The sequence below is a fragment of the Streptomyces sp. NPDC048442 genome (assembly GCF_040651475.1).
Classification (GTDB): Bacteria; Actinomycetota; Actinomycetes; order Streptomycetales; family Streptomycetaceae; genus Streptomyces.
Genome location: NZ_JBEZKB010000036.1, coordinates 1 through 91675, shown reverse-complemented (window position 1 = coordinate 91675; position 91675 = coordinate 1). Strand labels below are relative to the sequence as shown.

General features: G+C 71.0%; 88 protein-coding genes and 2 pseudogenes. 31 read left to right on the top strand and 59 right to left on the bottom strand.

What is annotated here, in order from left to right:
- Nucleotides 1-96: 96 nt before the first annotated feature.
- The 3 genes from AB0D18_RS36370 to AB0D18_RS36360 all read right to left on the bottom strand — a co-directional run bounded on the left by AB0D18_RS36370 (nucleotide 97) and on the right by AB0D18_RS36360 (nucleotide 1887).
- Entirely contained in the window at nucleotides 97-750 is a 654-nt protein-coding gene (locus tag AB0D18_RS36370; protein WP_362428864.1) for a response regulator transcription factor, read from the bottom strand.
- Nucleotides 751-918: 168 nt separating this feature from the next.
- Complete coding sequence (locus AB0D18_RS36365) at nucleotides 919-1122, bottom strand: hypothetical protein (RefSeq protein WP_362428861.1); 204 nt, start codon at nucleotides 1120-1122, stop codon at nucleotides 919-921.
- Between the two features lie 492 nt (nucleotides 1123-1614).
- A complete protein-coding gene (locus tag AB0D18_RS36360) occupies nucleotides 1615-1887 on the bottom strand; it encodes a hypothetical protein (RefSeq protein ID WP_362428858.1) in 273 nt (90 codons plus the stop codon).
- Between the two features lie 325 nt (nucleotides 1888-2212).
- Here AB0D18_RS36360 and AB0D18_RS36355 point away from each other — a divergent pair, with 325 nt between their 5' ends.
- Entirely contained in the window at nucleotides 2213-3406 is a 1194-nt protein-coding gene (locus AB0D18_RS36355; protein ID WP_362428855.1) for a PP2C family protein-serine/threonine phosphatase, read from the top strand.
- A 95-nt stretch (nucleotides 3407-3501) separates the two neighbouring features.
- On the opposite strand, the gene AB0D18_RS36350 is transcribed toward AB0D18_RS36355, so the two are convergent.
- From AB0D18_RS36350 to AB0D18_RS36340, 3 genes are all read right to left on the bottom strand, one after another.
- Nucleotides 3502-4128, bottom strand: coding sequence for a hypothetical protein (locus AB0D18_RS36350; protein ID WP_362428852.1), 627 nt, complete (start codon nucleotides 4126-4128; stop codon nucleotides 3502-3504).
- Nucleotides 4129-4307: 179 nt separating this feature from the next.
- The gene (locus AB0D18_RS36345) at nucleotides 4308-4820 is read right to left on the bottom strand and encodes a hypothetical protein (RefSeq protein ID WP_362428849.1); all 513 of its coding nucleotides are present in this window, start codon (nucleotides 4818-4820) and stop codon (nucleotides 4308-4310) included.
- Nucleotides 4821-5040: 220 nt separating this feature from the next.
- The gene (locus AB0D18_RS36340; RefSeq protein WP_362428846.1) at nucleotides 5041-6720 is read right to left on the bottom strand and encodes a glycoside hydrolase family 20 protein; all 1680 of its coding nucleotides are present in this window, start codon (nucleotides 6718-6720) and stop codon (nucleotides 5041-5043) included.
- Between the two features lie 316 nt (nucleotides 6721-7036).
- On the opposite strand from AB0D18_RS36340, the gene AB0D18_RS36335 reads away from it, so the two are divergent.
- From AB0D18_RS36335 to AB0D18_RS36315, 5 genes are all read left to right on the top strand, one after another.
- Nucleotides 7037-7564 carry a 2-oxo-4-hydroxy-4-carboxy-5-ureidoimidazoline decarboxylase gene (locus AB0D18_RS36335; RefSeq protein ID WP_362428843.1) on the top strand — a complete coding sequence of 176 codons (528 nt, stop codon included), beginning with the start codon at nucleotides 7037-7039 and terminating at the stop codon, nucleotides 7562-7564.
- A 182-nt stretch (nucleotides 7565-7746) separates the two neighbouring features.
- Nucleotides 7747-8127 carry a succinate dehydrogenase, cytochrome b556 subunit gene (gene sdhC / locus AB0D18_RS36330; RefSeq protein WP_362428840.1) on the top strand — a complete coding sequence of 127 codons (381 nt, stop codon included), beginning with the start codon at nucleotides 7747-7749 and terminating at the stop codon, nucleotides 8125-8127.
- A gap of 9 nt (nucleotides 8128-8136) precedes the next feature.
- Nucleotides 8137-8613 (top strand): succinate dehydrogenase hydrophobic membrane anchor subunit, encoded by a 477-nt coding sequence (locus tag AB0D18_RS36325; protein WP_362428837.1) that lies wholly within the window; start codon nucleotides 8137-8139, stop codon nucleotides 8611-8613.
- A gap of 22 nt (nucleotides 8614-8635) precedes the next feature.
- Nucleotides 8636-10390, top strand: coding sequence for a succinate dehydrogenase flavoprotein subunit (gene sdhA, locus AB0D18_RS36320; RefSeq protein WP_362428834.1), 1755 nt, complete (start codon nucleotides 8636-8638; stop codon nucleotides 10388-10390).
- Nucleotides 10390-11172: a succinate dehydrogenase iron-sulfur subunit gene (locus AB0D18_RS36315; RefSeq protein WP_362428831.1), complete on the top strand. Its 783-nt coding sequence runs from the start codon at nucleotides 10390-10392 to the stop codon at nucleotides 11170-11172. Before sdhA ends, AB0D18_RS36315 begins: the two co-directional genes overlap by 1 nt.
- A 124-nt stretch (nucleotides 11173-11296) precedes the next feature.
- Here AB0D18_RS36315 and AB0D18_RS36310 read toward each other — a convergent pair whose 3' ends face one another.
- Both AB0D18_RS36310 and AB0D18_RS36305 read right to left on the bottom strand, forming a co-directional pair.
- Nucleotides 11297-12862, bottom strand: a complete 1566-nt coding sequence (locus AB0D18_RS36310) for an ABC transporter substrate-binding protein (RefSeq protein WP_362428828.1) — start codon at nucleotides 12860-12862, stop codon at nucleotides 11297-11299.
- A 175-nt stretch (nucleotides 12863-13037) separates the two neighbouring features.
- The gene (locus tag AB0D18_RS36305; protein ID WP_362428825.1) at nucleotides 13038-14543 is read right to left on the bottom strand and encodes a PLP-dependent aminotransferase family protein; all 1506 of its coding nucleotides are present in this window, start codon (nucleotides 14541-14543) and stop codon (nucleotides 13038-13040) included.
- 28 nt (nucleotides 14544-14571) lie between these two features.
- Between AB0D18_RS36305 and AB0D18_RS36300 the strand changes: the two genes are divergently transcribed.
- The 3 genes from AB0D18_RS36300 (at nucleotide 14572) to AB0D18_RS36290 (ending at nucleotide 16506) form a co-directional block, all read left to right on the top strand.
- On the top strand, nucleotides 14572-15513 hold the full coding sequence (locus AB0D18_RS36300) for a methyltransferase domain-containing protein (protein WP_362428822.1): 942 nt from the start codon (nucleotides 14572-14574) through the stop codon (nucleotides 15511-15513).
- A gap of 160 nt (nucleotides 15514-15673) precedes the next feature.
- On the top strand, nucleotides 15674-16039 hold the full coding sequence (locus AB0D18_RS36295) for a hypothetical protein (protein ID WP_362428819.1): 366 nt from the start codon (nucleotides 15674-15676) through the stop codon (nucleotides 16037-16039).
- Nucleotides 16036-16506 carry a DUF6294 family protein gene (locus AB0D18_RS36290; protein ID WP_362428816.1) on the top strand — a complete coding sequence of 157 codons (471 nt, stop codon included), beginning with the start codon at nucleotides 16036-16038 and terminating at the stop codon, nucleotides 16504-16506. The genes AB0D18_RS36295 and AB0D18_RS36290 overlap by 4 nt, the downstream gene beginning before the upstream one ends.
- A 69-nt stretch (nucleotides 16507-16575) precedes the next feature.
- Here the strand turns inward: AB0D18_RS36290 and AB0D18_RS36285 are convergent, their stop codons facing one another.
- The 3 genes from AB0D18_RS36285 to AB0D18_RS36275 all read right to left on the bottom strand — a co-directional run bounded on the left by AB0D18_RS36285 (nucleotide 16576) and on the right by AB0D18_RS36275 (nucleotide 18787).
- Nucleotides 16576-17913 (bottom strand): metallophosphoesterase, encoded by a 1338-nt coding sequence (locus AB0D18_RS36285; protein WP_362428814.1) that lies wholly within the window; start codon nucleotides 17911-17913, stop codon nucleotides 16576-16578.
- Between the two features lie 95 nt (nucleotides 17914-18008).
- Nucleotides 18009-18545, bottom strand: coding sequence for a hypothetical protein (locus AB0D18_RS36280; RefSeq protein ID WP_362428811.1), 537 nt, complete (start codon nucleotides 18543-18545; stop codon nucleotides 18009-18011).
- Nucleotides 18542-18787: a hypothetical protein gene (locus AB0D18_RS36275; protein WP_362428808.1), complete on the bottom strand. Its 246-nt coding sequence runs from the start codon at nucleotides 18785-18787 to the stop codon at nucleotides 18542-18544. Before AB0D18_RS36275 ends, AB0D18_RS36280 begins: the two co-directional genes overlap by 4 nt.
- A 154-nt stretch (nucleotides 18788-18941) precedes the next feature.
- On the opposite strand from AB0D18_RS36275, the gene AB0D18_RS36270 reads away from it, so the two are divergent.
- Nucleotides 18942-20195, top strand: a complete 1254-nt coding sequence (locus tag AB0D18_RS36270; protein ID WP_362428806.1) for a D-alanyl-D-alanine carboxypeptidase — start codon at nucleotides 18942-18944, stop codon at nucleotides 20193-20195.
- Here the strand turns inward: AB0D18_RS36270 and AB0D18_RS36265 are convergent.
- The 4 genes from AB0D18_RS36265 to AB0D18_RS36250 all read right to left on the bottom strand — a co-directional run bounded on the left by AB0D18_RS36265 (nucleotide 20149) and on the right by AB0D18_RS36250 (nucleotide 23084).
- Nucleotides 20149-21087, bottom strand: a complete 939-nt coding sequence (locus tag AB0D18_RS36265) for a YihY/virulence factor BrkB family protein (RefSeq protein WP_362428803.1) — start codon at nucleotides 21085-21087, stop codon at nucleotides 20149-20151. The genes AB0D18_RS36270 and AB0D18_RS36265 overlap by 47 nt on opposite strands.
- Nucleotides 21075-21524, bottom strand: coding sequence for a GtrA family protein (locus AB0D18_RS36260; RefSeq protein ID WP_362428802.1), 450 nt, complete (start codon nucleotides 21522-21524; stop codon nucleotides 21075-21077). Before AB0D18_RS36260 ends, AB0D18_RS36265 begins: the two co-directional genes overlap by 13 nt.
- Nucleotides 21521-22423 (bottom strand): decaprenyl-phosphate phosphoribosyltransferase, encoded by a 903-nt coding sequence (locus AB0D18_RS36255; RefSeq protein WP_362428884.1) that lies wholly within the window; start codon nucleotides 22421-22423, stop codon nucleotides 21521-21523. Before AB0D18_RS36255 ends, AB0D18_RS36260 begins: the two co-directional genes overlap by 4 nt.
- 91 nt (nucleotides 22424-22514) lie before the next feature.
- On the bottom strand, nucleotides 22515-23084 hold the full coding sequence (locus AB0D18_RS36250; protein WP_362428799.1) for a phosphatase PAP2 family protein: 570 nt from the start codon (nucleotides 23082-23084) through the stop codon (nucleotides 22515-22517).
- Between the two features lie 302 nt (nucleotides 23085-23386).
- On the opposite strand from AB0D18_RS36250, the gene AB0D18_RS36245 reads away from it, so the two are divergent.
- Nucleotides 23387-24676: an FAD-binding oxidoreductase gene (locus AB0D18_RS36245; RefSeq protein WP_362428881.1), complete on the top strand. Its 1290-nt coding sequence runs from the start codon at nucleotides 23387-23389 to the stop codon at nucleotides 24674-24676.
- Nucleotides 24677-24702: 26 nt separating this feature from the next.
- Nucleotides 24703-25458 carry a decaprenylphospho-beta-D-erythro-pentofuranosid-2-ulose 2-reductase gene (locus AB0D18_RS36240; RefSeq protein ID WP_362428796.1) on the top strand — a complete coding sequence of 252 codons (756 nt, stop codon included), beginning with the start codon at nucleotides 24703-24705 and terminating at the stop codon, nucleotides 25456-25458.
- 56 nt (nucleotides 25459-25514) lie between these two features.
- On the opposite strand, the gene AB0D18_RS36235 is transcribed toward AB0D18_RS36240, so the two are convergent.
- Nucleotides 25515-26096 carry a 2'-5' RNA ligase family protein gene (locus AB0D18_RS36235; RefSeq protein WP_362428878.1) on the bottom strand — a complete coding sequence of 194 codons (582 nt, stop codon included), beginning with the start codon at nucleotides 26094-26096 and terminating at the stop codon, nucleotides 25515-25517.
- A 134-nt stretch (nucleotides 26097-26230) separates the two neighbouring features.
- Entirely contained in the window at nucleotides 26231-27241 is a 1011-nt protein-coding gene (gene trpS / locus AB0D18_RS36230) for a tryptophan--tRNA ligase (protein ID WP_362428793.1), read from the bottom strand.
- 69 nt (nucleotides 27242-27310) lie between these two features.
- On the opposite strand from trpS, the gene AB0D18_RS36225 reads away from it, so the two are divergent.
- On the top strand, nucleotides 27311-27952 hold the full coding sequence (locus AB0D18_RS36225) for a hypothetical protein (protein ID WP_362428790.1): 642 nt from the start codon (nucleotides 27311-27313) through the stop codon (nucleotides 27950-27952).
- A 211-nt stretch (nucleotides 27953-28163) separates the two neighbouring features.
- Nucleotides 28164-29381 (top strand): ornithine--oxo-acid transaminase, encoded by a 1218-nt coding sequence (gene rocD, locus AB0D18_RS36220; RefSeq protein ID WP_362428787.1) that lies wholly within the window; start codon nucleotides 28164-28166, stop codon nucleotides 29379-29381.
- Nucleotides 29382-29419: 38 nt separating this feature from the next.
- On the opposite strand, the gene AB0D18_RS36215 is transcribed toward rocD, so the two are convergent.
- Both AB0D18_RS36215 and AB0D18_RS36210 read right to left on the bottom strand, forming a co-directional pair.
- A complete protein-coding gene (locus AB0D18_RS36215) occupies nucleotides 29420-30610 on the bottom strand; it encodes a glutathionylspermidine synthase family protein (RefSeq protein ID WP_362428784.1) in 1191 nt (396 codons plus the stop codon).
- 152 nt (nucleotides 30611-30762) lie between these two features.
- Nucleotides 30763-31089: a hypothetical protein gene (locus AB0D18_RS36210; RefSeq protein ID WP_362428781.1), complete on the bottom strand. Its 327-nt coding sequence runs from the start codon at nucleotides 31087-31089 to the stop codon at nucleotides 30763-30765.
- A 395-nt stretch (nucleotides 31090-31484) separates the two neighbouring features.
- Between AB0D18_RS36210 and AB0D18_RS36205 the strand changes: the two genes are divergently transcribed.
- A complete protein-coding gene (locus tag AB0D18_RS36205; protein WP_362428778.1) occupies nucleotides 31485-31877 on the top strand; it encodes an STAS domain-containing protein in 393 nt (130 codons plus the stop codon).
- Between the two features lie 110 nt (nucleotides 31878-31987).
- Here the strand turns inward: AB0D18_RS36205 and AB0D18_RS36200 are convergent, their stop codons facing one another.
- Complete coding sequence (locus tag AB0D18_RS36200; protein ID WP_362428775.1) at nucleotides 31988-33421, bottom strand: PLP-dependent aminotransferase family protein; 1434 nt, start codon at nucleotides 33419-33421, stop codon at nucleotides 31988-31990.
- 47 nt (nucleotides 33422-33468) lie between these two features.
- Here AB0D18_RS36200 and AB0D18_RS36195 point away from each other — a divergent pair, with 47 nt between their 5' ends.
- Nucleotides 33469-33981 carry a carboxymuconolactone decarboxylase family protein gene (locus AB0D18_RS36195; RefSeq protein WP_362428773.1) on the top strand — a complete coding sequence of 171 codons (513 nt, stop codon included), beginning with the start codon at nucleotides 33469-33471 and terminating at the stop codon, nucleotides 33979-33981.
- A 241-nt stretch (nucleotides 33982-34222) separates the two neighbouring features.
- On the opposite strand, the gene AB0D18_RS36190 is transcribed toward AB0D18_RS36195, so the two are convergent.
- Both AB0D18_RS36190 and AB0D18_RS36185 read right to left on the bottom strand, forming a co-directional pair.
- Entirely contained in the window at nucleotides 34223-34900 is a 678-nt protein-coding gene (locus tag AB0D18_RS36190) for a response regulator transcription factor (protein WP_362428770.1), read from the bottom strand.
- The gene (locus AB0D18_RS36185) at nucleotides 34897-36066 is read right to left on the bottom strand and encodes a sensor histidine kinase (RefSeq protein WP_362428767.1); all 1170 of its coding nucleotides are present in this window, start codon (nucleotides 36064-36066) and stop codon (nucleotides 34897-34899) included. The genes AB0D18_RS36190 and AB0D18_RS36185 overlap by 4 nt, the downstream gene beginning before the upstream one ends.
- A gap of 258 nt (nucleotides 36067-36324) precedes the next feature.
- Between AB0D18_RS36185 and AB0D18_RS36180 the strand changes: the two genes are divergently transcribed.
- A complete protein-coding gene (locus AB0D18_RS36180) occupies nucleotides 36325-36798 on the top strand; it encodes a hypothetical protein (RefSeq protein ID WP_362428764.1) in 474 nt (157 codons plus the stop codon).
- A 274-nt stretch (nucleotides 36799-37072) separates the two neighbouring features.
- Here the strand turns inward: AB0D18_RS36180 and AB0D18_RS36175 are convergent, their stop codons facing one another.
- The 3 genes and pseudogenes from AB0D18_RS36175 to AB0D18_RS36165 form a co-directional block, all read right to left on the bottom strand.
- Nucleotides 37073-38029, bottom strand: a complete 957-nt coding sequence (locus AB0D18_RS36175; RefSeq protein ID WP_362428761.1) for an RIO1 family regulatory kinase/ATPase — start codon at nucleotides 38027-38029, stop codon at nucleotides 37073-37075.
- A gap of 248 nt (nucleotides 38030-38277) precedes the next feature.
- Entirely contained in the window at nucleotides 38278-39180 is a 903-nt protein-coding gene (locus AB0D18_RS36170) for a MerR family transcriptional regulator (RefSeq protein ID WP_362428758.1), read from the bottom strand.
- A gap of 68 nt (nucleotides 39181-39248) precedes the next feature.
- Nucleotides 39249-39413 (bottom strand): annotated as a pseudogene (locus AB0D18_RS36165) (nitroreductase/quinone reductase family protein); the annotation flags it as partial.
- Nucleotides 39414-39634: 221 nt separating this feature from the next.
- Here AB0D18_RS36165 and AB0D18_RS36160 point away from each other — a divergent pair.
- Nucleotides 39635-40321, top strand: coding sequence for an alpha/beta hydrolase (locus tag AB0D18_RS36160; RefSeq protein WP_362428755.1), 687 nt, complete (start codon nucleotides 39635-39637; stop codon nucleotides 40319-40321).
- Nucleotides 40322-40523: 202 nt separating this feature from the next.
- Here AB0D18_RS36160 and AB0D18_RS36155 read toward each other — a convergent pair whose 3' ends face one another.
- From AB0D18_RS36155 to AB0D18_RS36125, 7 genes and pseudogenes are all read right to left on the bottom strand, one after another.
- Nucleotides 40524-40745 (bottom strand): hypothetical protein, encoded by a 222-nt coding sequence (locus AB0D18_RS36155; RefSeq protein WP_362428752.1) that lies wholly within the window; start codon nucleotides 40743-40745, stop codon nucleotides 40524-40526.
- Entirely contained in the window at nucleotides 40742-40975 is a 234-nt protein-coding gene (locus AB0D18_RS36150; RefSeq protein WP_362428749.1) for a hypothetical protein, read from the bottom strand. The genes AB0D18_RS36155 and AB0D18_RS36150 overlap by 4 nt, the downstream gene beginning before the upstream one ends.
- Before the next feature lie 92 nt (nucleotides 40976-41067).
- Nucleotides 41068-41658 carry a DUF5753 domain-containing protein gene (locus AB0D18_RS36145; RefSeq protein WP_362428875.1) on the bottom strand — a complete coding sequence of 197 codons (591 nt, stop codon included), beginning with the start codon at nucleotides 41656-41658 and terminating at the stop codon, nucleotides 41068-41070.
- A gap of 60 nt (nucleotides 41659-41718) precedes the next feature.
- Nucleotides 41719-41919 (bottom strand): annotated as a pseudogene (locus tag AB0D18_RS36140) (helix-turn-helix transcriptional regulator); the annotation flags it as partial.
- A gap of 15 nt (nucleotides 41920-41934) precedes the next feature.
- Complete coding sequence (locus AB0D18_RS36135) at nucleotides 41935-42456, bottom strand: DUF6879 family protein (RefSeq protein WP_362428746.1); 522 nt, start codon at nucleotides 42454-42456, stop codon at nucleotides 41935-41937.
- A 289-nt stretch (nucleotides 42457-42745) separates the two neighbouring features.
- Nucleotides 42746-42940 (bottom strand): DUF397 domain-containing protein, encoded by a 195-nt coding sequence (locus tag AB0D18_RS36130; protein WP_362428743.1) that lies wholly within the window; start codon nucleotides 42938-42940, stop codon nucleotides 42746-42748.
- A 3-nt stretch (nucleotides 42941-42943) separates the two neighbouring features.
- Nucleotides 42944-43795 (bottom strand): helix-turn-helix transcriptional regulator, encoded by an 852-nt coding sequence (locus tag AB0D18_RS36125; RefSeq protein ID WP_362428741.1) that lies wholly within the window; start codon nucleotides 43793-43795, stop codon nucleotides 42944-42946.
- A gap of 244 nt (nucleotides 43796-44039) precedes the next feature.
- Here AB0D18_RS36125 and AB0D18_RS36120 point away from each other — a divergent pair, with 244 nt between their 5' ends.
- Both AB0D18_RS36120 and AB0D18_RS36115 read left to right on the top strand, forming a co-directional pair.
- Nucleotides 44040-44468 (top strand): ATP-binding protein, encoded by a 429-nt coding sequence (locus tag AB0D18_RS36120; RefSeq protein ID WP_362428738.1) that lies wholly within the window; start codon nucleotides 44040-44042, stop codon nucleotides 44466-44468.
- On the top strand, nucleotides 44465-44887 hold the full coding sequence (locus AB0D18_RS36115) for a hypothetical protein (RefSeq protein ID WP_362428735.1): 423 nt from the start codon (nucleotides 44465-44467) through the stop codon (nucleotides 44885-44887). The genes AB0D18_RS36120 and AB0D18_RS36115 overlap by 4 nt, the downstream gene beginning before the upstream one ends.
- A 78-nt stretch (nucleotides 44888-44965) precedes the next feature.
- Here AB0D18_RS36115 and AB0D18_RS36110 read toward each other — a convergent pair whose 3' ends face one another.
- The 16 genes from AB0D18_RS36110 to AB0D18_RS36035 all read right to left on the bottom strand — a co-directional run bounded on the left by AB0D18_RS36110 (nucleotide 44966) and on the right by AB0D18_RS36035 (nucleotide 63225).
- Nucleotides 44966-45931 (bottom strand): ABC transporter substrate-binding protein, encoded by a 966-nt coding sequence (locus tag AB0D18_RS36110; RefSeq protein ID WP_362428732.1) that lies wholly within the window; start codon nucleotides 45929-45931, stop codon nucleotides 44966-44968.
- Nucleotides 45931-47895 (bottom strand): ABC transporter permease subunit, encoded by a 1965-nt coding sequence (locus AB0D18_RS36105; RefSeq protein WP_362428729.1) that lies wholly within the window; start codon nucleotides 47893-47895, stop codon nucleotides 45931-45933. The genes AB0D18_RS36110 and AB0D18_RS36105 overlap by 1 nt, the downstream gene beginning before the upstream one ends.
- A gap of 214 nt (nucleotides 47896-48109) precedes the next feature.
- Nucleotides 48110-49189 (bottom strand): glycine betaine/L-proline ABC transporter ATP-binding protein, encoded by a 1080-nt coding sequence (locus AB0D18_RS36100; protein ID WP_362428726.1) that lies wholly within the window; start codon nucleotides 49187-49189, stop codon nucleotides 48110-48112.
- A complete protein-coding gene (locus tag AB0D18_RS36095) occupies nucleotides 49189-50733 on the bottom strand; it encodes a GMC oxidoreductase (protein WP_362428724.1) in 1545 nt (514 codons plus the stop codon). Before AB0D18_RS36095 ends, AB0D18_RS36100 begins: the two co-directional genes overlap by 1 nt.
- 330 nt (nucleotides 50734-51063) lie before the next feature.
- Entirely contained in the window at nucleotides 51064-52515 is a 1452-nt protein-coding gene (locus AB0D18_RS36090; RefSeq protein WP_362428872.1) for an aldehyde dehydrogenase family protein, read from the bottom strand.
- Between the two features lie 374 nt (nucleotides 52516-52889).
- Nucleotides 52890-53222, bottom strand: a complete 333-nt coding sequence (locus AB0D18_RS36085) for a hypothetical protein (RefSeq protein WP_362428721.1) — start codon at nucleotides 53220-53222, stop codon at nucleotides 52890-52892.
- Between the two features lie 179 nt (nucleotides 53223-53401).
- Nucleotides 53402-54136, bottom strand: a complete 735-nt coding sequence (locus AB0D18_RS36080; protein WP_362428718.1) for a hypothetical protein — start codon at nucleotides 54134-54136, stop codon at nucleotides 53402-53404.
- Nucleotides 54137-54229: 93 nt separating this feature from the next.
- Nucleotides 54230-54934 (bottom strand): hypothetical protein, encoded by a 705-nt coding sequence (locus AB0D18_RS36075; RefSeq protein WP_362428716.1) that lies wholly within the window; start codon nucleotides 54932-54934, stop codon nucleotides 54230-54232.
- 360 nt (nucleotides 54935-55294) lie between these two features.
- The gene (locus tag AB0D18_RS36070; protein WP_362428713.1) at nucleotides 55295-55699 is read right to left on the bottom strand and encodes a hypothetical protein; all 405 of its coding nucleotides are present in this window, start codon (nucleotides 55697-55699) and stop codon (nucleotides 55295-55297) included.
- Nucleotides 55674-57401, bottom strand: coding sequence for a hypothetical protein (locus AB0D18_RS36065; RefSeq protein ID WP_362428710.1), 1728 nt, complete (start codon nucleotides 57399-57401; stop codon nucleotides 55674-55676). The genes AB0D18_RS36070 and AB0D18_RS36065 overlap by 26 nt, the downstream gene beginning before the upstream one ends.
- Before the next feature lie 128 nt (nucleotides 57402-57529).
- Nucleotides 57530-58051 (bottom strand): hypothetical protein, encoded by a 522-nt coding sequence (locus tag AB0D18_RS36060; protein WP_362428707.1) that lies wholly within the window; start codon nucleotides 58049-58051, stop codon nucleotides 57530-57532.
- On the bottom strand, nucleotides 58048-58299 hold the full coding sequence (locus AB0D18_RS36055; protein WP_362428704.1) for a helix-turn-helix transcriptional regulator: 252 nt from the start codon (nucleotides 58297-58299) through the stop codon (nucleotides 58048-58050). Before AB0D18_RS36055 ends, AB0D18_RS36060 begins: the two co-directional genes overlap by 4 nt.
- A 98-nt stretch (nucleotides 58300-58397) precedes the next feature.
- Entirely contained in the window at nucleotides 58398-59387 is a 990-nt protein-coding gene (locus AB0D18_RS36050) for a malate dehydrogenase (RefSeq protein ID WP_362428701.1), read from the bottom strand.
- A 363-nt stretch (nucleotides 59388-59750) separates the two neighbouring features.
- Nucleotides 59751-61064: a DUF2690 domain-containing protein gene (locus AB0D18_RS36045; RefSeq protein WP_362428698.1), complete on the bottom strand. Its 1314-nt coding sequence runs from the start codon at nucleotides 61062-61064 to the stop codon at nucleotides 59751-59753.
- 413 nt (nucleotides 61065-61477) lie between these two features.
- Nucleotides 61478-62443, bottom strand: a complete 966-nt coding sequence (locus AB0D18_RS36040; protein WP_362428695.1) for a helix-turn-helix domain-containing protein — start codon at nucleotides 62441-62443, stop codon at nucleotides 61478-61480.
- Nucleotides 62440-63225, bottom strand: coding sequence for a helix-turn-helix domain-containing protein (locus AB0D18_RS36035; protein ID WP_362428692.1), 786 nt, complete (start codon nucleotides 63223-63225; stop codon nucleotides 62440-62442). Before AB0D18_RS36035 ends, AB0D18_RS36040 begins: the two co-directional genes overlap by 4 nt.
- Nucleotides 63226-63609: 384 nt before the next feature.
- On the opposite strand from AB0D18_RS36035, the gene AB0D18_RS36030 reads away from it, so the two are divergent.
- Nucleotides 63610-64056, top strand: coding sequence for a hypothetical protein (locus tag AB0D18_RS36030; RefSeq protein WP_362428689.1), 447 nt, complete (start codon nucleotides 63610-63612; stop codon nucleotides 64054-64056).
- 82 nt (nucleotides 64057-64138) lie between these two features.
- On the opposite strand, the gene AB0D18_RS36025 is transcribed toward AB0D18_RS36030, so the two are convergent.
- A complete protein-coding gene (locus AB0D18_RS36025) occupies nucleotides 64139-64801 on the bottom strand; it encodes a DUF3017 domain-containing protein (RefSeq protein ID WP_362428687.1) in 663 nt (220 codons plus the stop codon).
- A gap of 56 nt (nucleotides 64802-64857) precedes the next feature.
- On the bottom strand, nucleotides 64858-65724 hold the full coding sequence (locus AB0D18_RS36020) for a bifunctional methylenetetrahydrofolate dehydrogenase/methenyltetrahydrofolate cyclohydrolase (RefSeq protein ID WP_362428684.1): 867 nt from the start codon (nucleotides 65722-65724) through the stop codon (nucleotides 64858-64860).
- Nucleotides 65725-65990: 266 nt separating this feature from the next.
- Between AB0D18_RS36020 and AB0D18_RS36015 the strand changes: the two genes are divergently transcribed.
- From AB0D18_RS36015 to AB0D18_RS36000, 4 genes are all read left to right on the top strand, one after another.
- Nucleotides 65991-66767 (top strand): RDD family protein, encoded by a 777-nt coding sequence (locus tag AB0D18_RS36015; RefSeq protein WP_362428681.1) that lies wholly within the window; start codon nucleotides 65991-65993, stop codon nucleotides 66765-66767.
- 144 nt (nucleotides 66768-66911) lie between these two features.
- Nucleotides 66912-67673 carry an FHA domain-containing protein gene (locus AB0D18_RS36010; RefSeq protein ID WP_362428678.1) on the top strand — a complete coding sequence of 254 codons (762 nt, stop codon included), beginning with the start codon at nucleotides 66912-66914 and terminating at the stop codon, nucleotides 67671-67673.
- Nucleotides 67670-69220 (top strand): protein kinase, encoded by a 1551-nt coding sequence (locus tag AB0D18_RS36005; protein ID WP_362428676.1) that lies wholly within the window; start codon nucleotides 67670-67672, stop codon nucleotides 69218-69220. The genes AB0D18_RS36010 and AB0D18_RS36005 overlap by 4 nt, the downstream gene beginning before the upstream one ends.
- Before the next feature lie 101 nt (nucleotides 69221-69321).
- Nucleotides 69322-69747 (top strand): hypothetical protein, encoded by a 426-nt coding sequence (locus tag AB0D18_RS36000; RefSeq protein ID WP_362428673.1) that lies wholly within the window; start codon nucleotides 69322-69324, stop codon nucleotides 69745-69747.
- Between the two features lie 88 nt (nucleotides 69748-69835).
- Here the strand turns inward: AB0D18_RS36000 and purH are convergent, their stop codons facing one another.
- A complete protein-coding gene (purH, locus tag AB0D18_RS35995; RefSeq protein ID WP_362428670.1) occupies nucleotides 69836-71416 on the bottom strand; it encodes a bifunctional phosphoribosylaminoimidazolecarboxamide formyltransferase/IMP cyclohydrolase in 1581 nt (526 codons plus the stop codon).
- Complete coding sequence (gene purN, locus AB0D18_RS35990; protein WP_362428869.1) at nucleotides 71413-72006, bottom strand: phosphoribosylglycinamide formyltransferase; 594 nt, start codon at nucleotides 72004-72006, stop codon at nucleotides 71413-71415. The genes purH and purN overlap by 4 nt, the downstream gene beginning before the upstream one ends.
- A gap of 367 nt (nucleotides 72007-72373) precedes the next feature.
- On the opposite strand from purN, the gene AB0D18_RS35985 reads away from it, so the two are divergent.
- Entirely contained in the window at nucleotides 72374-73318 is a 945-nt protein-coding gene (locus AB0D18_RS35985; RefSeq protein ID WP_362428667.1) for a hypothetical protein, read from the top strand.
- A 196-nt stretch (nucleotides 73319-73514) separates the two neighbouring features.
- Here AB0D18_RS35985 and AB0D18_RS35980 read toward each other — a convergent pair whose 3' ends face one another.
- Nucleotides 73515-75086 (bottom strand): DUF6350 family protein, encoded by a 1572-nt coding sequence (locus AB0D18_RS35980; protein ID WP_362428866.1) that lies wholly within the window; start codon nucleotides 75084-75086, stop codon nucleotides 73515-73517.
- A gap of 299 nt (nucleotides 75087-75385) precedes the next feature.
- Between AB0D18_RS35980 and AB0D18_RS35975 the strand changes: the two genes are divergently transcribed.
- Nucleotides 75386-77029, top strand: a complete 1644-nt coding sequence (locus AB0D18_RS35975) for a sigma factor-like helix-turn-helix DNA-binding protein (protein ID WP_362428664.1) — start codon at nucleotides 75386-75388, stop codon at nucleotides 77027-77029.
- Between the two features lie 123 nt (nucleotides 77030-77152).
- On the opposite strand, the gene sucD is transcribed toward AB0D18_RS35975, so the two are convergent.
- From sucD to AB0D18_RS35950, 5 genes are all read right to left on the bottom strand, one after another.
- Nucleotides 77153-78037 carry a succinate--CoA ligase subunit alpha gene (sucD, locus tag AB0D18_RS35970; RefSeq protein WP_362428661.1) on the bottom strand — a complete coding sequence of 295 codons (885 nt, stop codon included), beginning with the start codon at nucleotides 78035-78037 and terminating at the stop codon, nucleotides 77153-77155.
- A 21-nt stretch (nucleotides 78038-78058) separates the two neighbouring features.
- Nucleotides 78059-79240 (bottom strand): ADP-forming succinate--CoA ligase subunit beta, encoded by a 1182-nt coding sequence (sucC, locus tag AB0D18_RS35965; RefSeq protein WP_362428658.1) that lies wholly within the window; start codon nucleotides 79238-79240, stop codon nucleotides 78059-78061.
- Between the two features lie 235 nt (nucleotides 79241-79475).
- Nucleotides 79476-80657, bottom strand: a complete 1182-nt coding sequence (locus AB0D18_RS35960; protein WP_362428655.1) for a VWA domain-containing protein — start codon at nucleotides 80655-80657, stop codon at nucleotides 79476-79478.
- Nucleotides 80654-83170 (bottom strand): DUF5682 family protein, encoded by a 2517-nt coding sequence (locus AB0D18_RS35955; RefSeq protein ID WP_362428652.1) that lies wholly within the window; start codon nucleotides 83168-83170, stop codon nucleotides 80654-80656. Before AB0D18_RS35955 ends, AB0D18_RS35960 begins: the two co-directional genes overlap by 4 nt.
- The gene (locus tag AB0D18_RS35950; protein WP_362428651.1) at nucleotides 83167-84303 is read right to left on the bottom strand and encodes an AAA family ATPase; all 1137 of its coding nucleotides are present in this window, start codon (nucleotides 84301-84303) and stop codon (nucleotides 83167-83169) included. Before AB0D18_RS35950 ends, AB0D18_RS35955 begins: the two co-directional genes overlap by 4 nt.
- Nucleotides 84304-84531: 228 nt before the next feature.
- Here AB0D18_RS35950 and AB0D18_RS35945 point away from each other — a divergent pair, with 228 nt between their 5' ends.
- Nucleotides 84532-85917, top strand: coding sequence for an SWIM zinc finger family protein (locus AB0D18_RS35945; protein ID WP_362428648.1), 1386 nt, complete (start codon nucleotides 84532-84534; stop codon nucleotides 85915-85917).
- A 130-nt stretch (nucleotides 85918-86047) separates the two neighbouring features.
- The gene (locus AB0D18_RS35940; RefSeq protein ID WP_362428645.1) at nucleotides 86048-87670 is read left to right on the top strand and encodes a DUF5691 domain-containing protein; all 1623 of its coding nucleotides are present in this window, start codon (nucleotides 86048-86050) and stop codon (nucleotides 87668-87670) included.
- 384 nt (nucleotides 87671-88054) lie between these two features.
- Here AB0D18_RS35940 and AB0D18_RS35935 read toward each other — a convergent pair whose 3' ends face one another.
- The gene (locus AB0D18_RS35935; RefSeq protein WP_362428642.1) at nucleotides 88055-88468 is read right to left on the bottom strand and encodes a cobalamin B12-binding domain-containing protein; all 414 of its coding nucleotides are present in this window, start codon (nucleotides 88466-88468) and stop codon (nucleotides 88055-88057) included.
- Nucleotides 88469-88850: 382 nt separating this feature from the next.
- Here AB0D18_RS35935 and AB0D18_RS35930 point away from each other — a divergent pair, with 382 nt between their 5' ends.
- Entirely contained in the window at nucleotides 88851-89687 is an 837-nt protein-coding gene (locus AB0D18_RS35930; RefSeq protein WP_362428639.1) for an alpha/beta fold hydrolase, read from the top strand.
- A gap of 271 nt (nucleotides 89688-89958) precedes the next feature.
- Entirely contained in the window at nucleotides 89959-91503 is a 1545-nt protein-coding gene (locus AB0D18_RS35925) for a peptidoglycan DD-metalloendopeptidase family protein (RefSeq protein WP_362428636.1), read from the top strand.
- The last annotated feature ends 172 nt before the right edge of the window (nucleotides 91504-91675 follow it).

Sequence of the window (91675 nt, the reverse complement as noted above, 5' to 3'; positions counted from 1 at the left end):
CCCAGTCCCCCACCGAACAAGCGACGCCTGCGCCCCAGTTCAGCGACGTGGGAGGCTCACCGGTTTGAAACCGGTGAGGCCCTCCTCGTTCCGCGTTCAGGCAGTGTGAGCCGCGAGCTGGCCGCGATCCCGAAATCCCGTCTTCCGCAGCACATTGGACATGTGGAACTTCACGGTGCTTTCCGCGATGAAAAGCGATGCGGCGATCTCGCCGTTGTTCAGTCCCTGCGTGGCGAGCGCCGCAACCTCGATCTCACGCGTGGTCAGATTGACATGCGTGCGCGTTCCCGCCCACGCTTTTCCCTCCAGGCCCTCCGCATTATTCTCCATGGGCTCCGTGTTCAGTGAGCCCATCGATGAATTGATCAGCGAACGGGCCAGGGTCGGCGAGACCCACCCGTTTCCGGTCGACACTTCTCGCACTGCCGCGACGAATGAAGCATCGAGATCCTCCTGATCCATGAGGGCTCGAACATTTGCCTTGTGATCCCCACCCAGAGACGTCATGCTCTCCGACGCGACGACGACGGCAGGCGTGGACGACTTCACTTGCGGAAGCCTCTCGGCGTCCATGACGAGGACGTCGCACGGAGCCGGGCAGTGCACGCTTTCAATGACTTCCGAACCCCACCCCTCGTGAACGAAGACGCGCTCCAGCCTTCGTCGCAGGACGTCACCGGAAAGCGCCAGCCCGATATTGAAGCCGCCACCACGAGTCAAATCCGTCGCATTGAATCGCCGAGTGTTCAAGGTCCCCCTCCCGCGCCTGTGCTCCCCGCACAGGTCGTCACACGGTCATACCACCAAGGATCACTTTGCCCTAACAAAAGCGTTTATTTACTTGATCGATCGTATCTATCGCGGACGAAAAAGCAACTTCCGAAATATGGCGCCATGCGACTAATGGGCGTTTCACTCCTAGGCAACTTGCGGTGCTCCGGGCCACCGGCAAGACGCCAACGGGGTGGACTGTTCGTGGAGGTGCTGGTTGATCAGATGCGAGAACGCGCCGGTGAAAATGCGGCGGCCGGTGACGAGTTCGTCAAGCACGCAGCCGAGGGAGTACGGGTCGGAGGTGCCGGAGAGAGCTTCGGGTGCCATGTGGGCAGGGGTGCCGGTCATGCCACCGGTGGTGGCGATGTCGTGGTGGGAACGCTGCCCTTGGAGACCCCGAAGTCCACGACCGACGTGCGGCCGTCGTCACGGATGACGGTGTTCGACGGCTTGACGCCCGGTGGGTGAGCCCGCTTCGTGCGCGGCCTCCAGGGCACCCGCGACGCAGGCCGCGGTGTACAGCTCCACAGTCCTCAGGAACAGGCAGAAACACACAGTTCGAGACCGAACTACACCGCAGTCGGGAACCTCTGCCTGGACGGCAAAACACTAGGTCAGAGACTCTTCATGGGTGAGTCCGGCTGAGGGTGGCGGCCCCGGCAGTCCTTCTGGTTTTCAGGCACCTGACCACGGGGCGGGGGCCCCAGGATGGCCAACCGCGTGACCAACGCGACCAAGCGGGTGCCCGGTCCTCCCCAGACCCGTGCTCCGCATTGCGCCGTTGTGGCCCCAGCCCGGCGAAATTCACGCGAGTTGGGGCCCACTCGCCGACCGCTCCCGTCAGGCGCCGTCGATGACGCGCAGGGTCCCGGTGACGCCGAGCGCGGTGCCTGTGCCGTCCTCGGGTGCCCCCGTGAGCTCCCAGATGCGGGCGCCCGCGGCAGCGCTCGTACCGTCCACGAATCTTCCGTCCCAGCGGGGCGTCAGGGCGGCGCCCAGCCCGGTGGCATCGAGGGTGCGCACGACCTTGGACGTGCGCCTGATCACGACCTTGGCGCCGGTGACCGGCTTGGACAGTTGCCACGCCGGGGCCCGCGTCGTGCCGGATGTCAAGGCGTGACCGGGCGGCTTGGTCGGCGACCTCGGTGGTACCGACCGGGCCGGTCAGTCCTCCCGGCAACAGGGCGTGGGCGTAGCGACGGGTGAAGTCGCGGCGACGCCGGACGTTGGCGGAGATCTTCGGCGGGCCTGCCGAAGCCGTGCGGCCCTGCCCGGGTCCCGTGCCACCCTCCCCTCCTCCGCCTGGGTTTCAGGCACTGGCACCAACAAATCGTGAACGGTTCGCGCGCGGCCCGTGTGGTCTTCGGCATGTGAAGCAGCGGTGATGTTCCGAGCGGCAGGGGGTAAAGGGACCAGTCTCGAACTCAGGGAGGTCGCTGTGGGGCGTGATCGGATCGGACTGGCCGAGGTGCTGGCTGCCGCAGAGGCTGCGGCCCCAGTACGTTCACTTGATGTCGTCGCGCACAATCTGCGTGCGCGTTTTGACGCGCGTTATGTGTCGTTCCTGTTTGTTGACGTGGTCGGGCGACGCCTGCTGCGGGTCAATGAGGAGGGGACCGCACCGCAGGAGCGCGGCGCCGAGCAGATCCCTTTGGACGGCAGTGTCTACAACGAGGTCCTGCGCACCCAGAAGGCGCTGACGGTGGCCAACGGCAGCCGTGAGCAGAGGGTGTTCGCGCCGGTTTCCAACCGCGGCGATGCGATCGGGGTGCTGGAGCTGCGCCTGGAACACGTGTCCCAGAACGTGCTGGAGCAGGTCGAGGAGGTCGCACACGCGCTTGCGTACATCATCGTCACCGACCGCCGCTTCACCGACCTCTACCACTGGGGAAACCGGACCGCCTCAGTCACCCTGGCCGCGGAGATCCAGCGCCAGCTGCTGCCCTCGGCGCCCTCCTGCGAGTCCGCCGAATTCGCTCTCGCCGGTGCGCTGGTGCCCGCCTCCGACATCGCCGGGGACACCTACGACTACAGCCTGGACGAGAGCACCCTGCACCTGTCCATCACCGACGCCATGGGTCATGACGTCGACGCCTCGCTCATGGCCACCCTCCTGGTCAACGCCTCCCGCGGCGCCCGCCGCGCGGGAACCGATCTGGCCGAACAGGCCCGCCGTACCCACCAGGCACTCCTCGACCACGGCCGCAGGACCTTCGCCACCGGCCAGCTGCTGCGCATCGCCCTGGACGGCAGCAGCGCCCAGCTCGTCAACGCCGGGCATCCCTGGCCCCTGCGGCTCCGCGACGGGGCGGTCGAAGAGATCAAGTTGAAGGTCAACCTCCCCTTCGGTGTCCCGGTGCAGGGTGCCTATCCGGTGCAGGACCTCGACCTGCGTCCCGGTGACCGCCTCATGCTCTTCACCGACGGCATGCAGGAACGGAAGGCGTCCAGCGTCGACCTGCACGGACTGCTGCACGACACCGCCGTCGACCATCCGCGCGAGGTGGTGAGGACCATGGTCACCGCCGTCCGCGACGCCTGCCAGGACAACGTGGAGGACGACGCCACCGTCCTGTGCCTGGACTGGCACGGCCCCGACACCGGAAACGTCGGTGCCGCGGTGGGCACCTAGGGCGGCCGCGGGCGGGCCTCAAGGGGGTACGGAGGCCCACCGCGCCTCAAGGGGGCCCGGAGGCCCACCGCGAGGTGGCGGTGCCCGCGTCTCGGCTACCTCCGTCGGGCCCGCCGTGCCGCGGCCGCCCGCAGCACCCGCTTGCCCTCCGTCGACTGCACGAACGCCGCCCGCAGTCCGTCGCCGTCCTCGGCGAGGAGGTCGAGCAGGCGCTCCTGACGGCGTCGTTCCCCGGTGGTGAGGGGACCGCCGTCGCGGCCCCCGTCCAGATGCCGGTGTACGGAGAGGGCCACGGCCGAACACTCCACGGCCCACTCCCGCAGCTCCCCGGCCTCGTACCGGCGCGGCACGGCCGCCGCCCGCCGCAGCAGCTCCACAGGACCGGCCTCCACGGGACCGGCGTCCACAGGACCGACGTCCATGGCACCGGCGTCCGCAGGACCCGCCGGCTCGACGCCCGGGTCCGCGTGGTCCGCCGCCCGTACGACAGCCGCGGCGGCCAGCCGCAGCCGGCCCAGCCACTCCTCGCCGCCCTCGGCCGCCTCCCAGAGCGGGCGCAGCGCGGCGTCCGCGGCGTCCGCGGTGACCGTGACCCCGTCGACGTACTCAAGGAGCGGCAGACAGCGGTCCAGGCAGGCGAGCGCGCTCACGGCGAGGGCCCGCTCGTCGGCGCGGTCGATCCGATCGGCCAGCCCGGTCGGTTCCACCAGTGGCAGACTCACGCGTCCTCCTCGACACCATGACGGAACGTCAGGGGCTCGGGACCGCCCGGAGTGGCGGACCCTCTGCTTCCGTCTGCGTACCGGCACCGGAATACGTCACAGTGACAACGCCACCACACTCCGGTGGGTTCCCTGCCGGAACGTCACTGCTGCCGTTTCCACTGCTGTTGCGGCTGCTGCTACTGCTGTCGTTCGAGTCCCAGCACGTCCAGGAAGTAAGCGAACAGTTCCTCGGCCACCGGATCCGCTTCCGCCTTCAGCACGGCGACGAGCGGCTCCAGTTCCACGGTCCTTCCGGCCTCCGCCGCCCAGGACACGGCCTTCTCCGCCGCGTCCTCGGCCGACAGGAACAGGTCTTCCAGGAGCAGCCCGTCGGCCTGCAGGTACCCGGCCATCGCCTCGCGCCCCAGGCAGGCGAACCACGAACCGCCCTCGGGCGCCGCGGCCTCCACGACCACGCAGTCGCTGCCCATCACGAACGCGAACAGCGCCGGTGCCCCGGTCTCCCGGCACACGCCGCGCGCCAGCGCGCCCATGTCGCCGACCTCCGGCTCACTCGGGCGCTCCCAGACCTGCCAGCCGCCTGCGCGCTCGTCGTACAGCGCCAGATCGTCCCTGACCTCGGCCAATGCTTCCAGCTCCGAGAGCGGCCCGGTGTTCTTCCCTACGACGAAGTAACCCCAGAAACCCATGTTTCCCACTCCCCCCACGCGTTGACCTCAAGAGGCTCAAGCCTCACCCGGACTTCGGCGATACGGCCAGTTGCGCACGTATCCACCACAGTCCTGGCACATTGTGCCCACATGACGGGGGGTCATGACCATGGGGAGGGGGCTGCGGCCTGAATCACCCACCCACTCCGACCGGAATCCCCCTTCCGCCCCTGACCTCCCCCATGCGGGTCGGTTTGCGCTACCCCACCTCCCCCGCCAGCCTCTTGAATCCCTCCCAGTCCAGCCCCGGCTTCCGCGCGTCCCACAGTTTCTGGGCCGTCGCGCGCAGCGGCAGGCGCAGGCCGTGGGCGACCTGGGGCTGGGTCTGGGCGTTGTGGTAGTCGGACCAGACGGCGAGCTGGCCGCCGGTGATCCGGTCGTCGTAGCGGGCCGGGACGCTCTCGCTGCCGCGCAGGACGCGGGGGGTCCACTCGTCGTAGATGCGGCGGCCGGTCGGGTACTGGAAGGTGTTGGGCTCGCCCAGGACGTAGTAGAGGTACTCGTCGTTGACGTTGAGGACCTCGCGGCCCTCCTTGAGGTATTCAAGGGGCTCGCGGGCGCCGATCTCCTTGCCCGTCCAGTAGGCGACCTCGCGGGACTTCGGCGTGTCGACGACGCCGCCCGCGAAGTAGCCGTCGTTCCAGGCGCGGATGTCGGTCTTTCCGTACTCGGCGAGCGTCTCCGCGCGGTCGTTCAGCCAGCCCGTCGCCAGGTCCTGCACGCGGGCCCGCGCACCGTACCTGCGGTGGGCCTCGCGGGTGAGTTGCGGGTAGGTGGCCTCCGGGTTCGAGACGGTGAGCGCGCGGTACTCGTCGCCGCCCAGGTGCCAGTACGAGCCGGGGAAGAGCTCCGCGTACTCGGTGAGCAGCTCGTCGACGATCCGGGCCGCCTTCGGGTTCGCGATGTCGACCGCGCCGCGCGACGGCTTGCCGGAGACGCTGCGGAGCTGGAGGTCGGGGTGGGCGGCGATGACCGCGCCCAGGTGTCCTGGCGAGTCGATCTCGGGGATCACCCGGATGTGCCGGGAGGCGGCGAGGGCCACGATGCGGCGGACCTCGGCCTGGGTGAGCCGGTCCTTGGAGACGATCTCGGGGTGGGAGTCGGAGGCGATCCGGAAGCCCTGGTCGTCGGAGAAGTGCAGGCCGAACTCGTTCAGCTTGAGGTCGCCCATCTCGCGGATGCGGTCCTCGATCCAGGACGCGTCGAAGTGCTTGCGGGCGGTGTCGAGCGCGAACCCGCGCTTGGGCTTCGCGGGGGCGTCCCGCAGCACGCCGTCCGCGAGACCGCCGCCGGAGCGGACCGCCTGCTTGAGGGTGCGGGTGCCGTAGAAGACGCCCGCCTGGTCGCCGCCGGTGATCCGCACCCGGCCGCCGTGGGTCGTCACGGTGTACGACTCGGGTCCGCCGGTCGAGCCCGGCGCGCCCATCGCGAGCTCGACGTCGCCGGTACGGGCCGGGACGCTCTGTGCGTACCCCTTCCCGAGCTCTCCCGCGAGCAGCCGCCCCTCGTCGGCGAGGGCCGCCTCACTGCCCGCCGCCACGACGACCCGGGTGGTCGCCGCGGGCCGCCAGCCCGTTCCACGGCCGGCCCGTACGTCCCGTACGAAGGGAATGGTGCGCGGCGGCCCGGAGACGGGGCGCGTCGAGGACACGGCGGGGGACGGCGACGCGGGACGCCCGGCGTCCGCGCTCTTGGCGTCCTGGTCGGACGCGGCCGACTCCGATGCCGACTCCGAGGACTGCGGCCGGCCCTCCCCGTCCGGCCAGGCGGCGAACGTGACCGTGCCGGCCGCCGCGAGGGCCACGACGGCCCCGGCCACCAGCGCTCCGCGCGGCACCCGGCCCCGCACGGCCCGGTGTGACCTTCGGGAATTGCTCATCCGGCGTCCCCAACTCTCGCTTTTGGTACGAAAAGCACTGAACCCGCCCGAAACTACGAGCTTCCGGCGGCAGAACCGTCTACCCCGCGCGCGCAAACCCTCCCGTTCGGATGAAATTCGTGCATTCGTCGGACAGTTCTTCCCGGTCATCGCTAGCGTTGACGACCCCGCCACTGTCCCTTCCCGCACACCGCCACTCGACGGACTCGACGTAGGAGCCACGCTGCACCCCTCCGCCTCCCTTACAACGAGCGGCCGTGGCGGCCTGCCTCACCAGTCCGCGCCCCACCGGTCCGCGCCTCACCTGTCCGCGCCCATGCCCCATCAGTTTTCGCTCGACCGGTTCAACGAGTCCCCCGCGCGCACCGCCGAAGCCCTGCTCCTCGGGTGCTGCCGCAGCCGCCGCTGGGCCCAGCGGCTCGCCGCACACCGCCCCTACCCCGATCCGGACGCCCTGCTCGCCGCCGCCGACGAGGCGTCGTACGACCTGTCCGTCGGCGAGATCGCGGAGGCGCTGGCCCGTGAGGACCCGCCAGGACCCCGTGCGGACACCCCGCCGGCCGCGCAGACCGCGCTGCTGGCCGCCCACGACACGTACGAGAGCCGCTTCGGACACCCGTTCGTGATCTGTCTCGACACGCACGCGCCGGAGGAGCACCTCGACCAGATCCTCACCGGGATCCGCTTCCGGCTGGGCAACGAGCGGGACGAGGAGCGCGCCGTGGCCGCCGACGAGCTGCGCAGGCTCGCCCGGGGACGGCTCGCCCGGCTCGTACGGGAACCGTGGACGCGGGCGACACCCCGCACCGCCGGCCCGTCCGTCGCCGTACAGCCCGCCGGATAGCGGAGTTCGTGGCCGTTTGACTGGGCTGTTTGATTGCCTGTTTGATCACACCGGAGGCCCCCGGGCGAGGGAACCGACAACTCGTCGCTACGATGACCGGGGCCGGTGGACCGTACCCGGCCGGGTCAGACCGACATAACCAAGCCGGCCGACCCCAATCCCCGCTCCCGGAGGGTATTTCCGTGCCGGCTGGAACGCTGTATCGCGGCCGGGAAGGTATGTGGTCCTGGGTGGCTCATCGAGTCACCGGCGTCCTCATCTTCTTCTTCCTGTTCGTACACGTCCTCGACACCGCTCTCGTCCGCGTCTCTCCCGAGGCGTACGACGATGTCGTGGCCACCTACAAGACCCCGCTCGTGGCATGCCTCGAGTACGGCCTTGTCGCCGCCATCCTGTTCCACGCGCTGAACGGCCTTCGGGTCATCGCCGTGGACTTCTGGTCCAAGGGCGCCCGCTACCAGAAGCAGATGCTCTGGACCGTGCTGGGCGTCTGGATCGTGCTGATGGCCTTCGCGCTTGCGCCCGTCCTCGGTCACGCCGTACGCGAAGTCTTCGGGAGCTGAGTCAAGAACATGTCCGCTGAGACCTCTTCCGCAGTCGGTCCCGTCGAGGGCGTAAGCCTGTACGACGTGGACAACCCGGCGCCCGTCATCGAGCCCCCGCGCAAGCGGACCTCGAAGACGCCCCGCACCACGCGCACCAACTTCGAGCTGTACGGCTGGCTGTTCATGCGCCTGTCCGGCATCGTGCTCGTCGTCCTCGTCCTCGGCCACCTCCTGATCCAGCTGGTGCTGGACGGCGGCGTTTCGAAGATCGGCTTCGCCTTCGTGGCGGGCCGCTGGGCCTCGCCGTTCTGGCAGGCCTGGGACCTCGTCATGCTGTGGCTGGCCATGCTGCACGGCGCCAACGGCCTGCGTACCGTCATCAACGACTACGCGGAGCGGCCCACCACCCGCTTCTGGCTGAAGAACCTGCTGTACACCGCCACGGTGTTCACCGTCCTTCTGGGCACGCTGGTGATCTTCACCTTCGACCCGAACATCCGCTAGGCCCGGGGCTGAGGCAACCAAGATGAAGATTCACAAGTACGACACTGTCATCGTCGGCGCCGGTGGCGCGGGCATGCGCGCGGCCATCGAGTCGACCAAGCGCAGCCGCACCGCCGTCCTGACGAAGCTCTACCCCACGCGTTCCCACACGGGCGCGGCGCAGGGCGGCATGGCCGCGGCGCTGGCGAACGTGGAGGAGGACAACTGGGAGTGGCACACCTTCGACACGATCAAGGGCGGCGACTACCTGGTCGACCAGGACGCCGCCGAGATCCTGGCGAAGGAGGCCATCGACGCGGTCCTCGACCTGGAGAAGATGGGCCTGCCGTTCGGCCGTACGCCCCAGGGTGAGATCGACCAGCGCCGTTTCGGCGGTCACTCCCGCAACCACGGCGAGGCCCCCGTCCGCCGGTCCTGCTACTCGGGCGACCGCACCGGCCACATGATCCTCCAGACCCTCTACCAGAACTGCATCAAGGAGGGTGTGGAGTTCTTCAATGAGTTCTACGTCCTCGATCAGCTCATGGTGGAGGAGGACGGCGTCAAGAAGTCCGCGGGCGTCGTCGCGTACGAACTGGCCACCGGTGAGATCCACGTCTTCCAGGCCAAGTCGGTCATCTACGCCTCGGGCGGCACCGGCAAGTTCTTCAAGGTGACCTCCAACGCGCACACCCTGACCGGTGACGGCCAGGCCGCGTGCTACCGCCGCGGGCTGCCGCTGGAGGACATGGAGTTCTTCCAGTTCCACCCGACGGGCATCTGGCGCATGGGCATCCTGCTGACGGAGGGCGCCCGCGGTGAGGGCGGCATCCTCCGCAACAAGGACGGCGAGCGCTTCATGGAGAAGTACGCGCCGGTCATGAAGGACCTCGCGTCCCGTGACGTCGTCTCCCGCTCCATCTACACCGAGATCCGTGAGGGCCGCGGCTGCGGTCCCGAGGGCGACCACGTCTACCTCGACCTCACGCACCTCCCGCCGGAGCAGCTCGACGCCAAGCTCCCGGACATCACCGAGTTCGCGCGTACGTACCTGGGCATCGAGCCGTACACGGACCCGATCCCGATCCAGCCGACCGCGCACTACGCCATGGGCGGCATCCCGACGAACGTCAAGGGTGAGGTCCTCCGCGACAACACCACCGTCGTTCCCGGCCTGTACGCCGCCGGTGAGGTCGCCTGCGTCTCGGTGCACGGCGCCAACCGCCTGGGCACCAACTCGCTGCTCGACATCAACGTCTTCGGCAAGCGGGCCGGCATCGCCGCCGCCGAGTACAGCCACGCGAACGAGTTCGTCGAGCTGCCCGATGACCCGGCGTCGATGGTCGTCGACCAGGTCGAGCGGCTGCGCAACTCCACCGGCACCGAGCGCGTGGCCGCGCTGCGCCTGGAGCTCCAGGAGACCATGGACGCCAACGTCATGGTCTTCCGCACCGAGCAGACGATCAAGACGGCCGTCGAGAAGATCGCCGAGCTGCGCGAGCGCTACCTGAACGTGTCCATCCAGGACAAGGGCAAGCGCTTCAACACGGACCTGCTTGAGGCCGTCGAGCTGGGCAACCTGCTCGACCTGGCCGAGGTCATGGCCGTCTCGGCGCTGGCGCGCAAGGAGTCCCGCGGCGGTCACTACCGCGAGGACTTCCCGACCCGCGACGACGTCAACTTCATGCGCCACACCATGGCGTACCGCGAGGTCGCGGCCGACGGCTCCGAGTCGATCCGGCTCGACTACAAGCCGGTCGTCCAGACCCGCTACCAGCCGATGGAGCGTAAGTACTGATGGCTACCCCGACGATGGACAAGGCGGAGAAGGACGCCAAGGGCGCGCCCGAGGCCGGCTTCGCCGACTCTCCGTACATCACGGTCACCTTCCGGATCCGCCGCTTCAACCCCGAGGTGTCCGAGGACGCCGAGTGGCAGGACTTCGAGGTCGACATGGACCCGAAGGAGCGTGTCCTCGACGCCCTTCACAAGATCAAGTGGGACCAGGACGGCACGCTCACCTTCCGCCGTTCCTGCGCCCACGGCATCTGCGGCTCCGACGCGATGCGGATCAACGGCAAGAACAGGCTCGCCTGCAAGACGCTGATCAAGGACATCAACCCGCAGAAGCCGATCACGGTCGAGGCCATCAAGGGCCTGACGGTCCTCAAGGACCTGGTCGTGGACATGGAGCCGTTCTTCCAGGCCTACCGCGACGTGATGCCCTTCCTCATCACCAAGGGCAACGAGCCGACCCGCGAGCGTCTGCAGTCCCCCGAGGACCGCGAGCGCTTCGACGACACCACCAAGTGCATCCTGTGCGCCGCGTGCACGTCCTCGTGCCCGGTGTTCTGGAACGACGGCCAGTACTTCGGCCCGGCGGCGATCGTCAACGCGCACCGCTTCATCTTCGACAGCCGTGACGAGGGTGGCGAGCAGCGGCTCGAAATCCTCAACGACAAGGACGGCGTGTGGCGCTGCCGCACGACGTTCAACTGCACGGACGCCTGCCCGCGAGGCATCGAGGTCACCAAGGCGATCCAGGAAGTGAAGCGCGCGCTGATCACGCGTCGCTTCTGATCCTCCTGGCCGAACGAAGGTGAGAAGGGCCCCGCCCCCGGGTGACCGGGGGCGGGGCCCTTCTCGTACTCTGCGGGGCCCTTCTCGTACTTCTGCGGGTCCCTGCTCGTACCTCTGCGGGTCCCTACAGCCGGATCAGTTCCCACAGCCGCCAGATGCCCGTGCCGTCCGACAGGTACTGCACGCCGCCGACCTGGCCGTTGCTCAGCACGTAGTCCTTGGTCTGCCACAGCGGCACCAGCGGCACGTCCTGCGCGACGATCTTGTGCATCGCCTTGAAGTCTTCGACGGTGTCGCTGCGCTGGGAGGTGCGCTGCGTGCTGGCGATCAGCCGCTCGATCTGCGGGTTGGCGTACTCGTTCGCATTGCTGTTGCCCTTGCCGACGAGCGGCTGGCTGTAGTTGTCCGGGTCCGGGAAGTCGGCGACCCAGCCGAGGTTGTACGCGTCGAACCTGCCCGCCTTGTAGTCCGTCTGGAAATCGTCCCAGACCGTCTTCTCCTTCAGCGTGACGGAGAAGAGGCCCGACCCGTCCAGCTGCTTCTTCAGCTCCCTGGCCTCGGGCCGGGTCGCACCGCCCTTGGCGTACCCCAGGGTGAACTTCACCGGGATCTCCACGCCCGCCTTCTCCAGCGCCGCCTTCGCCTTCTTGACGCTGGGGCTGGAGGTGGCGTCGAAGAAGGGGGTCCCGTGGCCGATGACGCCCTTGGGGATGGCGTCGTAGAGCGGCTCGACGGTGTTGAAGTACACGTCGGCGGCCAGCTTCGGGCGGTCGACGAGGTACGAGACGGCCCGGCGGACGTCCCGGTCGGCGAAGGGCGAGGTCTTGCGGACGTTCAGGACCATGTTGCGGGTCTCGGTCGCGTCGACCTCGCTGACCTGGACGTTCGGGTCGCCGGGGGTCAGCTTGGAGAGCATTTCGGGCGGCAGCTGCCGGTGCGCGACGTCGAGTTCCTTGCCCTCCCACGCCTTCTGCATGTCCTCGGACGCCTCGAAGTAGTTCACGTCGACCGGATTGCCCGGCTTCTGCACGGCCCCCCGGTACTGCGGGTTCGGGGCGAGCCGGGCGAGCTTGCCCTTCGTGTACGAGGACAGGACGTACGGCCCCGAACCGTCGACTCCGGCCTCCTCCCGCTGGGCGGTCGCCGGGTACTTCTCGCTGTCGACGATCGAGCCCGCACCGGAAGCCACCTTGAAGGGGAAGGTGGCGTCGCCGGCGTGCAGGTTGAAGATGATCCTCGACCCGTCGACGGAGACCGACTTCAGCGTGGTGAAGAGGGAACGGGGGCCCACCTCCTGGCCGTTGCGCAGAATGCGGTCGTAGCTGAACTTGACGTCCCCGGCGGTGATCTTCTTCCCGTTGGAGAAGGCCAGACCGTCCTTGAGCTCGCACTGGTACGTCATGAGCTTCTGCCCGACGAAGTGGCACTCCTTGGCGGCGTCCGGAGTCGGCGTCGCCGCACCGGTCTTGAGCGTCAGCAGCGACTGGTAGAGGTTGCTGTAAAGCGCCCAGGAGCCCACGTCGTACGCATAGGCCGGGTCCAGCGAGGACGCCTTGTCGGTCGTACCGACCTTGATGGCCGCGACGTCGTCACCGTCCGAGGGGAGGAGCTGCCACGCCCCGACTGCGGCTCCTGCCACGACTGCCGCCGTGACGCTGACACGCAGGCGGATGGATCCCCTCGACCGCATAGTGACTTGCTCTCCTCGTAAGGCCCCACCCAGGGGCGGACGGAAGATCGACACGCCCAGCCCCACGATTCGTTCACCTAATCACACGAATTAGGACCACGGAAGGGGCAATTCTTTCCGAAGTGACACATGGGGCACAGGTGATCCACAAGTGATCCACAACTGACGTACGGGTTCAGAGCAGCTGCCGCAGGGATTCGCCGATGGCGGCCACTCCTTCGGCGATTTCGGTGGGGGTGCTCGCGGCGTAGCCGAGCACGAGACCCGGCCGGTGGGGGCGCTGGGCGTGCCAGGACAGCGGCTGGACCTTGACGCCGCGGGCGAGCGCCGCGGCGGCGAGGCCGGTGTCGGCGAAATCGGTGCCGGACTTTGACTCGAAGGTGATCGTGAGGTGCAGGCCCGCCGCGGTGCCGTGCACGGTCGCGTCCGGGAGATGGGTGCGGATCGCTTCGATCATCGCGTCGCGGCGACGTCGGTGGTGCCTGCGCAGGAGGCGCAACTGGCGTTCCATTTCGCCCGATTCCATGAACTGGGCCAGTGCCAGCTGCGGCAGGACCGCATTACCGAGGTCGGCGAACCGTTTGGCGTCCACGAGGACGTCGCGGTACTTCGGCGGGGCGAGGACCCAGCCGATGCGCAGCGCGGGGGCGAGGAGCTTGGACACACTGCCGGCGTAACAGACGCGGCCGGCGAGCACGGAGCGCAGGGCGGGCACCGGGGTCCGGTCGTAGCGGTGCTCGGCGTCGTAGTCGTCCTCGACGATCAGACCGCCGCTGTCGTGGGCCCAGTGCAGCAGTTCGGTGCGCCGGGCGCCGCGGAGGACCACGCCGGTGGGGAACTGGTGCGCGGGCGTGAGGAGAACGGCCGCCGCCCCCGACGCACGGAGTTCGTCGACGCGCACCCCTTCGGAGTCGACCGCGACGGGCGGGGTGTCCAGACGGCAGTGGTTCAGGTGCTGGCGGGCGCCGAGCGAACCGGGGTCCTCCACGGCCACCGCGCGGACGCCGTCCTCGTACAGCACCTGTCCGAGCAGGGTGAGCGTCTGGGCGGTGCCCGAGACGATGAGCAGCTCGTCGGGGTCCGCGCGGATGCCCCTGTTGCGGGCGATCCAGTGCGCCACGGCCAGGCGCAGCGCCGGGGCCCCGCGCGGATCCCCGTATCCGAGGTCGGACGCGGCGAGGCGGCCGACGGCACGGCGCTCGGCGCGCAGCCAGGCCGCGCGCGGGAAGGCGGCGAGGTCGGGGACGCCCGGGGAGAGGTCGATACGGGCCCTGGCCGCGCGCACCGCGTCGAAGACGCCGACGCCGGGTGCGGGGGCGAACAGGGCGTGCGGCGGGGGCACCGTCGCTCTCGCTGGCGCTGTCGCAGCCGGGGCCGGGGCTCCGACGACGACCGTTCCGCCACGTCCTCGCCCGGCGAGGTGTCCGTCCTCGATCAGGCGCTGGTACGCCTCGGTCACCACGCCCCGCGAGACGCCGAGTTCGCCCGCCAGGACCCGGGTGGCGGGCAGCCGGCTCCCCACCGGCAGCCTGCCGTCCGCCAGCGCGGCCCTGATCCGCCGGGCCAGCCAGTCGGACTTCCCGCCCAACGGGGCTTCCTCCAGGGCGAGATGAAGGAAATCGGACCCGGCGGCCACCGCCGGTATGGACCGGTCGACTGCACCAGGATTGGATCTGTCCATGAGTCCATACTGGGCCCAGGCTGAACCCATGACCACCACCACAGCAACACCCACTCCCGCAGTCGACTACGTGCACGGCTACTCACCGCGCGAAGGGCAGCGACTCGGCGACCAGGCGGACACCCTCGCGCAGTTGCTCCACGGCGGCACGTCCTACCCGCCCGGCAGCCGGGTGCTGGAGGTCGGCTGCGGGGTCGGCTCCCAGACGGTCCATCTGCTCCGGTCCAGCCCCGGGGCGCACATCGTCGCGGTCGACCAGTCCGAGGAGTCGCTCGCCCAGGCCCGCGCCCACGTCACGGGCCTGTTCCCCGACGCCCCGGTGCGGTGGCAGCAGGCAGACATCTTCGAACTCCCCTTCTCCGACGCGGAGTTCGACCACATCTTCGTGTGCTTCGTCCTGGAACACCTGGCGGATCCCCTGCGGGCACTGGCCGGACTGCGGCGCGTACTGCGGCCCGGGGGCACCATCACGGTGATCGAGGGAGACCACGGCTCGGCGTTCTTCCACCCCGACAGCGCGGACGCGCGCGCCGCGATCGACTGCCAGGTCCTCCTCCAGAAGGCGGCCGGCGGCAACGCGCTGCTCGGCCGACAGGTACAGCCGCTGCTGGACGGTGCCGGATACGAGAGCGTCGTGGTCCGGCCCCGTACGGTCTACGCCGACAGCACACGGCCCGGCCTGGTCGACGGCTTCACCCGCAACACGTTCCTCGCGATGGTCGAGTCCGTCCGGGACGACGCACTGGCCGCCGCCCTCACCACCGAGGCCGACTGGGACCGGGGAATCGCGGATCTGCACAGGGCCGCCGCTGACGACGGAACGTTCCACTACACCTTCTTCAAGGGCGTCGCGGTCAACCCGCATCACCCTCACTCTGCGTGGCGTGGGGCGGGACGGGCTGCTGGGGCGAACCGTGCGCCCGACAGTCCCGCCGAAGGTGGCGTACGAGAGGGCTCGCACGGCTCGTGAGCTGCACTTCTCGTCTCTCGGGCCCGGCGGAGGCGAGGGCGCGGCACCACGAGGCCAGTCAGCTTGTATGACCTATTTCCCTTACGGATAGTGGCCATTCCGATGGGCAGCCTGGTGGCGTCACAAGCCTCTGCGGAACAGTGAACAGGGAAGAGGGAACATGAGATCGAGCAGGCACAAGGGGCGGCTCCGAAGGTCGGTCCCGGCGATCGCCGGTGCCTTCCTGCTGCTGGCGGTGCTGCCCGCCAGCGCCCAGGGGGCGTCCGGCTCCTACACGTACCTCACGGCTTCCGGGCAGCCCTTCCAGGTCGCCGAGCCGCCGAGCGACACCTGTCTGCCGTTCGTCAGCGGCGCGGTGCGGTTCTCGAACGACACCACCGACACGGCCTTCCTGTACGCGGACGGCGCGTGCGGCGGGGGATGGGCGCTGGTGGGAGTGGGGGCCACCTGGGACCAGACGGGCGTACTGGCGGGAAGCGTGCGGCTCGGTTCGACCGCGCGGAGCGCACAAGGAGCGGGCAGGTGACGGCGCTGCAGCGGGCCGCGCGGGCCATGGTGACGACGGTGGCCGCCCTCACCACCGCCCTCGTCTTTCACACACCCGCCTCCGCCGCGGTCTCCGACGTGACGAACCCCGCCACGTCGGGCGTCGCGAGCGGTCAGGGCTTCGCCGCCGGCGGCGCGTACAAGTGGTGGACCTACGGCGACTGGAAGGTTGGCGACTGCCACCAGACCGGCGGCCATCTCCGGCTCTACGAGGACGGCAAGCTCACCTTCAGCGCACGGACGTGGACGGACTTCACCATGAGCGGCGACGTCTGGCACGCGCGGTTCCAGCTGAAGAACGCGGCGGGGAACATCATGTTCACCACGGCCACCTACGACAGCCCGACCATGTGGGCGAGCAAGAAGCACGACTGGGAACGGCAGGGCACGTTCGAGCCCGGCGTGTACAACGCGACCGTCACGCCCACCCAGTGGGCCTCCTGCTGACCGGGCCGTGAGTGGTGGCTCCGGGGAGTGCGCCCGGAGCCAGCACCGCGCCGGGGGGCGCGGCCGCGTTCAGGCCTGACGGGAAGCCAGTTGTACGAGGGTGATGTCGGACGGGGCACCGACGCGGACCGGCGGACCCCAGGCGCCCGCGCCGCGGGAGACGTAGAGCTGGGTGTCGCCGTAGCGTTCCAGGCCTGCGACGGTGGGGTTGGCGAGTTCGGCGATGAGGTTGCCGGGCCAGAGCTGGCCGCCGTGGGTGTGGCCGGAGAGCTGGAGGTCCACGCCGTGCCGGACCGCTTCGTGGATCTGGACCGGCTGGTGGGCGAGGAGCACGGAGGCGCGGGTGCGGTCGCGGTCGCCCAACGCCCTTGCGAAGTCGGGGCCTTGGCCGTACGCCTCACCGCCGACGTCGTTGACCCCGGCGAGGTCGAAGCCGGGGATCTCGACGCGGGCGTTCTCCAGGGGGTGCAGGCCCAGTTCGCGGATGTGGGCGAGCCAGGGGGCGGCGCCGGCGTAGTACTCGTGGTTGCCGGTGACGAAGAAGTTGCCGTGCTGTGAACGGAGTTGAGCGAGCGGCTCGGCGGCCCGCCCCAGGTCCTCGACGCTGCCGTCGACCAGGTCGCCGACGACCGCGATCAGGTCGGGCTGGGTGGAGTTGATGGCGTCGACGATGCGCTGGGTGTGGGCGCGGCCGAGGATGGGGCCGAGGTGGATATCGCTGACCACGGCTATGCGGAAGCCGTGGGAGGAGCGGGGGAGGTGGGCGAGGGGAACGGTGACGCGCTTGACGCGGGGGCCGCTGAGGACGCCGTACGCGCCGTAGCCGACGGTCGCGGTGGCGGCCACGGCTGCGGCGGCGCCGACGGTGCGGGAGATGAAGAGACGCCGAGACTGCTGGTTCCCGCCGCCCTGTGGGCAGCTGGGCCGCCCGGGGGTCCCTCCCTGCTCGAGCGAAGCCGAGAGTTTGGGGGCGGGTGGGCACAGGGCGGCCCCCGGCGGAGCCGCGCCCTCGCTTCCGCTCACGCTCGCTCCCGCCCCGCAGAGCGGGGGCGGCGCGACCTCAGCGGTCGCGGGCTCGGGCGGCACGGTGTCCCGCGAGCCCAGCCACCGCGCGAGCAGCGGGCGTATCGCTTCACCCGCCAGCAGCGCCAGCGTCACGTACAGGAGGAGGGCGAGCCAGAGGAAGCCCGGCCAGGCGAGGAGTTGCTGGAGCCAGAAGGGGGCGCCGATTCGGCCGGAGGTCACCGCTCCGAGGGATGTCAGCGGGAGCGCGATCGCGGCGGCCGCGCCGGCCCGCCGCACCCGGCGGCCCCGGGGGCCGGGCCCGGTGGTGTCCCGCACGAGGCGTTTCCACACGTACCAGTGGACGGCCCCGAGAAGGCCGAGCACACACAGGACGACCAGCACGGCAACGGCGATGACGAAACCCCCTCCACCCGCCCCGGCCGGGCGGGATGCTTCAAGGTACCGAGGCCCAGGTGGGGGCGTGTGGGGGCGGTCGGTTATCCGTCGTCGTCCTTGCCCGATCCGGACCCGCCCGGCTCGGGCGGTGCGTCCTTCGGGGCGGCCGCCGCCTCCTTCGGGTCGGGCTCGGTCATGGTGACGCCCCACTTCTGGGCGGAGCCGATCCGGACGCTGATCCTCTTGGTCTGGCCGGTCTTCTCGAAGTAGAGGATCACGGCCTGGCGCACCGAGCCGTCACCGTAGAAGTCCGCCGCCACGTCGCCCCCGGCCGCCTTGCCGAAGGTGTCGATCCAGTTGCGGGCGGTCTTCGCCGCCACGGCCCCGGCGTCCCCTGGTTCACCGTCCACCGGCAGGTCCTCGGCGGCGAGGGCGGCCAGGCCCTCGGCATCGCCGTCGGCCAGCCGCCAGACCACCCGCTGGACCATTTCCAGACTTCCCGTGCTCGGGTATCCCACGACGCGCAGCGGCTTGTACCCCACGTAGTCGTTCACGTAGTCCAGTTCGCCGTACGACGAACAGCCCGTCAGCGCGATGCCCGCACCGACGGCCAGGCTTCCGGCCGCGCGGAAGCTCACGCCTGTTCGCGCCGCAGCGCCCGTACCGAACGGAACCCGATCACGCCGACGGCCGTCCCCAGAAGGAAGGACGTCACGGCGAGCAGCAGGTGCACCCAGAAGTAGGCGGTCGGGTCGCCCGCGTCGTCGAAGGCGAGCCCGCTCCCGTCCTTGATCAGGTTTTTGACGAAAGTGGCCCAGATGAACCAGCTCCACACCCCGAAGGCGAGCAGGAACCAGGACGCGGAGCGGTTGAGCTTCATGGGCCCAGTATCGCCGCCGGCCGGCCCGACCGGTCGGCGGGGTGCGGGAGGCGGCCGGGTCGGGGCCGTCCCCCTTGGGCTGGTCCGGCGGCTGTTGCGGCGGGTCACAGCCGGTATGACCGGAACCACAGGTGGGCCCTGTACGTTCACGTCCGTGTCTGCCGTGAAAAGGACCGCCCTCGCGGTCGCCTCCGCCGCCCTGTTGGTGCCCACGATCCTCGTCGTACCGGCGGCGCATGCCGTCGATCCTGATCCGAAGTCGGACGACAAACCGAAGCCTCCGGCCGCGATGTCGTCGGTCGGCGGCGAGAAGCTGGGCAAGGCGGGGACGCAGGTGGAGCTGCTGCCCGGTGCGCCCGTGCTGCCCAAGGATCTGTCCGGGCGGTCGTGGATCGTCGCGGACGCGGAGAGCGGCGAGGTGCTCGCCTCGCACAACGCGCACTGGCGGCTGGCCCCCGCGTCCACCCTCAAGATGCTGTTCGCGGACACGGTGCTGCCGCGGCTGCCCAGGGACCAGGTCTACAAGGTCAAGCCGGCCGACCTGGAGGGCATGGGTGACGGCAGCAGTCTGGTCGGGGTCAAGGAGGACCTCGACTACAAGGTCCAGGATCTGTGGCGCGGAGTGTTCCTCAAGTCGGGCAATGACGCCGTACATGTGCTGACGGCGATGAACGGCGGTCTGCCCAAGACCGTCGCCGACATGAACGCGCACGCCCGCGAGCTCCAGGCCGTCGACACCCATGTGGCGTCCCCCGACGGCTACGACTCCCCCGGCCAGGTCTCCAGCGCGTACGACCTCACGCTGATCGCCCGCTCCGGCATGCAGAAGAAGGACTTCCGGGAGTACGCGGCGACCGTGCGCGCCAAGTTCCCCGGCGAGAGGCTTCCGGACGGCACGCGCGACAGTTTCGAGATCCAGAGCACCAACCGGCTGATGACGGGCGAGGACGACGTCGCCCCGTACAAGGGCATCGCGGGCGTCAAGAACGGCAACACCTCCCACGCCGGAGCCACCTTCACCGGGGTCGCCCAGCGCGGCGAGAAGGTCCTGCTCGTCACCGTCATGAACCCGCAGTCCGACGAGAGCCAGGCGGTCTACAAGGAGACCGCGCGGCTGCTCGACTGGGGTTTCCAGGCGGCCGGGAGGGTGAAGCCGGTCGGTGAGCTGGTCGCGCCGCGCTCGGTGGACACCGGCGCGGGCAAGGGCGCTCCCCCGGCGAAGGGGAAGGCGAAGGGGAAGGCGGAAGAGAGTGCGGCGCCGACCAGGCTGGCCGCTGTGGACAGCGGGTCCAGTGGGGTCGGCATCGCGCTCGCGGTGGCGGGCGGGCTGCTGGTGGTGCTGGCGGGTGCGGTGTTCCTGGTCAACCGGAAGTGGCCGGTGCCTGCGCTGTCGCGCCGCCGCCCGTAGGGGTCTTCGCGTCGTCGGTGCCGTCCGCGGGCGCTTCCCCGTCCGCGTGCGGTGCCGCCGTCCAGGCGGCGCAGCACAGCATCAGCTTTGCCGTGAAGTTGATCCACAGGAGCAGGGCGACGGGGACGCCGAAGGCCCCGTACATGCTCTTGGAGGCGACGCCGCTCATGTAGCCGCCCAGCAGCATCTTGAGGAGCTCGAAGCCGACCGCGCCGATGAGGGCCGCGGTGATGAGCCGGTGCCGTTCGGGCTGGACGCCGGGCAGCAGCGTCAGGACGTACAGCAGCAGCAGGAAGTCCGCGGCGACCGCGACCAGCAGGGCGGCGATCCGCAGCAGGACGCCGCCCGCGCCGCTCTCGGGGATGTCCAGGGTGCGGGCGGTCCAGCCGACCGCCGTGGAGCCGACGGCGGAGGCGAGAAGCGAGCCGAGCCCCGCGCCTCCGAGGCCGAGCAGGACGAGCCCGTCCTTGGCCTTGCGGAGGATCGGGTTGCCCTCGTCGGTGTCGTCCAACTGCCATACGACGCGCAGGCATTCACGCATCGATCCGACCCATCCGATGCCGGTGAAGAGGAGCAGGGCACCCGCGACGATGCCGACGGTGCCCGCGTTGTTGATGAGGGCGTCGATGTCGAGCTGGTCGGAGATCCCGGGGACCTGCTCGGCGATGCGGCTCTTGATGTCGGCGACCTGCTCCTTGCTGAGCACGGCCGCGCCGATCGCGGCGGCGACGGTGATCAGCGGGAAGAGCGCCAGGAAGCTGATGAAGGTGACCGCTGCGGCGAGTCTGCTCCACTTCGCGCGGTCGAGCGTCTCGTACGTGCGCCAGGCGTGCGTGCCCATCAGACGCACGACGAGCGGCCCGATGACGGGGAGGTTCTTCAACCAGTCCATGTTCCGTGTGTACCTGCCTGCCTTCTCGTACGGAAAACCAAAGTCCGTGTACCCCAAAAACGCAGGCAGGTGGCGAGCGCCATGCCGACGACCGAGCCGGAAACGGTGTCGGCGTGCGGGGAGGTCAGGCCGAGCCCGTAGTGCGAGAGCGCCAGGCAGAGCAACTGGAGCAGTGCGCCCGCCGCGTTGACGGCGAAGAAGATGCCGTACCGGCGCAGGCGTGAGGCCTGGGCCGCTTGGTTCTTGTACGTGCCGAGGGCGTTTCCCGCGTACGCGACGGTGCATCCGGCGAGGAACGCGACGGCCTTCGCGGGGAGCGGGTCCCAGCCGAGGGGGCCGCGCAGCCAGACGAAGAGGGCCAGGTCGGCGAGGTAGGCGCAGAGACCGACGGCGGCGAAGGAGCCGATCTCCGACCAGTCGAAGGTACGGGCCCTCACAGGTCGGCGACCGCGAGAGCGTACATCGCCGTCCAGATCAGGCCGATGAGCGCCAGGCCGCGGTCGCGCAGGACGACGTCCTCGGGGGCTCCGGCGGTGCCCCGGTCGGCGAAGACCGCGTACCGCAGGATTCCGGCGATGAAGGCGACCATGGAGAGTTCGCGCCAGGGCAGCAGGCCGCCGTCGCCGGGGGTCGAACCGGGGGCGCCGCCGTGCTCCAGGGCCCACAGGCAGTAGCCGAGTACGGCGACCCCGGCGGCGAGCTGCCAGACGAACCGCAGGTAGCCGGTGGTGTATTCGCCGAGCAGCGCCCTGGTCCTGCCCTTGTGCGGGCTGTCGGCCAGCTGGACGGCCTCGGAGTAGCGCTTGGCGGCGACCATGAACAGCGCGCCGAATCCTGTGGTGATCAGGAACCAGCGGGAGAGCGTGATGTCGAGCGCCACTCCGCCGATCATCGCGCGCATCAGGAAGCCCGCGGTGACGACGAGCAGGTCCAGGACGAGTACGTGCTTGAGGCGCAGGCAGTACGCCATCTGCATGACCACGTAGCCGGTGAGGAGGGCGGCGGTCATCGGGTTGCAGAGGAAGGCGGCGGCGGTCGGCGCGAGGACACCGAGCACGGCGCCGGTGGCGTACGCGACGGGGACGGGGACCTGTCCTGCGGCGACCGGGCGGCGGCACTTGGTGGGGTGGGCGCGGTCGGCCTCGGCGTCGAGGGCGTCGTTGATCAGGTAGACGGCGGCCGCGGCTGCCGTGAACAGGGCGAAGACGACGGCCAGTTGGGCCATCGAGCGGCTGGTGAAGAGCTGTCCTGCGGCGGCCGGGGCGGCCACCACGAGGCTGTTCTTGACCCACTGGCGGGGGCGCGCGGTGCGCAGCAGCCCCAGCGGGAGGCCCAGCCGGCGCCTGGCGTGGCGCTGCCGGGGCGGGGCGGCGGCGGCCGGGGCGCGCCGGTCCTGCTGTTTCTCCAGGAGGGGGAGGACGGTGCGGTCAGCCACGGAAGGCCCCCTGGAGGCTCTTCGCACCGGCGCAGGAAGCCCGCCGGAGGTTGGCCTCCCGGGCGCCCAGCCACTTGGCGCCGAGCCCCGCGGTGAGCCCTCCGAGCAGCGCGCCCGCGGCGACGTCGCTCGGGTAGTGGACGCCGACGACGAGGCGGGACACGCACATCGCGGCGGCCAGCGGCGGGACGACCTGCCTGCCGAAGGATCCGAGCGCACCGAGGGAGACCGCGGCCGCGGCCGCCGAGGTGGCGTGCGAGCTGGGGAAGGAGTACCGGCCCAGGGTCTTCACCAGGGGCTGCCGGGCGGGCAGTCGGGGGCGCGGGCGGCGCACCGCGCGCTTGAGTCCCATGCTCGCCGCCTGGGCCGCGCCGATCAGTGCCGTACCCCGCAGCCAGGCGTCCCGCCGGTCGCGGTCGACGGCCGCACCGACGAGTCCTGCGGCGAGCCAGAGGGCGCCGTGCTCGCCGCTGAAGGAGAGGGCGCGGGCGGCGGCGGCCACCCGCGGGTCCGTTCCGCAGTCGCGCATCGCGGACAGCAGACGGTGGTCCACATCTCGCATCTGTCATCCCTTGGATTCGGCCGGACTCTGCTGGATTCGGCGTGCGTGGCCCGGCGGGGCACACATCAGGGGAGACTCTTGTCGGAAAAAAGCCAATATTCATGACATTTAGTGATGACACTCGATCAACCACCCGTTCCGCCGAAACGTTGCTTAGTTGGACATAACCGGGCAACTTCAGCGGTACCGTCGCGCCCATGCCTGACACCGCACCCGCTCACGCACCCGAGCACCCCGCACCGTCCGCCGACGCCTTCGCCTCCGTGACCGGTTGGGGGCGGACCGCCCCGACGACCGCGCTGATGGTCCGCCCCCGTACGTACGAGGAGGCGGCGGCGGCGGTACGCGGCTGCGGGGCGCGCGGCTCCATCGCGCGGGGCCTGGGCCGGGCGTACGGCGACGCGGCGCAGAACGCGGGCGGTTCGGTCCTCGACATGACGGGCCTGGACCGCATCCGCAGCATCGACGCGGACGCCGGAGTCGTGGTGTGCGACGCGGGGGTGAGCCTGCACCGGCTGATGGAAGTGCTGCTGCCGCTGGGCTGGTTCGTGCCGGTGACGCCCGGGACGCGGTACGTCACGGTGGGCGGGGCGATCGGCGCCGACATCCACGGCAAGAACCACCACGTCTCGGGCGGCTTCTCCCGGCACGTGCGCGCGCTCCAACTCCTCGGCGCCGACGGGGAGTCGCGTACGGTGCTGCCGGGCACGGACCTGTTCGACGCGACGGCCGGCGGGATGGGCCTGACCGGGGTGATCCTGTCGGCGACCGTCCAACTCCTGCGCGTCGAGACCTCTTTGATGTCGGTGGACACCGAGCGGGCCGGCGACCTCGACGACCTGATGTCCCGGCTGACGGAGACCGACCACCTCTACCGGTACTCCGTCGCCTGGATCGACCTGCTGGCCCGCGGGGCCGCGATGGGGCGGTCCGTCCTCACCCGCGGCGACCACGCCCCGCTGGACGTACTGCCGGCGCGGGCCCGCCGCCACCCGCTGACGTTCCGCCCCGGCCGGCTCCCCGGCGCACCCGCCTTCGTGCCGGAGGGGCTCCTCGGCCGGAAGTCGGTCGGGCTCTTCAACGAGCTCTGGTACCGGCGGGCGCCACGCGCGCGCGTGGGCGAGCTGCAGAAGATCTCCACGTTCTTCCACCCCCTGGACGGCGTCCCGCACTGGAACCGGATCTACGGGCGCTCCGGCTTCGTCCAGTACCAGTTCGTGGTCCCGTACGGGCAGGAGGAGGCGCTGCGGCGGATCGTGGGCCGGATCTCGCAGCGCGGCTGCCCGTCCTTCCTCGCCGTCCTGAAGCGGTTCGGCGACGGCGACCCTGGCTGGCTTTCGTTCCCGCTCCCCGGCTGGACGCTCGCCCTGGACATCCCGGCGAACCTGCCGCGCCTCGGCGCCTTCCTCGACGGGCTCGACGAGGAGGTGGCCGCCGCGGACGGGCGGATCTACCTGGCCAAGGACTCGCGGGTGCGGCCCGAGACGCTCGCCGCGATGTACCCGAAGCTGGCCGCCTTCCGCGCCCTGCGGGCCGAACTGGACCCGCACGGGGTCTTCACCTCGGACCTGTCCCGCCGCCTCGCACTCTGATTCATCCGCTCTCTGAGGAGTACGTCATGAAGGACGCCTTCGGCACCCCGCAGTCCCTGCTCGTCCTCGGCGGCACGTCCGAGATCGCTCTCGCCACCGCCCGCCGCCTCGTCGCCCGCCGCACCCGTACGGTGTGGCTGGCCGGCCGCCCCTCGCCCGCCCTGGAGGCCGCGGCGGGGCAGCTGCGCGACCTCGGCGCCGACGTCCGTACGGTCGCCTTCGACGCGCTCGACAGCGCCTCCCACGAGGAGGTGCTGGGCAAGGTCTTCACCGAGGGCGACATCGACATGGTGCTGATCGCCTTCGGGCTGCTCGGCGACCAGACCAACGACGAGGCCGAACCGATGGCCGCCGTACGGGTCGCCCAGACCAACTACACGGGCGCGGTCTCGGCGGGCCTGGTCTGCGCGAACGCCCTCCAGGGCCAGGGCCACGGCTCCCTCGTCGTGCTGTCCTCGGTCGCGGGCGAGCGGGCCCGCCGGGCGAACTTCATCTACGGCTCCAGCAAGGCGGGCCTCGACGCGTTCACCCAGGGCCTCGGCGACGCGCTGCACGGGACGGGGGTGCATGTGATGGTCGTACGCCCGGGGTTCGTCCGGACGAAGATGACGGAGGGGAGGCAGGAGACACCGCTGGCGACGACTCCTGAGGCGGTCGCGGAGGCGATCGAGTCGGGGCTGCGCCGCCGGGCCGAGGTGGTGTGGGTACCGGGCGCACTGCGCGCGGTGATGTCAGCCCTGCGCCACGTGCCGAGGCCCTTGTTCCGGCGCCTGCCGGTCTGATTTCTTCGTGCGGGTTCGTCGTGGCTGGTCGCGCAGTTCCCCGCGCCCCTAGGTATCTAATGCAGCGCCGGAGTGTCCTGCGGCAACCCCTGCGGGGGAATCTCTCCCCGCTCGGTGCCTCCGAACGCGTAGTCGCACAGCTTGCGCCAGACGCCGTCCGGGCCCTGCTCGTACAGGGCGAAGGAGGCGCAGGACCACTGCGCGGCGTACGTCGACAGTTCTTCGTACGCCCGGTCCATGCCCTCCTCCGTGATCCCGTGGGCCACGGTGACATGCGGGTGGTACGGGAACTGCAGCTCCCGCACCAGCGGCCCCGACGCGTCCCGCACGCGCTTCTGCAGCCACGCGCACGCGGACGCCCCCTCGACGACCTTCACGAAGACGACCGGCGACAGCGGCCGGAAGGTCCCCGTCCCCGACAGCCGCATCGGGAAGGGCCGTACCGAATCGGCGACCGCCGTGAGGTGCGCCTCGACGGCCGGCAGCGCGTCCGCGTCGATCTCGGTCGGCGGGAGCAGGGTGACGTGCGTAGGAATGCCGTGTGCGGCAGGGTCCCCGAAGGCCGCGCGCCGCTCCTGGAGCAGGCTGCCGTACGGCTCCGGGACCGCGATCGAAACGCCGAGCGTTACGGTCCCCACGTCGTTCTCCTCCGTCGTCGGTGCGGGCCGCCCGGCGGCGCGGCCGCGAGGCGTGTACGGGTGCAGTGTGGCGGGCGCACCGCCCTTGGGGCCAGAAGCCAAGGTCCAAGGCTTGCGGGAGGTGCGCCCGGCCGTCAGTGCTTGGCCGGCAGGAAGCCGATCCTGTCGTAGGCCTGGGCGAGGGTCTCGGCGGCGACCGCGCGGGCCTTCTCGGCGCCCTTGGCGAGGATCGCGTCCAGCGTCTCCGGGTCGTCCAGGTACTCCTGCGTACGGGTCCTGAACGGCGTCACGAACTCGACCATCTGCTCGGCGAGGTCCGTCTTCAGCGCGCCGTACATCTTCCCCTCGTACTCCTTCTCCAGCTCGGCGACGGACTTGCCGGTCAGCGTGGAGGAGATGGAGAGGAGGTTGGAGACGCCCGGCTTCTCCGCCGGGTCGAACCGGATGACGGTGTCGGTGTCGGTGACCGCGCTCTTGATCTTCTTCGCGGTGGCCTTCGGCTCGTCCAGGAGGTTGACGAGGCCCTTCGGCGTGGAGGCCGACTTGCTCATCTTGATGCTCGGGTCCTGGAGGTCGTAGATCTTCGCCGTCTCCTTGAGGATGTACGGCTCCGGGACGGTGAAGGTCTCGCCGAGCCGCGCGTTGAAGCGCTCCGCGAGGTCGCGGGTCAGCTCGATGTGCTGGCGCTGGTCCTCGCCGACGGGGACCTGGTTCGCCTGGTAGAGCAGGATGTCGGCGACCTGGAGGACCGGGTACGTGAAGAGGCCGACGGTGGTGCGGTCGGAGCCCTGCTTCGCGGACTTGTCCTTGAACTGGGTCATCCGGGAGGCCTCGCCGAAGCCCGTGAGGCAGTTCATCACCCAGCCGAGCTGGGCGTGCTCGGGCACATGGCTCTGCACGAAGAGTGTGCAGCGGTCCGGGTCCAGACCCGCGGCGAGGAGCTGGGCGGCGGCGAGGCGGGTGTTGGCACGCAGCTCGACCGGGTCCTGCGGGATGGTGATGGCGTGCAGGTCCACGACCATGTAGAAGGCGTCGTGCGTCTCCTGCAGGGCCACCCACTGGCGCACGGCGCCGAGGTAGTTGCCGAGGTGGAACGAGCCTGCGGTGGGCTGGATGCCGGAGAGCACACGGGGTCGAGAGGCCATGTACGTCATTCTCTCAGGTACGGGCCCGGCACTTCGCCGGGGGAGCACGGATGCGGGTGGGGGAACTCGATGCGGTGTCCCAAGGTGCTGCTGATCATGCTCATGGCACTGCTGGCCTGCTGCGGGTACGCGGGGATCGCGGCCGCCGCCGGACCGTCCAGCGTGCTTCTGGTCACACCTGCGAGCGGCCGGACCGCGTCGCTGTACGCGTCGGACGGCGACTACGGACGGTTGCGGGAGCTGCTCGACGGCGCCGGGGCGGCGGAGCGCGCCGAACGGCCGCCGCTGGAGGCTGCCATGCGGGCGCGGCAGCTCACGGTGACCTGGCTGGTGGACGACGTGGAGCCGTGGCGGCTCCAGCAGGTGTACGTACCGCAGGACGGCGGCGCCGTGTGGGTGCATACGGCGGCGGACGTCCCCCGTACGTACGAGGGCGGCTGGCACCGGGCCCGGCAGCCCCAGCGGCTGACCGCCCTGCTGAAGAAGCTCGGGCTGCTGGCGCCGTCGCACCGGACGGAGGCGGGCGGCGGGGAGTCGCCCGCCCCTCCCGCCTTCACGGTGTCCGGCTGGTGGTGGGCGCTGCCCGGGGCCGCGGCGGGGGCCGCCGGGGCGGTGCTGTACCTGCGGTGGCGCGAGCGGCGGGCGTACACCCGGGACAGACAGGGCGGCCAGGACCCGCCTGGCCCGCACCGTCAACTCATCGACCTCTGAACTCATCGACCTCTGAACGCAGTACGGGCGGCAACAGCACGGGCGGCAGCAAGCAGTACGGGCGGCAGCAGTACGGGCGGAACTCGCGGGTGCGGCGGCAAGGTTTCCGCGCCCTCCCCGTGACCGACGATAGAAAGGGGCGCCGTCCGCACCTTTCGCCGGACGGCCGTATCTGACGATCGGAGTTCCCGTGTCGACAACGGACGCCAGCATGAACGCCAGCACGCACGCCACCGCGGACGCCATCGCCTCTGTGGAGGCGCACAGTGCGCACAACTACCACCCGCTGCCCGTCGTCGTCGCCGAGGCGGAGGGCGCGTGGATGACCGATGTCGAGGGGCGCCGCTACCTCGACATGCTCGCCGGGTACTCGGCGCTCAACTTCGGCCACGGCAACCGCCGGCTGATCGACGCGGCCAAGGCGCAGCTGGAGAGAGTGACGCTGACGTCGCGGGCCTTCCACCACGACCGGTTCGCCGCGTTCTGCGACGAGCTCGCCGCGCTGTGCGGCATGGAGATGGTGCTGCCGATGAACACCGGCGCGGAGGCCGTCGAGACGGCCGTGAAGACCGCCCGCAAGTGGGGGTACCGGGTCAAGGGCGTGCCGGACAGGCGCGCCAGGATCGTCGTCGCCGCGAACAATTTCCACGGCCGTACGACGACGATCGTCAGCTTCTCCACGGACCCGGAGGCCCGTGCGGACTACGGCCCGTACACCCCGGGCTTCGACATCGTTCCGTACGGAGACCTGGCGGCGCTGGAGCGGGCGCTGACCGACGACACGGTGGCGGTGCTCCTCGAACCGATCCAGGGCGAGGCGGGGGTGCTGGTGCCGCCGGCCGGTTACCTCGCCGGTGTGCGGGAGCTGACGCGGGCGCGGAACGTGCTGTTCATCGCCGACGAGATCCAGTCGGGGCTCGGCAGGACGGGGAAGACCTTCGCCTGCGAGCACGAGGGCGTGGTGCCCGACATGTACGTACTGGGCAAGGCGCTGGGCGGCGGGGTGGTGCCGGTGTCGGCGGTGGTCTCCTCGGCGGCGGTGCTGGGCGTGTTCAAGCCGGGCGAGCACGGGTCGACGTTCGGCGGGAACCCGCTCGCCTGCGCGGTCGCGCTCGAAGTGATCGCGATGCTGCGCAGCGGCGAGTACCAGCAGCGGGCCACCGAACTGGGCGACCACCTGCACCACGAGCTGAACCTCCTGGTCGGCGGCGGCGCGGTGCAGGCGGTGCGCGGGCGCGGGCTGTGGGCCGGGATCGACATCGACCCGTCGCGCGGCACCGGACGGCAGATCTCCGAGCAGCTGATGGAGCGGAGGGTACTGGTGAAGGACACCCACGGGTCGACGATCCGGATCGCCCCGCCGCTGGTGATCAGCAAGGAGGACCTGGACTGGGGTCTCGACCAGCTCCGCGAGGTACTGGGCGACTAGCTAGGCCGGCTTCACCTGCTTCACCTGCTTCACCTGCTTCAGAGGATGACGTGGGGCAGGAAGCGGGCGTACTCGTCCGTGACCAGGCCCGCCGACTCCCGGATGCCGAGCCCCGCCGCCTCGTCCTCGACGACCCAGGCGCCGAGCACCGTACGGTTGCCGTCGAAGTCGGGCAGCGGGGCCAACTCCTGGTAGCAGACCGGGTCTTCGGCGGGGGCGGGCGGCTCGGCGCCCGGCTCGTGGACGGTGACTCCGGCGCCCTCGCGGCCGAGGAGGGGCTTGGCGACGTAGCCGGGCCCGTCCTCGTGGGCCAGCTCGCGGGGGCCGTCGAGGTAGGAGGCGAGCAGGTTGGGGTGGCCGGGGTAGAGCTCCCAGAGGATGGCCAGGAGGGCCTTGTTGGAGAGGAGCATCTTCCAGGCGGGCTCGATCCAGCAGGTGGTGCCGGTGCCGCCGCCGTTGTCGAGGGTGGACAGCACGTGCGGGCCGAACCGGTCGGTGGCCAGCCACTCCCACGGGTAGAGCTTGAAGCAGCTGCGGATGAAGCGGAGCTTCTCGTCGACGAAACGGCGCGAGAGCCGGTCCCAGCCGATCTGCTCGACGGAGATCGCCTCGGTGCGGATCCCGGCCTGTTCGGCGGTCTCGCGCAGGTAGGCGACCGTCATGAGGTCCTCGCCGAGTTCGTCGCCGTCGGAGTGGGCGAAGTGCAGCGGGCCCGGCGGCAGGAGGCGGGCCTGCCGCTTCCAGGCGTCGACGAGGCGTTCGTGCAGGGAGTTCCACTGGTCGGCGCCCGGGAAGAGCTCCTCCATCCAGAACCACTGCGGGCTGGCCGCCTCCACGAGGGAGGTCGGGGTGTCGGCGTTGTACTCCAGCATCTTGGCCGGGCCCGTGCCGTCGTAGCGCAGGTCGAACCGGCCGTAGAGGGAGGGGAGTTCGGCCCGGCGGCGCCAGGACTCGGCGATCAGCTTCGCCAGCTTGGGGTCGGTGATGCCGAGGTCGGCGAACCGGTCGTGCTCGACGATGTGCGCGGCGGCGGCCAGGCACATGGCGTGCAGCTCCTCGACGACCTCTTCGAGCGCCTCGACCTCGGGCAGCGTGAAGGAGTAGTACGCACTCTCGTCCCAGTACGGGCGCAGGGAGTCGTCGGGGTAGCGGGTCAGGGGGTAGACAACCCCCTGCTCCTCGACGATCCGCTGCCAGTCGGGACGGGGCTCGATGGTGTGACGCTTCATGGCGGTGGCCTTTGGAATGGGGTCGGTACGAGTGCGGGGCATGCCTCTAGGGGCGCGGGGAACTGCGCGACCGGCCACGACGCACCCGCACGTGCGAACACAATGTCCAGGGGGGAGCCCCGGCAGTGAAGCGGCGCACGAGGGAGGTTCCGTCAGCCGCCGCCGGAACCGGAGCAGCCGAACCCGCCACGGTCAACGGCCTGCTTGTCGTAGCTGCCCCCGGAGACCTTCCGGTTGCTGACGCTGCCGCCGTAGTAGTAGACGCCGTGGTGGCTCGCGCTGCTGCCACTGCTGCCGCCCCCGTCGTCGTCCCCGTCGTCGTCGCACTCGTAGCTGGGCAGCTCTTCCTGGGTGACCGGGTCCACACATCGCTTGTCCGGTTCGTCGCCGCAGGAGGTGAGGGTCAGGGCGAGCAGCCCCATGCCGCCGAGCACCACCGTGCTGGACCTCAGTTTGCGCCGTCGCGCTGCCGCTGCCATGCCCGGCCACTCCCCCGTGTTGCTGCACCGATTTGATTGCTGCACCGATTGATTGCTGCACCGATTCCCCGCGCCGGTTGCTTCACCGGCCCTGGACCGTCGACAGACTAGAGGGCCGCCGGGCCCTGAGGAACTTCTGAACGTCAACCGGCGTCAACTGAGGTGATTTGCCCGGTGGAAGAAACCACCCCTTTGATGGTTTATCCTTCATCTATGCGCGGGATTTTCACCCCGCCTCCTTATACTGCCCCGGCCGGTCTCCCCCGTCCGGCCGGGGCTTCTGCTTCCCCCTGCGGGCCGCGACGGTTTCCCTGCGGTCCGGCGAGGGTTCGCGCGGCCGGGTGATCCCTGCGCCCCGGCAGTACCCGAGGGGACCGGGGCTCGTTGCAGACGGCGTGAACACCACCGCAAGCCCCTCCCACATACTGCCGACGTCGATCACCTCGATCCGGTCCGGCCGTGGCGCCGCCAGGCGGCCGCTGCCGCCCGTCATCGCCGCCTGCCACACCGAGGGCACGACCCTCAGCATTGCCGTCCAGGGCGAGATCGACCACTTCACGGCTGCCCCGCTGAGCGCGCTGCTCGCCTCGGCCGCCGCCTTCGGGCACACCCGCCTCGTGGTCGACGCGTCCCGGGTCACCTTCTGCGACTCCGGCTTCCTCAACGCACTGCTCGCCTGGCGGCGGGGCGGCCGGCGGCTGATCCTGGCCGCCGCGTCCGCCGCCGTGAAACGTCTGCTCGCCGCGACCCGGAGCGGATCCCTGCTGGCCGAGGAGGCCCAGAGGTGAGCCGCCGGAACTGACACACCGCGCTCCGCCGCACGTCCGCCGGCCCCCGGCCCCGTACCACGCCGTACGGAACCGGGGGCCGGTCCGCGTCCAGGCCCGCTTCCGGCCCCTCATGGCTGCGGCAGCGCCCTGATCAGCGCCTCCAGCGCGCCCGCCCACGCGCTGTCGGTCGGCGTCGCGTACCCGACCATCAGCCCGTCCCGCCCCTCCCCCGGCGCGTCCGGGTGCCGGTACCGGGACAGCCCGTCCACCGCGAGCCCCTGCCAGTGCGCCGCGCGGATCACGGACTGTTCGCTGCCCGGCGGCAGTTCGAGGATGGCGTTCAGGCCGGCCGCGATGCCACTGATCCGTACGCCCGGTGCATGGGCCGCGAGGGCGGCGACCAGCTCGTCGCGCCGATGCCGGTAGCGCAGCCGCATGGAGCGCACATGGCGGTCGTACGCGCCGGAGGCCATGAACTCGGCGAGGGTGAGCTGTTCCAGCGCGCTGGTGGTGCTGTCGTGCGGGGAGAGCAGGCCGGTCAGCTCCGCCGGGAGCACCATCCAGGACAGCCGCAGCCCGGGGGCGAGGGCCTTGCTGGTGGTGCCGAGGTAGACGATCCGGTCCGGGTCGAGGCCCTGGAGGGCGCCGACCGGCTGGCGGTCGTAGCGGAACTCGCCGTCGTAGTCGTCCTCCAGGATCACTCCGCCGCTCCGCCGCGCCCAGTCGACGGCCGCCGCCCGCCGGTCCGGGTGCAGGGCGACGCCGGTGGGGAACTGGTGCGCGGCGGTCAGCAGCACCGCCCCGACACCTGCCATGCCCGCCAACTCGCCTGTCCTCGCGCCCAGTTCGTCGAGTCCGAGCGCAGGGACGCGCAGTCCGGCGGCGCGGAAGCACTCCCGGTGGTGATCGAGTCCGTACGCTTCGACGGCCACCGCCTTCGCGGCCGGGACGCGGTCCCTGAGCACTCCGGCGAGGAAGGTCAGCGCGTTGACGTACCCGGAGCGGATCACGAGGCGCTCGGGGTCGGCGTGCACGCCGCGGGCGCGTGCCAGGTACTCGGCGAGCACGGTGCGCAGTTCGATCCTGCCGCGCGGATCCCCGTACCCGAAGGCGTCGTTCGGGGCGGCGGCGAGCGCCTTGCGGGACGCCTTGAGCCACTCGGTGCGGGGGAAGGTCGAGAGGTCGGGGGCGCCGGGCAGGAGGCTGTGGACGGGGGCGGTACGGGCCGGGCGGCGGGGCGTCGCGGGCGCGCGCTTCCGGGGTGCGGCGGTGGCGGCCCGCTCGGCGACGCGGGTGCCGGAGCCCTGGCGGGCGGTGAGCCACCCTTCGGCCACGAGCTCGGCGTACGCGTCGGCGACGGTATTGCGGGCGATGCCGAGGTCGGCGGCGAGCGTACGGGAGGAGGGCAGCCGGGCGCCGGGGGCGAGGCGGCCGGTGCGGGCGGCCTCGCGGAGGGCGTCGCGAAGGCCGCTGCGCAGGCCGGAGCCCGTGCCGCTGCCGCTGAGGTCGAGATGGAGGTCCTTACCGAGTTCGGCCTGATAAGTGGCCCAGGAATCCGTCACAGGAATGGACCATACCGGTGGGCCGTCGCCCGCATAACGTAGTGGTCATGACGACGAACGAGAACACCGCGAACACCGTGAACACCGTGAACGTCCCCGAGCACACCCCCCGGATGAACTGGTCCGAGCACGCCCCCGAGGTCTTCAAGGCCATGCTCCAGCTGGAGAAGGCCACCAAGAAGCACCTCGACCCGGTGGTGGCGGAACTGGTGAAGATCCGCGCCTCGCAGCTCAACCACTGTGCGTTCTGCCTGGACATGCACACCAAGGACGCGCTCGCGGCGGGCGAAAGCGTGGAGCGGATCATCCAGCTGTCGGCGTGGGAGGAGTCGCAGCACTTCTACACGGCGAAGGAGGTCGCGGCGATCGAACTGACCGAGGCGATCACGGTCCTTAACGACGGCTTCGTACCGGACGAGGTGTACGAGAAGGCCGCCAAGCACTTCGACGAGGTCGAGCTGGCCCATCTGATCGCCGCGATCAACACCATCAACGTCTGGAACCGTTTCGCGGTCTCGACCCGCATGGTGCCGGGCCACTACGTGGCGGGATCGCACTGAAGCACTGGGCGGGCGACCACCCACCGGGCTCCGGTGAAACCGGTGGTCCGTCTGCTCGCGCTTCACGGGATCGTGTGCGGGATCTGACGGCGGACGCGGACCTCCACGAGGACGTCTTCGTCCCCGCCTGAGGCCTGAGGGCGCGTCCCGGGTCGGACCGGTGGCCGGCGGCAGTGCTCGCGCGGGAACTGCGGTACTGGCTGTGTACCCGGTGGCGCCCCGCCGCCCGAGCCCGTGGCCGTCAGACCGCGCCCCCTGGAGTGACCAGACCCGTCTCGTATGCCATCACCACGGCCTGTGCCCTGCTGCCCAGGTCCAGTTTGGTCATCGTGCGATTGAGGTGTGTCTTGACAGTCGCCTCGCTGATGAACAGCTCGCCGGCGATCTCCAGGTTGGACAGACCTCTGGCGGTCAGCCTCAGCACCTCCACCTCTCGCGCGGTCAACGCTGCCAGGTCGGGTAGCGGTTCGTCCGTTCTCCCGGCGTGGGAGGCGCGCCGGGCGAACGCCTCGACCAGGCGGCGCGTGACGCTGGGCGCGAAGAGCGCGTCTCCCCCACCGACCGCCGCGACCGCGGCGAGCAGCCGCTCGGGTCCCGAGTCCTTGAGCAGGAAGCCGCAGGCACCGGCACGCAAGGCGCCGTAGACGTACTCGTCCAGGTCGAAGGTGGTCAGGACGAGGACCCGGGGCAGTGGGTCCGACGCGTCGGCGAGGATCTTCTCGGTGGCCGCGACGCCGCCCATACCGGGCATCCGGATGTCCATCAGGATGACGTCGGGACGGGTCAGTGCGGCCAGGGCGATGGCCTCCTCACCGTCGCCCGCCTCGCCGACCACCTCGAAGCCGGGGGCCGCGCGCAGCAGGCCCACCAGCCCGGCGCGGATCAGGAACTGGTCGTCGACGACGAGCACCCTGGTCATCGCGACGTGTCTTCTCCCTCACCTACGGCCTGCGTGGAGGTGGGCAGGGTCAGACGCACCGCGAAACCCCCCTCGCTCCGCGGGCCGATGTCGACCCGCCCCCCGTAGAGCTTGGCCCGCTCACGCATGCCGATCAACCCATGGCCGCTGCCCGGCCGAACCTTGTCCGGAATCACCCCCTGTCCGTCATCCGTGACGGTCACCACCAACTGGCGTGGCTCATAACGCAGTTCCACGTAGGCGGCGGCTCCGGGTGCGTGCTTCAGTACGTTGGTCAGCGCCTCCTGCACGACGCGGTATGCGCACAGCTCGACGCCGGGCGCGAGCGGGCGGGCCTTGCTTTCGATCCGCAGGTCGACCCGCACACCACCGGACCGTACGCGCTCCAGCATCTCCCCCAGACGCGCGAGGCCCGGCATGGGCGCGGCTGGTACGCCGTCCTCGTCCGAGGCCCGCAACACCCATAGCATGCGGCGGAGTTCCTCGAGTGCCTCCGCGCTGGTTCCGGAGATCGTGGAGAGCGCGGTACGTGCGGTGTCGCGGTCCGAGTCGAAGACGAATCCGGCCAGGCCCGCCTGCACCGATATGACCGACATGTGGTGAGCCACCACATCGTGCAGCTCGCGCGCGATTCTGCTGCGTTCCTCGGCCACTTCTCGGCGGGCCCGTTCGGCCTGCTCCTCGCGGAGACTGCGGGCAAGTTCGGCTGCACGGCGGGCGGTGACGCCGAAACGCCACAGCACGGCGGAGAAGACGAGGGCCTGGCCGACGACGGACGGCATGGAGTCGCTGTGGCTGACCACTCCCGCGTAGATCCAGATCCCGGCCATCGAGGCAGCGCAGGTGACAGATGTGCGCAAGGGACGCAGCGACGCCACCGTGTAGACGGCGAGCATCGGCCCGAAGGTGTTCACGACGGGCCAGTAGCCGGCGGTGACGTACCAGAACCACACGAGGTGGACGAAGGCACAGACGGCGACCGGCGCCCTGCTGCGCAGCGCGAGCGGCAGACTGACCAGTGCGACGAGCACGTACGCGGGCGCGTCGAGCGCGGACCATCCCTGGCTCGCGGCCTCCTGCCCCAGGAGCACGGCCACGCCGGTGAGCGCCACGGCAATCAACGTGTCGGATGCCAGGCCGGCATGGGCCGGGGGGCGGATCTGCATCGCCGCAGCGTAACCGTGGGGCGGGCGGCGGGACGTCAGACTGCCGCGGTACCGCGGAAGGTGCAGGAACCGGGTGCCTACCGCCGCGGGTCTGCCGGGAGTTCAACCCACCGCCGGACGCGGCGCCGTACGGGCCGCCCGTAGCTTCTTGGACCAGCACGACGGCGCCTCGGCCGACCACCGGGCGCCACGCGGCCACGGTCAATACGAGGTACCCAACGGGGGACCCGGCCAGTGGTCCGGGAAGGATGCGACACGATGACGGTACGAAAGAGCCTCGCCCTGGCGACGGCTACGGTGGCGCTGGGCAGCGGCCTCGCGTTGGCCGCTCCGGCCGCCCAGGCAGCGCCGTCGGCGCCGGCGGCGCAGAGCGCACCGGGCGCCGCCGCTGCGCGGACCGAAGCCTCCGCCGCGAAGGCGGGCTGGCACCTGATCTGGGGGCCGAAGAGCCACAAGCCCACCAAGTACTGGGCCACGCCCGACTTCGCCCCGCGCAGCCGCACGCTCGGCGTCAACGCACGCTGCTGGAACGGCGGTGACGGCACCAAGTACAAGATCGACGTGGTGCGGACCCGCGACAAGAAGGTCGTCAAGAAGGGCGGCTGGGGCTACTGCAACGGCGGCTGGATGACGGTGAAGGCGAGCACGTCGTCCGGCACGGCGTACTACATGCGCATCTACCTGAAGGGCAAAGCCCACACGGTCGAGGCGAAGGCGTACTACTACCGCTGAGCCGGGGGAAGGTCGTCGCCGAGGAGCCGCTCGGTGCGACCGAAGAGCGGCCCGGCTCTCCCCTGGCGGGAGGGCCGGGCGGCCGCACGGTCACCCTCCTCGAACGAGGAGGTGTGAGCCGGGCGACACGTCGCTCGCCGGCCCCACGACGTGCGGCGCCCGGCACCGGGGCAGCGCCAGGGGCCCGCAGACGGCTTGACGCGCCGGTCATGGCCTGCGACGGGGCGGCGACCGCCCCTGGGTACAGGCCCTGGTACGGGTCGCGGGCCGGCGCTCAGAAGGCGTGCGCCATCAGCTCCCCGAACAGCGCGTGCTCGTCGGCGTCGAGGCCCCGCGAGCGGAACCAGCCGCAGATGTTGGCGCAGTCGCGCTGGAGGAAGTTCATCCCGTTGAGGTTGCCGGCCAGGTCGACGATCTGGGGCAGGTCGATGACGACCAGCCGCTCGCCCGCGGCCAGGATGTTGTACGCCGAGAGGTCGCCGTGCACGACGCCGTTCTGCACCATGGTCGCGAGCGCGTCGGTGAGTTGCTCGAAGTACGACGCCAGCAGCTCCGGTGAGGGTCGGACCTGAGCGAGCCGGGGCGCGGTCTGAACGGTGCCGTCCGCGTCGGTGACGGTGATCCACTCCATCAGGATCTCGGTGCCGTCGATCTGGACCGGGTAGGGAACCGGCAGCCCGAGGTTCCAGAACCGCACCAGCGCGGCCCACTCGGACACCGCCCACTCACCGGCCGCCACCTGTCGGCCGAAGGTGCTCTTCCGCTTGACTGCCCGCTCGTCGCGGGAGCGCTTCATCGAGCGGCCCTCGGTGTAGGACGCGGCGCGGTGGAATGACCGGTGCTCCGAGGAGCGGTAACGCTTGGCCGCCATGACGACGCCAGCGCCGGGTTCGAGCGGGTCGGCGCGCTCGATGAGGTGGACGTCGGCTTCCTTGCCGGTCTTGAGGACACCGAGCTCGGTGTCGATCGCGCCCTGCGAGGTCACCACCCAGTCCGGAAGCGGCTCGGGGCCGCGGCTGAGGGGTTCGACGCTGAGCCAGGTCGACCAGCGCTGGCCGTCCTCAAGGTCGCCGTAGGCCTGGAAGTCGAAGACGAACCGGTCGTCGAGATCGCTCAGGTCGGCCTTCGGCCGGACGTAGCGGGAGGGCTCGCTGCCGAAGGCGTCAGGAAATGCCGGGTGCTGGGAGTGCTGAAGGTGCTGCGGGTTCTGCGGGAGGTCGGCGTACGACATCGCTGGGGGTGCTCCATGAGGTGAGAGGAAGTCGGACTGCGGGCAGGCCGAGGACAGTCGTTGTCACGTCGTGCCTCCTCTCGTGAAGCACCGGGCAGCTCCCGGCGTCCCGCCCATGCTGAAGGGCGGGCGCGGGAGCGGCAACCGAATAAACCGGCGGGGCGGGTCCGGTCCTCCTGCCGACGAAAGAAGCCGACCGGTCGCGGGCGGGGCGGGGGCCCGGTCAGGTCAGGTCTGGTCAGGCCTGGTCAAGCGGTGCGCAGGGCTCGGGCCAGCCACTCCAGTTCCCCGGTCGCGTCGGGGGCCGATTCCTGCCCGCGCACGCGGGCGGCGAGTCTGCGGTAGTGCTCCGCCCCTGCCTCGATCCCGGCCTCCAGGCTGCGCAGTACGGCGCTCCGATCGGCCTCGCCGAACAGCTCGGAGAGCATCTCGGCCGCCTCCGGGCCGTCGGGGGCGACCCCGCGTTTCCTGGCCGCCGCGACGGTCTGCACGACCTGCCTTGCCCACCAGATGGACGCCCCGGGGGGACGGCGCTGCCCCGGCAGGGGCGTGTTGAGCTCCATCCAGGTGCGCAACCGGGCGCGAAAACCAGGGTCCTGCACCAGTTCGGCCAGTTCGATCCAGGCGTCGACCTGTTCGGGCGTGGGATCGTCGGGCAATTCGATGCTGAAGGTGCTCATGCGGTCGCGCAGCTGCGGTTCGACGTCGAGGCCGCCGAACACCTCCTCCTTGAACTCGTCGACGATCTGCTTGCGTTCGGCGGCGGAAAGCCGCGCCAGCCGGTTCATCAGTGCTGTCTCCTCAGCGGTGGATCCGCGTGTCGCCACGGTGGACAGGACGGCCCGGCTCACCTTGAGCGAGCGGATCTGCGCGTCGAGCGCGGCCACGTGCGCGTGGGCGGCCTCGGCGACAGTGGTCCGGCCGCTCAGCACCCGGCACACGTCGTCGAGCCCGAGGCCCAGCTCCCGCAGGGTGCGGACCAGCTCGACGCGGGCCACGGACCCGGCGTCGTACAGCCGGTAACCGCTCGCGGAACGGGCCACGGGCGGCAGCGCTCCCTCGTCCGACCAGAAGCGCAGGGTCCGCACCGGAATTCCGGTGCGGTGCGCGAGCCGGCCGATGGTGAGCACGTCGGGGCGTTCTTCGTCCATGGGCGAGATCCTGGACCCTCCAGCCGCTGGAGACTCAAGCGCCGGGGGCTCGAGCCTCGGTCAGCTCCGAGGTGGGCCACGCCCTGGTGCCAGCGGCCCTTGAGGCGGACCCGGGCGCGCGGGTCGGCGAGGATGTTGCGTACGTACTGCGCCTTCTCGCCGTACTCCGAGACGAACCAGAAGTCCCGCCCGACGAGGCTGCCGCCGAGGGGAGTGCGGCGGGTGTGGCCGGAGGGTGGCCGGAGGGCGTGGCCGGGTGAGGGCCGGGCAGCGATGGCTTGGCAGGTGAGCGGGGCCGGGGTGGTGGCCGTCACCCGACCGGCGGACCCGGGGGTGCGTCGGCGGCCGGGGCGGAGTGTGCTGGGCGGCGGAGCACGCAAGCCCCCGCAGGCCCCCGCACTTCCCCCGCAGGCCCCCGCACGTCCCGCTTACGCAGAGAAGGCACGGTTCCCCGATGGCTGACAAGCCCGCAATCGTCCTGGTGCACGGTTTCTGGGGCGGCGCCGCCCACTGGGCCAAGGTCATCACCGAGCTCCACCGCCGCGGCTTCGACTCGCTGCACGCCGTGGAGAACCCGCTGACCTCCCTCGCCGACGACGCCGAACGCACCCGCAAGATGATCCGGCAGATCGAGGGCCCGGTGACGCTCGTCGGCCACTCCTACGGCGGCGCGGTCATCACCGAGGCCGGTGACCTGCCCAATGTCACCGGCCTGGTCTACATCGCCGCGTTCGCCCCGGACGCGGGCGAGAGCGCCGGCCGGCTCACCGAGGAGCACCCTCCGGCGGCGTTCGCGAGCATCGCGCCGGACTCCGATGGCTATCTGTGGGTCAAGCAGGACAAGTTCCATGAGAGCTTCGCCCAGGACCTGTCGGCGGACGAGGCGCTGGTGATGGCCGTGACGCAGAAGGCGCCGCTGGGCTCGGCGTTCGGCGAGAACGTCACCTCGCCGGCCTGGCGCACCAAGCCCACCTGGTACCAGGTCTCCACCGAGGACCGCATGATCCACCCCGACAACGAGCGCCGCATGGCCAAGCGCATGGAGCCCCGCAAGGTCATCGAACTGGACACCGGCCACGCCTCGTTGGCCTCCCGCCCTGACGCGGTGACCGATCTGATCGAGGAGGCGGCGGGCGCGTAACCCGGCGGGGCCGAGCGCCGTCCCTGTACCCGCGAGGTTGAATCGGCCGGGGAGACCGGCGGCCGAAAGCCGGAGAATTGGAGACCGGTGGCCGGGGAGAGGGCGGTGCTCGATGAAGCTGGTGGTGCAGTGGTTCCGCGAGCATCGCGACGCGTAGCTGCGGAGCTTCCCAAGACCGCGGGTGCTCGGTAGTACGGATCGGTTACAGGTACTCGGACGTGGCACGCGTCCACGGCGCCCACTGCGAGGGGGCGCTCTGCCACTCCCGGCCGCCAGTCAGTGGGTGTACGAAGGCCATCGGCTTCGGCTGGCGCCTGCACGGCAGTTCGGCGGGGTCTTCCCAGTCGGGCATCAGGTCGCGCAGGATGCCGAGGTGTCCTGCGCGGTCCTCGACGCGGAGACCGATGTGCTGCGCCGTGATCACTTGGCGGGCCGCCGTGTCGGAGTCCGATGCGGATGCGGGTGTCGCCGCAGCTCCACGTTCGAGTCGGACACGCACGACATGTCCCGCCCCACCCGCGCCTCCGCCCGCTGCCGGGCCAGCGCCGCGCAGACGTCGCACCCCTCCACCGGGACCGGCTCCAGCAGATCCGGCATCGGCAGCTGGACCGGAGGGTCGGGGTAGGTTCTGGGGTCGGTTCTGGGGTCGCTCATGGTGGGCCGTCCCCTTTCAGGTGCTCGGTGAGAAGCACGTTAGGAGCGGCGGGAGTCCGGCTGCCAGGAAGTTCCAAAGAGTTCCACACACATCACTCCAGCGCGTCCACGGCGGAAGTGATCAGAGCACGGGCATCCGAGCCGTAGACCGCCAGCCGTGACAACTCTCCGAACGCCTTCAGGTACTGCCGGACTTCGGTCGGTGCCGTGACGTTCACACGCGCCGTCAGCAGTTCCGCCTCGGCCTGTATCTCGTCGTAAACGCTGAACGTCTCGATCATCCACATGCGCCGCTCCGTGGCGAACGGGATCACGCCGAGCGCCACGGACGGGAAGGCCATGGCCGACAGCAGGTACCCGAGCTGTCCCGCCATGGTCTCGGCGTCCCCGACCCGGTGTCTGAGTACGGACTCCTCAAGCACCAGGGCGAAGCGATGGTCGCCCGCCCGCACCACTTGCGCGGACCGGTCGAGCCGGGCTTCCACGGCCTCCTCCACATCGTCGGAGATCTCGTGGAACTCGCTGATGGAGCGCAACAGCGCGGAGGCGTAGGCATGGGTCTGGAGTACGCCGGGAACGACGTTCGCACAGTAGGTGCGGAAGACCCGTGTCCGCTCGTAGAGCGGAAGGTAGGACTCCTGGAGCTGCTTCAGACCCGAGCGCTGGACTCGCCGCCACTCCACGTACATATTGTCAGCGGTACGGGCAGCAGCGATCAGGTCAGCGGCTTGACTCTCGGCCCCGCACGCGCGGCACCAGGCCCGGATGTCCTCGACGGACGGGGGAGTTACCGCGTTCTCGATGCGCGAGACCTTGGATTTGTACCAACCTGCGCTGGCAGCAAGGACGTTGCCGGAAACGCCCGCGTCCCTTCGGATCTCGCGGAGTCTGTCGGCCAGGGCTTTGCGGGCAGACTGAGCACTCGATGAAGGAGATGCAGGCATGTACGGAATGATCCGTCAGATTCGATAGTCCTCGTGCGGCGTGGCTCGCTCCCACACAGTCGCGAACGCCGACGCGCACAGCTTCGCCACCTCAGGCCGCTCATCCAGTTCCGGGCCTGCGGATGCACCGTCACCAGTGAAGTGGTTCCACATAACCACGCTGTCGTCGAACAGCCAGAAGTCGTTGCCGGGAAGCGCGATGTCCGATGCCTTGCGTCGAGGCAGCCACCGAACCAACTCGCCCGCCTCGACGTTCTGATAGGTGCACGCATGCTCGTACCCGATGTACTCGCTCACCGGCTCGGAGACGATGCGGGCCCGACGGAACTCGACACCTCGCAGCGTCGCATCGCGCACCCAGGTGTGGAAGTCGCCCCACCAGCTGGCCCGGTCACGGTCGGGGTACCAGCCCGCCCGCCACCGCCCGAACTCCGACGTCTCCTCGCCGATCCCGTACGAGTCGCGCATCTCCAAGTGCACTGCCGAATGGCGGGTGTTGGCCAGCAGCTCAACGAACGCCAAGTCGGTCTGCGACATCACACGCCTCCCTCAGTACGGGCACCATGCGAATGGGCAGCCGCACAACCGCCTCCGTGTCCGGGATGGGCCCGGTGCTACGGCACTGCGCCAACAGCTCCGCCCCGGCCTTCCAGCCCTGGACCACGATCTCTTCCGCTTCGTCGTCCACCCAGGCCGTGGGGCACTGAGTCCCGTTGGTGTTCGGGTCCTTCGCAATGAACTGCAGCGCCATGGCGATTGCCGCCTCTCACGGGTTCCGAGTAGTTCCACGAGCGTCCCGCTTGCGACTGGCCAGCACAAGAGGGCGTCACACGCGCGAGGGCCGGACCGCATCGTCACGGAAGTGGCTCAGGAGGGCCGCGAGGGCGGTGGGAGCGGGGGCGAGGATGTGGGTCGGGTCTTCGCTTTCACGGAGGAGCAACCCGCGCCCCTCGCAGGCGAGTTCTATACAGTCGCCGCCCTCCGTACCGTTGGAGAACTTCGACTTCTGCCACTGGGTCATGCGCTAGATCTCCTTTGCCAAACGGTAAATGAGGTTCCGTGAGCTGCTGGGGTCCAGCGCGACCGACGCGACCTTCCGGAAGATCGATCGCAGCGCCCCAAGTTGCGCGGGCGCATCTACCCAGACCGCCCCGCTCACGGTGTCCATGCACACCGTGTCCAAAGCGGCCACGACCCCACCCGCATACTTCATCGTCGTGCCCGCACCCGCAAAGCCGTCCACGTCGAACGGGATGACGCGCACAGCCACATTGGGCTTCTCCGAGCAGGTCAGAATGGTTTCCAGTTGGGCACGAGCCGTGCGCCTGTCGGCGACGCGTGTACGCAACACGGCTTCGTGCAGCACCGCTTCGTACGGCACCGGCTCGACGCGGTCGAGCACCGATGCGCGCTGCATCCGATGCGCCACCCTCGGGTCCAGTTCACTACCGGGCAGCTCCGGCTGCCAGTAGGCGAAGACGGCTCGCGCATATTCCTCGGTCTGAAGCAGCCCCGGCACATGCCCGGTGCCCACCTCCCGAATGAAGCGGGCGTGGTGCTCCAGCTCCGACAAGTCAAGGAAGGCCGTGGGCAGGACGCCGCGGTACTCCTCCCACCACCCCCGCGCGCGGTCCGTCGCCATCGCGACAAGTGCATCAATCAACTCCGGGTCGGAGCAGGCGTAGTGCGCGGCCAGCCGCCGGACTCGTTCTTCGCTGACTCCGGCATTGCCCGCCTCGATCTGGCTCACCTGCGCCGGGTTCGAGCCGAGAAGGCCCGCCACTTCCCGGCCCGTCAGGCCTGCGGCCTCCCGCAGTTTGCGCAGCTCAGCCCCCAAGCGAACCTGGCGAGCAGTCGGCTGGGTCCTCGCCGGCATGCGATCTCCACTTCTCCAACAGCTTTGCGAACGCCCGGGGTTGAGTACCCCTTTCGGGGGTCAGATTACGCGAACGGCTTGCGACGGCTAAATGTTTCGCCCTACGGTCTGTAATGCGTCGCACACACAGCGATCCCGGGATCCCGGAAGCGCACCGCCCCGCCATGCCATGACGGCCGCGCCAATGCCACCGCCCAAGGATCGCCTCTCACCTCAACTCGCCTAATCCAACAGGGAGTTAGCCATGCCGCGATCCGACGTGGACCCGTACCTCACCGAGAACTGGGAGTACTCGCTCTACATCCCGCACGACCCTCGCGCCGTCACCGTCAGTCGCCACACCCTGCGCCTGATCCTCGCCCTGCACGGGCTGGCGTACCTCTCCGACCTGGCCGAGCTCCTCGCCACCGAGCTCATCGGCAACGCCGTCCGCCACACCAAGGGCCCCGCCGCCCTCCGCGTCCGCCGCACCGGCAACATCCTGCGCATCGGCGCCTGGGACGCTGACCCCACCCCACCCGCTCCCCCGCTCCGTACCGCCACCGAGGACGCCGAAGAGGGACGCGGGCTGGCACTCGTACGCACCTGCTCGGACGAGTGGGGCTGGCATCCGCTGACCAGCACCGGCGACGGCGGCAAGTACGTGTGGTGCGAGCTGGCGGCTGCGGCTTGAACGCGCCCGCCCCCGGGGCCGCCGACCGCCTCGCCGTATTGAAGGCGACCGCAGAAGCCCTCGCGGCGGAGGGCAGCGACGGCGCCGTCTACTTCTCGGAGCTGGTGGAGGTCGGTCTCATCGGCTCTTCCACCCGGGCCTACTGGAGGCAACTCATGGACAACAGCACCTTCTTCCCCGGGCGGGGCACCTACCGGGAGACTGCCTACCTTGAAGGCAAAGCCGCCGGCAAGGCCACGAGTGTCCTGCGTGTCCTCGACCTCCGTCAGGTGCCGCTCACCGAGGACGACCGCGCCCGCATCACCGCCTGTACCGACCTCGCCGTGCTCGACCAGTGGGTGGACCTCGCCGTGACCCTCACCGACGTGGCCGACCTGTGGGCTGCGGCAGTCAGCTCGGACGGTGGCCCCCGGAGCTGACGGAACGCACGCGCGCCGGGCGCGACGGAATCTCTTCCGTCGCGCCCGGCGCGTGGGTGCAGGTGCGCTGCGTGGTGCCTACTTCGGCAGCCACGCCTTCCACGTCGACTCGTTGTCCGCGATCCACTTCTCCGCCGCCGCCTCGGGCGACAGTTTCTGGTCGGCAATCATCAGGGAGACCGCGTTCTGCTGCTCCGCGTTCCACTTGAAGTTCTTGAGGAACTGGGCCGCCTTGCCGCCCTTCTTCGCGAAGTTGGCGTTCATGTACTTCGCCAGCGGGGTGGTCGGGTATTCGCAGTCGATCTTCTCCGGGGCCTTCGCCGCGCACTCGTCCGAGTACTTGGGGAGCTTCACCTCGACCATCGGGACCTGCTCGAACAGCCACTGCGGCTTGTACCAGTAGGTGAGGAAGGGTTTTTTGTCCTTGGCGAAGCGCTGGATCTGGGTGATCTGCGCGGCTTCGGAGCCCGAGAAGACGACCTGGTAGTTGAGTTTGAGGTTGTCGACCAGGGCCTTGTCGTTGGTGACGTAGGACGGGGAGCCGTCGAGGAGTTGGCCCTTGCCGCCGCTCTCGGCCGTCTTGAACTGGTCGGCGTACTTGTTGAGGTTGCGCCAGTCCTTGATGTCCGGGTGCTTGTCCGCGAAGTACTTCGGGACCCACCAGCCGATGTGGCCGATGACGCCGACCTCGCCCGCCGGGACGATGGTTTTCTTGTCCTTGACGTAGCGGGCTTCCTGGTCGGGGTGGCCCCAGTCCTCCATGATCATGTCGACGCGGCCCTGGCTGAGGGCGTCCCAGGCGGGGACCTCGTCGACCTGGACCGTGTCGACGCGGTAGCCGAGTTCGCGTTCGAGGAGGAGTTTGGCGACCGCTACGTCCGCTTGAGCGCCGACCCACGACTGGACGGAGAGGGTGACGGTCTTCGCGCCCTCCGCGTTTGCGTACGGGGACGCCTGCTGCGTCATGTCGGCCGCCCCGCAGCCGGTGAGGACCAGGGCGGACAGGCCCAATGCGGTTGCCTTGATTCCGGTACGGCGATTCATCACGCGTCCTCCTTGCGGGCTGCGCGCGACGGCTGCGTCACCCGGTCGAGCATCAGGCCCAGGCATACGATCGCGGCGCCCGCCTTGAGGCCGGTGGCCAGGTCGCCCTGGGCCAGGCCGAAGACGACGTCGTAACCGAGTGCGCCACCGCCGACCAGTCCGCCGATGATGACCACCGCGAGGACCAGGACGACGCCCTGGTTGACGGCGAGGAGCAAGGACGGCCTGGCGAGCGGGAGTTGGACCTGGCGGAGCTGCTGGCCGCTGGTGGCGCCGAGCGAGCGGGCCGATTCCATCGCGGCCGGGCTGACCTGCTGGAGGCCCTGCGTGGTGATGCGTACGACGGCAGGGAGGGCGTAGACCACGGCCGCCGCGGCTGCTGGGGCGCGGCCGACGCCGAAGAGGGCGACGACCGGGATCAGGTAGACGAACTGCGGCATCGTCTGCATCACGTCCAGGGCCGGGCGCAGGATGCGTTCCAGGCGGCCGCTGCGGGAGGCGGCGATGCCGATCGCGAAGCCGATGACCAGGGTGACGGCGACGGCCGCGAGGACCTGGGAGAGCGTGTCCATGGACGGCTTCCAGATGCCCAGGACGCCGATCCCGGCCATCGCGAGTACAGCAGTGAGCGCCGACTTCCAGGTGCCGATCAGCCAGGCCAGGGCGGCGACCAGGAGCAGTACCGCGTACCAGGGCAGGGACGTGAGGCCCGAGCGGACCGGGTCGAGGATCCACGACGTGAAGTGGGCCGCCCAGTCGGCGGTGCCGCCGATGACGGGCACCCCGGAGTAGAGGTGGTCGGTCATCCAGCCGACGGCCGTGTTGACGGTCGGGGCGATCTCGACCGACCACGAGGCGGGCCACAGGAGCCCGCCGGCCAGGCGGGTCGCGACGGCGACCGCCGCGACGACGGCCAGGCCGATGAGTGCGGGGGTCCAGGAGCGGCCGTGTTCACGGCTCCCCGAGCCCGCTGCGGCGGTCACCCGGTCGAGGACGATCGCCATCAGGACGATGGGGAGTCCGGCGGCCAGCGCCTGGCCGACGTCCACCGACGCGAGCGCCTGGTACACGCGGTCGCCGAGACCCGCGGCGCCGATGACGGACGCGATGACGGCCATGGACAGCGCCATCATGATCGTCTGGTTGAGGCCGAGCAGGATCTCCTTGCGGGCGAGGGGGATCCTGGCCGTCAGCAGGCGCTGGCGGGCCGTGGCACCCAGGGACTCGACCGCTTCGAGTACGCCCTTGTCCGCGCCGCGCAGACCGAGCGCGGTGAGACGGGCCATCGGCGGGGCCGCGTACACGACGGTCGCCAGGACGGCGGCCGGGACGCCGATGCCGAAGATCAGGACGACGGGCAGCAGGTACGCGAAGGCCGGGAGCACCTGCATGGTGTCCAGGACGGGGCGCAGCGCCCGGAACGTACGGTCCGAGAGCCCGGCGGCGAGGCCGAGCAGTCCGCCGAGGGCCACGGACGCGGCGACGGCCACCGCCATCAGCGCGAGCGTCTGCATCGTCGGCACCCACATGCCGAGCAGGCCACAGGTGGCGAGCGCGGCGAGAGTCCCGACGGCGAGCTTCACGCCTGCGGCGCGCCAGGCGATCAGCGCGGCGAGGACGGTGGTGCCGGCCCAGCCGAGGGCGAGGAGGACCAGGTAGACGGCGCGGACGGAGAGGACGACCGCGTTGGAGATGTGGCCGAAGAAGTACAGGAAGAGCGGGTGGCCGTCGCGGTTGTCGATGATCCAGTCGCTGACCTTGCCGAGGGGCTCGGTCACGTCGACGGTCAGGGCGGCGGGCCAGCTGCCGGACGCCCAGCGGGCGTGGGCGAGGGGGATGAGGATCGCGGCGGCGAGGAGGAGGGCGGCGAGCTTGAGGAGGGAGGGGTGGCGGGTGAGGGTGGTTCGCCAACCGGTCCTCTGGTCGAGGGGCTTGGGGGCGGCGGAGGTGGTGACGGCGGTCATGCGGTCACCTCGCCGGTGGGGCGGGGGTGAGCCGGGCGGGGGTGAGCCGGGCGGGAGTGGGCCGAGGCCGGGGAGCGGAGCTCCGCGTGGGGGGCCGCCCCCTTGCCCGCCCGTTCCGCCCCCGGGGGGCGGCCCCGCCGCCCAAGGGGGCTGGGGCGGCGGCCCGGCCGCCCAAGGGGGCTGGGGTGGTGGTGCGGCGTACTCGCGTACCTCATCAGGCGGTCACCGCCACGGCGGCAGGAGTACCTGCGACCACGCCCAGCAGGCATGCCCGGTCGACGACGCCCAGGAGGCGGCCGTCGGACATAACGCGGGCGGTCGGTTCGCCCGTGCGGACCAGGGCTTCGATGGCGTCCGAGACGGGGGCCTCCGGGGCCACGGCCGGGCCGGACTCCGCGTCGCCCGGCTCCGGGGCCCGCATCGCGGAGGCCACCGTGAGGACCTGCTCGCGCGGGACGTCGCGGACGAAGTCCCGTACGTAGTCGTCGGCCGGCGAGCCGACTATCTCCTCCGGGGTGCCGAGCTGGACTATCTCGCCGTCGCGCATCAGCGCGATGCGGTCGCCCAGGCGCAGCGCCTCGTTGAGGTCGTGCGTGATGAAGACCATCGTGCGGCCCTCCTCCTCGTGGAGGCGGATGACCTCTTCCTGCATGTCGCGCCGGATGAGCGGGTCCAGTGCGCTGAACGGCTCGTCGAAGAGCAGCACTTCGGGGTCGACGGCGAGCGCGCGGGCCAGGCCGACGCGCTGCTGCTGGCCGCCGGAGAGCTGGCCGGGGCGGCGGTCCTCAAGGCCGTCGAGGCCGACCTTGGTGATGACCTCGGCGGCCTTGGCGCGGCGTTCGGCCTTGCCCATTCCCTGGACCTCCAGGCCGTACGCGACGTTGTCGAGGACGGTGCGGTGCGGGAGCAGGCCGAAGTGCTGGAAGACCATGGCGGCGCGGTGCCGGCGCAGTTCGCGCAGGCGCGCCTTGTCCATGGAGAGGACGTCCTCGCCGTCGATGGCGAGGCTGCCGGAGGTCGGCTCGATGAGCCGGGTCAGGCAGCGTACGAGCGTGGACTTGCCGGAGCCGGAGAGGCCCATCACGACAAAGACCTCGCCCTTGCGGACGTCGAAGGACACGTCGCGCACGGCGGCCGTGCAGCCGGTGCGGGCGCGCAGTTCGGGGACGGACAGGCCGGTGAGGTCCTTGTCTCCGGGGATCTTGTCGGCCTTGGGGCCGAAGACCTTCCAGAGGTTCTTCACGGAGAAGACGGGCTCGTTGCTGTCGGCAGCAATGTCGGGCGTCGTACTCATTACGCGGCACCTCCGGGAAGGGTCGGTTGCACAAGCAGCTCGGCGCACTTCTCTCCGACCATCAGGACCCCGATCATCGGGTTGACGGCGGGCATCGTCGGGAAGACGGACGCGTCGGCGATGCGAATCCCGTCGAGTCCCTTGATCTTCAAGTCCGGTGTCACGACGGCCAGTTCGTCGTCGGCGGCACCCATTTTGCAAGTACCCGCCGGGTGGTACACCGTGTGCGCGACCTTGCGCGCGTACTCGCTGATGTCCTCGTCGGAGGTGACCTCGGGTCCTGGGCACACCTCGCGCTTCAGCCAGCCGGAGAGCGGGGCCGCCTTCGCGATCTCGCGGGCGGTCTTGATGCCGTCGACGAGGGTGCGGCCGTCGTAGTCGTCCTCGTCGGTGAAGTACCGGAAGTCGAGGGCGGGCTTCACGGCCGGGTCGGCGCTGGTGAGGTAGAGCCGGCCGCGGCTGCGCGGCTTGGGGATGTTCGGGGTCATCGACACGCCGTGCGCGGGGCGCTCGTAGCCGAGGCGCTCCGGGTTGTCGGTGAACGGGATTTGGTAGAAGTGGAACATCAGGTCCGGGCCCGCGTGCTCCGGGTCGCGCTTCACGAACAGACCCGCGTCGGAGTCCATCGCCGAGTTCTCGGGGATCGGCCCGTTCGTCTCCCAGACGATGACCGACTCGGGGTGGTCGAGGAGGTTCTCGCCGACGCCGGGGAGGTCGACGGCGACGGGTATGCCGAGCGCTTCGAGGTCGGCGGCCGGGCCGATGCCGGTGTGCATGAGCAGGCGGGGAGTGTCCACCGCGCCCGCGCAGACGAGGACTTCGCGGGTGGCCCGTACGAGGACCTCCTCGCCGTCCTTCGTACGGACGTGGACGCCGCGGGCGCGGGTGCCTTCGAGCTCCAGCTTGTGCGCCCAGGTCTCCAGCAGGATGTGGAGGTTGGGGCGGTCGAGGAACGGGTGCAGGTACGCGACCGAGGCGGAGGACCGCTTGTTGTTCTCGGGGTGGTAGGCGAGGTCGAAGAAGCCGACGCCGTCCTCGAAGGGCTTCTGGTTGAAGCCTTCGACGCGCGGGACGCCGAGGGCCCTCTGCGCGGCGTCGACGAAGTCGCGGGCGATGGCGTTCCGGTCCTTTTCGTCGACCGGGACGATGTTGTTGCGCAGCTTGGAGAAGTACGGGGCCATGGCGCCGGCACCCCAGCCCTCGGCCCCGTTCGCCTCCCACTCGTCCCAGTCGGACGGCAGCGGCTTGAACGCGATGAGGGTGTTGTGCGAGGAGCAGCCGCCGAGTACGCGGGCCCTGCTGTGCCGGATGTGCGAGTTGCCGCGCGGCTGCTCGACCGTGGGGTAGTCGTAGTCGAGGTCACCGCCGAGGAGGCCCATCCAGCGGCGGAGGGTGAGGACGTCGGGGCGGTCGACGTCCGTGGGGCCGCCCTCGATGACGGCGACGCGGACGGAGGGGTCCTCGGTGAGACGGGAGGCGATCACCGAGCCGGCGGTGCCGCCGCCGATGACGACGTAGTCGTACTCGTGGGTGGTCTCGGGCATGGAAGCTGCTCCTCTTCTGGCGGAAGGTGCTGCGCGTAAGGGGGGTTGGGGCCGGGGGGCGGTCGCGGGGCGCTGAGCGGTGTCGGGTGCGGGCGGTCGCGGAGGGGGCGTGCTCCGCGTGGGGGCCGCCCCCTTGCCCACCCGTCCCGCCCCCGGGGGGCGGCCCCGCTGCCCAAGGAGGCTAGGGGTCGGCGGCGTCAGCCGCCCAAGGCGGATCGGGGCTGAGGGGCAGGCAGTTAGGGGCGCGGGGAACTGCGCGGCCAGCCACGACGCACCCGCACGGAGAAAACCCCGCCCGGCCGGGCAACCCCAGGGGTCAGCCGCTAACCGCTAGCCCGCGAACCAGCGGACCGGTTGGGGGGCCAGGTTCTGGTAGATGTGCTTGGACTCGCGGTATTCGGCGAGACCCGCCGGACCGAGCTCGCGGCCGATGCCGGACTTGCCGAAGCCGCCCCACTCCGCCTGCGGAAGGTACGGGTGGAAGTCGTTGATCCAGACCGTCCCGTGCCGCAGCTTCGCCGCCACCCTGCGCGCACGGCCGGCGTCGGCGGACCAGACGCCGCCCGCGAGGCCGTACTCGGTGTCGTTGGCGAGGGCTATCGCCTCGGCCTCGGTGGTGAAGGTCTCCACGGTGAGGATCGGCCCGAAGGTCTCCTCACGGACGACGCGCATCTCGCGGTGGCAGCCGTCGAGGACGGTCGGGCGGTAGAAGTAGCCCTCGTAGCCGGGGCCTTCGGGCCGCTTGCCGCCGGCGCGCACGACCGCACCCTCTTCGAGGGCGGCCGCGACGTAGTACTCGGTCTTCTCCAACTGCTGTGCGGAGACCAGCGGTCCGCACTCCACGCCCTTCTCCGTACCGCGGCCGATCCGGATCTTCTCGGCGCGGCGCGCGAGTTCGGCGACGAAGCGCTCGCTGACCGACTCCTCGACGATGAGGCGCGAACCGGCGGAGCAGACCTGGCCGCTGTGGATGAACGCGGCGTTCAGGGCCTGGTCGACGGCCGTGTCGAAGCCTTCTTCGGTGGCGCAGGCGTCGGCGAAGACGACGTTGGGGTTCTTGCCGCCCAGCTCCAGCGCGACCTTCTTGACCGTCTCGGCGGCCGCCTGCATCACCTTCGTACCGCTGAGCAGGCCACCGGTGAAGGAGACCAGGTCGACGTCGGGGTGCTCGGCCATGCGCGCGCCGACGGAGGCGCCGGGTCCTGTCACGATGTTGGCGACGCCGGCCGGCAGGCCCGCCTCGACGAGCAGCGCGATGATCGCGACGGTCGTCATGGGGGTGATCTCGCTGGGCTTGACCACGAAGGTGTTGCCCGCGGCGAGCGCCGGAGCGATCTTCCAACTCGCCTGCAGCAGCGGGTAGTTCCACGGTGTGATCAGCGCGCACACGCCAACCGGCTCGTGCACGACGACGCTGTGGATCTCGGGCGAGCCCGCGTCGACGACGCGACCGCCGCTCTCGTTCATGACGAGGTCCGCGAAGTAGCGGAAGGCGTCGGTGACGCAGTCGATGTCGACGCGGCCCTCCTCGACGGTCTTGCCCGCGTCCTGCGCCTCCAGCCGGCCCAGCTCCTCGCGGTCCCGCTGGAGCAGGTCGGCCACCCGGCGCAGCAGGGCGGCGCGCTCGGCGGTCGGGGTCAGCGGCCAGGCGCCCTGCCCGCCCGCGAAGGCCTCACTCGCCGCTGCGACGGCGGCGTCGACGTCCTGGACGCCACCCTCGGCGACCACGGCGAACGGCTTCGCGTCCGCGGGGTCGAGGATGTCGCGCGTGGCGCCGGACATGGCTGCCTGCCACTCCCCGCCCACATGGATGGTCTTTTCAGCCGACACGTCGTTTTCGCCTTCCGTCACTTCCGGTACCGGTCTGGTCACTGGTCCGGTACCGAGGGTCCTGCCAGCAGAACTGGCGGCTGGACCCCTCCCCCAGGGGGCGGAAAGCATGCCGTTTACATGGCTGAAAGTGCCATGAGTCACTTACAGAGGGGACATAAGACCTGATCCTGCCCGATATGCCCTGACGGGTCATGACGACTCCCGGCGGGTTCCCGGCGGGCCCCCGGCCCGTTCCCGGTGGCTCCCGGCCGGTTCCCGGCGGCTCCCCGCGGGTTCCCGGTGGCTCCTGGCCGGTTCCCGCAGGTTTTCGCCGTCCCCGCCGGTCAGCGCGCCGGGGCCTCCGCGGCTTCCTTGGTCAGTTTCAGCGCGGCGGCCAGGCTCAGCGCGGGCTCGGACTTGCGCAGCGCCCTGATGGCGACGACCGAGTCCGCCCGGACCTCGACGCCCGCCGCCTCGATGCGCTCCCGGGCCCAGCGGCCGCGCAGCTCGACCTCCGTACGGGCCGGGGCCGCCTCGACGAGAGCGAGGGCACGGGCGAGACCGGGGCGTTCGGTGTCGTCGGCGGCGTCGAGCGCGCGCCGCAGGGTGTCGACGATCTCGTCGCGGTCGCTGAGTCCGATGACCTGGAGTTCGCGCTTGGTGAAGATGCCGGACATGGGGGCCTCCAATGGTTCGTCCGCCCGTACGTCCTACGAGCGTGCGGGAATCATCTCGCGGCGGCACGGTAGTTGATCAAGATCTGAGGTACGGGGCGGCGGGCGCACCGAGGGGACCCGGACGGCCCCTGACGCCCCTGATGCCCCCGATGCCTCTGACGGCCCCGGCTGACCCCGGATCAGTCCTCGGCGGGCTTGAAGTGCTGCAGGGCGGTGCCCAGGACCACCCGCTGCCGGGGCCACTCGCCGGCCGGGCCGACCACCGCGAAGGCGTACCGCTTCCCGTCCGGCGCGGGGAACACCCGCTGGATGAAGGTGAGCCGCTGTCCGGTGCGGGTGCTGTCGTACGAGTAGACGAGTTCGGCGGCGCCCCGGGTGGTGGGGTGCAGGGCCCGGAGTTCGAAGCCGGGCAGGTTCCGGTGGGTGGCGACGGTGACGCGCAGGGCCCGGGTCGCGCTCATCCTGCTCTCGGCGAGCGGCCAGAACTGGAGGAAGCGTGTGTACGGGGCCTTGGGCGACCGGTAGTACACGGAGGCCGCGCGGTCGCGCCGCCAGCCGGTGGGGACGGCGAGGGTGGCCCCGGAGGGGTCCCGTACCACCGCGAAGTCGGGCGGGAGGGTGGGGGCGGTAGCGGGGATCGCGGTCGGCGAACCGGCAGCAGGAGGAGGGTACTTGGTGGGCGCGGCGGGCTTCCGGGCCGTCGGCGAGGCCGAGGCCGAGGGTGGCGACACCGCCCGTTCCTCGCCCGGATCCCTGACGAGCCACCCCGTCCCGACCCCGAGCACCAGACCGCCCGCCACCATGAGCACCCCGAGCGGCGTCGGCCGGAACCTGCTCCGGGCCCTTCCCGTACTGAACGGTGAGCGGGGGTGCGGCTGTTGCCCACCCTCCTCGTCGTACACCGGTACCGACACCCGGCCCCCTCCGCAGTAACTCCCGTACGAACGGAGGGACATCGTAGGACCGGGTGCCGCATCAGACCAGGTCGTCGTCACCACCGGCGGGAGTCAGGGGGTCTGGGTGCCGGGCAGGGCGAAGTGCCTCAGGGCCTGGTCCAGTGACTGGTACGGGGACGGCCACTCGTTGGCCGGCGCGCCGGCGAGGAAGGCGTACTGCTGGCCGTCGTCGGCGCGGAACACCCGCTCCACGAACTGCATCCGCCGCCCCACCTCGGGACTGTCGTACGCGTAGATCATCTCGGCGGCCTCGGCGAATGAGTAGTCGGGCAGGTCTCGCTGCGCGACCCGCCTGAAGCCGGGTCTGTGCATGTTGTCGGTGAGGGTGACGGTGAGGGCGTACTGCGAGGTGATGTTCTCCTCAAGGAGCGGCCAGAACTGGAGGAAGTGCCTCCCCTTGGGGCCCTTGGGCTCCTCGGGCGGGCGGTAGAAGACGACCGTCGGCGTCTCCTCCGAGCGCTGCCAGCCGTCGGGCACGGCGAGGGTGATGCCCGACGTGTCCTGGGTCACGGCGAAACCTTTGGCGACTTCGGAGGGACGGTCGCTCGCGACGGTGGGCACGGCGCTGTCGCCCTCGTCGTGGGTTTCCGTCTCCGCCGGGGGAAGCGGCGAGGCACTGGGCGAGGGGGAGACGTGCGGCGAACCGGCGGACACGGCAGGCGACTCGCCCTGGTCCCGTTGCAGGAACCAGGCCGTGCCCCCGCCCACCAGCAGGGCGAACACCACCACGAGGGCACCGACCGGGGTGACCCGCACCCGTGGACGGCCTCCGCCCGGCGGCGGCGTGGGCGGCTGCGGAGCCGCTCGCCCCGGCGGCGGAGAGGGCAGCGTCGGCGGGACCAGCGGGGGCTGCGGCGAGCGGTCCGCCGAGGGCTCACGGTACGGCTCGCGGGAGGGTGCGCGATACGGCTCGCGGGAGGGCTCGCGATACGGCCCCCGCCCGCCGGAAGCCCGCCCGCCGGAAGGAGGCGCGGGCGGTGGCACGGGCGGCGGTGGCGCCGGCGGTGGTGTCTCCCGTGGCGGTGTGCGGCGCGGGCCGTGCGGTCCTGCGGTGTCCCAGCTCTGTGTCTCCTCGTTCCAGAACGAGTCGTCGGCTCCGCCTCTGGCGGCCACCGGTCAGCCCCCCAGCACCCCGACCGCCTGCCCGACGGCCGCACCGGATGCGAGCATCGCGGTCACGCCCTCGGCGGTGGTCAGTGCCGTGCGCAGTCTGGCGAGCCGGGAGGGGGCGGCTGCGCCCGTGCCGGTGATGTCGTCCTCGGTGGCGGCGAGTTCGGCATCGAGCACGGCGGTGGTCTCCGTACGCAGACAACGCGTGAGGTCGATCCTCAAGTTCCTTACGGCGAGAAGAAGTTCCGCCTGCTGTTCGTCGCGCGGGGCGACCGCGGTACGCCCGTGGTGTTCGTTGCGTACGTCGTTGTGGTCGCCGACCGCGAACGCGCTGTCCGAGACCGGGCCGACGTTCACCACTCGCCCGGACCCCGCGCCCGCATCGTCATCCCGTGCCTGTCGCCGTGCCACGGCCGCCTCCCCCTTGGTTGTTGAGCGTGTTGTGGTCGCCCTGGGCGATGGCGCTGCTGTTCACCGGGCCGAAGAAGTTCGCCTGGTTGAAAACACTGTTGACCTGCTGCACGAACTCGGCCGTGTCCCAGCCCGCCGCGTACAGCTCGGCCTTCACCCCGCCCGCCACCCGGTCCTCGATGGACTTGAGGTAGCGGCTGAAGTCCATCTGCTGGAAGAGCGACGCGTCCACGTCGGATCCCAACTCCCGTACGGACAGGGCGGGTCCGTCCGGCATCGCCCCGCCGTAGCCCCCGGCCAGCAGCTTCCAGGTGCTGACCACGCTCCGTACGAGAGTGACCAGCGCCTGCCCCGGCGAGGCGGGCGTGCGCGCGAGCGCCCAGGCGGCCTTGCCGAACCAGCTGTTGTGCCGGTACTGGTGCGCGAGCCGGTCCGCCGCCTGGAACAGCGGCCGCACCGGCAGCAGTACGTGCGGGGCGACCTCCAGCATCAGCATCCCGCCCTGGGTGTGCACCCGTACGAAGACGGTCGTGACGATCTCCTCGCTCCAGCCGCCCACCCTGATCCGCAGGAAGTGCCGCCGCGGCTCGCCGCCCTCCTCGATCGCGTTCACCCGGTGCCACGCGACCCGGTCCGCCTCGTACGGCGCCGCCTCGCGCCGCGACAGGCCGGTGACCGGTAGGAACACGCACTCGTCGAGCTGGAGCTCGCGCAGCCGGTCGCGTACGGCGGCGGCCCGCACCGGGTCCCCGGAAGGGACGCGCAGGGTTTCGAGGAGGGGGACGATGCGGCGCAGTACCGCCGCGTTGGTGATCGGCTCGGGCGGTTCCTTGCGGTCCGCGCGCGGCTTCAGCTCGACGGCGAGGGCCCACGGGCGGAAGGAGAGTCCGGCCCCGCAGAACGGGTCGCCGGACCTGTACATGATCAGTGGCGAGCGCTGTTCGGTGCGGATCCGGTCCCGCAGCCGCTCGAAGCGCAGCCCGGACAGTTCGTCGGCCGGGTCCGCCGACCGGTTCGCGAACTGCCGCACCGACAGCTCGTGCGTCAGCACCCGGGCGAACTGCCCGCGCTGGAGCCCCACTCCGACGGCGATCACCGCGAACAGGACGAGGGTGATCCACGCCTGGCCGGACGCGTCCGCCGTCACCGTGGGCACCGACGCCGCGTCCGGCAGCAGCGTGCCCGGACCCGGAACGCCCACGCCGCCGAAACCGCCGGACACATCGGGCACGTCGGACCCGTCGTCCGAGAACGCAACCAGGAGGAGGGAGAGCAGGAGCACGGCCAGCGCGATCCGCCCGTACAGCCGGACCAGGAAGGCGGCGGCCAGCCGGACCCACGGCGGGTTTTCCTCCCGCCCCCTGATCCACCCGGCGATCGTGAGCGTGAAGCACGAGACGAGCAGCAGCAGGAACATCGGCCCGGCCAGCGCCACCGCCAGCACCCACAGCGCCAACATTCCGAAGGCCCAGGCCAGTTCGGCCCGGCGGGCCCGCAGCGCGTGGGCGAGGACGCGGGTCGCGTCGATGCCGTACGAGGGGGCGGCGATGCGCTCCTCGTGGACGTACAGCTCGTCGATCACGGCGTCGCGGTACGCGCTGTCGAGGTAGGACCCTGCGCAGAGCAGTCGGCAGGCCTCGCTGGCGGCCGGGTCTACGGGCCGTCTGCCGGAGGTTTGGGGTGGCACCACGTTTGTGGTCACCGGTGGTCCCTGGCTTCCCGTGGAAGTGCTTTGAGAGGACAGCCATCGTAGAGCGGCGGGGGCCCGCACAGTAACCCCGTACGACCCCAACTACGCCGTCTCTACGCCTGCCCCGCCCCTGCTCGCCCCTACTCCAGGTCGTCGGCGGGCTCGTCCTTCACCATCAGGCTCGCCACCCACAGCGGCATCATCCAGTGCAGCACGAAGACACCGGCGAGCAGCGGGGCTACGTACGCCCGGGTCAGCTGTCCGTCCGTGCACAGCGCGGCCAGCCACAGACCGGCCGCAGCCCCCAGGATCAGCGCACCCGTCATCTTGTGCGCGATCGAGCGCGAGCGCTCGCGCTCCCTCAGCTGCCGCTCGTCCAGCACCCGGCGGCGCAGCTCGAAGACGCCGCGGGTGGCGCTGTTGAGGATGCCGGTGGTGATGACGTACGGCAGGAGGAGGGCCAGCAGCGCGAAGGCGGCCCACAGCTGGTCGTGGGTGTACAGCAGCACCATCAGGGCGACTTCGGTAACGGTCAGTACGACGTGGGTGGCGACGGCGGCCCTGCGGCGAGCGGCGGTGGCGTGCAGCACGCGCGTCTTCGGATTGTTCATCAGGGCGTACATGCGCCGGTCGTACCCGGTCACCGTGGCGTTCGCGTTCATGGCTGTGCCTTCCTGCCGTAGATCTCTTGCGTGAGCGAACCGAAGGGTTCCAGGGAGAACAGCGCCTCCACCGGGAGCTCGAAGTACGCGGCGACCCTCAGCGCCAGGTCGAGGCTGGGGTTGTACTGCCCGCGCTCGATGTAGCCGATGGTCTGGTAGTGGACGCCCACTGCCTCCGCGAGGGCCTGCCGCGACACTTTTCGCTCGGCTCTCACCACGGCCATTCTGTTGTGCACCTGCTCGCTCATGTATAAGAAGTACTACATCTGGCAGCAGGTGCACAACACTCCGGGCAAGCAAAAGCCCCCCGGCAGTGGAACTGCCGAGGGGCTTTGTGCGGGTATGCCTAGATCAGGCCGAGCTCGCGCACCGCGTCGCGCTCTTCCTTCAGCTCCTGCACCGACGCGTCGATGCGCGTGCGGGAGAAGTCGTTGATCTCCAGGCCCTGGACGATCTCGTACTTGCCGTCCTTGCAGGTGACCGGGAAGGACGAGATGAGGCCCTCGGGGACGCCGTAGGAGCCGTCCGACGGGATGCCCATCGAGGTCCAGTCGCCGGCGGCCGTGCCGTTGACCCAGGTGTGGACGTGGTCGATGGCGGCGTTGGCGGCCGAGGCGGCCGAGGACGCGCCACGGGCCTCGATGATCGCGGCGCCGCGCTTGGCGACGGTCGGGATGAAGGTGTCGGCCAGCCACTTCTCGTCGCCCACGACCTCGGCGGCGTTCTTGCCTGCGACCTCGGCGTGGAAGATGTCCGGGTACTGGGTGGCCGAGTGGTTGCCCCAGATCGTGAGCTTCTTCAGCTCGGAGACCGGCGTGCCGGTCTTCTTCGAGAGCTGCGAGAGCGCGCGGTTGTGGTCCAGGCGGGTCATCGCGGTGAAGCGCTCGGCCGGTACGTCCGGGGCCGCGGCCTGCGCGATGAGCGCGTTGGTGTTCGCCGGGTTGCCGACGACGAGCACGCGGATGTCGTCCGCGGCGTTGTCGTTGATGGCCTTGCCCTGCGGCTTGAAGATGCCGCCGTTGGCGGAGAGCAGGTCGCCGCGCTCCATGCCCTTCGTACGGGGGCGGGCGCCGACGAGCAGCGCGACGTTGGCGCCGTCGAAGCCGACGTTCGGGTCGTCGGTGATCTCGATGCCCTGGAGCAGCGGGAAGGCGCAGTCGTCGAGCTCCATGGCGGTGCCCTCAGCGGCCTTCAGGCCCTGCGGGATCTCCAGAAGACGCAGCTTGACCGGCACGTCCTGGCCGAGCAGGTGACCGGATGCGATGCGGAAGAGCAGCGCGTAGCCGATCTGTCCGGCCGCGCCGGTGACGGTGACATTCACGGGAGTGCGGGTCATGGCGATCTCCGTAAGGCAAGCGAAGTGGCGGGGGTCCCTGCCCCTTGTGTGCGGGATATCTCGATGTGGAGAGATGTCCGCCCGTCAGGCTATCGCGCCCGGGGCGGACCCGGCTCCCGGGTCCGTGTAAGACGGCGCACACCGGCCGCCGACCGGGTGCGTCCGGAGCCCGGACACGCCGACGGCCGCCCGCGCGGAGGGGGGAATAGCGCGAACGGCCGTCTCGGGCTGGCGTACACCCGTGGGGGGATGACATCCGCCTGCCCCGAAGAGCGGCGGCCATGCCCCGTACTTCTGAAATTCTTTCGCGCGGGTCCTGCACGGGTCCTGCGCGGGTCCCGTGCGGGCCCCGCGCCGGCTCCACTACTCGGGGATCGTGCAGCCCTTCTTGCCGGACTTCAGCGTCGCGCAGGCCTTCGCCTCGTCCGCCGTGGCCGCCTCGACCATCTTGGTGTACGCGTCGGTGGCCGCGCCGACCACACTCTTCTGGCCGGCCGCCGAGGTGTCCGAGGAGACGGTCACCTTGTCGCCGGAACCCGCACCGGTGATACGGGCCCAGGCCGCACCGCAGGTCTTGCTGTAGCGGACCTCGATGGCGGCAGTACCGACCTTTCCGCGGGCGGACGTGGTGGCGAGCTCGCCGCCGCAGCCCATCGCCTCCGGGTCCTTGCCCTCGCACGCCTTGCCGCTGCACTTGACCCCGGCGGGGAGCTTGGGCGCGGTGGACTTGGACTGCGAGGTGGCCGGAGTCTTGCCCGCCTCCGGGTCCTTCTCGTCGCCGCCGGTCAGCAGGACCGCGGCGACGATCACCAGGAGCGCGCCGACGACGCCCGCCAGGAACATCGTCAGCTTGCGCCGCTGACGCTGCCGGTCCGGCGCCGAGTTCGGCGGCGGCGGGCCGGGGCGCGGCGTCTCGGGCGCCGACGGGCGGCTGTTGTAGCTGTGGCCCTGGTTGAAGCCGCGCTCGAAGTCGTTGGCGTAGTCCCGCTCGTGCTCGGAACGGCCCGTCGAGGCAAGACCCGTCGCGGGCAGACCCGTCGCGGGGCGACCGGAAGCCGGGCGGACAGGCGAGGACGGGCCCTGGCCGGCGCGCGGCTTGGTCAGCTCGCTCGGGATCTTCAGATTGGTGGTCATGTCGAACGCGTCGTTGCTCGCGGGCCTGGCGGCACGCCGCTGCTGACCGGTGTCGGTCAGCTCCGGGTTCGTACCGCGGGACGGGCCGGAAGCGGAACCGGGACGCGAGGTGGAACCAGGACGCGAGGCGGAGCCGGGGCGAGACGGCGGGGCGGCGCTGCTCTGCTTGCCCGCCTTCCCCCCGTTCTTCGCCGCGGGCTGCCCGAACTCGCCCAGCGCGGCACGCGCCTGGGAGATCCGGATGGCCTCCATCGTCATGTCATGGCGCATCTCGGAACGGCTCCAGGCACGCTCCGCGAGCTCCCACATGGTGGTGAGGTGAACGGGATTGGTCCCGGTCACCTCGGACAGCGCGACAACCGCGCCCTTGGGTGCGAGCAGCCGCCCATTGAGATAGCGATCCCAGGACGTCTTGCTGTACCCGGTGCGGTCCGCGACGGCCGCGACGCTCAGGCCGCTGCGGTCCACGAGCCTGCGCAACTGGTTCGCGAACTCCCTGACCTGCGGGTCAAGTCCCTCCGGCAGCGCTTTCCAACGAGGCATTGCTTCCCCCTTGTCCCCCCGTACGTTCCTGATGTGCCCCGCGCTCTTTCCTGCCCCCTGCCCATACCCCCGTGGCTCCTGCCTTTTCAGAGCCGGCGTACCCAGAGGGATGCGCAGAGCCAGGATGTCAGTTCCTGGGGCGGGAGCGCACGGGGGCGATTCGGAACTCCGGCGCACCCCATTGCGCGCCTCCGTACCCATCGCCCGTACCAGTGTCCCATCGTTGCTGTGTGCGGATTGCCGGAGCCCTGACCTTCGGCCCAGTGCGCCCGTTATGTCCACACAAGTCCGCGCTTCCGATGGATTTCACCGGCTTGGCGCGAAACAAGATCTTTCAGGTGATCCACGACGGGGCACCGCAGCCCAAGACGGCACCCAACACCGGAATAGTTCCTTCCAGTTGTGCCTCTCGATCACTTGTCGAAGCATTCGGGAGCGCCGCCCGCCGCGGGCTCCAGACAGGCCCGCACCCCGGCCGGATCCCGCGGGGCGAGCATCGGCGTGACGACCCAGCCTGTGGCATCCCCCACATCGAGCGCCTCCGCCTTCATCACCTTTGTTCCGCTTTCCCCGTTTCCTCCACCTGCTTCGCCCTCGCTCTCCCCCTCGTCCTCCAGCGCCGGGTACAGCGCCACCTTGTCGCCCACCTTGAGGAAGGACGCCCGTACCCACACCGACCGGCAGACGCTGCTGTACCGGATCTCCAGCCGCTGGCCGCCGCGCGCGTAACGGTCCACCAGCGAGGTCGCCGCCCCCGACTGACCGCACCCCATCCCCTTGGGCGTACGCCCCTCGCACCGCACCCCGAGGCAGCCCGCCTCCGCCGTGACGCCGGTCGGCAGCGGCGACAGACCGGTACCGCCCGCGGGCCCGGCGCCGGGCCCGGGGCCGCCGGGGATCTGGGCGCCGAGCGTGGCGAAGCCGACCACCACCACCGCTGCCGCGCCCGCCAGCGCACCGGCCGCGATGAGGGCGTACGGCCGCCACGTCCCCCGCCGTTGCGGTACGTGCGCGGAGGCGGCGGCCGGACCCGTCGGCGGGTCGGACGCGGCCGCAGGCGTCCACGCGCCCGCGGCCCTCCGCTCGCCGCCGCCGGGCCCGGACCGGCCGCTCCAGGCCGCTTCGGCCAGTTCCCACAGGGCGAGCAGCCGGGCGGCCGGTTCGTCCGCGACCGCGCACAGCGCCTCGACCGCCTGCCGGGGCACCGGCTTCTTGCTGTTGAGATAGCGCTCCCAGGACGACTTGCTGTACGGGGTACGTTCCGCCAGGGCGGCCAGACTCAGCCCGGTGCGCTCCTTCAACTCCCTCAGTTCCTGCGCGAGATGGGCACACTCCCCGCCCACCCCCTGCTGCTCGCGCTCGCCGCCTCCTTCGCTCATCGGCGCAGCTCCCGCCAGGTGTCCTCGCCGACCAGCCCGTCCACGACCAGCCGCTGCTGCTTCTGCTGCCGCTGGAACGCCTCCACCGCCTCCTTCGTCCGCGTCCCGTACAGCCCGTCGACCACCCCCGGGTCGAATCCGTGCTGCCGGAGCAGGCACTGCGCCTCGACCACGTCCCTGCCCTGGGTGTTGAGCATCAGCAGCGCGTCCCGGCTGACGCTGTGCCCGGCATGGCGCAGACCGTCCTTACGCCCGGCCACGCAGGGGTACGTACGTCCCTCCGCGTACGTGTAGGCGCCGGTGTCCGGTGCCGACCCGTCACCGGACACCGTCCGGGCGAGCACGTACCCGGCGGCGAAGGCGACCAACAGCGCGAGCGCGGCGGCGCCGCACACCGCCGGGCCGACCCGCAGCGTGCGCGGGCGCCGCCCGGCATCCTGCTGCGGTACGGCCTCCCCGGCCTCCCCGGCCTCCCCGGCCCCACCGACCTCGCTTGTCCCGCCGTCCGTCCGCCCCCGGTCGCGGTCGCGGGCCGCGACGTCGTACAGCACCAGCAGTCTCGTCGGGTCGCTCCCGCAGACCCTGGCCAGCTCCTCGACCGCTTCCCTCGGGGGCGGTGTGCGACCGTTGAGGTAGCGCTCCCAGGAGGAGCGGCTGCTGGTGGTCCTGCCCTCCAGCGCGGCCAGGCTGAGACCGCTGTGGTCCTTCAACCGCCGGAGCTGGACGATCAGTTGACAGTCCCGCTCCCCCAGTTCCGCCGGCAGTGTCTTCCAACGCGACATGTTCCACCCCGTACGCGCTTGTGCTTCTCCGGAGCGCGGCCCCGGACCCCCGACCCGGGACAGTCCTACCCCCGGCAGTCCCCACTCATGATGCGAAGGGCCGTCGCGGGGGTTCCCGGTTCGCGCCCGGTTCCCTCTCCACGGGTGTCTTCCGGCCAGTCGGTGGCGTCCCGCACCGTCCCACGACGACGTCCTGGGACGGTGCGTCCCCGCAGCTCGGAGGGTGGGACGTCCCACGCTGTCCCCGCCTTGCGGAGCGCTCTGGCGGCGACCGGAAGTCGCACCGCACAGTCGTTGTCGTACAGCACCGCGAGAACTCGTACAGCGCAGCGGGAACTCGAACAGCGCTAGCGGGAACTCGTACAGCAACGGGGAGGAACCACCATGCAGCTCTCTCAGAAGCGCGGCATCGCACTCGCCACCGCGACCCTGTCCGTCGGCGGACTGTTCGCCGTCGGAGCGGCTCCGGGCGCGGCAGCCGCACCGGCCAGGACGCAGTCCGCCGCCCAGCCGGCCGTCCAGTCGTCGTCCGTGCAGTCCGCGGGCGTCAACGCGGCGGCCCGCTGCAACTGGCCGTACGTCTGCTTCTACCGGGGCGGCAGCTTCAGGGCCGCCTACAAGGACCGGGGCTACCAGGGGCTCGGCCCGGGCGGCCGCTCCGCCAACCACGTCATCAACACCCGCCGCGACGACGGCGCCCGGATCTACCTCCAGCGCCTCAACGGCAGCGGCAGGCACTGGGAGTGCGCCCGTCCGGGCCGCTCGTACACCATCAAGTCGGGCTGGCGTCCGTACGCGATCAACATCCGCAACAGCCCGAGCTGCCGCTAGGAACCACCCATGACGCACCGGTGGCCCGGCCTCTCCTCAGGGGGAGAGGCCGGGCCACCGGTGTGTGCGCAAGTGCCGTGCGTCAGCGGACTGTGAAGCGGACCGCCGATTCCAGGAACGGGATGGTCAGCCAGGCGTGCGGCTGCGTCATCAGCGCCAGCAGCGTGATGGACAGGCCGAGGGCGCCGTACGTCACGATGTCGGTGAAGCGGGAGCGGACCGCGAGCATCCCGACCGACGGCAGCACCCAGCGCAGCACCGCGCCAGTGAGCATCGCCAGCCCGATCAGGATCGTGCCGAGCCGGAACCCGATGTCGAACGCGTCGAACGCGACCAGCAGCAGCCCGATCCCGGTCGCCCCCAGGACGGTGAGCAGCGGCCACTGCCGGGCGGGGGCCGGAGCGTCCCCGGCGGCTGCCCGGCCGCCGCCCTCGGGACGGGCGGTGTCCCGGGTGAAGAGGGGGAAGCGACGGGTGGTGCGGACGGGGCCGTCGGGACCTGGCGCGCTGACGACGCCCTTGGCCCGGGGCTCCGTGTCCACGACGGTGTCCGCAGCCTTGTCCGCAGACGTGCCCGTGGCCGCGGCCGTATCCGCAGACGTGGCCGCAGACATGGCTGTGTCTGCGGCCGCACCGGGCGCCTCGGCGGCGGGCGTGACGGCCTCCTCGGTCGCACCGCCCGCGTCGGTGCCGTCCGAGTCCGCACCGCTCGCGTCCGTGCGGTCGTCCGCTGCCTTGCCGCCCATGGGCTCGCTCCCTCTTCCCGTACTGTTCCGGTCTGGTCCCTGGCCCGGATTCCCGGTCAGCCCGCGTCGATGCCGGCTGCGCGCTCGGCGGCCTCAACGACGTTGACCAGGAGCTGGGCACGGGTCATCGGGCCGACACCGCCCGGGTTGGGGGCGACCCAGCCCGCGATCTCGGCGACACCGGGGTGCACGTCGCCGACGATCTTGCCGTTCTCGTCGCGGCTGACGCCGACGTCCAGGACGGCCGCGCCCTCCTTGACGTCCTCGGGCTTGATCAGGTGCGCGACACCGGCGGCGGCCACGATGATGTCGGCCTGGCGCAGGTGCGAGGAGAGGTCACGGGTGCCGGTGTGGCACTGGGTGACCGTCGCGTTCTCGGACTTGCGGGTGAGCACCAGCGGCATCGGGCGGCCGATGGTGATGCCCCGTCCGACGACGACCACATGGGCGCCGGCGATCTCGACGCCGTGGTGGCGCAGCAGCTGGACGATGCCGTACGGGGTGCAGGGCAGCGGTCCCGGCTCGCCGATGACGAGGCGGCCGAGGCTCATCGGGTGCAGGCCGTCGGCGTCCTTGGCCGGGTCCATCAGCTCCAGGACGCGGTTGGTGTCGATGCCCTTGGGGAGCGGGAGCTGGACGATGTAACCGGTGCAGGCGGGGTCCTCGTTGAGTTCCCGTACGACTGCCTCGATCTCCTCCTGGGAGGCGGTGTCGGGCAGTTCGCGCTGGAGGGAGGCGATGCCGACCTGGGCGCAGTCGCGGTGCTTGCCCGCGACGTACCACTTGCTGCCGGGGTCGTCGCCGACCAGCAGGGTGCCGAGCCCGGGAGTGATCCCGCGGCTCTTCAGGGCCGCCACGCGGCCGGTGAGTTCGGACTTGATCGCGGCTGCGGTGGCCTTGCCGTCGAGAATCTGGGCGGTCATGCACCCATCCTCGCGGATGACGGGGGTGAGGTTCCAATTAGGCCCCGCCCGGGTCCCACCCGGGCGCCCGCCGGTTTGTCACCGGCTTGAACCAAACGTTGCACTTGCACAACACCTGGGGCCTCCGGCTGGACAAGGAGCGGACGGTAATACGACGATGTGGCGCGCAGTTCCGCGGCGGCACAGGGGGGCACACCGCTCGATTTCACGTAACTTCCTCCGCTCGGACCGCATCGTCCCCAGCACCACCAACGGAGGAATCGCTCGTGAGCTTCGGCGACCCCAACAACCCGTACGGCCAGCCCCAGGGCCAGCCGCAGCAGCCCCCGCAGGGCGGTCAGCCCGGTTACGGCTACCCCCAGCAGCCGCCGCAGGGCCAGCCCGGTTACGGCTACCCGCAGCAGGCCCCGCAGGGCGTTCCGCCGCAGCAGGGCTACGGCTACCCCCAGCAGCCCGCCGGCCAGATGCCCCCGGGCCCGGGTGGCACCCTCCAGGCCAACAACGGTTACATCAACGTCGCGGGGCTCGGCACCGTCGAACTCGCCACGATGGGCCGCCGGCTGGGCGCGCGTGCGCTCGACGCCGTGGCGTACGGCATCCTGTACTTCATCTTCTCGGCGATCGGCCTCGCGGGCCTGGTCGGTGCCTCGGAGTCCATCAAGGACTGCGGCACGAACTACGGGACGCCGAGCTACGACGCCTGCATGACCGATGCCGCCAACGCCAGCGTCGGCATCGTCGCCGCCTTCTTCGGCGCCATCGCCCTCTTCGCCCTCATCGCCCTGCTCTACGAGTGGCTGATGGTCTCCATCTGGGGTGCCACGCTCGGCAAGATGGTCCTCGGCGTCAAGGTCGTCAAGGAGGGCACCGGTCAGGCTCCCGGCCTGGGTGCGGGCTTCATCCGCTGGATCATCCCGATGGTCGGCTCGCTGTTCTGCGGCCTCGGCACGCTCCTGGTCTACCTCTCCCCGTTCTTCGACAACTCGGGCAAGCTCCAGGGCTGGCACGACCGCGCGGGCGGCACGATCGTCATCAAGAAGTAAGCACGCTGAAGGCGTAACCGCCTGCGTGCCTGGTGAAGGCCGCCAATTCCCCACTCGTTCCGGGGAATTGGCGGCCTTCCGCCTTTCTCAGGGCCCGTCCCCTCCCTAACCTGGCGGGGGGTTCACCTGGGAAGGGTGTGCAACATGTACAGCATCATCGTGGTTCCCGCGCAATGTGCGGGTCCCGAGGAACAATTCCGGCTCGCGCCGGGCGAGAGCCTGCGCTTCGGCCGTACCCCGCCACCGGAACCGCCACCGGACACCGGCACCGGTCCGCCCCACCTCACGCTCAGCCACGACGGGATCTCCCGCAGGGCCGGGGAGATCCGGGCCAGCGGTGCGTTCTGGACGCTCAGCAACCTCAGCTCCCGGCAGACGTACGTCGTCGAGAACCCGGAGGGTGCGGGGGAGCACATCAAGGTCGTGCCCGGCAGGCTGGACGCACCCGTCCCGTTCGAGTTCTCGCGGGTGGTGCTGCCCGCCGCCGGGGAGCTGCTCGGCTTCGAGGTGTGGGCGCCCAGGCACGACTACGTATCGGGGGACCCGTCCCTCGAAGGCGCGCTCACCGCGCCCGCCTTCGCCCTCGACCGTACGAAGCGGTACTTCGCCGTACTGGTCGCACTGTGCGAGCCCCGGCTGCGCGGCGAGCCGCACGCGGCGCTGCCGACCGTCGACCAGGTGGCGGAGCGGCTGCGGCCGCACTGGCCCGCCGCGTCGCGCACCGCCGTGCAGTGGAACATCGACTACCTCGCGGTGAAGCTGCGCCTCAAGCAGCCCCCGGAGTCGGCGGAGTGCGGGCCGCGGCTGAACGGCAAGAAGGAGTCCCTGGTCTCGCTCGCGCTGCGCTTCGATCTCGTACGGGAATCCGAACTGGCACTGCTGGAGAGCGAGTTGAACGTGCGATGACCGCACCCTTCGCCGTGTCCGTCCCGGCCGGCTACCGCATCGGGTCCTGGCAGGTGCGCGAGCCGCTCGCCGCGGGCGCGTTCGGCAGTGTGTACGCGGCGGTCAAGGCGTCCGGGGCCGCCGCGTCGCTCCCGGCCGAAGCGGCGCTCAAGTTCCTGCCCACCGGCACCCGCACCCCGCGCCAGCTGAACCACCTGCGCGAACTCTCGCAGCGCGAGCTGGCGATGCACCGCAAGCTGTCCCGGCCGCGGCTGATCCGGATGTACGAGGCGCTGACCGTGGACGACCCGGAGCGGCCCGAGCTGGACGGCGCGACCGTCCTCGTACTGGAACGGGCCGAGGGTTCGCTGGACGCGCTGCTCGCCCGGGAGCCCGTGCCCGCCGCCGGGCCCGTACTCCTCGCCCAGGTCTGCGAGGGGATACACCAGCTGCACCACGCGGGCTGGGTGCACGGCGACCTCAAGCCGGGCAACGTACTGCTGATGGCGGACGGCACGGTCCGGCTCGGCGACTTCAACCTGGCCGCCGAGATGGACGGCACGCATGCGTACGCACCGGCCTTCGCGACGCCCGACTACACGCCGCCGGAGCTGCTGTGGTCGGAGATCAGCGACAACGGGCGGCAGGTCAGGCCGACCACGGACGTCTGGGCGTTCGGCGTGCTCGCCCATCTCGTACTGACGGGAAAGCCCCCGCTGCCCGGCGGAGGCAGCAGCGGGGGCGGGCCCGCCGCCCGCTCGGAGGCCCTGCTGGCCTATGCGCGCGGGGAGGCGGAACTGCACCTCGACCCCGGACTCCCGGACGCCTGGCGCCCGATCGTCACCGACTGCCTGGCCCGTACGCACGAGGAGCGGTCCGCGCACACCGCCGCCGCGCTGCTGCGCCGCATCGAGGCGGTGACCGACTCCGCGCCGTCGCCCCGGCTCCCCCGGCTGCGCCCCCGCTCGCGGCGCGCCGTGCGGACGGCGTGGGCGGCCGGACTCGTGGCGGTGCTGACGGGGGCGTCGCTGGGGTTCATGGCGCTGCGCGACGACGGGACGGTGCCGGCGGCGGAGTACGGGGCGGCGGAGCTGGCCACCGACAAGGGCATCCCGGTGGCGTACCGGAAGCTGATCGTCGACTCGGCGCACCAGTGTGCGGAGAAGGACGTCACGCCGGCGCAGATCGCGGCGATCCTCAAGGTAGAGAGCGACTTCGACCCCGACCTCTCCGATCCCCCGAACGACGAGTACGGGATGGCCCGTTGGAGCCCCCGGGTGATCCGCTACTGGCTGCCCAGCGACCAGCGTCCGGCCACGGGCAACCCCCGGCCGCCGTTCCCGCCCGACCAGTCGATTCCCGCCCTGGGCCGCTATCTGTGCGCGATGGCCCCGGCCCTGTGGCCGAACCTCAATGTCTCGCCGCAGGTCGCGGGGGCCCTCGCACACCGCTCGTCCGCCTCCCGGGTCAACGAGTGGGGCGGAGCGCCGGCGAAGCTCCGCCCCCATGCGGACAAGGTCGCGCACTACCTCAAGGAGTACGCGGTGGCGGGTGACAAGACACCCTGAGACTTCTGAGGTACCGGGGCGGAGGGCTGCGGGGGATGGTTCTGGTGTGCCGCCGGAGCGGCGGCACGACGCATCAGCCTCGTACCTCACAGGGGGACTTCATGCGCAGGACCCGTTCGATGATCGCCGCTGTCGGTGCCACGGTCGCGGGGGCCGCGGTACTGGTGGCACCCGGCATCGCCCAGGCCGGCACCTTGGCCGTTCCGGCCGCTCCGACGGCTTCCCAGGCCGCTCCGGCCGCCTCGCAGGTCAAGATCCAGGGGAAGTACTACTTCCACACCTGGCGCAACGCGTACAGCTACGAAGGCCGGAACGTGAACACCCCGAGGAAGGGTCTCCTCTGGGCCGGCAACAACTACTTCTACTGCCAGGCCCAGGGCCAGGACCACCACGACGATCACGGCAACAAGAACACCTGGTGGGCCAAGACCGACGACGACAAGGGCAACAAGGGCGTGTGGGTGAGCGCCACCGCGTTCAGCAAGGGCGGCAACTACGAGCCGATCCCGGGGCTGCCGCGCTGCTGATTCCCACTGACCGTACGTGACGGAAGCCGTGCTCCTCGGGGGAGTGCACGGCTTCCGTCACGTACGTCTGCTGCTCAGTGCTCAGTGCTCAGTGGAAGAAGTGGCGCGTACCGGTGAAGTACATGGTCACGCCCGCCTTCTTCGCCGCCTCGACGACCAGCTCGTCCCGCACCGAACCGCCGGGCTGGACCACGGCCCTGATGCCCGCGTCGAGCAGGATCTCCAGCCCGTCGGGGAACGGGAAGAAGGCGTCGGACGCGGCGTACGCACCGCGTGCCCGCTCCTCGCCCGCCCGCTCGACGGCGAGCTTCGCGGAGTCGACCCGGTTGACCTGGCCCATGCCGACGCCGACGGACGCGCCGCCCTTGGCGAGCAGGATCGCGTTGGACTTGACGGCCCGGGAGGCCTTCCAGGCGAAGGAGAGCTCGGCCAGCTCGGCCTCGCTGAGCGCCTCGCCGGTCGCGAGCGTCCAGTTGGCCGGGTCGTCGCCGTCCGCCTGGAGGCGGTCGGTGACCTGGAGGAGTGCGCCGCCGTCGATCGGCTTGACCTCGACCTTGTCGGACGGGGCGCCGTCGCAGCGCAGTACGCGGATGTTCTTCTTGCGGGCCAGGACCTCGACGGCCCCTTCCTCGTACGCCGGGGCGACGATGACCTCGGTGAAGATCTCCGCGACCTGCTCGGCCATGGCGACGCTGACCGGGCGGTTGACGGCGATCACGCCGCCGAACGCGGACAGCGGGTCGCAGGCGTGCGCCTTGCGGTGGGCCTCGGCGACGTCGTCACCGATGGCGATGCCGCACGGGTTGGCGTGCTTGATGATCGCGACGCAGGGCTCGGCGTGGTCGTAGGCGGCGCGGCGGGCGGCGTCGGTGTCGGTGAAGTTGTTGTAACTCATCTCCTTGCCGTGCAGCTGTTCGGCCTCGGCGAGGCCGCCCTTGCCGTTGACGTACAGCGCGGCGCCCTGGTGCGGGTTCTCGCCGTACCGGAGGACGTTCTTACGGGCGTAGGTCTGCCCGATGAAGCCGGGGAGGCCCGAGTCGTCGGCAGCGGCACCGTGTTCATCAGCGGCTCCGCCGCGGGCGTCGGCGAACCAGCCGGCCACGGCCACGTCGTACGCGGCGGTGTGCTGGAAGGCCTCGCCGGCGAGCCGCTTGCGGGCGGTGAGGTCAAAGCCGCCGTCCTTCACCGCGGCGAGGACATCGGCGTACCGGGCCGGGCTGGTGACGACTGCCACGGACGGGTGGTTCTTGGCGGCGGCGCGGACCATCGACGGGCCGCCGATGTCGATCTGCTCCACGCACTCGTCGGGCGTCGCACCGGACGCGACGGTCTGCGTGAAGGGGTAGAGGTTGACGACCACAAGGTCGAAGGGCTCGATGCCGAGCTCCGCGAGCTGGTTGCGGTGGTCCTCCAGGCGCAGGTCGGCGAGGATGCCGGCGTGCACGCGCGGGTGCAGGGTCTTGACCCGGCCGTCCAGGCACTCGGGGAACCCGGTGAGCTCCTCGACCTTGGTGACCGGCACCCCGGCGGCGGCGATCTTCGCGGCGGTGGAGCCGGTCGACACCAGCTCGACGCCGGCCTCGTGCAGCCCCTGGGCGAACTCTTCGAGCCCGGTCTTGTCGTAGACGCTGACCAGCGCGCGACGGATGGGCTTCAGCACCGTGCTCACGGAATTAGTACCTTTCGTCCCTCTATGCGGTAGCCGTGCCGGGCCAGACGCCCCACGACCTCGACGAGCAGCGTGCGCTCGACTTCCTTGATCCGCTCATGGAGAGCGGCTTCGTCGTCCTCATCGCGGACCTCGACCACGCCCTGGGCGATGATCGGGCCGGTGTCGACGCCGTCGTCGACGAAGTGGACCGTGCACCCGGTGACCTTCGCGCCGTACGCGAGGGCGTCACGGACACCGTGCGCACCGGGAAAACTGGGCAGCAGGGCGGGGTGCGTATTGACGCACCGCCCGCCGAACCGGGCGAGGAATTCCTTCCCCACGATCTTCATGAACCCCGCGGAGACGACGAGATCGGGCTCGTGGGCAGCGGTGGCGGCGGCCAGCGCCGCGTCCCATTCCTCCCTCGTCCCGTAGTCCTTCACCCGGCACACGAAGGTGGGGATCTCGGCCCGCTCGGCCCGTTCGAGCCCGGCGATGCCGGTGCGGTCGGCACCGACGGCGACGATCTCCGCGCCGTACTGGTGGTCCGCCGCGAGGGCGTCGAGCAGGGCTTGGAGGTTCGTACCAGAACCGGAGACCAGGACCACGAGACGGGCGGGACGCCCGGCGGCAGGCGGAAGAAGGGGTACGGAGGGCTCTGAGGGTACGGAGGGGGGCGGGGAGGCCACGGCGGGTCTCTTTCTCGCGGGTCGTGCGGTTTGTGTGGTCGTACGAACGAATCGCACCCCGCTGTACGGGGAACCCTACGAAGGCATCGACCGCTGGCAACGATACCGGCACACCGGGCCGCCCCCACGGGACGGGTGCACGGGCGGGAGGTAGCGTCAGGGCAGGACTCCGCCCCAGCTCCGTACGGGGCTGACATCAGGGCCGGCAACAGGTCGGCCACAGGTGCGGAATGCCACACGACATACGACCTTCCGCCGGAGGGTCCGAGGGGAAGACGTTCACCAGATGACGGACCGACGCCGCCGCGCGGCTCTCCGCCGCAGCTCACTCCCACTGCTGCTGCCGCTTCCGGCCGAGGGGGCGCCAGTGCTGCTGCTGCGGGAACGCAAGGGTGGCGGCGAAACGGAAGCATCAGGGACGGGGCCGGGAACGGGCTCGGGTACGGGCACGGACTCGGGTACGGGTACGGGTACGGGTACGGGTACGGGTACGGGCTCAGGTGGTGACGACAACCCGTTCGCACCGCCGCCCGAAGGCCGCCCGGACCAGCCCTGGCAGCCGCGCAGGCCGACCGGCGACACCCCGCCCGCCTCGGACGGCTCCGGATCCGGATCCGACGACTCCGCCCCCGGCAGCTCCACGTCCGGCGGCTCCGGTTGGGGCAGCCGGTGGAGCAACCGCCAGCCCCCGAGCCAGGGCAGCGGCGGCTTCGGCGGCCCCGGTGGAACGGGCGGAACCGGCGGCACCGGACGCGGCCAGAACGGGCCGGACGGTACCGAGGGCGGCCCCGGAACCAACCTGCGCTGGGACCCGACGGACCCATCACAGCGCCGCGCACGGTATGCGCTGCTGGCGGGCATGTGGGCGTTCTTCTTCGCCCTGTTCACCCAGCGGGAGATCTCGCTGCTGCTGGGCGCACTGGCCATCTACTGGGGCCTCAGCTCGCTGCGCAACAAGCAGCCGAAGCCGGACGCCACGGCTGCCCTGACGGGCGCACCGGCCACCCCCGCCACCCCACCGGCGAGCACCCGCCCGCAGACGACGGCCGCGGTGAGCGGACTGGTGACGGCGGTACTGGCACTGGCGATCGTGGCGACGACGTTCACGGTGCAACTCGTCTACCGCGACTACTACACCTGCGTCGCGGACGCCCTGACAAAGTCCGCCCAGGTGTCCTGCAACGAGGAACTCCCGAAGTCCTTGATCCCGGTGTTCGGAGTGAAGGAGTAGCGGGGGCACCAGCCTCTCTGGCCACTTCAGCCCGTCCGGCGTTTGAGGACGCGCGGCGCAGCCGTGCACCGGGCGCAGCCCGGGACACCCGCCCCCACCGGCGCGAACCGTGCTGCTTTTCCGCCCCGCGGCGAGCGGTTCAGGTGAAGGGGTGGGGAGGGGCCGAATTCGCGAAGCGGCCCACCCACCCGCACCTTCACCCCCCACCGCCCCCCTCTGCCCCCCGCTCCAACTCCACCCCCACCACCGGCGGCGCCACCGGCACGGGCGGAGCAAAAGGCGGAAGAGCCACCCCCGGCCCGGACACAGAAGCCGACGGAGACTCAGGCACAGGGGCAGGCGCAGGAGCAGTCGCGGAAGCCAGCGGAGGCTCAGGCGCGGACACGGGAGCCACCGGAAGCTCAGGCACGGACACGGGCACGGGAGCCAGCACAGGCTCAGGCTCCAGCACAGGCCCAGCCACCCCCGAAGCCAACAAAGGCTCCGGCCCCCCACCCCGCCCCCTCCCCCACCTCCACACCCAACCCCACCCCTCCCGCACCCTCCACCCCCGCAACACCAACGCCCCCGGCACCCCCACCCCCGCCACCCACACCAGCGCCCCCAGCCCCGCCTTCCACCACACCGGCCCGAACTCCGCCAGCCGTTCCGTTCCGAGCGGCCCGCCCGACAGCGCCGCCAGTACGGCCGTCGCCGCCCCGCACCCCACCGCCGCCAGCGCCGCCGTGCCCGCCGTCCTGCGCCGCCCCCACGCTTCTTCCCGTACGGCATACGCAGGCGCAGCCACCCGTACGGTGAACCACGCGACCGCCAGCCCGGCGGCCAACGGAACGCCCGCGACGGCCCAGTTGAGCGCCGTGCCCCGCCCCGGACCCGGCAGCGCGGCCAGCAGCGGGAAGTGCGGCAGCGCCGCCGCCCCGGCACCCCCGAGCGGGGTCACCACCGCGCCCGTACCCAGTCCGAAGCCCGTCCCGATCCCGTACGAGGCAGCCCACACGGCCGCGTTGGGCACCAGCGCCAACGCCAGCAGCAGCACCGCGAACCGGCCCGACCACTCCACCGCGAGCTGCAGGAACGACTCCTGCGCCAGGTCCGCGTGCCAGGTCAGCGAGGCCCCGACGACCAACGCACCGCCCCCCACCAGCACAGTCGTTCCGGCAGCCGCCGCACGCAGGGCCGTCCCGAGCCGGGGGCGTACGAACTCGCGGCGCACGCCCTCCGGGACCCACCCGGGCAGCGGACCGTGCGGGCGCCCGTACGCGGTCCACACCCCGAGAACGGCGGCGAAGGACACGACGAGCGGCAGCCACACCGCGACGCTGCCCGGCGCGGCGGGCAGCGGACCGCCCGCCGCGTACAGCGTCACGGCGCACCCCACCGCCAGGTACCCGACGGTCACTCCGCCGAAGGCCGCCCACCCGGACGGCACGTTCCGCGGCGCCGCACCGTCCCCGCCGCCGCCCTCGCCGCTGCCTTCACCGTCATCCTCACCGCCGTCGTCGTCCTCCAGCGCGTCGCGCGCCGCCCGGTGCGCGAGCCAGACGGGCAGTACGGCGAACAGCATCGGGGTCAGCCCGACGGGCGCGGCCACCCCGCTCAGGGTGTCGTGGCGTACGAGATCCGCACCGTGGGCGAGCAGCCACAGCCCGGCGGCGACGTGCAGCGCCGCGCCGGCCCCCGAGTCCGGGTAGGGCGAACTGATCCACAGCACCATCACCAGCACGGCGAACGCCCCGAGGCCCAGTCCGGCGGCCAGCACCCCGCGCACCAGACAGACGGCCCAGGCGGAAGGCCGATTCCGCCCGGCGCGGGAATCTCCGGCCGAGCCGGCCTGCGCGGACTCGTGCTGGTGCGCGGACTCGTGCTGGTGCTCGTGCTCGTGCTCGGTCACTGGATTCGGGTTCACGCGGCCATGCTGCCCACGACACGCGCCATCTTCGCGTAACGCGCGAACAGCCGACGTGTCGCCCAATATACGTTTATGTACTTTTTCGCCCGGTGCAGTACGACGGGGACCGCGGGGATCGCAGGAGTCACGGGAATCGCGGGGATCACGGAGGTGCTCCCATGACCCGCGGCACACCCACCACTCCCCCTCCCCTCTCCGCCTCCGCAGCCGCCCCCGCCGCCGCAGCCCTGCCTTCCCCGAAGGAACGCCGCAGGCTGCGCGAGGCGAAGGCACTGTCACAGGCGCAGGTGGCCGCGATCGTGGGCGTGACCCGCGAGACGGTCCGCTCCTGGGAGACGGGCCGCACCAGCCCGCGGGGCCGCAAACGCGAGGTGTACACACGCCTGCTCGCCGGCATCGACGAAGAACTGACCGCCAAGGGCACAGCCGACCCGGTCCGCAAACCAGCCACCGAGCTCGCACCGGCCACCCTCACGGAATCTGCTGCTCGGGCGACCCCACCCACAGCGCAGGGCCCGGCGGATTCATCGACCCCGGCGGCTCCGGCTACTCCGGCGGCTCGGGCGGCTCCGGCAGCTCCGGCAGCTCCGGCAGCTCCGGCAGCTCCGGTCAGCCCTGCCGGTGCGGCCCGCGCCTCTTCACCGGCCCGCCCGGCATCCGAGAGCCGGAGGCCCGGGAGCACAGCCCTCTCACGCGCCGGGGTCGCAAAACCCACGGCCCAAAAGACCCGGCCGGAGGAAAAGGCCGCACGCCCCCGCGCCCGCACCCGTGCTTCCGCCCACGCCTCCACCCGCCCCCCCGCCCGGAACGCCCCTGCCGCCCCCGCTGCCCCCGCTGCCCCGGAAGCCCTCACCCCGGAAGTCGCCACGGAAGCGGCCGCAGCCTTCCCCACCCCCTCCCAGGCCTTCGACAGCCTCTACGCCCACACCGCCCCCTCCCTCCTCCGCCAGGCCTACCTCCTCACCGGGCGGAACCGCCTCTCGCACGAGTCGGTCGAGCGGGCCTTCCACCTCGCCTGGCAACGCTGGCCCGAGGTCGCGACCGACCGCGACCCCGCGGGCTGGGTGCGCGCCGCGGCATACGAGTACGCGATGTCCCCCTGGCACCGCCTGCGCCGCGGCCACCGGCACATCGACCGTCCGACCGGCGGGCCGACCGGCAGGAAGGTCAGCGGGACAGGCAGCGGGACGGGCAGCGGGACCGGCAGCGGGACAGGCGGCAGGAAGGGCGGCAGGGCGCGCGGCAACACCGCCGCCGACCCCCTCCTCGACGCCCTCCTCGAACTCCCGCCCCCGTACCGCCGCACCCTCCTCCTCTACGACGGCCTCGGCCTGGACCTCCCCGAGACCGCCGCCGAGACCGAGGCCAGCACCCCGGCCACCGCGAACCGTCTGGAGCACGCCCGTACCGTCGTCGCGCGAAGGCTCCCGGAACTGGCCGAGGCCCGTACCCACGCCGACCAGTCCGCCCTTCTGCAGGAACGTCTCAGCGCCCTCGCTCTGACGCAGCCCGCCGACGGCCTGCCGCCGGGCGAAGCCGTACGTACGAAATGCGAGCGCAAGGCCCGGTTCTGGACGCGGGCGGCCATCGCGTTCACCACGCTGATCATCGGCGCGACGATGTTCACGCTGTCGACGGCCCCGAGGCAGTACGAGGCGCCGCACCCGCCGGGCGAACCGGTCGGCGGAGTTCCGGCGCGCAGCGGTCCGCAACGCCTCAGCGAGTACGACATGCAACTGCGCGCCAAGCTCCGCGCCGAGCCGGCGAACGGCCCGGAACGCCTGGTTCCGCAGTACCGCTGAGTGCGCTGCGCCCCCGGACCCGGCCCTGGTCCGGCCCGGCCCCGGCCCGGACAACGCGGAAGGCCCGCACCCCCGAGGGGGTGCGGGCCTTCCGCGTACAGAAAACCGTACAGATCCTGCGAATCAGCCCGCGAGGATCGCGCGCGCCAGCTTCGCCGTCTCGGTCGGCGTCTTGCCGACCTTGACACCGGCGGCCTCAAGGGCCTCCTTCTTCGCCTGGGCGGTGCCCGACGAACCGGAGACGATCGCGCCGGCGTGACCCATCGTCTTGCCCTCGGGGGCGGTGAAGCCCGCGACGTAGCCGACGACCGGCTTGGTCACGTTCTTCGCGATGTAGTCGGCCGCACGCTCCTCGGCGTCGCCGCCGATCTCACCGATCATGACGATCAGGTCGGTGTCGGGGTCGGCCTCGAACGCGGCGAGCGCGTCGATGTGCGTCGTACCGATGACCGGGTCGCCACCGATGCCGACGGCGGACGAGAAGCCGAGGTCACGGAGCTCGTACATCATCTGGTACGTCAGCGTGCCGGACTTCGAGACCAGACCGATGCGGCCCGGCTTCGTGATGTCGCCCGGGATGATGCCGGCGTTGGACTGGCCCGGGGTGATGAGACCGGGGCAGTTCGGGCCGATGATGCGGGTCTTGTTGCCCTTGGCACCCGCGTACGCCCAGAAGGCGGCGGAGTCGTGCACCGCGATGCCCTCGGTGATGACGACGGCGAGGGGGATCTCGGCGTCGATCGCCTCGATGACGGCGGCCTTGGAGAAGGCCGGCGGCACGAAGAGGACGGACACGTCCGCGCCCGTCTTCTCCATGGCCTCCTTGACGGAGCCGAAGACCGGGACCTCGGTGCCGTCGAAGTCGACGGTCGTGCCGGCCTTGCGCGGGTTCACGCCGCCGACGATGTTGGTGCCGTCACCGAGCATGAGCTTGGTGTGCTTCATGCCCGTGGCACCGGTCATGCCCTGGACGATGACCTTGCTGTCCTTGGTGAGGAAGATAGCCATGGTGTTTGGAGTCCCTCTTCCTTACTTCGCAGCTGCGGCGAGCTCGGCGGCCTTGTCGGCCGCGCCGTCCATGGTGTCCACGCGCTGCACGAGCGGGTGGTTGGCGTCGGAGAGGATCTTGCGACCCAGCTCCGCGTTGTTGCCGTCGAGACGGACAACGAGGGGCTTGGTGACTTCCTCGCCCTTCGACTTGAGCAGCTCCAGGGCCTGGACGATGCCGTTGGCGACCTCGTCACAGGCGGTGATGCCACCGAAGACGTTGACGAACACGGACTTGACGTCCGGGTCGCCGAGGATGATCTCCAGGCCGTTCGCCATGACCTCGGCGGAGGCGCCGCCACCGATGTCGAGGAAGTTGGCGGGCTTCACGTTGCCGTGGTTCTCACCGGCGTACGCGACGACGTCCAGGGTCGACATGACCAGGCCGGCGCCGTTGCCGATGATGCCGACCTCGCCGTCCAGCTTGACGTAGTTGAGGTTCTTGGCCTTGGCAGCGGCTTCGAGCGGGTTGGCCGCTGCCTTGTCCTCAAGAGCCTCGTGGTCGGGCTGGCGGAAGTCGGCGTTCTCGTCGAGCGAGACCTTGCCGTCGAGGGCCAGGATCCGGCCGTCCTTGGTCTTCACCAGCGGGTTGACCTCGACGAGGAGGGCGTCCTCGGCGACGAAGGTGTCCCACAGGGTCACCATGGCCTCGGCGACACCCTCGGCCACGTCGGCCGGGAACTTCGCCTGGGCCACGATCTCGCGGGCCTTGACGATGTCCACGCCGTCGACGGCGTTGACCGGGACCTTCGCGAGAGCCTCGGGGGTCTTCTCCGCGACCTCCTCGATGTCCATGCCGCCCTGCACCGAGGCCATGGCCAGGAAGGTGCGGTTGGTGCGGTCGAGGAGGTACGAGACGTAGTACTCCGCCTCGATCTCCGGGGACAGCTCGGCGATCATCACCTTGTGGACCGTGTGGCCCTTGATGTCCATGCCGAGGATGTCCGTCGCGCGAGCGACGGCCTCGTCCGGGGTCGCCGCGAGCTTCACGCCGCCGGCCTTGCCACGGCCGCCGACCTTCACCTGAGCCTTGACGACGGACTTGCCGCCCATGCTCTCAGTGGCCTTGCGCGCCGCCTCAGGCGTGTCAATGACTTCACCGGCCAGCACCGGTACACCGTGCTTGGCGAAGAGGTCCCTCGCCTGGTACTCGAACAGGTCCACGCGCGTCCGTCCCTTTTCTGATGATCGCGGGTTCTGGTGATCGCGTTACGTTCAATGCGATGGGCGTGCCGCGAAGGCAACGTGACGGCGCTGTCACAAGGGAGGCGTACACGGTGTCCAGTACGCGGCATGTCCGTCTCGCAGGTTATCCCCGAGGGACGTTGGTCCCTAAATCGCAGGTCACACCTGAGCGGTGATACCTGTCACAGAGTGCCACTCGGAGCCCTCACCGGTGTCACGCAGTGTCCGGCACGGGTATCGGCCTTTTCTCGATCGCAGCCGCCATGACCTCGGGAAACAGGTCCGGGGTGCAGGCGAAGGCGGGTGCTCCGAGCGCCGCGAGGGCTGCGGCGTGCTCGCGGTCGTAGGCCGGGGCGCCTTCGTCGGAAAGCGCGAGCAGCGTGACGAACTGAACGCCGGACGCCTTCATCGCGGCGACCCGCTTCAGCATCTCGTTGCGGATGCCCCCCTCGTACAGGTCGCTGATCAGCACGACGGCGGTTTCGGCCGGCCGGGTGATCCGGGACTGGCAGTGGGCGAGCGCCCGGTTGATGTCGGTGCCGCCGCCGAGCTGGGTGCCGAAGAGCACGTCGACCGGGTCGTCCAGCTGGTCGGTGAGGTCGACGACGGCGGTGTCGAAGACGACGAGCCGGGTGTCGATCGCACGCATGGACGCGAGCACCGCGCCGAAGACGGACGCGTAGACGACGGAGGCGGCCATCGATCCCGACTGGTCGATGCAGAGGACGACCTCCTTCTTGACCGACTGGGAGGCCCGGCCGTAACCGATCAGCCGCTCCGGCACGATCGTCCCCTGTTCGGGCAGGTAGTTCTTCAGGTTGGCGCGAATCGTGCGGTCCCAGTCGATGTCGCGGTGCCGGGGCCGGTTGATGCGGGCGCTGCGGTCCAGGGCGCCGGTGAGGGTGGCCCGGGTACGGGTCGCGAGGCGCTTCTCCAGGTCCTCGACGACCTTGCGCACGACGGCCCGCGCGGTCTCCTTGGTCGTCTCGGGCATCGCCTTGTTGAGCGAGAGAAGGGTGCCGACCAGGTGGACGTCGGCCTCGACGGCCTCCAGCATCTCCGGCTCCAGGAGCAGTGCGGACAGGCCGAGCCGTTCGATGGCGTCGCGCTGCATGACCTGGACGACGGAGCTGGGGAAGTACGTCCTGACGTCGCCGAGCCAGCGGGCCACGGACGGGGCGGAGGCGCCGAGTCCGGCGGACCGGTCGCCGGTCCGTCCCGTACGGGAGGGTCCGCCGTCGGTGCCGTAGAGCGCGGCGAGGGCGCCGTCCATCGCGGCGTCCTGGCCGGTGAGCGAGCAGCCGGTGCCGTCGGCGGAGTCCCCGCCGAGGACCATCCGCCAGCGCCGGAGCCGTTCGGCGGCGGCCGGGCCGGTGCTTCCTGTGGTCGTGGTCATCCCGTGGTCGCCCCCGTCTGGTCGTCCTGGTGGTGCGGGTCCTCGATACCGAGCAACAGGTGCAGCACCGGCAGTACGGCGTCGGCGCGCGCCTGGTCGAGTACGGGGCCGAATCCCGGCGGCCCCGCTTCCTCGCCCGCCCCGGCAGCCGGTCCGCCGCCCGGTGGGGCGGGCCCGCGCCTGACCAGCTCGCCGAGGGTGCGGCGGACCCCCGGTTCGTACGCCGCGAACGTGCGCCGCAGCAGCGGCAGTACGTCCGTGAAGGCGTCCGGTGACACCCCGGTGAGCCAGGTGTCGACGAGGCCGAGGAGGCGGTCGTCGTGGATCAGGAGCATGCCCGAGCCGGATGCCCCGCCGACGAAGCCCTCGATCCAGGCCGCCGCGTCGGCGGGCGGAGTGCCGGGTGAGAGCGCGAGGCCCATGAGGCGGGCCGCGTCGTCCTCGTCGAGCCGTCCGTCGTCGAGGAGCAGGCGGACGGCGCGACCCCGGACGACGCCGCCGACCGTGTCCCGGTCGGCGAGTCTGCGCAGCACCTTGGCCCAACGGCCGCGCAGGTCACGCGGATTGCCTTCGCCGCCTGCCGGTTCGAGGAGGCCGATCGCGGTGTGCACGGCGTCGACGTGGCCGCGCATTTCGGCGGCCCCGTCCGCGTCGAGCCCCGTACAGGCGGGGGGCAGGCCGACGCAGATCCGTTCGGCGAGGCCTGCCGCGACTTCGGCGAGGGCGGCGGTGCCGGTGCCGCGCACATCGCCGTACCGGAGGGTGCGGGCGAGCGCGGGGAGGGCCTGGGCGAGGTGGCCGACGTCGCTGTCCAGGGCGGCGCGGTCGGCGAGGGCGCGCATCACCACCGGGAGCGCGCCGGGCAGTTCGGCGAGCAGGCACTGCTCGGCGAGGGCGGTGATGTCGGCGAGGGCGGTCGCGGAGCCTGCCTGCGATTCCGCTTTCGCGGTGGCGGCGGCCAGGACTGTGGTGCCCCAGACCCCTGCCTCGGCGACCCGCACCGACAGCTCGGGTTCCCAGCGCAGCCGCCAGCCCTCGCGGAAGGTGCCGGTGCTGCCACGGGAATCGGCCGTTTCGCCCCAGCCGATGCCGAGGAGGTGCAGCCGGTGCAGGAGGCGGCTGCGGGCGGCGTCGGTGTCCTTGCGGAGGTCGAGGTCCAACTCCCGCTCTGCGGCTTCCGGTTTGAGCCGGAGCGTGCGCTGTTGCCGGGTGAGGTCGCGTTGCAGCGGCACGGCGGGGGCGGAGTCCGGAACCTCGCCGAGGACGTCGCCGACGATCAGCCTGTCGTGCACCAGCGAGAGCGGCACGTCGGAGCCGTCGCACATCACGGCCCTGATCGCGTCGGTCGTCTCGGTGAGCCCTGCAAGGGGCCGGCCGCGCATCACGGCGAGGGTCTCGGCGAGCCGGACGGCCTCGATGACGTGGGCGGAGGAGACGAGGCGGTCCTCTTCGCGCAGCAGCCCTGCGACCTTGGTCATCCAGCGCACGACCGGCCGGTCCGCCGCTCCGAAGAGGTGCCCGTACCAGCCGGGCGAGTCGATGCCCGCCCCGTACCCACTGCGCCGGGCGAGCCGCCGGTGGGTCCAGGGCACCCAGGTCAGCTCGGCCTTGACCTTGGGCAGGCCCTTGAGGAGAGCCCGGTCGGCGGTGAGGGTGGGCGGCTTCCCGCCGAGCGCGGGCACGTGCCAGGCGCCGCAGACGACGGCGACCGACTCGCCGAACTCCTTCCTCGCGGCACGGAGTTGAATGCGCATGTACGCCTCGCGCACCAGGTCACGGCGGTGCCCTCCGTCTCCGTACTCCTGCCGCAGTGCCCCCATGACCTCGGCGAGCGCCTCGAACGGCGCGAACGGGTCGCCGCCGCCCGCCCCCCGGTGCTCGACGACGTCCTCCCACCAACGCTCCGGGTCGTCGTACCCGGCGGCCTCGGCGAGCACAGCGAGCGGATCCACCGCCAGCGCGGCGGCTCCGGTGTCCTCTGCCGCCATGCCCTCCGCCGCCATGTCCTCCGTTGCCATGCCCTCGGTTGCCATGTCCTCCGTTGCCAAGTCCTCCGCTGCGGAGCCCTCCTGCTCCGTGGCGACCTCCCCCTCGCGCTCCTCGTCCCCCTCTCGTACCGCCAGTGAGTGGGCCGCGGGCAGGTCGATGAAGCGGACCGGGACGTCGTGCGCCAGTGCCCAGCGGATCGCGACCCACTCCGGCGAGAACTCGGCCAGCGGCCAGAACGACGCCCGGCCCGGGTCGTCCACCACATGCGCGAGGAGGGCGACCGGCGGGGTCATCTGCGGGTCGGCGGCGAGCGGCAGCAGCGCGTCGCCCTCCGGCGGCCCCTCTACCAGTACGACGCGGGGGCGTGCGGCGTCGAGCGCGTCCCGCACCGCACGGGCCGAGCCGGGGCCGTGGTGGCGGACCCCCAGCAGCCAAGGACCTTGCGGGACCGTGGTGTTGACCGTGGTACCCGGAGGGGACCCTTCCGGGACGGTGGCGGCTGCGACAGCCGCGGCGGTCGTCATGCGGTCACCTCGCGGCAGGCTCGGTAGAAGTCCTTCCAGCCGTCCCGCTCGCGGACGACCGTCTCCAGGTACTCCTGCCAGATCACCCGGTCCGCCGCCGGGTCGCGGACGACCGCGCCGAGGATGCCGGCGGCGACGTCGCCGGGGCGGAGCACGCCGTCGCCGAAGTGGGCGGCCAGGGCGAGGCCGTTGGTGACGACGGAGATCGCCTCGGCCGTGGACAGCGTGCCGGACGGGGACTTGAGTTTCGTACGGCCGTCGGCGGTGACTCCGGAGCGCAGCTCGCGGAAGACGGTGACGACGCGGCGGATCTCGTCGATGGCGTCGGCGCCGCCCGGCAGGTCGAGGGAGCGGCCCATCTGGTCGACGCGCCGCGACACGATGTCGACCTCGTCCTCCGCGGTCGCGGGCAGGGGCAGTACGACCGTGTTGAACCGGCGGCGGAGCGCGCTGGAGAGGTCGTTGACACCGCGGTCGCGGTCGTTGGCGGTGGCGATCAGGTTGAAGCCGGAGACGGCCTGGCACTCCTGGCCCAGCTCAGGGATGGGCAGGGTCTTTTCCGACAGGATCGTGATCAGGGAGTCCTGCACGTCGGCCGGTATGCGGGTCAGCTCCTCGACCCGGGCGGTCATGCCGTCGGTCATGGCTCGCATGACGGGGCTGGGCACCAGGGCGTCCCGGCTGGGGCCGTGGGCGAGCAACTGGGCGTAGTTCCAGCCGTACCGGATGGCTTCCTCGGGCGTGCCCGCGGTGCCCTGGACGAGCAGGGTGGAGTCGCCGCTGACGGCGGCGGCCAGGTGCTCGGAGACCCAGGTCTTGGCGGTGCCTGGAACTCCGAGCAGCAGCAGGGCACGGTCCGTGGCGAGTGTCGTGACGGCGACTTCGACGATGCGGCGCGGGCCCACGTACTTCGGGGTGATCACCGTGCCGTCGGGCAGGGCGCCGCCGAGCAGATACGTCGCCACGGCCCACGGCGAGAGCCGCCAGCGGGCGGGCCGCGGCCGGTCGTCGGCTGCGGCGAGCGCCTTCAGCTCCTGCGCGAACGCGTCCTCGGCATGCGGTCGCAGGACCTCGGAAGCGTCCGCCGGGCCGGTCTCGGACGTGGTGGCCAGGTCGATTGCAGGCGTGGTCATGGAATCCCCCTCCAGATTTCCCGGATGTGGTCTCCACCGTGCACCATGCCACTGACAATCAAGCGTCGTCGCAGGTCAGGACCCAATTGACCCCCAATTGAAGGGCCTGTGGGGGCACTTCGTCCGGCCACCGCTCCACGGGAGTCACGGCGCTGCCCGACCAGGCGGCGAACTCAGCTGATTCGCTGGTCAGGGCGATTGTCAGTGGTGGCCTCTACGGTCGGAGACATGAATCAGCTGGGGGTGCACTGGACGGCGGATCAGGTGCTGGCACTGGCTCCTGACGCCGCCTCACGCAAAGCGGGAAGCAGGCTCGGCACCGCCGGGCCGTGGTCGGGCGCGGGGTGCGACGGCGCGGGTGCGCTGTGGGGACTGTGCAGGGGGAGCGGCAGCAGGCCGTATCAGACGGTCGTCGATCTGGCGGGGTCCAAAGCGGCCTCCAAGTGCAGTTGCCCAAGCCGGAAGTTCCCCTGCAAGCACGCACTGGGGCTGCTGTTGCTCTGGGCGGCACAGGACCCGGTGGTGGTGCGGGACGCGGAGCCCGCGGACTGGGCCGCGGAGTGGATCCGGGGCCGCAGGGAGCGGGCAGCGGGAGCCACCGGAGCCGCGGAAGCGGGAGAAGGGGGAAAGGGGACGGCTGAGGGCACATCTGCCGCGAAGGCCGCCGACCCGGAGGCGGCCCGTCGGCGGGCCGAGCGCCGGGCGGCCCGGATCGGTGCGGGCGCCTCGGAGCTGGAGCAGCGCCTGGCGGACCTGCTGCGCGGCGGCCTGGCCGCCGCCGAGCGTTCGGGCTACGGCCTCTGGGAGGAGACCGCGGCCCGCATGGTCGACGCACAGGCGCCCGGACTTGCCGCGCGGGTGCGGGAGTTGGGTTCGATACCGTCGTCCGGGCCCGGCTGGCCGGTGCGACTCCTGGAGGAGTGTGCGCTGCTGCACCTGCTCGACGGGGCGTGGCTGGGACGGGACCGGCTGCCCGCCGAGCTGGCGACGACGGTACGCACGAGGGTGGGACTGCCGTCCTCCCCGGACGGCCCGGCGGTCCGCGACCGCTGGCTGGTACTCGCGCAGTACGACCAGGCCGCCGGCCCGGTCACCACCCGCCGCATCTGGCTGTACGGGCAGGGGTCGGGCCGCACCGCGCTGGTGCTGTCCTTCGGCGCCGCCGGCCGGGCCCCGGAGATCACGCTCCCGGTGGGCCTCGCCATCGACGCCGAACTGCTGCCGCACGGCGGGTCGGGTCAGCTGCGGGCCACGCTGGGCGAGCAGTTCGGGACCCCGGAGCTGATCACCGCCCCGCCACCGGGGGGCACCGCGACCGAGGCACTGGAGGCATACTCCCGGGCGCTGCGCGACGACCCGTGGCTGGACTCCTGGCCGGTAACTCTCACGGCAGCGATACCGGCACCGTCCGCCGACGGGTGGCAACTTGCCGACGAGAACGGCAAGTTGGCTCTCCCTGTCGCCCGGAAGGCGCTGGGCAGACCCGCTCTCTGGAAACTCGCGGCCCTCTCCGGCGGCGCCCCGGTGTCCGTCTTCGGCGAATGCGGCCACCAGGGCTTCCACCCTCTGACCGCCTGGTCGCCCACTTCCCCCACGCCCATCCCTCTCACCTGACCCCACGTGTGGCAGAACATTTGCCGCCACGTTTGCCGCCACGTGGGCACCGATTCCTCGTCTCCCGCCACGCGGGCACTGACGCTGCGTGCACCCGCACCCACCACCCCACCCCACCCGGAGGGACCCGATGACCACCACCTGGGAAGACCTCGTCACCTCCGCCCTCCTGGGCACCGACCGCCGTCCGACACCTCCCGACCCCCACCTCGACCCCGGCCCCGGCCCCGGGTCCCCCGCGCAGGATCCCCCCGCCGCCCTCCTCGATACCGCCGCCCTCCACACCCTCCGCCGCCGCGCGGGCCTGACCCCCGCCGCAGCGGGCGAGCTCCCTCCACCCGCCCCGGAGGACTCCCGCCCGCCGCTCCCCGCCCCCGCCCGCCACCGGCTCGCCCTGCTCCTCGCCGACCGGGCCGCCCCCGCCCAGTCCGGCGGACGCCGAGGCAGCGCCCCCGACCTGACCGAACTGCTCCCCCAGTGGCTCGCCACCGCCAACCGGCACCGCTTCCAGGCACCCGCCGCCCTCTTGCCCGCCCTGCTCGACGCGGCCCGCGCCCGTACGGATCTGCGGCCCCAGACCCTGGAGTTCGCGGGGTCGCGCGGACTGTGGCTGGCTCGGCTGAACCCGGAGTGGAAGTACGCCCTGCGCGGCACCGCGGGCGGGGCCGCACTCCCTGACGTACAGGACGCCGAGGCCGTGCGGACGCTGTGGGAGGAGGGGCTGTTCGCCGAGCGGGTGGGACTGCTCGGTGCCGTACGGGCAGCGGACCCGGCCGCGGCGCTCGCCCTGCTCACCACCGGCTGGGCAACGGAGCGTGCCGAGGACCGGCTGATGTTCCTGGACTCGCTGCGCATCGGGCTGAGCGGGAAGGACGAGGAGTTCCTGGAGCAGGCGCTGTCGGACCGCAGCCGCAACGTCAGGGCCGTCGCCGCGGAGCTGCTCTCCGCGCTGCCCGCCACCGCGTTCGGTGCGCGGATGGCGGGCCGGGCCACGTCGTGCGTCGGCCTGGACCGTACGGGCGATGGCGGCGGCATCGCGGTGGAGGCGCCACACGAGTGCGACGCGGCGATGCAGCGGGACGGAGTGGTCGCGAAACCCCCGGCCGGGCGGGGCGAACGGTCCTGGTGGTTCGGCCAGTTGGTCGAGTCCGCACCACTCGGGGCCTGGTCGGCGCGGCTCGGGGGACGTACGGCACGGGAGATCGTACGGCTGCCCGTCGCCGACGGGTGGGGCGAGGAACTGCACGCGGCCTGGTGCCGGGCGGCGATACGGCAGGGCGACTCGGACTGGGCACGGGCCCTGCTGGGGGCACCGTCGGTGCCACCCGAGGCGGGCACGGGCACGGCCTCGCTCGCCGAACGGGCAAAGCTGCTGGCCACCCTGCCGGACGGGGAACGGGCGGACTGGGTGGCCGAGTTCATCTCGGCGCACGGGCTTTCGGAAGCGTTCCAGGTACTGGGGGTGTGCGTGGTGCCGTGGTCGGGGCCACTGGGCCGGGCGGTCGTCGACGCGCTCGACATCGCACGGGACGCGGGAAGCTATCCGTGGAGCTTCAGCGGAGTGATGGGGCTGGCGGAACGCTGCCTCGACCCGGGCGAGGCAGACCGCCTGGAAATCCTCACCACCACACCGGACGAGGCGGAAGGAGCGTCACCGGGGGCCGGGGGCTATTGGTCGGAAGCATTCCAACGTCTGGTGGGGACGTTGAGGCTTCGGGCAGCGATGGCACGAGAACTGAACGGGGAGGGGTAGCCGCACAGACACCCCCGCCTCCAGCCCTCTTGGGCGGGAGCGGGCCGGTGGTCGTCGCGCGGGGGCGGGCCGGTGGTCGTCGTGCGGGCGCGTCGCGGCTGGTCGCGCAGTTCCCCGCGCCCCTAAAAGCCCGCCCCTCACCCCAAGCCCCCTTGGGCAGCGAGGCCCCCTCCGCCCCCTAGCCCCCTAGCCCCCTTGGGCAGCGGGGCCGCCCCCCGGGGGCGGGACGGGTGGGCAAGGGGGCGGCACCCACGCGGAGCACGCCCCCCTCGCGACCGCACCCGCTGCACCACCGCACCCCGTGCGGCCCGGTGAACGGCTGCGCCGCGCGTCCTCAAACGCCGGACCGGCTGAAGATCTGCGGATGGGCTGAAGACGCCCCGCTCACGCCCCCGCCGGCTGCCTCACATTTGCCCGTACCCACTCCACAATCGCCGTCGTCGTCGCCCCCGGCGTAAAGATCTCCGCAACGCCCTTCGCCTTCAGCGGAGCGATGTCGTCCTCCGGAATGATCCCGCCGCCGAAGACCTTGATGTCCGCCGCGTCGCGCTCCCGGAGCAGGTCGATGACCTTCACGAAGAGCGTGTTGTGGGCGCCGGACAGGATCGACATGCCGATCGCGTCCGCGTCCTCCTGGATCGCGGTGTCCACGATCTGCTCGGGAGTCTGGTGCAGGCCCGTGTAGATGACCTCCATACCGGCGTCCCGCAGCGCCCGTGCGATGACCTTGGCCCCGCGGTCGTGTCCGTCAAGACCCGGCTTCGCCACCACCACACGGATCGGTCCAGTTACACCCATCGCTGCTGCCTCCCAGTACGCACCGCGCCGCCGTTGGCGCAACGTCCCCCGCCCCAGGAGGGACAGGGAAGTGAACGAACGTTATCCACAGCATCCCGCACGCCGCCGTTTCGCGGTGGACGGAGAGGGGGAAATCACACGTTGGGAAACGTTCGCTGTGCGTCGTACCCGCATCAGCCGGCGCCGCAGCCACACACTGCCGCCGCAGCCGGGGCGGTCGCACGGGGAGCCGCAACGAGGTCGCCGTACCACCGCGCCGTCAGCCGCGCGGCACGGTGGTACGGCCCACTCCCCTTCTTCACCGGCCTCCGCCACGGCACCCCACGAGGGCATACGGGGGACAGGGCCGTCCCCCCGCGTGCCGTTCGGGAGGTCGGCCGCCATGGAACTTTCACCCCAGCTGCCCCAGTCCCCCCTGCCGCCCTCAGCACCCCCACCCCCACCACCCACCACCGCACCGTTGAGCCCTCTGCTGCGATCCACCGTGCTCGAAGTGGCCATCCTGTTCGGGCACTTGCTCCTCTATCCCTCGGGGATACGGCCGGAGCGTTCCGTCGAGCCCGAGATTCCCACCGCCGGCCGGTCCCGCCCGCCAGTCGTACTGCTGCACGGATTCGTCGACAACCGTTCCGTGTTCGTGCTGCTGCGCCGTTCGCTCGCCCGGCACGGCTGGTGCCATCTCGCTTCGCTCAACTACTCACCCCTCACCTGCGACATCCGCACCGCCGCCGAACTCCTCCGCCGCCACGTCGAGGAGATCTGCGCCAGGACGGGGCACAGCGAAGTGGACATCGTCGGGCACAGCCTCGGCGGTCTGATCGCCCGCTATTACACGCAGCGACTCGGCGGCGACACGCGCGTACGGACACTTGTCACACTCGGAACTCCGCACGAGGGAACGCGTGTAGCCCCGCCGATGAGCGCGCACCCTCTCGTACGACAGATGCGCCCCGGCTCTTCCTTGATCGAAGAACTGGCTCTGCCCGCCCCCGGCTGCCGGACCCGTTTCGTAAGTTTCTGGAGCGACCTTGATCAATTGATGTTGCCGGTGGAAACAGCCCGTATCCACCACCCCGATCTGATCGCCCAGAACGTGCAGGTCAGCGGGATCGGTCATCTCGCACTGCCCGTGCACCCAGCCGTCGCCGCCGGAATCCGGCAGGCGCTTCAGGCGCAGGACGCGACCGACACAGGCTCGCCGGGCGTATCCGTCGCGTGAAACGCGGAGTATCCGGCAGCTGCGGTGCTCAAGGTGTGAATGTGACGTGATCAAGGCCTTGCATTCCTCGAACATTTGCCGAACGCAGCGCCAAGCCGATGCCCGCCGTCCCCCAAAAGGCGGCCGAATGCCCGTTTCCTGAATCCGCAAAACCTGCCGGAGATTGTCGCCGCCGCATACCGCCGGGTACAGTCGCGCCACTGCTTTCCCTCGGGGTGCCCCCCGTACCCCCCGGAAACCAGATCCTGCTGCCGAGGCGAGAGAGACGTTGGTGAACGACCAGCAACCCCACGCCGGGTACGACACGTACCCCACCGACAGCTTCGACACCGATCCGCTCTTCGGCGGACTGCCCGGTACCGGTAACCCCAGCGGCCAGTACGACACTTCCCAGTGGGACACCGGCTCGTCGCAGCACGTGGCGTACGACGCCTATACCGCGCACACGCAGCAGGGTTACGACTCCACCGGCACCTGGTCCCACCTCGGCGGCTACCCGCAGAGCGCGGAGATCCCCGCCCAGGGCGGCCCCGCTTCGTACGACACCGGCTCGTACGGGAGCACCGCTTCGTACGACAGCGACGCCACGGTCACCGGACAATGGGACGCGAGCGCCTGGAACCAGGCGGACCAGGTGCACCAGGCGCATCAGGACCCCTTCGAGACCGGCCAGTTCGACGCGACGCAGTTCGCCTACGCGGCCGACTCGTCGTCGGGACACCAGTGGCAGGCGTACGACCCGAGCCTTGAGACCGGCTCCTTCGAGGCCAGCTCCTTCGACACCGCGGCCTTCGAGACCGCCTCCTTCGAAACCAGCTCCTTCGAGACCGGGGCTTTCGAGACCGGGGCCTTCGACGCCACCAGCTGGAATTCCGCCGCAGCCGAGTCGCCGGAACCGGCCGCCGCACCGGCCGGCTTCGCGCAGCAAACCGACTCCCACACCACCGAGTTCCCCGTGGTCTCCCCCGACGACGTGCACCCGCACGCGCACGACGCGGGTGACTCCGGCCCCGGCCCCGAGCCGGAACCCGCGGCGGTCGGCCCCCGAGCCGCCCGCCGGGTCCCCGCGAGCCGCGGCCGCCGCCGCCCCCCTGCCAAACGCTCCGCACTCCTCACCGTCGCCGTACCCTCCGCCTGCGTCATGGGCGTCGCAGGAATCGCCGCCGCCTCCGTGGGCGGAATCGCCGGTGCCGACGAGGCGAAGCCGAAGCCGACGACCATGGCCGCCGCCGACCCGGCGACCGTGAAGCCCGTCGCCGTGAACAACAAGCTCGACACCCAGCTCGCCGGACTGAGCGCCGACGCCCGTGACTTCGGTGACCGCGCCAGCCGTACGCAGGAACGTATCGACCTCAAGGAACGCCAGGACGCCGAGAAGAAGCGCAAGGCCGAAGAGGCCGCGCGCAAGGAGGCGGCCCGCCCCAAGTACGCCCTGCCCGTCGCCCAGCACGGACTCAGCGCGTACTACGGCCAGGCCGGTGTCAACTGGGCAGCCGTGCACACCGGCATCGACTTCCCCGTCGGCCTGGGTACGCCCGTGATGGCGGCGACCGACGGCACGGTCAGCGCCGAGTTCAACAGCGCGTACGGCAACATGATGAAGGTCGTCTCGCCGAGCGGCGTCGAGACCTGGTACTGCCACCTCTCCACCACCAAGATCCGCTCGGGACCGGTGAAGGCCGGCGACGTCATCGGCTACTCCGGCAGCTCCGGGAACTCGACCGGGCCGCACCTCCACTTCGAGGTACGGCCGGGCGGCGAGTCCGCCGTCGACCCGCTGGCCTGGTACCGCAGCCGCGGCCTCGACCCGACGTAAAGCCCGTCGCCGCTACCCCGTCGCCGTTCGTACAAGTTCGTACAAGTTCGTACGGGAGAGGGCCCGCACCGGATGTCCGGATGCTGTTGGCGAATGTGGGCCCTGTGCGTGACGTCGGCCTTCGAGACCTGGTTGTGGTCTTGAAGGCCGACGTTGCTGTTTGGGGAGGGCA

Coding starts and splice junctions, on each gene's coding strand:
- AB0D18_RS36365 (WP_362428861.1), bottom strand. CDS start 1,122: ATGACCGGCACCCCTGCCCACATGGCACCCGAAGCTCTCTCCGGCACC.
- AB0D18_RS36345 (WP_362428849.1), bottom strand. CDS start 4,820: ATGGGTTTCTGGGGTTACTTCGTCGTAGGGAAGAACACCGGGCCGCTC.
- AB0D18_RS36340 (WP_362428846.1), bottom strand. CDS start 6,720: ATGAGCAATTCCCGAAGGTCACACCGGGCCGTGCGGGGCCGGGTGCCG.
- AB0D18_RS36335 (WP_362428843.1), top strand. CDS start 7,037: ATGCCCCATCAGTTTTCGCTCGACCGGTTCAACGAGTCCCCCGCGCGC.
- AB0D18_RS36325 (WP_362428837.1), top strand. CDS start 8,137: ATGTCCGCTGAGACCTCTTCCGCAGTCGGTCCCGTCGAGGGCGTAAGC.
- sdhA (WP_362428834.1), top strand. CDS start 8,636: ATGAAGATTCACAAGTACGACACTGTCATCGTCGGCGCCGGTGGCGCG.
- AB0D18_RS36315 (WP_362428831.1), top strand. CDS start 10,390: ATGGCTACCCCGACGATGGACAAGGCGGAGAAGGACGCCAAGGGCGCG.
- AB0D18_RS36310 (WP_362428828.1), bottom strand. CDS start 12,862: ATGCGGTCGAGGGGATCCATCCGCCTGCGTGTCAGCGTCACGGCGGCA.
- AB0D18_RS36305 (WP_362428825.1), bottom strand. CDS start 14,543: ATGGACAGATCCAATCCTGGTGCAGTCGACCGGTCCATACCGGCGGTG.
- AB0D18_RS36300 (WP_362428822.1), top strand. CDS start 14,572: ATGACCACCACCACAGCAACACCCACTCCCGCAGTCGACTACGTGCAC.
- AB0D18_RS36295 (WP_362428819.1), top strand. CDS start 15,674: ATGAGATCGAGCAGGCACAAGGGGCGGCTCCGAAGGTCGGTCCCGGCG.
- AB0D18_RS36275 (WP_362428808.1), bottom strand. CDS start 18,787: ATGAAGCTCAACCGCTCCGCGTCCTGGTTCCTGCTCGCCTTCGGGGTG.
- AB0D18_RS36265 (WP_362428803.1), bottom strand. CDS start 21,087: ATGGACTGGTTGAAGAACCTCCCCGTCATCGGGCCGCTCGTCGTGCGT.
- AB0D18_RS36250 (WP_362428799.1), bottom strand. CDS start 23,084: ATGCGAGATGTGGACCACCGTCTGCTGTCCGCGATGCGCGACTGCGGA.
- AB0D18_RS36245 (WP_362428881.1), top strand. CDS start 23,387: ATGGTCCGCCCCCGTACGTACGAGGAGGCGGCGGCGGCGGTACGCGGC.
- AB0D18_RS36240 (WP_362428796.1), top strand. CDS start 24,703: ATGAAGGACGCCTTCGGCACCCCGCAGTCCCTGCTCGTCCTCGGCGGC.
- trpS (WP_362428793.1), bottom strand. CDS start 27,241: ATGGCCTCTCGACCCCGTGTGCTCTCCGGCATCCAGCCCACCGCAGGC.
- AB0D18_RS36225 (WP_362428790.1), top strand. CDS start 27,311: ATGCGGTGTCCCAAGGTGCTGCTGATCATGCTCATGGCACTGCTGGCC.
- rocD (WP_362428787.1), top strand. CDS start 28,164: ATGAACGCCAGCACGCACGCCACCGCGGACGCCATCGCCTCTGTGGAG.
- AB0D18_RS36215 (WP_362428784.1), bottom strand. CDS start 30,610: ATGAAGCGTCACACCATCGAGCCCCGTCCCGACTGGCAGCGGATCGTC.
- AB0D18_RS36210 (WP_362428781.1), bottom strand. CDS start 31,089: ATGGCAGCGGCAGCGCGACGGCGCAAACTGAGGTCCAGCACGGTGGTG.
- AB0D18_RS36195 (WP_362428773.1), top strand. CDS start 33,469: ATGACGACGAACGAGAACACCGCGAACACCGTGAACACCGTGAACGTC.
- AB0D18_RS36190 (WP_362428770.1), bottom strand. CDS start 34,900: ATGACCAGGGTGCTCGTCGTCGACGACCAGTTCCTGATCCGCGCCGGG.
- AB0D18_RS36185 (WP_362428767.1), bottom strand. CDS start 36,066: ATGCAGATCCGCCCCCCGGCCCATGCCGGCCTGGCATCCGACACGTTG.
- AB0D18_RS36180 (WP_362428764.1), top strand. CDS start 36,325: ATGACGGTACGAAAGAGCCTCGCCCTGGCGACGGCTACGGTGGCGCTG.
- AB0D18_RS36175 (WP_362428761.1), bottom strand. CDS start 38,029: ATGTCGTACGCCGACCTCCCGCAGAACCCGCAGCACCTTCAGCACTCC.
- AB0D18_RS36170 (WP_362428758.1), bottom strand. CDS start 39,180: ATGGACGAAGAACGCCCCGACGTGCTCACCATCGGCCGGCTCGCGCAC.
- AB0D18_RS36160 (WP_362428755.1), top strand. CDS start 39,635: ATGGCTGACAAGCCCGCAATCGTCCTGGTGCACGGTTTCTGGGGCGGC.
- AB0D18_RS36150 (WP_362428749.1), bottom strand. CDS start 40,975: ATGAGCGACCCCAGAACCGACCCCAGAACCTACCCCGACCCTCCGGTC.
- AB0D18_RS36135 (WP_362428746.1), bottom strand. CDS start 42,456: ATGTCGCAGACCGACTTGGCGTTCGTTGAGCTGCTGGCCAACACCCGC.
- AB0D18_RS36130 (WP_362428743.1), bottom strand. CDS start 42,940: ATGACCCAGTGGCAGAAGTCGAAGTTCTCCAACGGTACGGAGGGCGGC.
- AB0D18_RS36125 (WP_362428741.1), bottom strand. CDS start 43,795: ATGCCGGCGAGGACCCAGCCGACTGCTCGCCAGGTTCGCTTGGGGGCT.
- AB0D18_RS36120 (WP_362428738.1), top strand. CDS start 44,040: ATGCCGCGATCCGACGTGGACCCGTACCTCACCGAGAACTGGGAGTAC.
- AB0D18_RS36110 (WP_362428732.1), bottom strand. CDS start 45,931: ATGAATCGCCGTACCGGAATCAAGGCAACCGCATTGGGCCTGTCCGCC.
- AB0D18_RS36105 (WP_362428729.1), bottom strand. CDS start 47,895: ATGACCGCCGTCACCACCTCCGCCGCCCCCAAGCCCCTCGACCAGAGG.
- AB0D18_RS36100 (WP_362428726.1), bottom strand. CDS start 49,189: ATGAGTACGACGCCCGACATTGCTGCCGACAGCAACGAGCCCGTCTTC.
- AB0D18_RS36095 (WP_362428724.1), bottom strand. CDS start 50,733: ATGCCCGAGACCACCCACGAGTACGACTACGTCGTCATCGGCGGCGGC.
- AB0D18_RS36090 (WP_362428872.1), bottom strand. CDS start 52,515: ATGTCCGGCGCCACGCGCGACATCCTCGACCCCGCGGACGCGAAGCCG.
- AB0D18_RS36085 (WP_362428721.1), bottom strand. CDS start 53,222: ATGTCCGGCATCTTCACCAAGCGCGAACTCCAGGTCATCGGACTCAGC.
- AB0D18_RS36060 (WP_362428707.1), bottom strand. CDS start 58,051: ATGAACGCGAACGCCACGGTGACCGGGTACGACCGGCGCATGTACGCC.
- AB0D18_RS36055 (WP_362428704.1), bottom strand. CDS start 58,299: ATGAGCGAGCAGGTGCACAACAGAATGGCCGTGGTGAGAGCCGAGCGA.
- AB0D18_RS36050 (WP_362428701.1), bottom strand. CDS start 59,387: ATGACCCGCACTCCCGTGAATGTCACCGTCACCGGCGCGGCCGGACAG.
- AB0D18_RS36045 (WP_362428698.1), bottom strand. CDS start 61,064: ATGCCTCGTTGGAAAGCGCTGCCGGAGGGACTTGACCCGCAGGTCAGG.
- AB0D18_RS36040 (WP_362428695.1), bottom strand. CDS start 62,443: ATGAGCGAAGGAGGCGGCGAGCGCGAGCAGCAGGGGGTGGGCGGGGAG.
- AB0D18_RS36035 (WP_362428692.1), bottom strand. CDS start 63,225: ATGTCGCGTTGGAAGACACTGCCGGCGGAACTGGGGGAGCGGGACTGT.
- AB0D18_RS36030 (WP_362428689.1), top strand. CDS start 63,610: ATGCAGCTCTCTCAGAAGCGCGGCATCGCACTCGCCACCGCGACCCTG.
- AB0D18_RS36025 (WP_362428687.1), bottom strand. CDS start 64,801: ATGGGCGGCAAGGCAGCGGACGACCGCACGGACGCGAGCGGTGCGGAC.
- AB0D18_RS36020 (WP_362428684.1), bottom strand. CDS start 65,724: ATGACCGCCCAGATTCTCGACGGCAAGGCCACCGCAGCCGCGATCAAG.
- AB0D18_RS36010 (WP_362428678.1), top strand. CDS start 66,912: ATGTACAGCATCATCGTGGTTCCCGCGCAATGTGCGGGTCCCGAGGAA.
- AB0D18_RS36005 (WP_362428676.1), top strand. CDS start 67,670: ATGACCGCACCCTTCGCCGTGTCCGTCCCGGCCGGCTACCGCATCGGG.
- AB0D18_RS36000 (WP_362428673.1), top strand. CDS start 69,322: ATGCGCAGGACCCGTTCGATGATCGCCGCTGTCGGTGCCACGGTCGCG.
- AB0D18_RS35985 (WP_362428667.1), top strand. CDS start 72,374: ATGACGGACCGACGCCGCCGCGCGGCTCTCCGCCGCAGCTCACTCCCA.
- AB0D18_RS35975 (WP_362428664.1), top strand. CDS start 75,386: ATGACCCGCGGCACACCCACCACTCCCCCTCCCCTCTCCGCCTCCGCA.
- sucD (WP_362428661.1), bottom strand. CDS start 78,037: ATGGCTATCTTCCTCACCAAGGACAGCAAGGTCATCGTCCAGGGCATG.
- AB0D18_RS35960 (WP_362428655.1), bottom strand. CDS start 80,657: ATGACCACGACCACAGGAAGCACCGGCCCGGCCGCCGCCGAACGGCTC.
- AB0D18_RS35955 (WP_362428652.1), bottom strand. CDS start 83,170: ATGACGACCGCCGCGGCTGTCGCAGCCGCCACCGTCCCGGAAGGGTCC.
- AB0D18_RS35950 (WP_362428651.1), bottom strand. CDS start 84,303: ATGACCACGCCTGCAATCGACCTGGCCACCACGTCCGAGACCGGCCCG.
- AB0D18_RS35945 (WP_362428648.1), top strand. CDS start 84,532: ATGAATCAGCTGGGGGTGCACTGGACGGCGGATCAGGTGCTGGCACTG.
- AB0D18_RS35940 (WP_362428645.1), top strand. CDS start 86,048: ATGACCACCACCTGGGAAGACCTCGTCACCTCCGCCCTCCTGGGCACC.
- AB0D18_RS35935 (WP_362428642.1), bottom strand. CDS start 88,468: ATGGGTGTAACTGGACCGATCCGTGTGGTGGTGGCGAAGCCGGGTCTT.
- AB0D18_RS35930 (WP_362428639.1), top strand. CDS start 88,851: ATGGAACTTTCACCCCAGCTGCCCCAGTCCCCCCTGCCGCCCTCAGCA.